Origin of the sequence: Idiomarina abyssalis (assembly GCF_900116625.1) — a bacterium.
GTDB lineage: Bacteria > Pseudomonadota > Gammaproteobacteria > Enterobacterales > Alteromonadaceae > Idiomarina > Idiomarina abyssalis.
Genome location: NZ_FPBE01000001.1, coordinates 286,258 through 399,587 on the forward strand (window position 1 = coordinate 286,258; position 113,330 = coordinate 399,587).

Genomic DNA, 113,330 nt, shown 5'->3' on the forward strand with positions numbered 1-113,330 from the left:
AAGTTCTGCTTTTTAAAGGCGAAACACTAGGGCTGAAAGGCTCGTCCTCAATACACGCTAATACGTTCTTTTCAGCATTATCTCACTATCAACCCGATAGCTTAATTCTCACGCCGGCGTTGCTTAATGCTCTTGTCGAAGGAACTAAACGCGGGGCTATTGATGCGAAACAGTTCAAGTTACTCGCCGTCGGTGGTGCTCGTCTGAGTTCAACCTTGGAACGACAAGCATTGGCGTTGGGGCTGCCTGTTGTTCAGGGGTATGGGTTATCTGAATTCAGTTCGGTGGTTGCGCTGAATGCGCCCGCTGCGGTCGTGCCAGGAACGGTTGGACACCCTCTGAACCATGCCGTTGTCACAATACGCGATGGTGGTGTGGTCGTCAGAGGAAATACCATGCTGGGTTATTGGGACAGCCCTGACAGCTGGTTTCCGAGCGAGATTAACACGGGCGATTTAGGGCAGTTTGATGAAGACGGGCGATTAATCATTTTAGGGCGACGAAAGCACATCATTGTGAATGCCTATGGCCGTAATATTGACCCTGAGTGGTTAGAGGCAGAGCTGTGCAGTCAGCTATCTATTCACCAAGCGGCAGTATTTGGCGATGAAGAAATACCGCTGACAGCGTTGGTGGTGCTAACGAGTCCTTCAACAGCTGAGCAGGTTAGCTCGGTTATTTATCAGGTCAACCAACAGCTCCCGGACTACGCGCGCATCCAACGTTATGTTGTTTTGAAAGAACCTTTCACCGTCAGCAACGGTTTGTTAACCGGCACCGGGCGCTTACGACGTCTCGCTATCAAAGACGCTTATCGGGTTGATATTGACCCTACAACTTATTCATCTGCTAACGAGGTATACGATGATGTTCTTTAATACTTTATGCAAACAAACCCAAAACGAACAACGCTATTTACTGAGCGCGCCTGCCATTCAACAAGCGTTGCAGGGTGAGATAACCATAGAAAGATATCGTGCTTTTTTAACTCAGGCTTACCACCATGTTAAGCACACCACGCCATTATTAATGCGCTGTGGCAGCAAGCTGTCGTTTCGGGATGAGTGGCTGCGTAAAGCAGTCATCGAGTATATCAATGAAGAATACGGCCATGAACGCTGGATACTTAATGATATTAAGGCGGCTGGCGGTGACGTTGAAGTCGCGCAGTCGAGTGAACCACATACGTCAACCCAGGCGATGGTATCACTGGTTTATCAAGCTATCGACAATGAGCACCCTGCGGCATTTTTCGGTATGGCGCATGTGCTGGAAGGCACTAGCGTTAAGCTGGCAACGCAGGCTGCGGGAAAAATAAAAGACGCACTGCAACTACCGGACTCTGCGTTCAGCTACTTACTGTCGCACGGTGACTTAGACCAGGAGCATGTGCAGTTTTTTGAACAGCTGATGAACCAAGTGACCGATGAACAAGCTAAGGAAGTCATTGTGCGTACAGCGAAGCATGTTTATCGGCTTTACGGTGACATGTTTCGTGCTCTTCCTGAACTGGCAGGAGAGCCGCTATGAGTCAGTTTAACTGGCAACAGCAAACTATTGTACTAACCGGTGCGGCGGGTGGGCTTGGTCAATCCCTTGCAGAAGCACTGAGTCAACGAGGGGCCAGGCTTATTATGGTAGGGCGCACCAGTGGCACGCTTGACGCTCTGGCAAAGCGGCTTAATCAGACGCCATTTTTGGCTGATTTAACTCAACAGAGTGAACGTGCGCGGCTGCTTAAATTTATAACAGAGCAGGGCGCAGCGGTAACCGGATTAATTAACAATGCCGCAGTCACTCATGAAGGCCTGTTCGGTAATGCTACTGCCGATGATATTGAGCGTGTCATTACTACGAACTTAATGGTCCCCATTGCATTGACTCATGATTTTCTGCCGGTGTTAAGCGCCAATAAAGGTTGGGTTTTGAATGTCGGCTCGGTATTCGGTGCTATCGGTTTTCCGGGTCAAAGCCTTTATTGTGCCAGCAAATTCGGCTTGCGAGGCTTTAGCGAAGCGTTGAATAGGGAGTTGCTGAACAGCGATATTCATGTGATGTACGCAGCCCCACGTGCCATTAAGACCTCACTGAATAATGGTTTGATTAGCCGGTTAAATACAACACTTAAAACCAAACAGGATGCTCCGCAGCGGGTTGCGCAGCAGCTTGCCACGCAAATAGAGAACCGTTCGTGGTTGCGAACACTCGGATGGCCGGAGCGGCTATTCGTTCGCCTAAACGGGCTGTGGCCTGAACAGGTAGGACGGAGTTTGAGAAAAGCACGAGATACTTTATATCAATTACTTGAGGAATACCGCCATGAAAAGCACTAAATTATACGCATTTGTTTTAATCGGTTTATTGGGGCTGCCAGCGTTATCGGCTGAATTTAATAGCAGCGATAACAGTCAGCAACGCTTGCATGACCTTCAACAGCGCTGGGCAACGGTGAACTACCAATTAGAAAATGACAAACAAAAGCAAGAGTTTGAAGCGCTTGTCGCAGATGCTCAGCAGTGGGTTGAGCAAGAACCTGAGTCCGCCCCCGCACACATATGGTTGGGTATTATTAAAAGCACTTACGCAGGTGCAAAAGGTGGGTTAGGAGCGCTGAGTCTGGCGAAAGAGTCGAAAAAGTCGCTGGAGAAAGCGCTTGAGTTAGATCCGAATGCGCTCGATGGTTCAGCTTATGCCTCTCTGGGTACCTTGTATTACAAAGTCCCGGGTTGGCCGTTCGGATTTGGTGACGATGATAAGGCACAGCAACTGCTTGAAAAAGCCTTAACAATTAACCCCGATGGCATTGACCCTAACTACTTTTACGCGGATTATTGGTTTGAGCAGGGCAATTACGCAAAAGCAGAGCATTACGCTCAAAAAGCATTAAAAGCGGCTCCCAGACCTGAACGACAATTAGCCGATGAAGCGCGTCGTGCAGAGGTGAATCAGTTGTTGGCTAAAATACAGCGCGAACAATAAATAGTAAGGATGTGGGCTACATGGATCTATTGTTGGTCGAAGATGATGCAATGCTCGGGCAAGCCGTTGAACTTGGTTTGTCCGAGCGGCAATTTAATGTGCAATGGGTTCGTACTGGTGCGGCAGCGATTAGTGAGAGTCAGCGAGTTAATTATGATGTCGTTGTCCTTGACCTGGGGCTGCCGGATTTAGATGGTAGTCGCGTATTGTCCTCCTTGCGTAAAAAAGGACAAGTGCTGCCGATATTAGTGCTGACAGCGAGAGACGACAGCTCAGAAACTGTGAAGCTGCTGGATCTTGGTGCTGATGATTACATGATAAAGCCTTTTGATATGAACGAGCTTGCAGCGAGACTGCGCGCTTTAGTAAGGCGTCAACGAGGGTATGCGACACCAGAGTTGAGTTGTGGGCCTATCAGCCTGGATGAGTTAAATTTTCAGGTGCTTGTTAATCAACAGCCAGTGAATTTGTCGAAACGTGAGTTTGAGTTATTGCGTGCAATGATGGCTGCGCCGGAACGGGTTCATAGTCGAGATAAGTTAGAGCAAATCGTTTTTCGTAATGAGCAGCAGGTAGAGAGTAATGCGTTGGAAGTGCATGTCCACAACTTGCGCAAAAAGCTTGGCAATAAGGAGTGGATTCAGACCATTCGCGGCGTGGGGTATCGTTTAGCATGTGGCTAAATAGCAGAGTAAAAACGAAACTCAACTCGATACGTCGGCGAATCCTTGTCGCTGTCTCTGCGGTTTATTTGTTAAGCGCGACGGTATCTGCCATATGGATTTACGCAGAAATAAGTCACGAGGTTGATGAGCTATTTGATGCAGAGATGGTTCAGCAGGCAAAAACGCTATTGGCATTATTACCCCGCGATGGAGCTGTCGTATCGCGTGACATAACGATTAGTCGTATAAATGCGCATTCATATGAAGACAAACTCTCCTATCGTATCGAGACGATTGACGGTAAGCGCATAATGCAAACGGAAGGATCTTTGGACCCCTCTGTTATCCCTTTTAAAGAGGGCTTCTCAGTTAAGACGGTAGATAATGAGCTTTGGCATAGCTTCGGTTTGAGTTCGCCGGCTAGAGATTATCGCATTCTTCTCTTGCAGCAAGATGAATTTCGTTCTGAAATACGCGGTGATCTGACGACCGACATGGTTGTGCCCATTTTAACCTTATTGCCATTAATGTTGTGGTTAGGCTGGTGGACCATAAACCAAAACTTTGCCAGCTTCAGAAGGCTGGCAGAAGCACTTAGGCGCAAGCGATCAGACGATTATAGGCCGTTCGTTGAGTCGAATGATACTGAGGAAGTGTCGTTGGTGAAAGGTGCGTTAAATCATTATCTGACGCGTATTGAGCAAACATTTTTGCGCGAAAAGCAGTTTTCTGCGGATGCCGCGCATGAGCTCAGAACGCCACTGGCCAGCCTGAAAGCGCAGTTGCAAAATCAGTGGCAAAAAGCTTCAACTCAGCAGCAAAAAGAAGAGCTGGAATCGCTGTTAGCCAGTACGGATAGATTAGTGAGTCTGGTCGAAAGTCTACTTTTACTCTCCAAGACGGAGTTACCGCCGCAACATTGGAGACAAGTCAACGCTGCCGCTACTCTTCGACAGGTCATTTCGGATTATTACCAGTGGGCTGATTCGCGGCGGTTAGTGATGGATGTGAATCTTCCCGACACCGTCTTATGGCGCTCAGAAGAGCGTTATCTAACGATGTTATTCAGTAACCTTGTTGATAATGCGATTAAATATGCAGCACCTCAATCGTCGATTGACATTCAATGTGATGGTTCTCTCTTTACAATACGCAATCGTATTGAAAAATCTCACCACGTTGACGCTAAACGGCTGACCGAGCGTTTTTATCGTGGTGGTCAGCTGAGGGAAGAAGGCGCTGGGTTAGGTTTGAGTATTGTCAGTAATTTAGCCAAACAGTTAGGGTTAAAGTTGACTCTTGCTCTTGAAGACGATTGGTTTGTTGCAAAAGTTGAGGCTGATCAAGCATTGCTTGAAAAGCCTGTAATCTCCAGAAAGCCTTAATGTTGTCTTAATATTGTCCTGTTACTCTGAAGTTAATGACTAGAAGGAGTAACATTATGGATAGGCATTATTCACCATTATCGCGCATATTGCACTGGCTAGGCGCCATGGCAGTTATTGTCATGCTGACACTCGGGTTTATGATGTTTTTTGCCGACTCCCGGGAGGTAAAACATTTTTCTGAAGCTGCCCACATTGGTGTTGGCTTTTTTGCCTTCTTATTAATAGGCTGGCGCAGTGTATTACGACTGTATCAGGGGTTCCCTGAGCCGGCCCACACTTCCGCAGAAAGGGTTGCCAGATACCTTCATTACGCTCTGCTATTAACAATGCTGGTTTTAATTGTAACGGGACCACTGTATTTATTTACTGAAAATGATCCACTGTCAGTTTTTGGTTGGTTTGCCGTATCATTTGACTTAAGAGTTCTCGAATGGATTCATGAGCCTGCAGAGGAAGTGCACAAGGTGCTGGGTACTTATATACTGCCGTTTCTATTGATATTACATATTGGTGGCGGGGTTCGCCACTTCTATAAACACCGTGCTTAACTCGCGTTACTTTTCACGAGTTAAGCCGTTATCAGTAGTAAGAAGGCTATCACTTTAACGCTGAGATATTTTCAGCCGTTAATTCAATAATGCGTTGTCGTGCTTCTGGAGAGGTCCAGGCGTTATGCGGCGTTACAATGAGGTTCAAGGGCTCATTTAACGCATCTAGCAACGGATGACCGTCTTTTGGCGGCTCTTGCGGAAGAACGTCCGTTGCATAGCCGCCAATTTGGCCTTTCCGTAATGCGTCCAGCACGTCGTGCTCGTTTGCAACGCCACCTCGGGCATTATTAATGACTAAAGTGTGAGGCTGGCAATGCTTGATATTCTGGCGGTTAAGCAAGCCTTTTGTTTCGTCGGTGAGCGGGCAATGAAACGAAATAACGTCGGCTTCAGGCAATAGCTCATCAAAACTTGGGCGCGAGTCGTCTGTTTTACCCGGTCGAGCGGTAAAGGTTACGCGCATACCCAATGCTTCAGCCTGTTTTTTTACCGCTTGCCCAAGTTCACCCGAGCCGACAATAACCAGACGCTTGCCCTCAAGTTGAAACGTTGGCGGATCAAGCAGGGTAAATAAAGGGGACTTTTGCCAGTCGCCAGCGGCCATACGCTTTTGCATAACCGGCATTTTTGTTGCCAACGACAGCATCATCATTAATGTGTGCTGAACCACACTGGGTGTTCCGTAAGCCTCAACATTTTTAACGGGAATACCAAGCTTCTCGGCCGCCTTTAAGTCAACATTATTCATGCCTGTAGCAAGCACACAAACTAGCTTTAACTTTTCTGCCTTCTTTAAAGAAGCTTCGTTCAGCACCACTTTGTTGGTAATAACGATATCGGCATTTTGAATACGTTCATCGACTTGTTCGGGCGAAGTCAGTGAATGGCAAATAAGCTCGTTGACCTGATTTTCAATAGGAGATAAATCAACGCCTTCACCCAAACTGTCGTTATCTAAGATTACCGCTTTCATAATGACTCCTACTGCAAACAATAATTACTGGTTTTAGCGATAGCTTATCATTAACTCCAAGTTTTGCTGGTACTGGTGAGGAAGAAATATTAAGCTTTCTTCCTCAATTCAAACAAACTGATATTGCAAAACGTGCTCTATTATAAAAACAACAAAGCACTTATTTCGCTGCTAAAAAACATTAAAAGGCAAGTGTCATTAAGCCGCTCCCGGCAGGAGCTGGACGCAGTTATTTCTGAGCTCAAATGCTTCTCTGGTAGTTATCAATTTAATACAAAAGCCTATTGGATTATTTTTACCGTCGTATTATTAGCAACGGGGCTACTGAGTTACTGGGACTGGTCCCAGCGGCAGCATTTTCAGCAAAGCACCTGGATTATTATTGCGGCCGGCGGGGCATTAACGTTGCTTTCCGGTATTACCGCTTATTACCCGCACCATATTATGTCGAAAGTGTCTCATGCTTTGTTACAGCGCGATGGCTTGCTCGATAATAATCTGACGCCGGTCACTTTTAATAGGAAAGCGATAGCGCGCCATTTTCAACAACGTTTTAGTGAGTTTCACCGAGGTAATTATAGCCGCGAAATTCACGAGCTGTTTAAAGGCAGTTACCAGGGCGATGAGTACTCGTTTGACTATCACTACTACCATTTTCATTATGTCGATGAGCGTATTGTTACTGAAACCTACACTGACGGTAACGGTCGGGTAAGAACGCGCACCCGTCGTGAATATGATCATTATGATCGCTATGGTTTGATTTTACCTTTTGGCTTACTGCGTAATTTTGCGGTTATTGGCTTTAGCCTTCCGGGAGCAGGTAAAGCAACATACAAGCCTGCATCTAATCGTTTTAATAAAGTATTTAAGGTGGTCGCTGCCAGTGAAATTGAAGCGGCTAAAGCCATGAAGCCAACGGTTGTTGTCGCTTTTGAAGAGCTTAGCAATGTATTATCGAAAGTAAATTTTGAAGTGAATGATGCGGCTGACTTATGTCTTTCATTTGCTGACAAGGATCTTATTGCAACGCCGAATAAGGTTAAAATAAGTGAGTTTGAGGCTTTTATCGAGGCATTAGAAGGCGAGCAGGAGTTTGAAAAATTAAAGGCAGCACTGAGTCATGTTCACTATGTGATGACTAAGCTGGACAGTAACTTTTAGGAGCACGTCAATGACTGGAATATGGGTAGCTATTGGTATTGCGGTAGTTTTGATGATAGTCATTATTGCCATTTACAACGCCATTATTAACCGGGCGAATGCGGTTGAGAGAGCCTGGGCGAACGTTATTACGCAGGAACGCCAGAAAAATAAAATCATTCCTCACTTAGAAGATGTCGTAAAAGACTACAAAGAGTTTGAGCAGGGGACACTGACCAAAGTCACCGAACTTCGTAGCGCGCTGCAAGGTTTAGATAGTGGCAAAGTCGATACAGCGAAGCTTGAACAGGCAGAAGCCAAAACTGGCGAGTTACTAAAAAGCTTAAATGTGACGGTTGAAAATTACCCTGAGTTGAAAGCGTCAGAAACCTACCAGAAACTCATGCGCGAAATTACTGATCAGCAGGAAAATATTGGCGCGGCTATTCGTATTTTTAACCAGAACGTTGAAGACTTTAATAACGGCATTGAAGTTTTTCCGAACTCACTGGTGAATGCCATGCTGAACCGTAAAGAGAAGATAAAAACGTTTTCTGACTCTCAGGCAGAAGAAGGTTTTGAGTATAAACCTAATATCTAAGTGTTATCTGACCGCTTTTGAGAAAGTTCGTAAGTCATAGCAATACGTCCTTGATAGAGCAGTTCAGTTTTATGTCAGCTATTTCGTCAGCTCGAGTCTTACCCAGCGTTAATAAGGCTATAGGCTGGTTATTTTGGTAGGCCTGTCGTGCAAAACGGTAACCTGAAAACACCATAAGTGAGGTTCCGATAGCGAGCAGGCCATTACTGTTCTTTAATACGTTTTGGGCTTCTTCGACGCGTGGTCGGGGAACGTTATCACCAAAATAGACAACATCGGGTTTAAGAATTCCGCCACAGCTCATGCAATTGGCGACGTTAAACTGTTCAAAATCAGCTTCTAAATCTGCATCTCCGTCCGGTGCGGCGGTCGCTTCAAGCGCAGCAAAATCTGGGTTCATTTTCAGGCTGCGTTCGTGCATCTCCAGTCTTGGAGTAACCTGCTGGCAGCTCATACAGACCATGTCGTTGGCGTACCCATGCAAATTAATTACGTTGTTCGCTCCGGCCTTTTGGTGCAGACCATCAACATTTTGCGTAATAATATGGCTAATGAGCTTCTGCTGTTGCAACTGGGTAATAGCGTAATGTGCTGAATTAGGTTGTGCGTGGTATAGAACTGGCCAGCCAAACAAACTGCGCGCCCAGTACCTTTTACGGACGGCTTCGCTGCGCATATAGTCCTGATGCTGAACCGGAGGTGTCCGTTTCCACTCGCCGTCACTATCTCTATAGTCAGGAATGCCAGAGTCGGTACTTATACCGGCACCTGTAATGATCGTGACCGGTGCATTCCGATGCAGAAACTCCATCAGAGCTTCGCGAGCCTGGGTAGGGTCAGTTATTGTCATAGTAATGAATATCTACAGGTTACAACTTTACCCTAAAGTTACCACTGCTGAGTACCAAGGTGAAACGCTTAGTAAAGAATCCGCAAATCTTATAAGCGTCTATACTAAAGCATGCTAGTTTTCAGGCATTAACCACTTAAAGGAGTAATGGTATGAAAAAATTAGTTTTGGCTATGACAATGTCATCGTTAGCGCTTGTGGGCTGTGAAAATATGAGTAACACCCAAAAAGGTGCTTCGATAGGTGCTGTGACGGGTGCCTTGCTTGGTAAAGGAACGGGTGATCACGATAAAAGCCGCTATGTCTGGGGGGCTGCTGTTGGCGCACTGGCAGGCGGAGCTATTGGTTCATATATGGATAAGCAGGAAGAGGAGTTCAGGGAAGAGCTGGCCGACAGTGGCGTGAAGGTAATACGCGACGGCGACAACCTTCGTTTGCAACTGCCAAGCAATATTACGTTTGCCACAGGCAGTGCGAACATCTCTCAAAGCTTTAATCCGGTACTGGACGATGTTGCCCGGGTTCTGCAAAAGTATGAGAAAACCACCATGCTGATTGAAGGCCATACCGACAGCACAGGATCCGCAGAATATAACCAGCAATTGTCGTTAAACCGTGCTAAAGCTGTACGCAATCACTTAGTTGGAAGTGGCGTGGACTCGCGCCGTGTGACAACAGAAGGTTACGGCGAGAGTATGCCAGTTGCGGACAACGATACAGAGAGTGGTCGTCAATTAAACCGTCGTGTTGAATTACGCATTGTCCCCAATACCAAATAGGTCTGCGCGTTAAGAGTTAACGCTGAAACTCCAGAAGTTGATTGTTTGCCGGCATAGTATGGTTTTTTTTCAAATGAAACCCATGCTGGCTGGCAAGTTTTGCAATCCATTGTTTATCACGTATTCCCATTTGGCTGTCACGAGTACGCAAAGACTGATCAAACGCACGGTTGCTGTCACTGGTGAAATGCCCGTTGTCATTAAACGGTCCGTAAATACATAAAAGCTTTACTGATTTAAGTTTGTCCCCTAAGTGATTAAACAGCGCTTCGACACCCTCTTTGGGCATAATGTGACAAGTATTTGCGGTAAATAAGGCATCGAACTGTCCATCAGGTGCAGACTGAAACACATCGAACTCAACCGGCAAAGGCTGACCTGATACCCCTTCTTTTTCAATTCTGGCTTTTCCCCCCGGTAAATACTCCGGTTGGTCACTTGCCTGCCATTCTAAATGAGAGAGTTTTTTGGCGAAGTAGACGGCATGTTGCCCTGTACCGCTGCCAACTTCTAAAACTTGTGACGCATTAGCAAAAGCGGCTTCCAGAACCCCAAGTATTGGGTCTTTATTGTTTTCACAGGCTTGTGAGAAAGGGAGTTCCATAAAATATCACCGAGTTGTCTTCTTAGTGTCGAATAATTTAAGAGAGAATTAATAGGGTTTTACATCCAGGACTTTCTCAAGGCTTCTACCTGATACAGACAGGTGTCTATGTATTTCTCTCCAGTTGCCCTTTTAATGAATGGCAGTGTCTGACCTCCGCAAGCCAGTACCAGCCTGACGGAACACAATTGAAAGCGCCTCATAAACCAGCTTTGATGCAATTGAGTTTGTTGCACTTTATGAATTGGGAAGCATCGGTAATTGACGCCAATGAGTCCTTTCCTTATGTAGATAAACTGCTCGTCCATTGCGTAACCCCATCTTTTCCAACTGAGTATGACGAGGCCGGTGGTTAAGATAAAAAGTCCGCCTGTGGCGACTGAAAGCTCTGCCTGATCAAAGTAAATGAAAGCGATAGCAAGAGGTATTAGTAACCAGAAGGCAATAAGCGTGTTTCTGATGGCCAGACGTTTGCTAACCGGATGGTAGTTGATGGCGCTTAGTTTATTTTCGGGCCAGGCATCGCTTGCTAAATCGTCAGCTTCGCTCAGGGTGACAGAAGGCACCATGATTTTCCCACCGGATGTTCCTGCGGATTGACGATCAAGGCTCGCACCTAGCTGTTCAAACTTTAAGTTAATTCTTTGGAGTATGCGGTCAAGCCAATTCTGTTGGTAAACAATCATCTGGAGACGGGATAACTTCATGACAACTTCATGGCGAGTAAAAAAGCCGTTACGACGAATGTAGCGATCATTGCTCCGGGTTAACTTAAAGTCATAGAAAGTAATGACTGAACCTAAGATGGAAATTAACGCCATAAAAGCAATCACTACAAAAGCGATTGATAGAAAGAACAGCACGTATTGCCAAAAAGCATACTGGGAGGAAGCCATTAAAGCATCAACATCGACCCCGAGGTTTTCTATACCCGCAATAAACTTCTCTGAGAGGGAATTAAAGAAAGGTGCTAAAGCACCTAACACAATCCAAATTCGGTTGCTGGCAAGCCCGTGGATAACTAAGTCCTGAACTGAGCGAGAGTTTAAAAGTTGCTCTTGTTCTGTCTCAGTGCTTTCAGTTTCTGCACTAGAGGCCTGCTCCGTTTTGTGGGAGAGGACTTCCTGCTTAAGAGACTCCGCAACACCTTTCGATAATGCAATGATCTTTGCTTCGAGCTTACTTGAGCCTGCCGTATCCAACAGCATACATACGTGGTTACTAGGCCGGTAAAAAATAGGCTGTTCGAAGCGAACATTTTGGATACGTTCAAAAGGTAGGTCGATATGGTTCTTTTGAAAGACGCCAGAATGAATTTGTACGCGTCCGTCAGTTAATCGGTATTGATAGAAATAGAACTTTAGCAGGGCACTTATTGCAACAAACAGCAGTAATGCCGCCAGACCAGAAATAATCGCTAAACCATTCTCAGAAAATTGATTATAGCCAACAAGAATAGCCGGTAATAAGTAAATAAGGTTGTTGCCAACGTCTTTTACGAACTGCACTGCAAAGTAAATAATCGCGACTGGCGATAGTTTTAGCCATTGACCTTGATAATTAGTCATTTTCAGCAATATCACTATGAGTTAATACGTAGGATCTGAGTTCTCGCGCTTTTTCGTCCGGTAAACCGGGTATTGCAAAGGTATGCATGGTACCGCCGGCGCTAAAAATCTCCAGAGTGGATAAACCAAAGTGCCGGTCAATAGGCCCATGCTTTAACTCTACATGTTGTATACGCAAAACGGGTTGACTGACAACAGACTTAAAAATGACTCCGCTACGGTAACTGAAGTCATGCTCACGTAGAGCATAGCCTTTGTTTTTATCAGCAATAATGCCGTAGGCGGAAGTCAATAAACCAAAAATGCCAGCGGCTAGCTGAAGCTGTGGTAAGTAAAGTTCAAGGGTCTTTGGGAGAACAAACCAAGGTTGCCAGTAAAGGCTCAAGAGAGCGCTAACCACAATTAACCAAAAGGTTAAGCGGCACATTAAATTGACTTTCATGTACATTGGGCTTAGCGGAGTAAACGCCTGCGAGCTGACCGTTGGAAGGTTGTCAGGTAATATTGGTTGATTGCTAAAAGTATCGTCTAGCATGATATCGCTTTTGTGATTGTTATTATGTTTTAAAATTAACAGTATTTTTCGACACGTTCTAGTTTCAAGGCAATAAAAAAGCGGCTTAAAAAAGCCGCTTTTATTCAGGGAGTTTTAAAATAAACGATAATTACTGTTCTTCGCGAACCTGAATATCGTTCTCGATGTCTTTGACACCTTTTACGGTAGCAGCCAGATTTTCTGCTGTATCAATATCAGCTTCATCGTCAACAAAGCCTGATAACTGAACAATACCGTTATTTGTTTCAACATTGATGTCCATACTGCTTAGGTTGTCATCTTCAAAGATAACTGCTTTAACCTTAGTAGTGATAACAGCGTCATCAACATATTCGCCAGCGTCTTTCGCTTTTTGCTCAGTGTAGCTTTTTGCTTCTTTAGCTTTTTCTTCCGTTTCCTGCATTGCGCTTTCAGCTTTAGATTCAGCTTTTTCAGTTTCTGCTTCACTACAGCCAGAAAGCGTTAGCATTGAAAGTGCGATTAAACTTGCTGGTAGTGCCGTCTTGAAGTTTTTCATAGATAACCTCCTGTTATTGAAAATCGTTACCACAAACACTATAGCTACATATTTACGACTTTACGGTCATCTTTACAGATGTTTTGCAAAACTGGCTGCAGTCTGTACACCCGTGATAATTCTTAATATTTTTAACGCTGCTCCCGACTTTGACTTGCCCTGTTTTTTTGGTTCCATTTTTTGCGGTCTGTCTGATAGTTCCCCTATAAAGAAACCTGTACCAACGGCAAAGCAAAGAGCCGTAGGGGAGGATAATTTGTCACAGGTTGTAGAAACTACCTGACAGGAGCGAACCTTCAACGCCAGCTTGCGATTTTTAAGGTTTTGTTCCAATTGCGCAATTTGATCATCAAGGCTTGAAGTCATAAAGCCTCCATTAAAGATTGCTGCTTGTTTTAGAAAAAAGCAGATTGCGGCTGTTCTGCTTTATACGTCTTATAAGATAAAGCGCAATGGCTAAATGACACGCAGCAACAATAATAAGTGCTGTAGTCAGGGACAAAATGCCGTTACTTACAACCGCAGCTACGGAAGCGGCCACTAGCGCGCCCCAAGCTGACAAAACTAAGCAGCTGGCAATAACGGCAAACGCGACCATGCGAACGAAGCTTTCTCCAGCCCGGCGGGCTTCCATACCTGCAAGCTGGAGCTGTGCTCTAACAACGCCGCGTACTTCACTTTGCAGTGCGCGAACTTGCTGAAGCAACCCTTCGGCTTCGCTCGCTTCCGTTTGATTACGAGCGGTCACTAAATAGCCTACTTAATAGGTAGCCACTTGCTGCCGCAATTCCCAAAGACTTAATGGGGTTTTCTTTAACGTAGTCCGTTGCGGTTGCTAACCACTTTTCTTGAGTCACCTTAAGATCATGACCTTTTTCACCAATGCTATCTGAAGCGTGCTTTGCAGCATCGGCAACTTTATCGATGGTGTCGTGAGCTTTATTTGCTGATTTATTTACTGCTTCTTCGGTTCTAGCTTGATTGTTACTCATAATACCCTCGTGTTTTGTGAAAGCCTATTACTAAGCAAAGACGCTAATAGAAATATAAGCAAATTTATTTACATGGCTTTACAGAGCGAAAAAGCTCTTAGTTCTTTATATTTAGCGAAGGTAAATAAAACCCTATAAAAAGCAGTGTTATTATTATTTTTGATTGAGATCAACATCGTTATTCCCGAGTTTGAATAAACTGAAATTAAGAATTCAAACAAAGGAAATAACCATGAATTTATGGCAAGAGTTTTTCAATGATCCGGTAATATTTTTTTCTTTTAGCGGCTTGGCTATTGTTATTGGGATGTGTGCTTTCTATGCTGTTTTCTTCTATATAAAGATGATTAAGTCAGAGAAAAAGCGTAAACAATAAGCTTAAAGGAGATATATGAAATATATTTTTCAAGTTCGTATTAAGGAAGGTCATACGGCAGAAGAATATGCAGACGCCTGGGTTCGGGCTAGTGAAATTATTCAACAGGCTCCGGGCGCCCGAGGCACAGAGTTACATCGCAAAATTGGTGATGATAAGACCCTAATTGCAATAGCATCGTGGGACAGTAAAGAGCAGCGAGACGCTATGGAAGGTCAGCATAACCAAAAGGTTGCAGAAATTATTCGTAGCGCCGCGCCGTTTTGTGAAATAACGCCATTAGGCGAGTTTGAAGATCCTGAATGGGTTGTGATGCCAGCTAAAAATTAGATTTGCGTTAACCAACCATGTTTGTCTTCAGCTTTACCCCATTGAATGTCGTTCAGCGCTTTGCGCAGCTTCAGTGTCGTCTTTCCTGGGCTTGCATCGCCGACCGGAATTTCTTTTCCTTTATGAATTAAAGTTCCAACAGGCGCCAGTACCGCTGCTGTTCCGGATAGAGCAGCTTCGCTTTCCGGTTTGGCCGCACGTTCAAGTAATTCATCGACGCTCAACTCGCGCTCCGAAACCGTCATGCCCATATCGCGGGCAATAGTCAGAATGGAGTCTCGGGTGACACCGTGTAAGAAACTGCTGTCCAGTGCCTTGGTGATAATTTCGTTGCCGTCAATTAATAAGAAATTAGCTGCTCCGGTTTCCTGTACGTCGCCATTGGGGCAAAACAGAACCTGATCGGCGTTTACAGAAGCACGTGCTTGCAAAATTGGCTGCAATGCACTGGCGTAGTTACCGCCACTTTTCACCATTCCCATATGGGCAGCGCAACGCGAACCATCTTCTTCAAGCAGTAAACGCAGGGTTTGGTCGCCGCTGGCAAAATAGTCACCAACAGGTGAAAGGAGCACATAGAGCATGGATGAGCTGGTCGGGGAGGCCGCTTTACCAATGGCTGCTTCGGTGCCTATATGAGTAGGGCGTATATACATTGAGCCAGGCGGTTTGGGCACGTCGTTGTGAAAATGTTTAACCACATCGGTAATCATTTTCTGCAGGAAGCTTGCATCAAAAGCCGGTAAGGAAAGCAACTGGCTGCTTTGTTGCATACGCTCTATGTTGCGATCCATTCTAAAGAGGTTTATTGAACCATTTTCATGGCGAAACGCTTTTAACCCCTCAAAACAGGTGCTCGCATAGTGCAGAACATGAGCACCGGGGTGTAATTGTATGCTGTCAGAGGAGACTAGCTCAGGCGAACTCCAGTTTGAGTTTTCGAAAGTTGCCAAAGTCATTTGCGGCATAAATACAGTGCCAAAAGCTGCCATAAAGTTATCCTGCTTGGGTAAATAGTTGCGCCGTAATATACCATAATTTTTAACATTTGGATGACTCTGCCGGTTTGCTTCTTGTTAGGCATGCTCGTACATTGAAGTATCTATACGTAGAAACAGGTGAGCAATTAATGAATAAAACACTAAAAATAACTTTAGCTAGTGGGTTATTGGCCACAGCGGTGACACAGGCAGAGGAAACAGACACGACATTAAGTGCCTATGCTGCCGGGTATACCGCAGGCTTTACTTGCAGTGCGATCTTTAATGGCGATAAGTCTATGGAGCAAATTCGAGAGCATGAGTTAAGTGGCATTTATTCGTTAATTGCTGATCGCGTGGCACAAATGGAGCCCAGAGTTGATAAACAAAACCACTGGGTACGAGTGCCGTATGATAACGGTAACCGCGAGCGGATATCTGTCTGGCGACCGAAGCTCGGTTGTGTCGATTTGCCGGTTGGCGCAAGTGTTGATGACGTAAAATTTGTTGCTGATCCTTTCAGTGGTCATAAGAAGGCCGGAAAAGACAACGGCCAGCCCTGGAAGCAAAAGGCTGAGGTTAATTCAGTCAGTAGTAATGCTCAATTAGAGTCAGTTCTGCAACAGGCATTTACCAAAAAGTACGGCTCTGGGGCTCGCACTTCTGCTGTTTTAATTGCGACGCCTGATGAAATTATTGCAGAACGTTATATCGAGGGTTTTACACCTGAAACCGCGCAGCGCACCTGGTCAGTTGCAAAAAGTATTGGTGCCAGTGTTATCGGAGCGGCAGTTCAGCAAGACAAGATAAAGCCAGATGAAGCTGCCGGTATTTCAAATTGGTCGCACCCGCTTGATCCCCGCCGGCATATTACACTGGAAAACTTATTGCATATGGCGTCCGGTCTGGACAGCAATAAAGCGGGCAACCGCACCGACCGCGTTTATATGGGGGGAGGGTTAGTCAGTGATACTGCCACTGAAACGGCACTTGAAGTGGCTCCGGGCAGTCGCTGGAAGTACGCGAATAATGACACTATGTTGGCTTTAAGAGCCCTGCATGAGCGCTTTGACAGCACAGAAGAGTATCTGAAGTTTCCGTATAAGGCACTGCTGGAAAAAGTAGGAATGAATCATACCTTTGCCGAAACCGACTGGCGTGGCGATTTTATTTTATCGTCGCAGGTGTGGACCACGTCTCGTGATTTAGCTCGTCTGGGTGTTTTGCATTTGCAACAGGGTCAATGGCAGGGCGAGCAAATTTTACCCGAAGGCTGGCTTGAATATATCAGTATGCCGGCACCGGCTCAGCCGCCGGAGAACTCTCCTGGATACGGAGCGCAATGGTGGCTTTATAACGAACGTTTCCCTGAATTACCCGATGACACTATTGCGGCGCGAGGAAACCGGGGGCAATTTTTGGTGGTTATTCCGTCAGAGAATTTAGTGGTTGTTCGTCGTGGTTATGATATTGCCGGAGAGCCAGGGTTTAACGAGCATGACTTTGTACGAGATGTACTGAAAGCACTATAAAAACTCCTTCGGGGGAAGCTGAATAATGATAGACTGCTTCCCCCAGCCTGACGGACAGAGAGCTTACTTATGAGCGAAGAACAGCAAGTCATTCAAAGCGAACACACACAAAATTACAGCGTTGACGGTAAAACCGTAGAAATTGATATTTACCGCACTGAAGACAGTGGCTGGATTTTGGAGATTGTCGATGAGAATAACAACTCGACGCTTTGGGAAGATGAATTTGAAAAGGATAATGATGCCTTGGTAGAAGCGTTGGACGCTCTAAAAGAGGAAGGTATTGATAACTTCATAGAACCCGCAAAGTAAAATGATCAGAGTTTCACAGCGCATTGAATTTGCAGAGCACGAAATAGAGTGGCAGTTCATCCGCTCTAGCGGTGCGGGAGGCCAGAACGTCAATAAAGTCGCTACTGCGGCTCAACTCATTTTTGATATTCAGGCCTCTTCGTTACCGGACTTCTACAAGCAGCGCTTGCTAAAAAAGTCAGACCATCGCATTACCCAAAGTGGCAAGGTCATAATTAAGTGTCAGGAGACACGGAGCCAGGCGCGTAACCGAGAGCTGGCGCTGGAGCAGTTGATTGAATTAATTCGCAGCGTTGCACAGGTTCAAAAGAAGCGTATTCCCACAAAGCCCAGTCGCTCTGCCAAAGAAAGGCGGCTGACGAGTAAAAAGCAGCAAGGTTATAAAAAAGCGCTTCGGAAAAAAGAATTTTAATTTCCAAACTTTTGCAACGAACCTGAGCAATTTATTCGGGCACACTCAAGTATGAGCTGCTTGAGTTCGCATTGACTGCAGTAATCGCAGCAGCGGATGTCGCTGGCGACTAATTTTTTTTCCAGTAATAATTTCTTAAGTTGTTCTTTACTCACTGAAACTTGTAAGCGATTAGGTTTGTTCCTGTGCATAACCGTGCTCCTCAAGTTGCTGTAAACAGTGCCCAAGACAACGAGAATGCTGACAGCCAGTAATAAGCAATTGATGACAGTAGTGGCAAAGGTCAGCTAATGATTTTGAGTTGGTGTTATTTAACCATTGGGTGAGTTGTTTGGTACTGTCCTGTTGAAATTCGTATGCTGGCATTTGCTGATGACGCCGAATATAAGTCGCTATTAATAAAATGGAGCTTGTTGTGTAGCTTTGAACTGCGTTAGCGGCAAGTACTGGCTCGTTAAATACCTGTTTTGCTGACTCGCGTGCCCGTTTAAGGTAAGCAGCCGCAGACTCATAGTCTTTGCTGTTGAGGAGTGAACTTGCAGTCTTTAACTGTTCCTGACTATTAAAATAGTCTTTATAGGTGTTTGTCATTTTGCATCCTTTGCTCGGCTTTAGTTAAATAAGCTAACGCAAATGATAATAGTTCGCAATAAGTTATTTGTAAACGATCGTAATTAAAAAATAATGCGTATAAGTAACTTACAAAACAATAAACCTGGAGCTTCAATGAAAACTTACAAGCAGCAAGATCTTGCAAACATGGACGATACAGAGAGAGCGCGTTTTGTTAATTGTTTGTCCGGGTTTAAAAGTGCGAATGTGGTAGGCACCCGTGACAGGCATCAACAGAATAACTTAGCAATGATAAGCTCCGTGGTGCACTTAGGAAGTAATCCTCCGTTGCTTGGCTTTGTTATGCGCCCTAAATCGGCCACCCGCCACACCTGGGAAAATATTGAAGAGAGTGGTGTTTACACCATTAATCAGGTGAGTGAAGAGTTTTTCCAGAAAGCTCACCAGACATCAGCACGGTACGACCGGGAAGTTTCAGAGTTTGAAGCCTGTGGTCTTACACCAGAATTTGAAGACGGTTTTCATGCCCCACATGTTGCTGAAAGTGCCTTGCGAATTGGCATGCAACTGGTGGAGGTTATCCCTATACAGCATAACGACACGGCATTAATCGTAGGTGAAATTCGGTGGGTCGAAGTTAAGGAAAAGGCGGTGAAAAGTGACGGTTATATTGATATTGAATCTTTAGGGACCATGGCCATTTCGGGTCTGGATGGTTATCACAGTACTCAACGGGCGGCGCGTTTATCTTATGCCAAGCCCGATAAGAAACTAGAAGAACTGGATGTCGAGGGGCGCTCTAAAGACTCATAATATCAGGTACTTTACGGCTGTGCTTCTTGGTTATCCAAAACAGCAGTAAACCGACAATAGACAGTGCACAGCCGACCCAGCCTGTGCCTTGCCAACTGAGAGGGGAAATAATGGCCAGCCCGCCCAGCCAGGCCCCTAAGGCATTTGCGGCGTTGAAAGCTGAATGGTTCAATGACGCCGCCAGAGTCTGTGCTTCACCTGCAACGTCCATCAAACGTACCTGAAGTGCCGGAACCAGAGCCGCTGCGCTACCCAGTAATAACACCATTGGCATGACGGTCCAGAGGCTTTGCAATGTTAACGGGAAAATCGCCAGTACAATTGCTGACCACAACAAAGAGCCACCAATAGTCAGTTTCAAATTGCGGTCGGCCGCCCAGCCTCCGACTAAGCTACCTGCCAAAGAGCCTATTCCGTATATTAATAAAGCAACAGGGATCCAGTGCGGAGCAAGACCCGTGGCGTTTATTAGGGTTGGTGCTATATAACTTAATACCGCAAACATACCGCCGAAACCTATGGCGCCTATGGCTAGCGTAAGCCAGACTTGAAGGTTCTGCAGAGCCTTCATTTCTCCCCTTGCCGAGGTTCTTTTCTCATTAGGGTGTGTTGGCACGACAAATAAAATCATGACCAGAGCTAGAAGTCCTAAAGCGCCGACTGTATGGTAAACCGTGCGCCAGTCGATAAGTTGCCCAAGCCAGGTTGCTAAGGGGTTACCGACTAAAATTGCTACAGTCAGCCCCATCATTACCATGGTGACAGCCATACCTCGTTGATTTTTACGAACCATGTCGGCGGCGACAAGACATGCAATACCAAAATAGGCACCATGAGGTAAACCGGTTAGGAACCGCAAAACCTGAAGCAGGGGATAGCTTTCTGCTGATGCACTGGCAAAGTTACCGAGTGCGAAAGCAAGCAACAATACCAGTAACATGGGCTTGCGCGGAAAACGCGCGAATAAAATCGTAATGAGCGGTGCGCCGATAACCACTCCCAGCGCATAAAGACTGATCAAATGGCCGGTTTGTCTGGTGTCAGTGTTGAAGTCAGCAGCAACGTCAGGTAGCAATCCCATAATGACGAACTCACCAATGCCAATAGCAAAACTGCCAACTGCCATGGCAAAAATGGCCAGTTGAACCTGTGCTTTAGAGAACTGAGTCATGAATCAGGTTTGCTTCCTGTATTAGTTGAGTCGGTTAGGATTGCGCAGTTTATCGAATGCAGCAGCTATTGCAATCTCTATGACTTTACTGTACAAATAAACAGTATATTTACACATCAGCAAAGGACCATACCATGGCTGTAGTAACCCAGTATGTAGTTATTCGCGACGGAGCCGAGAAAATGACATTCACTTCAAAAGCTGAAGCCGATGCGCACGATAAAATTTTGGACATGGCTGAGGCCCTGAACCCTCTCATTAAAGACAGCGAGCTCTTCACCGATGAACAGCAGCTCGAAGATATGGCGCTGTTTTTGGCGAAAGAACGAGAGAATGTTCTCATAGCGTTAGGTGCCAAAAAACCAAAGAAACCAAAAACCGAGAAAGTATCTGCGGAAAAAGTTGAGTCATCTAAATCAAACGATAAAGCGTCGTCGAAAGCGGCTTAGTGGGCACGATACGAGTTAAATATTTTGATACTATAGTGACCTGGTTTTAATGAATAGGATCGAACTATGACGCAAGAAACGATTTACCATATTGGAACACCGGGTACCCCTTGGGGCGTTGAAGAAAAAGCGCAATGGCTAGCTGAGCAAAACAAAAAGCGTTCGTACTTTGATGATGTTGTCAGCAAAATAGAGACTTTTAAAGCGAACTTCGACGTAGAGCAATATGGTGAACTTGCGTACGAAAGCGATACTTATCCTTTGTTTGTGGTCAGAACTAAAAACTGGGATGCGGGCAAACCAACGGTTTTAGTTACTGGCGGTGTGCATGGTTATGAAACCAGTGGTGTTCACGGAGCACTGCGGTTTATAGAGACTAAAGCCAATGAGTATCAAACAGACTTTAATGTGGTGGTTGCACCCTGTCTGAGCCCATGGGGCTATGAAACCATTAACCGTTGGAATCCTGCGGCTATTGATCCTAACCGCTCGTTTGTAGCCGATTCGCCTGCCGGTGAATGTGCAAACATTATGAATTACATTGCAGGCTTAGGTGTGGATATTCTGGCCCACATTGATTTGCACGAAACAACCGATACCGATAACAGCGAGTTTCGTCCCGCAAAGGCGGCAATGGACGGAAAGGTGAACACCAACTGGAATATTCCTGACGGCTTCTATTTAGTTGGAAACTCTGAAAAGCCTTACCCTGATTTTCAAAAGGCGGTACTGGATTCGGTAGAAAAAGTTACGCACATTGCCGATGCTGACGAAGAGAATAAGCTAATAGGTGAAGATATTGCCCAGCGTGGTCTTATTTTATTGCCAACAGCAAAAATGGGCTTATGTATTAGCTTTAGTAAGGCTGAGTATGCTACTACAACAGAGGTTTATCCGGACAGCCCGAAAGCAACCCCGGAGCAATGTATAGAAGCTCAGGTTGCTGCGGTCACCGGAGGCCTGGACTTTTTAAAGTAAAGCCCAACCCCCGTTACTTGGTCGGTAAACCTGGTTAGTAAATTAACGTCGTGTGTCTGGCCGCTTTTGGCGAGGTGCACGGCGTGAGTTTTGAGGCCTTCCGGTTCGTGGCTTTTGAATGGGTTCCGGCTTTATATTCGGGTCTGGCTCAAAGCCTGGAATCAGTTCTTTTGGTATTTCATTTTTAGTCAGCTTTTCTATGTCACGTAGCAATTTATGCTCGTCCACACAGACCAGTGACGCTGCTTCACCTTCACTTCCGGCTCGGCCTGTACGGCCAATACGGTGTACGTAATCTTCAGCTACCTGAGGTAGTTCAAAGTTAATCACGTGCGGCAGTTCGTCAATATCAATACCACGTGCAGCAATATCGGTTGCAACTAATACTCGTAATTTTCCGGCTTTAAATTGCGCTAAGGCTTTGGTTCTTGCGCCCTGGCTTTTATTTCCGTGAATAGCCATTGCAGGCAGACCATCATCCGTTAACTGTGTTGCCAGTCGGTTAGCCCCGTGCTTAGTTCGTGTAAACACAAGAACCTGTCGCCAGTTACGACTTCCTATCAGGTAACTGATGAGCTCTCTTTTACGCTTCTTATCAACAGGGTAAACGCGCTGCTGAATGGTATCTGCTGCCGCATTTTGCCTGGCAACTTCAACTAACTTTGGCTGTTGCATAAACTGTTGAGCCAGAGCTTTTATCTCACTTGAAAAGGTTGCAGAAAACAACAGCGTCTGACGTTTTTCCGGAATGAGTTTCATGACTTTTTTAATGTCATGAATAAAGCCCATGTCCAGCATCCGGTCAGCTTCATCCAGAATCAATACATCAATTTTACTTAAATCTACCGTTCCCTGACGACTGTGATCCAACAAACGACCTGGCGTGGCGACAAGAATGTCGACACCGCGTCGCAATGCGTTAATTTGTGGGTTAATACCTACACCACCAAAAATCACTAAAGACTTAAGACCGGTATATTTAGCGTAGGTGTTGAGGTTGTCTTCAACCTGTGCCGCCAACTCTCTGGTTGGTGTCAAAATTAACGCCTTAATAACAGGCTTACCGTCGGTTTTCGTTTGTGACAACTTGTGCAACAAAGGAAGTGTAAAACCTGCTGTTTTGCCGGTACCTGTTTGCGCAGCTGCTAACAAGTCGTGGCCGGCCATGACTGTCGGAATGGCTTGCTGTTGAATTGGAGTGGGGGTGGTATAACCGCATTCAGTAACGGCACGTAGTATATTGTCGCTCAATCCCAATGACTGGAATGAGGTTTGGCTTTGTTCTGTGGACATGAAGCTCCGCGAGTTATAATAGTCGACACCACACTTATGTGGCTTTTTGGCATTGTATCACAGACGACAGTAAACCTTTATTTAGAAACAGGCGTATTAAGGTAACTTTTTCTTGCTTTGATGAAAAAGTGAGCGCATTATTCGCGCCGCTTTACCCTGAGTTTAGGGTGTTTAGAGGAATTTTTATGTTGTACCGCCCCTGGGTCGACTCCGCTAACCGAGTTTTCACTGGTGTTCTACTTGTTCAGTTACTGATCACCTTTGTTATTGCTTTTCTTACTGGCGACTGGTTTGTTCCTGTCGTCCTGTCATTGCTTATTGTTTCTTTACCTTTGCTTCTTATTAGAGCCTCAGGCCAAAGTAAACTGACAAGGCATGTTATAGCCGCCGCGATTCAATTAATTACGGCGGTTCATATCGATCAGACCATGGGTCTGGTTGAAATGCACTTTGAAATTTTTGTGGTAATGGCATTTCTTATTTATTACCGGGACTGGATGATTGTGGTGACCAGTGTCGGGGTGGTTGCCGTACATCACATTTTATTTTTTGTGCTGCAGTCCAACGGTGCCGACGTTTATATCTTTGCTGAGGGTTACGTGACCTTAGGTATTCTCGCTATTCATGCAGGCTTTGCTGTAGCTGAGGGGGCTGTACTTTGTGTTATAGCCAAACAAAGCGATACCGAAGCGGTTAGTGCACAGACATTACGTAACAGCATTGCCGATATCGTTAAGCAGTCGGATAAATTAAATCTGATGGTCGATGTCAGCGGTACAACAGATGAAGTTACTGCCTTTAAAAACTTACTGACTCAATTCCGTAAGAATATTCAAAGTACCCGTGGTTTATCAAAGCGAATTCAGGATGTGTCGGGTGCGTTGTCTAAGGAGAGCGAAGAGCTTATCAAGAGTCGGCAGAACAGCTCGCAAGAGGTTGACAGTATAGCCAGCGCAATTGAGGAAATGGCCGTTACGATTAGCAGTATTTCAGAGCAAGCTAATTTAGCCAAAATGTCGGCGGAAGAGTCAATTGACCGCTCGGAGAATGCGGCAAATGTCGCTGAAACGGCAGCTGGTTCCATAAGCTCCTTAAAAGCCAATGTTCTTGCCACCAACGACAAGTTGAAAAGCCTGGACAGGCAGTGCCATCAAATATCCGATGTTATCGGAGCCATTAACGATATTACCAAGCAAACCAACTTACTGGCTCTGAATGCGGCTATTGAGGCCGCCCGAGCGGGTGAAGAAGGTCGCGGTTTTGCCGTGGTAGCTGACGAAGTGAGATCATTAGCCACTACTACAGGAAAAAATGCTGAACAAATTAGCCAAATTAGTCAGAATATACTCACTGAAGTAGCTGAAGCGGTGAGCTCAATGGATGCTTGTGTTCAGCAAATTGATGAAGCGGTAACCTATTCAGAGGAGTCAGGCTCTTCAATGAAAACCGTTGCTCAACGTATTAACGATGTGGCTCAAAAGGTGATTTCAGTCGCCGCTGCTACCGAAGAGCAGAGAAACGCTAGTGAAGATATCTCTCGTTCAGCGCAGACAATGAGAGAGTTGTCTGAAGCAGAAACACAATTGTTGGTGAACGGGCAGGAAAACGCCACATCACTAAAAACAGTTTCGACCCAACTGGACTCAGAAGTGGGGCGCTTTATTGTTGACTAAACTATCAGGAAAAGCCCGAACTCGTTGGCTAATTGTGACCATTTTTGCCTGGTTTGCATTAGTTCTCTGGGGCTTGAGTTACTTACTGGAGCAACGTTTGGTCTGGTTTGATGAAAAGAGTCAATTACTTGAGCTGGGCAATAATGGCGAATTAGCCCAACCTTTGGTTACTGAACTGGTAAAAAAAGGATTTTCAGTAAGCGGAAGCGTTTTCCATATTAGCTCAGAAAGTTGTAACTGTAATTGGCGCAGTGCCGGACATACCAGTAGCGTAAAGCGGCAAGTAACGGAGTCAGGTGGCAGAAACTACAACATTGATATAGATCAATTCAGTGAACTAAAAAGGTTCGTTCCTGCAACACCAGCCATTATTATGTTTAATGAGTCATCAGAATTAATTTACCTTGGGCCTTACGCCGATGGTGCATTTTGTACAGCTGAAAGTAGTTTTGTGGAAGCATTAATTCCTTTAGTTTCAATGGAAGAGAAGGCTCCCGAATGGATTAATACCGTTGCAAAAGGATGCTATTGCAGCGTTTAAATATGGTCAAAGAGCGGAGCCAGTAATGGAAGTAAGACAAACCTTTATAGAGTTTCTGGAAGTGATTCCGGACGGGGCTATTGTTATTAATCGAAAGGGCTTAATTATTGCTGTTAATCAGGCCGCAGCGTCCATGTTCCGTTATTCCTCGTCTTCTATGCTGGAGCTGCACCTTAACCAGTTACTTCCCGAAGAGGTTCGTGAAAGGCATGATCAGCATTTAGCGACCTTTTTCAAACACCCGGGGCGGCGCTCTATGGGAAACGGGTTAATCTTTTCAGCCATTCGCAGAGACGGTTCAACTTTTCATGTTGATATCATGCTTAATCAGCTTGAATTGGAAGGTGAGCTGTATGGTATTGCCATAGTACGCGACTACACTTTGCAAAAGAAAGCTGAAGATAAAATTCGTCTGGAACTGGAATTTGAAAAGCGTCAGGCGCTGACTGACCACTTAACCGGCATTATGAATCGAAGAGCTTTTACCGCACAATTACAGGATGAAATTGAGCAACTGACAGAACATGGAACGCCCTTCGCGGTTAGCTTTATCGATTTGGATGACTTTAAAGACGTTAACGATGAGCATGGGCATCATTTTGGTGATGAGGTTCTGCAGAAAATTGCACAGCTGCTCCGCCTGCACAGTCGCCATACCGACTATGTTGCCCGCATTGGCGGTGATGAGTTTGCGACCATACACCCAATGATTTCTGCTAATGATGCACAGCAGATGATGCAGCGAATGCGCAGTGAATTAGTTAGTGGTATTGACCATGCTGAACTTCCGGTAACTTTGTCGATTGGCTTGTGCCAGTGTGATAAACCTTCAGAGCATTACACCATAGAAGATATTATGGCGAGGGCCGACAAGGCTATGTACCAGGCAAAGAAAGAGGGTAAAAATGCGGTCGTGCTTACCAATTAACTGTAATAAAACGTAATTAAGTTTGATTGTTACTCAAGGTCTACTCTAAAGTGGTTTCAGGACTTTTAAGGAGAGGCCATGGGAATCTTCATATCCTATCTACGAATGGTTTTACTGATTATCGGTGTATTGGCGGGAATACAGTTGCCCGGCTTTGTCGATCAGTATGGAAAAAGCCTACAGGCACATTTAATTGAGTCTGAACGCAGCCTTAATGAATTTCGCGACGAGGCTGAAAAGTTTTTTGACGGTAGCATTGAAGAACTTATTGCCCATTATCAAGCCAGCGACGACAGAGTTTTTCAGGAAGGTGGCCAGAGTATCAACGCAATTTTTCAACGTTATCAACAGTTGAATAAAGCCCATCAGGAGTTTAATCAGAATGCATGGCGAGCCTACCAACAGGCGTTTTTCACGCCTGTGGAAGATATTCAGCAAGAGGTTAGAAACGACTTTTCTTACACCGTAAGACTGAACCCCGGCGCTATTTTGTTTGGCCTGGTTTCGGGGTTAATACTGGCGGTATTTGGTGAACTTATTGTTCGACTGCTGGCGAGGCCTTTTCGACAATCGCAGCGCAGTTAAGCCCGCTGGGTAGTGTGCCGTAATTAAACCCGCCATTAAAATCAAGCCGACCCGCGCAAAAGGCGTCCGCCATTTCCGGGGTTGCATGTTGAACCAGTAACGCCGCCTGGAGGCCAACGGCCATAGAATCAGCAATGGTGCGAGCGCTATATTGTAGGGTTTTGCTGTTACTAAACTCCTCTTTTAGCTTGATCATAAACTGGTCTAGTCGTTTGTCAGCGCCTTTTGCACGTTGCAGTTCTGCGAAATAAGCATCGAGAACTTCAGGCTGTTTCTCTATGGCTCTTAGAATATCAAGACACTGAACATTACCACTGCCTTCCCAAATAGCGTTGACGGGTGACTCCCGGAAAAGTCTTGGCATAATGTGGTTTTCCATAACGCCACTTCCACCAATGACCTCCATCGCTTCATAGGCATGATTAGGCGTTCGCTTACAAATCCAGTACTTGCCAACAGGCGTAGCAATGCGCGACAACAGTTTTTCATGTTCGTTGTCCTGGTTATCCATTGCCCGAGCCACTCGCATCATGTAAGTCATGGCTGCTTCGCTTTCAAGTGCCAGGTCAGCTAATAAGTTCTGCATCAGTGGCTGCTCGCTAAGCCTGGCACCAAAAGCTTCTCTGTTACTTGCGTGATGAATCGCCTGAGCCGTTGCCTGACGCATACCCGACGATGAGCCAATCATGCAGTCATAACGTGTGGTTGCGACCATCTCGATGATGGTGCGGACGCCTCGGCCTTCCTCGCCGACCATCCAGCCCAAGGCACCGCGAAGCTCAGTTTCACTTGAAGCGTTCGCTGCATTGCCCATTTTCTGTTTTAACTGTTGAAGTTGGATAGGGTTTTTGGAACCGTCAGGGCGCCATCTCGGAACCAAAAAGCAGGACAGGCCACTACGGGTTTGTGCCAGCACTAAAAAGGCATCACACATGGGAGCGGAGACAAACCACTTATGACCAACCAGTTCGTATACCTGGCCGGAGCCTTCTGTTGTCAACGGATAAGCTCGCGTGGTGTTACGCCGTACGTCTGACCCTCCTTGTTTTTCGGTCATTGCCATACCAATAGTCACGGCATTTTTTTCTGTGTGAGGAATGTTTCTCGGGTCGTATTGACGGGCGGTAATTTTTGGGGCCCACTCTTCGAATAAGCCAGGCTGATGCCTCAGTGCCGGAATTGCGGCAAAGGTCATGGTAATAGGACAACCGTGTGAAGCTTCTACCTGCGTGTGAAGGTAATATTTAGCCGCGCGAGCGACATGGGCTCCTGGTTTAGGGTCACTCCATGGGCTGGCATGAAGCCCGTGCTCAATTGCTGTTGTCATTAATTGATGATAACTGGGGTGGAAGTCTACCTGATCAATACGGTGTCCGTAGCGGTCATGAGTACGTAATTCGGGTTGGTACTTGTTAGCCTGGAAACCAAGTTCAATGCTTTCCTTTTTACCTGCCAGCTCGCCAAAAGCAATAAGGTCGGAGTAAGCCCAACTGGCACCTTCGCGCTCTACAGCTTGCTGCAGAGCTTTATCGGCCAGATAAAGGTTATAGTTTTCTAACGGTTTAGGCTGGTTTTCAACTTCATGGGTGCTAGCCATAAATTGTTCGGCTTGTGGGTAGTGCTCTGTCATTTCTTACTCCTTGTTACTTCTGAGTGAAGCAAGATAAATTTTATTCGTCAATAGACTAATGGTTGCCTTTTGAGCGTTTTTTGATAACAGTAAGGTCAACAATTAACAACAAATGCAGTAATTGCCTTGTTTCAAACTATTATTAGAAGTCTGATACTCGTCGTTGTCTGGATACTCCTTTGGCGTATTGCGGCAGTGATGGAGTATGGACCACATGCGAGTATCTGGTTCCCCCCTGCGGGACTGACGTTTGCCGCATTCCTGGTTATGAGCTGGCGGGCCTTTCCGGCCATTCTTATTGCCGGAGTTGTCACTACCTTCTGGGTTTCGGAGTTATACGGAAGCGGTACTCCGGCTAAAGAGTTGCTAACTACGGGCGTTCTTTTTGGTTTTGCTCACACCTTACCTTATTTCTTAGGCGCCTGGTTATTGCGTTCAAAGCTTACCCGACTGGGCAGTTATGGGCTTGCCAGCACCATAATGACGTTTCTTGGTGTTGCTGCGCTTTCATCATTTTGCGCCGCCTGGTTGGGCACCGAAGTCATGATCTCAGGCAAGCTGCTGGAAGCCGACGCTATTTGGTATACCTGGCTGCCCTGGTGGATAGGAGATATGAGCGGGGTTATCGTTCTTTCACCGATTTTTATTGCTCTGATGAGTTGGCGTTATCCGCAACTGGAACATTGGCTTGGAGGGCTTAGCTTTACGGTAAAAACTGGTAATCAGAGCTCTTTTCTTTGGAAACTGCTGCTTATTCTGGCTTTGCTGAGTTTAAGCCTCATATTGACGGCAACCGCAAACAAAGATGAAGCGGCTTTCTCAATATTCTTCCTTATTCTCCCTTTACTGTGGGTTTCGTATACCGAGTCGCCTTTAAATACGGCCATATCATTAGCATTATTCAGCACTATTACGGCATTTTCTGTCGGCATCTTAGGGTTGATGGACTACGCTATTGTGTATCAGTTTGCCGTTACAATAATTGCGGCAAGCGCCTGGTTTGGATTAACGGTCCCGACACTCATGGCGCATAATGAGTTACTGACCCGGCAGGTTTCTGAGGACGGGTTAACGAAAACAGCTTCGCGTGAACATTTTATGCAGAGTGCTGATGCTTTAATGAATCTGGGTAAGCGTCAAAATAAACCACTTTCGTTGATCATGTTCGATGTGGATGAATTCAAAAAGATTAATGATAGTTATGGGCATGTGGCCGGTGATCGTGCTCTTGTGCAGGTGACAAATATCGTTACTTCGGTCCTGAGAAGCAGTGACTTGCTCGGACGTTTTGGTGGTGACGAGTTTATGATTTTACTGCCGGAAAGTTCACTGCAATTTGCTGAAGAAACAGCGGAAAGGCTGCGAATGGAAATAAACAGGGCGAGATTAGAGGGTACTAATCATGCCTTTTCTTGTAGCTTTGGAGTGGCTGAAGTCGTGCCGGATGAGCATATTATGGCCACTATCGACCGCGCCGATAAAGCATTGTTAGCAGCTAAGAAGCGTGGGAAAAACTGTATAGCCAGGGAGAACTGATGCGTATTGTATTTTTAGGTGGAGCGGAAACCGTCACCGGGTCAAAATATTTGGTGGAAACAGATTCCACCCGAATTCTTATCGACTGTGGGCTTTTTCAGGGCTACAAATGGCTACGTAGACGTAACTGGCAGCCCCTGCCTATGGGGATAAACCAAGTGGATGGTGTGGTTCTAACGCACGCACATCTTGACCACTCTGGCTTTGTTCCTGTGCTGTATAAAGCGGGTTTTAGGGGCCCGGTCTTTGCCCATCATGCAACATCGGGACTCTGCGATATTCTACTCGCCGACAGCGGACGCATTCAGGAAGAAGATGCGAAGTATCTGGGAAAACACAAGTTAAGCCGACACGAAAAGCCCGAACCCTTATACGATGAAGCTACAGCAAAGTCAGCTATGAAGCTATTTCAGGGCGTTGAGTTTCATCAGCAGTTTGAAATAGGGGATATTAAGGTCACTTTGCAGCCGGCGGGTCATATTCTGGGCGCTTCAAGCGTTATTATAGAAGCAGAAGGCAAAAAAGTTGGGTTTTCAGGAGATGTCGGGCGGCCACAAGATATCATGATGTACCCGCCGGAACCTTTACCTGATTTAGATCTGCTATTGCTTGAGTCCACCTACGGCGATCGGCTGCACAAGGAAACTGAAGATGCAGAAGAGCAACTCGCTGCCGTGGTAAAAGAAACGTCTGAGGCTGGTGGTGTTTTACTAATTCCAAGCTTTTCCGTCGGCAGGGCGCAATTGTTGCAGTACTTATTAGTCAAGCTTATGGAAGAAGGCCGAATACCCAGACAACCCATCTATTTAGACTCTCCTATGGCAATTAATGTGTCAGGTCTTTATCAACGCTATCATCAGCTGCATCGTCTGTCTGACTCTGATTGTGCCAGAACCTTTGGTACCGTTGAATATACGCGCTCAGTTGATGAGTCTAAGGCTATTGCCTCTCAGTCCGGACCGCATATTATTATTGCCGGAAGTGGTATGGCGACAGGTGGGCGTATTCTTCATCACTTTAAGCGCTGGCTAGGCGATCATCGCGCAACGGTTCTGTTTAGTGGCCACCAGGCGGGAGGAACGCGTGGGGCTAAAATGCTGCAGGGGGTTGAATCGATAAAGCTGCATGGCCAGTGGCTACCGGTCAAAGCCCGAATACGTTCGTTAGAAGGGTTGTCTGGACATGCCGATTACCAAGAGATTTTGGATTGGCTAGCGCAGTCTGAATTAAAGCCCAATACGCCGATTCAATTAGTGCATGGTGAACTCGATGCTCTTGAGGCTTTTCGTGACTGCTTAATGCAACGCACATCTTATGATGTTGAAGTGGCTGATTATCAGGGGGTATATCACCTTTAGCCGGTTCTGTTAAAATAGCTGTAACGGAAAAATTGTTTTTATAAGGAAATCCAATGGTGTTTTTTCGAGCGGCTTTATTAGGTAGTGCATTTTTATTCTTTAGTGCGTTGAGTCAGGCGCAGGACAGTGGTTATTACGGAGCTGCATCTTTAGCTCAACTGAATGTTGATACGGAACTGGAAGGTACTCCTTCATTTACTCCGCATGTGGTCAACCTGATGTTGGGCTACCGCTATAGCAATAGCCTTTCTGCCGAAGCTCGTTATGGCTTTGGAGTACACAGCAGTAGTGATAGGGGCGTCAAGTTTGAGACCGATTATATAACCAGTCTATTAGCGAAGCCGCGCTTGTATTTGTCGCCAGAAGTTGCGTTATACGTGACCGGTGGCTTTTCCCGTGGGAAGTTTATGGTAGCTGGTGACGATACAACGTTAAACAGCGTGAGCTACGGGGGCGGAATTCAATATGACCGGAACCCGAGAACCACTTATTTTCTCGACTGGATAAAGCTGATTGATAAAGACGAATACGAGATTAATACTTTAAATATTGGTGTGACTTATCGTTTTTGAAGTGGACGTGAAAAAAAGGGGCTGTGTTAGCCCCCTTTTTTTGTTAGAAGTGCCATTTAACCAAAAGGTTAGGGTTTTTCTCTGTCACTCCGTCAATATAGAACTTATTACGCCAGTAAACATACTCAATACCCACGTAAAGAGGTGCCGATAACTCAAAGTAAGGAGCAATGTTCCACTTTAGTTGAGAGGTGAAGTTAAGGTTCGCCGGGCCAACGTTGCTGATACCTGAAGCGTAATCAATGAAACCGTCAAACATCCACTGTGTTTCACCAATAGAGAAAGGTAAGCCCCAGCTGGCAGTCAACTGATAGTTATTTGGCAAGCCATCGTTATTTCTTTTATAAGCATCAAGCTCAAAGAACTGGAAACCGGGAACATCAAATGCGGCACCAATACCGTATAAGTAATTGGTAAAACCGTCACCGACCTCAGCCGTTGTGGTGAAGCTAATGTTTTTTACCGGGTTATCGTCAAACTCAAGCAGGTAGAATTCAGGTGAAAGCTCGATATAGGTTTCGGTATCGCCGTTATCCGATTCCAGTCTGTCAGCAAAACTGAATATTTTGCCCCAACTATATCCGCCAACGTACTCCAGGGTGAGTACGTGACGATTGGGATCGCCGACTTCGTAATCGCTTCCGTTGAGATAGGTAAGGCTGGTGTCAGACCAATAACGTTCGGCGTTAACAGCAAAAGGAAATGAGCTGCACAATAGAAGTACTAATATCAGTTTTTTCATCGGGTATAACCTAAAAAGCAGTTAGCTGAGTTAAATTTGAGCGGATTATACGGGACTGGGTGAGTAAGGTTAAGTAAATATCTTGGGTTACGGACTGTTATTATCTCGGTAAATTCGGTACATTACAAAAAGCTAACATTTCTTTTGCGACTTAGGCCGAGCAAGCATGCATGCGTGATCAATTTTTGTTAAAGCAGTACATTAATACGCTTGAATCTGCAGCTTTGTGCGCGCGACTGTCGCCAAACGGCAACATTCGCTGGATGAGCTCTTCTCTCCATAAATTATTAGACATTCATTATCTGAAGCAAACCACGGCTTTTTCGGCCTTCCTGCATCAAGACAACCGTAACGATATAATGGATGCGATAAAACAAGCGACAGACAGTGGTGAGGCCTGGAATGGTTCACTTTGCCTGAATAGTAACAGTCGCAGCAATTGGTGTCGGTGTATGGCTATCCCTCTGTACGGAACCGATGGTCACTTAACCGAACTGGTTTTACTGTTTCAGGATATTTCGCGTGAAATGTACCTTGATGAGCTATTGCATGAAGCCCGGTTTGATCAGGTTACCGGGCTTGCGACACGAGTTGATTTATTGAATGACCTTAAACGTGTTGGCACACAATGTCTTGCCGTTATGGATATTCGTAAGTTTAGAAGCTATGCCGACTATTACGGTTTAGAGTTTGGTGACGAATTACTGCGCCAGTTTAGCCACTGGGCATCTGAGACTTTAAAAAGTAAACACGTAAAAATTTATCGACTGTATAGCGACAAGTTTGCGCTTATCCCGGATTTTAGAATGATCCCTAATTTGTTCGAGGATCACCTGCTCAGTTTCTATCAGTCATTGCTATCAAAGAAGTTCGTGATTGGCAGTAGCGACATTGCGTTGGATGTTGCTATTGGCATGGGTGTGGGGCGTGGTAAGCAATTGCAATTGGCAGAAAGTGCGTTATCAAAAGCAAAGGTTATTTACTCGGGTTACAAAATTGAAGTGGTCTATGAAAAAGAGTTTATGAACGAGAATAAAGTGAACTGGATACCGAAGATTCAGTCCGCTTTGACGGATCATCGCTTTGTGAACTATTACCAACCCATTAAAAGTACAAAAGAAGGGCAACCGAGTTATTACGAGGCGCTGGTGCGGTTACGAGACAATAACCACGATTTAGCACCCGGATTGTTTCTCGATAAAGCAAAAGCAACACGTTACTACTGTGAAATTACGCGCTCTGTCATTGAGCAGGCGGTCCTTACCTCAGAACAATACCAGGTTGCCATTTCCGTAAACTTATCGATAGAAGACATTCTGAATGAAGAAACCGTAAGCTTCATCCATTATGTGCTTGCTGAGCATAAGAAAGCTCAGCTTATTTTCGAAATTACGGAAACTGAATCAACTGAGGATTTTACGAAAATCCAGTCCTTTGCGAAAGATGTTCGACGATTAGGCGGCCAAATTGCAATTGATGACTTTGGCGTTGGTTACTCTAATTTTTCACGTCTGATACGCCTGCGTCCGGACTATTTGAAAATTGACGGCAGTATTGTTCAGAATGTATTACATGACCCGACAAGTGCCAGTATTCTCAATGGCCTAATTAGTATTTGTAAAGAGTTACGTATTCCTATTGTGGCGGAGTTTGTCGAGAACGAAGACGTGAATACCTACCTCTGCGACCAACAGATTGAATATCTGCAGGGATACTACATTGGCAAGCCATCCCCGGAAGTGAACCGCGTATTAAATTAAGCCTTTTTGATTTTTAAAACACATAAGGTCAGGAAAAGTCACTGCTATGAATGATTTCATTGAAACTTATGATAATGCTCTTTCGAGCGAGTTGTGCCAGCAACTCATCGATGTTTTTGAACAGTCCCCTCACACCTTTGATGGCCGAACGGGTGGTGGGGTGGATACCACGAAGAAGGTCAGTACCGATTTATCGCTCAATGCCCACCCGGAGTACCAGGAATTATTGCTGAAAATTCAGCAGACAACAGCACGTCACGCGCTGGAGTACTTTAAGAAGTATCGATTTGCTTTAATTGGGCCTGTGGCACTGACACTGCAACACCCGAAAACAAAACAACCTGTTGCTTTAACTGATGATAACTTTGATGAAGTTGCGAAAGGTAACGAAATGGCAATTATGCAAAAGCTGTTTCGGGTTGGCGCAATACAAATGCAGCGTTATAGAAAAGGCAAAGGCAATTACAATTACTGGCATTGTGAAGCTTATCCGCAAAAAGGATCTACGGAACCATTGCACAGAGCTTTATTGTTTATGTATTACCTGAATGACGTGGAAGATGGCGGAGAAACGGACTTTTATTATCAGGAACGTTCGTTACACCCTAAAGCGGGTCAAATGGTGATAGCACCTGCGTATTTTACTCATACTCACAGAGGAAGAACGCCGGTTTCTAACGATAAATATATTCTTACCAGTTGGATCCTGCACAGTCGTGCAGAGCAATTATTTGGCGCATAAAAAATCCCCCAGCCGGGAAGGCTGGGGGCGAACATCATTATTTAATGTCTTCTTCACTTAGGATAGTCACTTCCCCAAGGTTAAGTTCACGAATCTTATCTTCAATTTCAGCTAAGTCGCCAACAATAACCCAGGTCATAGCGTCAGGTTTTAGAACCTTATCGGCATTTTCATGAATATCGTTAAGGGTAATAGCGTTGATGCGCTGTCCATAAGCTTCCAGGTATTCAACGTCTTTGCCTTTATTGAAAGTACTGACCAAACCGCTAAGCAGGCTGCCCTTCGTTTCGTACGCGCCAGGTAGTTTAGCTGTTTTATTAGCTTTCACCTTGGCAAGTTCGTCTTCTGTAGCAGGCTTATCGCCTTCGTATTGAGTAAACTCTTTTACGATTTCCTCAACAGATTCTTTGGTCTTGTCCGTTTGTACTGGTGCCAAAGCCACTAATAGGCCCGGACCTTCGTTGTCCAGCCAAATTGAGCGAGCACCGTAAGACCAGCCTTTATCTTCACGTAAATTCATGTTCAGACGGCTGGTAAAACTACCACCAAGGATGGTGTTCATAACATCGATAGTGTCAGCGTTATCAACCTGACCAGAAGGTGCCAGCTGTCCGGCTATAATTAAAGACTGTGGGTTTCCTGGCTTGTCGATAAGGAAAACACGGCTGGTTTCAGAGGCCATTGAAGCATCAAGCGACTTTTCAGGCTTGTCAGAAGCCGGAGCCTGCCAACTGGAGAACTGCTCTTCTAATAGTGACTGCGCTTGCTCAACGGTTGTATCACCAACGATAACCAACTTTGCGTTGTCGGGACGTAACCAGGCTTGCGCATGCTCGACCAAGTCTTTACGAGTTAAAGACTTGATAGACTCAACCGTACCTGAACCCGTTAACGGCTGACTATAAGCGTGACCTTCACCGAACATCAAGCCCGGAAGAACACGTAGAGCCTGAGTTTGAGGGCGTGCTTCTTCCTTGCGAATGCCTTCTATCCAGTTTGAACGTTTGCGTTCAATTTCTTCTTCAGAGAAGGCCGGATTTTGTAGAACGTCATTCATTAACGCCAGGCTTTCAGCGAAGTTAACGCTGAGTGTGTCCATGCTAATACGTGAGCTATCGAGACTGGCCGAGGCATTTAAGTTGGTTCCTAAAGACTCTAAGCGCTTATTTAATTCTAGTGCACTCAGGTTTTCAGTACCTTCTTTTAGCATCGACATGGTGTAACTTGCTGTACCGAGTTTACCGCCAACATCTGAGGCATAACCACTGTCAAAAACCAGACTCATTTCAATAGTTGGTGTATCGCTGCGCTGTGCCAGATAAACTTCTAAACCATTGGACAAAGTAAATTGCTCAACTTCTGGCAGCTCTAATTGTGGTAAGTCGCCGACATTGGGTAGTTGTGAACGGTCTGCATTGGTCTCTTGCGCAGTGTAGTTAGGTTGTGGAACGACATTAAGAACGAAGTCACCATGACTTAACCACTGTTCTGCAGCGTTTTGCAGGTCGTTGGTTGAAGCTTGTTTAGTCCACTCCATTTCTTTTTCGTAAAAGCCCGGATCATTATGATAGACCGCGCCAGAGGCGAGTATGTCGGACTTGCCACCGAAGCCACCGACTTTTTCAGCGCGACGAACAAAATCTGCCGTAGTGCTGAACTTAGTGCGTTGTAATTCTGCTGCTGTCGGGCCTTCTTGTATCAGGCGCTCAAGTTCTTCATCGATAATTTTTTCAATTTGTTCAAGTTCAACACCAGGCTTGGCGTCGGCCGTGATCATAAATTGACCGGCCAGTTTGCGACCGTACTGGAAGGCTCCTACAGAACTGGCAATTTGCTCGTTGTAAACTAAACGTTCATACAGTCGTGAGTTTTTACCGTTAGCTAAAATATCGGCCAGAAGGTTAAGGTACTCAGAGTCAGCGGTTCCCATTTGTGCGGTATTCCACACTTTATAAACTCGAGGAGCCGGAACGCGATCCTCCATGGTTGCACGTTTTTGTTCGTCGCGCTTAGCAACCCAGGCTTCATGCTTCTTCAATGGCTTGCCAGGTCCGATATCGGCAAAGTATTTAGTGACTTTCTCCTTTGCGGTTTCCACATCAATATCGCCTGCCAATACCAATACTGCATTAGCTGCGCCGTAGTAATCTTCAAACCACTGGTGTACGTCGTCCAGAGAAGCTGCGTTTAAGTCTTCCATTGAGCCAATAACAGACCATGAGTATGGGTGACCTTCTGGGAAGGTTTGCTCGGCGATATAGCTCCAGGCTTTACCATAGGGCTGAGCTTCACCTTGACGTTTTTCGTTTTGTACAACGCCACGCTGCTCATCGAGTTTCTCTTGAGTTACTGCTCCCAACAGGTGACCCATACGGTCAGATTCCATCCAAAGTGCCATATCAAGTGCTGGCGTAGGGACATTCTCAAAGTAGTTAGTACGGTCATTGTTAGTGGTGCCGTTCATTTCGGTAGCACCTGCGCGCTCAAAAGGACCGAAGTATTCGTCATCGTAGTTTTCGGTACCATTGAACATCAAGTGCTCAAATAAGTGAGCGAAACCGGTTTGTCCGGCTTTTTCATCTTTAGAGCCAACGGCGTACCAAACGTTTACCGCAACAATAGGGGCTTTGCGATCTTCGTGAACAACGACGGTTAAGCCGTTATCTAAAGTAAATGTCTCGTAGTTGACCTTTACTTCGGGAAACTGTGATTGGCTAACAGCCTGTTGGTTATTAGCTGATTGGGTTGACTGGCAGCCTCCGAGAAGGGCTGTGGCTACCGCAACAGCGGTAATTGTTTTCATCATTTTCATTGTAGTTCCTGAATTATTTTTTATTAAGCGCCATTACTATACGAGAGTCATCACTAATATGCCTGCTTATGTTCAGGCTAAATTGTAACGAAATTAAACATATGGAAACTTGTGCTCAGATATTGTGAGAATAAAGGTAGCAGTCAAGTCTTTTAATTACGCAGACAATCAAGGATAATTGCGCGCGGTTTGCAGCAAATAGAAACGGAAGCTTGTGAGTAAAATAACAGTGATAGCTATAGCTGGCGCTTCAGCGTCAGGAAAGAGCCTGTTTGCCTCAACGGTGTATCAGGAGTTGGTGGCTGAGTTAGGAACTGACGGTATTGCTATTCTGGCCGAAGATGCTTACTACCGTGACCAGAGTCATATGACCATGGAACAGCGTGTTTTAACCAACTATGACCAGCCTGCCGCTTTCGAACACGATTTGCTGATGCAACATTTGCGGCAGTTAAAAGCCGGCGAAGCCGTTGAGATGCCGCAGTACAGCCACACTACTCATACCCGGTTGGAAGAATCAATACGAGTTGCGCCCGCAAAAGTTGTGATGGTTGAGGGTATTTTGCTATTAACTGATGAGAAGTTACGCGAGCAGTTTGATATTTCGGTATTTATGGATACGCCGTTGGATATTTGTTTGCTGCGTCGTATCAAGCGCGATATTGAAGAACGTGGGCGCACTTTACAGTCGGTTACCGAGCAATACGAGCAGTATGTTCGTCCCGCATTCTTTGACTTTATATTCCCGTCTAAGCAGTTTGCTGATCTCGTTGTCACTCGCGGTGGTCAAAACGAAATCGCCATTGATATTATAAAAACAAAAATACGTCAGTTGCTGGCGGAATAAAATTGGTTCTTTTATGAATAGTATTCTCGGCGTTGCCGTCATATTTATCGTTGCATACTTGGTTTCAACGAACCGTAAAGCTATCCGCTGGCGTACCGTTTTAGGTGCTTTTGGCATTCAGGTTCTGTTGGCCGGCTTTGTTCTCTACGTACCTATTGGACGGGAACTTTTGTTCAGTTTCGCGCAAGGTGTTTCTGCCGTTATTGGTTATACCAAAGCGGGTATCGATTTCTTGTTTGGTAATCTTGCGTCCGAAGAGTTTGGTTTCGTATTCGCTATTCAAGTTCTTTCAGTCATTGTTTTCTTCTCGTCTCTCATTTCTGTTCTGTATTACCTGGGCATTATGAAGTGGGTAATTCGTATTTTAGGTGGTGGCTTGCAAAAGTTGCTTGGTACCAGTCGGCCTGAATCGATGTCAGCTGCCGCTAATATTTTTGTCGGGCAAACCGAAGCGCCTATGATGGTAAGGCCATTTATAGGCACTATGACGCGCTCAGAGCTATTCGCGGTCATGGTTGGTGGTATGGCGTCGGTGTCTGGTTCGGTTTTAGCCGGTTATGCCGGTGTTGGCGTTGAGTTGAAGTACCTGATTGCAGCAAGTTTTATGGCAGCTCCGGGCGGTTTCCTCATGGCAAAAATGATGATCCCCGAGTGTGAAAAACCACGTAACGACCTGGAAGAAGTGGAAGTAGAAGATAATTCAGCGAACGTTATTGATGCCGCAGCGCAGGGCGCGTCCAGCGGCCTGCAACTGGCTATGAACGTGGGTGCTATGTTGCTGGCCTTTGTTGCACTTATTGCATTGGTTAACGGTATCTTTGGCTGGGTTGGCGGTTGGTTTGGTTATTCTGAACTGACCTTACAGCAAATTTTCGGGTATGTATTTCAGCCGGTTGCCTATGTACTAGGCGTAAGTTGGGACGAAGCGAACCTGGCGGGAAGTTTTATTGGCCAGAAGCTGGTGATAAACGAGTTTGTTGCCTATCTGGACTTCGTTAATTATAAGGACCAGTTGAGTCAGAACTCTCAGGTGATTATTACCTTTGTCCTGTGTGGTTTTGCGAATTTCTCATCCATTGCCATTTTACTGGGTGGGTTAGGTGGTATGGCGCCCAGCCGACGCCATGATATTGCTCGCTTAGGCATGCGTGCCTTATTGGCAGCGACTTTGGCAAACATGATGAGTGCCGCCATCGCCGGTTTCTTTGTTTCGTTGACCTAAACCCAAGGCGGGGCCGTATTTAACCGCGGTCCCGCATGACTCCTTCCTGAATCGTCGACGCAACTAACACACCATCTCGCGTGAAAATTTGCCCACGAACTAAACCGCGTTGACCGCTGGCTGAAGGGCTGTCTATTGCGTAGAGCAGCCAGTCATCCATGCGGAAATCGCGGTGAAACCACATGGCATGATCAACCGTAGCAACCTGCATGTTGGGTTGAGCAAAGCTGACGCCATGAGGCTGCAAGGCTGTCGGCAAGAAGTTAAAGTCTGACGCATAAGCCAATAAGTATTTATGAACGCGTTGATCATCCGGCATATTGCCGTTTGCTCTGAACCAGACGTAGCGGCGCGGCTCATCTTTTTCCGGCTTAAACGGGTTGTATGGAGTCACAAACCGCATTTCTATGGGTTTGTCGCAAATGAACTTTTTGCGAAGTGGCGCCGGTATCAGTTCTTCATGCTCACGATAAATATCTAAATCTGAAACTAAACCTTCAGGGCCGGGCACTTCAGGCATAGTGTCCTGATGCTCATAGCCATTTTCCTGCTGCTGGAAAGATGCAGTCATGTAAAAAATTGGCTTACCGTACTGTATGGCTTTGACTCTGCGGGCTGAAAAGCTTTTACCGTCGCGGATGGTTTCTACGTCGTAGACAATCGGTTTTTTCGCATCACCCGGACGTAAAAAATAGCTGTGAAAGGAATGGCAGACGCGCTCTTGCGGTAATGTTTCTTTAGCCGCCGACAAAGCTTGTCCAATAACCTGTCCACCAAAGACAGCGCCAAAGCCTAAATCCTGACTCTGTCCACGATAAAGACCATCCTCAATGCCTTCGAGGGTCAGTAAGTTGAGTAAATCGTCGAGTACCTGACTCATCCATTATGTCCTTATTGATTTCGGTAAGACTGACGTTCTGTTGATCTTAAACGCTTTTTACAGACTATGTAATATAAACACAATTTATAATAAAAATAGTTGCTTAACTGAGTACTTAACCATCAGTTAATTGGCACAAATCTTTGATTTATGTTTTCATCAAAGCACAATTTCAATGGCTGAAACGGTTCAGTTTGTCTATATTTAAAAGACCGTTGAGCTAAAAACTACGCTTTTGGAAGCGAATGGGAGAGTATCTATGTCAGGCAAAGACAGTCTGAAAACCTTAAGTTCGTTAGACGTTAAAGGAAAAACCTTTCATTACTATAGCCTGCCTAAAGCAGAGGAAGCCTTAGGAGACATTTCAAAGCTTCCGGCTTCAATGAAAGTGTTGCTTGAAAACCTATTACGAAATGAAGATGGCGAAACCGTCACAAAAGACGATTTACAAGCCATGGTTGACTGGTCGAAAAAGAAAAAAATCGACCGTGAAATTCAATACCGCCCGGCGCGGGTTTTAATGCAGGATTTTACCGGTGTTCCGGGCATTGTCGATTTAGCGGCAATGCGCGACGCCGTAGCCAAAGCAGGGCATGACCCTGAAGTCATCAACCCGTTGTCACCGGTCGATTTGGTGATTGACCACTCGGTCATGGTCGACAAATACGCGACGGAACAAGCCTTTAAAGAAAACGTCCGCTTTGAAATGGAACGTAACAAAGAACGTTACGAGTTCCTGAAGTGGGGGCAGGGTGCCTTTGAAAACTTTCGTGTTGTACCACCGGGGACAGGCATCTGTCACCAGGTAAACCTTGAGTATTTAGGTAAGAGTGTCTGGACGAAAGAAGAAGACGGTAAAACTTTCGCCTACCCCGATACCTTGGTTGGTACCGACTCACACACCACCATGATTAACGGTATTGGCGTTTTAGGCTGGGGTGTTGGCGGTATCGAAGCCGAAGCTGCTATGTTGGGTCAGCCGGTTTCTATGTTGATACCAGAAGTTGTTGGCTTCCGTATGACGGGCGCGCTGAAAGAAGGTGTTACCGCGACGGATTTAGTCTTAACAGTAACTCAAATGCTGCGTGAAAAAGGCGTAGTAGGTAAGTTTGTTGAGTTTTATGGTCCTGGTCTGGACAACTTGCCGTTAGCTGATCGCGCAACCATTTCAAATATGTCGCCGGAATATGGTGCAACCTGTGGTTTCTTCCCGGTCGATGATGAAACCCTGCGCTATTTCCGTCTGTCAGGTCGTGACGAAGAAACTATTGAGCTGGTCGAGAAATACTCTAAAGCTCAGGGTTTGTGGCGTGACAATGATAACGAACCTGAGTACACCGATACGCTGGAATTAGACTTAAGCACCGTAACGGCTTCTCTGGCCGGCCCGAAACGCCCGCAGGATCGGGTGAATATGGAGCAGCTTGGCAGTAATTTCGACCTGATACTGGAAACTAACGGTAAGTCGGGCGAGAAAGACAAAGAAGTAAAAGTTAAAGGTAAGGATTATTCCTTATCGCACGGTGATGTTGTCATCGCTGCTATAACCTCTTGTACCAATACGTCAAACCCAAGCGTCATGATGGCAGCAGGCTTACTAGCTAAGAAAGCAGTGGAAAAAGGGTTGGTTCGTAAGCCATGGGTGAAATCGTCATTGGCTCCGGGTTCTAAAGTCGTTACTGATTATTTCGCAAAAGCGGGTTTAGACGAGTACCTTGATAAGCTTGGTTTTAACCTGGTGGGTTACGGTTGTACCACTTGTATTGGTAACTCGGGCCCGCTGGACGATGAAATAACGGAAGCCATTAACGAAGGCGACTTGACTGTGTCTTCGGTATTGTCAGGGAACCGTAACTTTGAGGGCCGTGTTCACCCTGAAGTTAAAGCGAACTGGCTGGCTTCACCACCGCTAGTGGTTGCCTATGCTTTGTCGGGTACAACGCGCACTGACTTGAGTAAAGATCCTCTGGGGAAAGACTCAGATGGTAATGACGTATTCTTAAAAGACATCTGGCCTAGTAGCGCAGAAATTGCTGAAGCTGTGAAAATGGTGGATAACGCGATGTTTGGTAAAGAATATGGTGAGGTCTTTGAAGGTGACGAAGAGTGGCAGTCAATTAGTGTTGCAGAAGGCAATACCTATAACTGGCAGGACGATTCTACCTACGTCAAGAATCCGCCGTTCTTTGAAGGTATTGATAAGCCACTGCAAGCACCGAGCGACATTAAAGACGCTAATGTTCTGGCCGTGTTCGCTGATTCAATTACTACGGACCATATTTCACCGGCAGGCTCTATCAAACCGGACTCACCGGCAGGTAAGTATCTGCAGGAAAATGGTGTAGAAATTAAAGACTTTAACTCCTATGGTTCGCGTCGTGGTAACCATGAAGTGATGATGCGCGGCACGTTTGCCAATATTCGCATTAAAAACCAAATGCTGGATGATGTCGAAGGTGGTTACACCAAGTACATTCCTACTGGCGAGCAAATGGCCATTTACGATGCCGCCATGAAGTATATGGAAAACGACACGCCGCTGGTTGTATTAGCTGGTAAAGAGTACGGTACAGGCTCAAGCCGCGACTGGGCAGCGAAAGGTACAACGCTGTTAGGGGTTAAAGCGGTACTGGCTGAAAGCTACGAGCGTATCCACCGCTCTAACCTGGTAGGTATGGGGGTTCTGCCCCTGCAATTTGCTGAAGGCGAAGGTGTTAAAGAGCATAAGCTGACCGGCGAAGAGCAGATATCAATTTTAGGCCTTGATGATAACCTCAAGCCTGGACAAATGCTGAAAGTTGTTGCTAAACGCAAAGACGGAAGCGAAGTCGAGTTTGAGGTTAAGTGCCGTATCGATACAGGTAATGAAATGAGCTACTACAAAAGTGGTGGTATCTTACATTACGTATTGCGCGGAATGCTTAAATAAGCGTCGCTATACTGAACTGAAACCCGGCCGTTGTGCCGGGTTTTTTTATATCATTAAGCCACGACCGCCGTCGACTTTAATGGACTCGCCGGTAATAAATGGGTTGTCGCGTAAAAAGCGAACGGTTTCTATCATGGGTTCTAAACCACCTTCAACTCGTAACGGTGTTTCATCCAAAACTTGCATACGATGCTCTTTATCATGTTCCGGTAAAAAGAGAATGGGCCCCGGCTGAATTGCGTTGACTCTTACCGATGGGGCTAAGGTTTTAGCAAATGACTGAGTCATATTGGCCAGTCCGGCTTTAGCTGCGCAATAAGCAATGTAATCGGTGGAGGGGCGATCAGCGTATATGTCCGTTATATTGATGATGAGTCCGTTTTCCGACTGACTCAGCTGCTGCTGAAGGCCGCTAATAAGCATGTAAGGGGCTATCCCGTGTACCTGAAACACGGCAGTAAGCGCTTTATTGTCGTTATCAACGGTTTCATTATCGAAGAAACAGGATGCATTATTGACCAAAAGCTCAATCGAATCAGTGGCGTTACTGATTGTTTTTATCATGCCCTGAATACTTTCTATATCGGTAAAGTCTGCCTGCACCGCTGTGGCACCGAGCGACTCTAACTCGCTTATACCGTCGCGTGAACTGTTGTAGTGAGCAAACAGTTGATAGCCTTCAGCCAGCAGCGCCTTTGATAGCTCAAAACCAAAGCGGCGGCCTGCACCTGTAACGAGTGCTGTCTTTTTCATGAGGCAATTCCTAAATCCGTTAGTAACGAGGTTAAGTAATCAGGTACTTTGGGGTTATCACTTACCTTTCCCAGAATATCGATATCAATTGTGCGGTCTTTAAAGCTTCTTTGTGGATCAGAACGGTCACGTCCCAACGCCTCTTCAATGCGATTAAACTCTTGTTTAAGTTGCTCCGCGCTCATCGATGTTTGAATAATGAATAGGGCATTCAAAAAATCTCTTTTGGTATTCATATTCACCGGACGCGTAGGAATATTTCGTGAAAAGCTTATATTGCCGGATAAAGCTTCAAGAGCAGCTCTGGCTTTAGGGAAGTGACTCTGTGGTTCTATATTGGAACCTAAACTGCATAAATATTTTTGCATTGACTCATTGACCGCTAAACGTAAATAAGATGTTGAGATAACTACGGCTTTAAACATCAAATAGATGACTGCTTCAAACAGTTGAAATTGCGAAGTTCTGCTGATAGCCTGAAATTTCAACTGATATTGGTGAGCAGAAGTCTTAATGACGATACAGAAAAACTGCTTTAACTATCGCTATATATTGTTGGTTTTATGTTTTTTAAGCGTATTGCCAACCACCACGCTTGCAAGCCCCCTGAAGCTAAGCGGGCCTGACTCTGTCGTTAAAGAAGGCTATTTTACCGTTTCTGTTAGTACGACTGCTGCAGCCGAGCTTAACAGAGTTACCATTGAAGTTGCCAGTGATTCAGAGTTCTCGGAAAATACTAAACAATTTCCTGCTTTAGGCGACTTTAAAGACATTTCATTAACCGGCTTTAGCAATGGCTCCTACTACTTGCGGGCAAGAGCAGAAGACGCTAAAAACCAAACTTATCTCAGTAACACCATTGAAATTACAGTAAAGCATTACCCACTTTGGCAGGCTTTAACGCTATTCTTTATTGGTCTCGTTATTTTTATCACTTTGGTGGCAACGCTGTTGTTGTTGCATCGCCAATGGATACATTCTAAACACCATAAGCATCATGACTGAGTTCGCATTAGAGACGAGTACGGGTATTACAATTATCATCCTGTTCGGGGTGTTTTGGGTTGCCTTTGGTTATTGGCTAGGACGCAAAAACCGTAGCCATGAAGACTTTGCTTTAGCGGGGCGTAATGTTGGCTTCGCATTTGCGGCGGCAACCGCTATGGCCACATGGGTCACCAGCAACACCACGCTGGTAGCGCCACAATTGACCTATCAATTTGGGATTTGGGGAATGATAGGTTATTCCTTTGCAGCCCTGGGACTTATTCTCTTCGCTCCAATGGCCAAGCGAATTAAAGAGTTGCTGCCTAATGGCTACACCTCCGGCGACTTTGTACGCCTGCGCTATGGCAACCTGGCCTGGCTTGTTTTTATTATTATTTCGGTGGTGTATGCGTTCGGTTGGTTAATCAGTCTGGGCATGGCAGGTGGCATTTTACTGGAATCGCTGAGCGGTCTTGATTACCACATTGGCATGACAACTATACTGACCATTTGTGTCGGTTATACTTTATTTGGCGGTATGCGGGCTGTAATAGCTACAGACTTTATCCAGGCCTTGATTATTATTGTTGGCGTCAGTTTTATCGCTTATTGGCTGATTGATAACGTCGGGCTGTCTAGCATCCACAGCAATTTAACGGCTGAACACCCACAGTTGCTGGACCTGCTATTTCCTGCAGCCGTCATGTTTCTGTTCAATAATATTTTCTTTGGGCTTGGTGAAATTTTTCACTCCAATGTCTGGTGGTCGCGTGCGCTTTCTTTCAAAAAGAACGTTGCCTACAAAGCCTACTTAACAGGGGGGCTACTGTGGTTGCCCATTCCTATTGTAACGGGCTTTATTGCTCTTGCGGCTCCTCAGCTTGGAATATTTCCGCCAAGCCCGGATATGATAGGACCGACCGTTGCAGCAGCCGTACTCGGAAAAGCCGGGGCTATTGTTGTCTTTATCATCATTTTTTCCGCACTGGCGTCCAGTCTCGACTCCTTACTTGCAGCGACATCAGACCTGGTGACACAAGATATTTTCCATAAGCGGCTTAAGCCAAAGGCAAGTGACAAAACCTTAATGCGCTTTAACCGCAGCTGCATCCTGGGCTTGGGCATTCTGACCTGGTTGCTGTGTTTGCCACGTATTGCTACGTTAGGTGCTTTACTTAATTTCGCCGGTGCTTTTGTCGCCAGTACTATCTGGCCAATACTGCTTGGGCTTTATCAACGCAGATTAACAGGCGGTTATGCAGCAGCGGCTATGGCATTTGGTACTCTATTTGGCATGCTGGGCTATTTCGCTATCGGATTTTACGTAGCGGCACTAACGTCTTGCGCGGTATCCGGGCTGATCTGTTTAGTCGGTATTATCCGTAGCGATAAAAAGTTTGACTGGAACCAGTTAGATGAGGGGGAACAAGTTCATGCTGATTAGTGAAGTCGCTTTTGAATGGATGATTTCTCTGGCACTGGTTATGACCTGTGCGGCTCCGGTGTTGTTACTGGGTCTTTTTATTAAAGATTTTATTTCTAAAACCATATGGTAATTGTATGACTATAAAGGATGTCTCCTTTGAAAGAGACCGCCCCGATGTGTGTGGCGATGCTCACCCAAAGGCGTTATTGAAAGCAATTCAGGAAGATGGTGATTACCTGCTGAAACTATCAAATCAGCATGTGGTATCTGCTGACCAGTTTTCGCAGCTGGGTATGTTGCAGTTGTTTCGACTTGCCGCTAAATACGAGGCTAACCCGCGTCGATTCAGTACATCACTGCAGGGAAAGATTTTAATTAGTGCCTTTTATGAACCCAGCACCCGCACACGGTTATCCTTTGAAAGTGCCTGGCATCGATTGGGCGGCGACATTATGTCCATTACTGATCGTTCCACGACAGGTATCGCTAAAGGTGAGTGCTTGTCTGATGTTGCTGAAATGTTCAACAACTACGGTGACTGTGTTGTCTTGCGTGACAACAACGAAACCTCATTAGAAGAGATGATCGACTCGCTGCGCATCCCCATTATTAACGCGGGCAATGGCTCAGACGAGCATCCGACTCAAGCATTAGCCGATATGTACGCACTGTTTAAGTGGCGTCCCGACCTGGTGACTGATGAAGCCGATAAAGCTCCGATAAAAATTGGCATTATTGGGGTGCCGGATAAAATGCGAACGGTGCGCAGCTTCATAAAATGTTTGGTTAAGTTTCCTAAGGCTATTGATGAAATTGTCATTATTCATGATGAAGAGTCTTCTACCCAATTGTTTGGAGAAGAGCAAAAAGAGCAGATTGAGCAGGCCGGAATTAGAATTCGTACCACTCGGGATTTAGAGCAGGTATTACCAGAACTCGATGTGGTTTATATCAACGCCATTTCGTGGGAAGGTGATACCTTTAGTACTTACGGTAGTGAGTTTCACTTAACGACGCAGTCACCGCTAAAAGACAGCGCCATTATTTTACACCCATTAGCACGCGGTCAGGAATTATCGACCGATCTCGACTCCACCCCCCATAACTGGTATTTCAGCCAGGCCCGGGGAGCGGTGTTTTTACGTATGGCGCTTTTGACCTGTATGGTGCAGCGAGCTGAGCGCGTCATTGATGTCGTCTGATACGAGGAAAAGCAAAGAATGTGCGGAATTGCTGGCGTTTTTCATCATCAAACGGAAAGAGCGATTGAACCCCAAACCCTGGTGAATATGGCGGCGATAATGCATCATCGCGGTCCTGATGGGTTTGGTTACGAAGTACAACAAGATTATGGCGTGGGATTCAGTCACGCCCGCTTATCTATTATTGACCTGGACGAAAAAAGAGGTCGTCAGCCGTTTTTGTCAGCCGACAAACGACTGATGCTGACTCACAACGGTGAGTTTTACGATTTTAAACGCATTCGTGCGGACTTAACCGCTCGTGGCGCACGCTTTAACAGTAAAAGTGACTCTGAGATTGTCCTGCATTTGTTTGAGCGTTACGGCCTGGAGGACACGCTAAAGGAGCTTCGGGGAGAGTTCGCTTTTGGTTTGTTTGATGCCGAAGACGAAAGCCTCTATTTAGTACGTGATCGTTTTGGAATTAAGCCGCTGTACTGGACAGAAACAGAACATGGGGTTGTGTTTGGATCTGAGCTGAAAGTGTTATTTTCTCACCCGGATGTTAAGCGGGAGTTTTCGGCCGAGGGTTTATACCACCAGTTAATTCAGGTCATGGTTCCGGGCTCTACGGCTTTTGAAGGTATTAATCAGGTTCAGCCCGGTTATGTGGTTAAGCTACAACGAAAAAACGGCAAGGTCGTTGCGACCGAGCATAAGTACTGGGATGTCGACTTTCCGCCTGAAGAAAGCTATCCGGGCGCCGATGTCGATGAAGAATCTTATATAGAAGGTGTTCGTGCTAAATTACTGGAAGCTGTTCAGCATCGTATGACAGCTGACGTACCTGTCGGGTGCTATCTGTCCGGAGGTATTGATTCATGCGCAATTCTTGGTCTGGCATCGGCATCAACTCAAACTTCAGTAAAAGCTTTTACCATTGGGTTTGACTCTGATGACTATGATGAAACACCAATAGCACAAGAAATGGCGGAGGCGACACAGGCCGACCACCATATTATGCGGCTGAAAGCCGATGACCTGTATGACCATTTCGTGAAAACGCTATGGCACACCGAACGCACCATTTACAACACCCTGGGTGTTGCTAAGTACCTTATGAGTAAAGAGGTGCATGAGTCCGGTTATAAGGTGGTGATGACAGGCGAAGGGTCGGATGAACTCTTTGCCGGTTACCCGGCGTTCCGTAAAGATATGTTTTTGCATGGCTTAGATCACTTGCCAGAAGTTGAGCGGGTTGAATGGCAGGAGCTGCTGGAAAAAAATAATAAGCTCTTTAAAGGCGCTATGTTGGCCCGCGAAGAGTTTGTCAGCGACGCTTTTAACCAGAAAATGGGCTTTACTCCGAGCTGTGTACAGCCGTGGCTGTCTTGTTCTTCGGTAGCCTTGCCGCTCATGTCAGAGAGTAAACGCCAACAAGTTGAGGGCTATGATCCCAGCACGGCGATTGCTGATACGTTGGACAAGAACATGCTCGATGGCCGTCACCCGCTCGACAGAGCCCAGTATGTATGGATAAAAACCATGCTGGAAGGGCAAATACTGACCTGGGGTGGTGACCGCGTTGACATGGCTAACTCAATGGAGGCGCGCCCCGCATTTTTGGATCACCATTTAGCGGAATACGCATTCACGGTTCCACCGCATTTACGTATTAAAGGCAATAAAGAAAAGTATGTGTTGCGCGAGGCGATGAAAGGCTTGCTTCCGGAAACGCTATATAAGCGAGAGAAGTTTGCTTTTATGGCACCTCCTGCGCATACGGATCCGGAAAAGTGGAAAGCGGTAGAAAAGCTGGCTGAGCAATTTCTGAGTGAAGATGCGGTTAAGTCAGCTGGTTTGCTCGATTACAGCGAAGTGGTTAAGACCTTTGAACGACATCAGGATGAAAACGTTCCGAATGAAGAGCGTGTACAGCTTGATGCGGTCATAAATCATATGTTGGGTGTTCAGGTACTGCACCACCACTTTGTGGCCACTGACGTACCTAAACAAGCAGAACAGCGAGCCAGAGAACTCGGCTGGACTGCCTAATTTTCAGCTTTTAATCTCCGGTGACTGCAGGAATGTAGTCACCGTAACCTTCTTCTTCCATATCTTCTAAAGGAATAAAGCGCAGTGCCGCTGAATTCATACAGTATCTCAGTCCAGTTGGCTGAGGGCCATCAGTAAATACATGACCAATGTGAGAGTCTGCCTTACGACTGCGAATTTCAGTACGCGTGTAAAACCAACTATTATCTTCTTTTTCAACAACGGCGTTCGGTGTTATTGGTTTTGTGAAACTTGGCCAGCCAGTACCGGATTCATATTTATCCGCTGAAGAGAAAAGCGGTTCACCACTGACAACATCAACATAAATGCCTTGTCGCTCATTATCCCAATAAGGGTTATCAAAAGCCGGTTCGGTGGCGTCCTCTTGCGTAACCGCGTATTGAATGTCCGTTAAACGCTCTTTTAACTCCTTGTCACTGGGTTTAGTGTAACTTTGCTCGGTGTTTTCACGCTCGCCGGCTGGGTTGTCGTTGGTGAATTGTTGGTAGTCAACGTCAGAGGTGTCTCCCCAGTGTTTTTCTACAAAGTCGTAGCGTCCCGAGTTATAGGTGTAAATACGATAACGAACAGGGTTCTTGTCGTAGTAATTTTGGTGATACTCTTCTGCCGGATAAAAACTTTTCAGTGGTGTTATTTCTATAACGACCGGCTCAGAAAAAGGACCGTTTTCATCGAGCCACTCACGAGACTGCATGGCGATGCGTTTTTGCTCGTCATTATGATAGAAGATAGCGGGGCGGTATTGCTTACCACGATCAACGAACTGTCCCTGGTTATCCGTAGGGTCACTTATGCGCCAGAGTTTCTGCAGTAAAGCAGCGTAACTGATAATATCCGGGTTATAGTAGATTTGTGCTGCTTCGGTGTGACCTGTTTGCCCTCCGGCAACTTGCTCATAAGTTGGGTTAGCTTCATCACCGCCACTGTATCCGGATACAACTTCACGAACACCGGGCATTTTTTCGAAAGCCTCTTCGACACACCAAAAACAGCCACCGGCAAAAGTCGCGATTTTTTCATTTTTTTGCTTTGTTGGCTCATTATTCTGTGCCATGCTGAAACAAGATAGTAACAAACCGGTAATAACAATTATTAGTCGAAATGACATTGTATTCTCCAACTTCAGACGGTATGTAGTTATAGACTATTCAACATGAAAAAGATTACTTGGTTCGTTTTTATTTTTAGCCTTAGCTGTCAATCTGTCGTTGCTGTTCAGCAGTCAGATGAAGAAGATGAGAGCATGTGGCTGGATCAATTTCGCAGCGGCCTGGGCTCATCTGTCGACGCTACAGCACGCTGGTTTGACGGATTATTTGGTGATGAAAGTATAGGTCGGTACGAACGTTCGTACGGGCGACTTTCGGTGGCACCTCAGTGGGACCAGTATGACGGCTTTGAAGTGAAGTCACGTTTTAGAGCGCGTGTGGCATTGCCTAAGCTAAAGGAAAACTTTTCGGCCTTTATTGGACGAGTGGACGAGAACGAATTTCTGGATGATGATTCCGCAGGCAGGCCCTCTGTTATTCGCTCACCGCAGTCTGATGAGGAGTGGCTGGTGGGTCTGGGCTTTGACCCTGAAATTAACGAGGCTCATAGGATGTCATACAGCATTGGTATTCGCGGGGGATTACGCTTTGATACCTACGCCCGGGCGCGTTATATGACGGGTTTTGTTTTTTCTGATAACCAACAGGTTCGTGCTCAGTCTTCCGCCTTCTGGAGGGATAGCGACGGTTTCGGCGTTGCACAACGGGTCGATTACGAAGCCACGTTAACCGATACCTGGCTTGTTCGCTGGGCCTCGATAGGAACCTTTGCCGAAGAAACTCATGGACTGCGCTGGAGCAGCACGGCACGTCTGTACCACCTTTATGGTGAGGATAAAGCCTGGGCAACTGAAACCTGGATAGAGGGCAATACGGATCATGCTGTGCCTATTCAGGATTATGGCGTACGTTTTCTAAATCGCCAGCGCTACTTGCGTGAATGGTTTTTTGCCGAAGCCTGGGTTGGCTACCACTGGCCTCGCAGCGAAGTTACAGAGCAACGTAGTGGCCAGTGGTTAGTCGGTATTGAGTTTGAAGTTCATTTTGGAACCGATAACGCTTACATGCCCGATCCGGAAAAGCGTAAATCAAGCACCAGCGGATCATGGTCTGAAGAACGGAAGGGGCCGTCAGAAAAGTACGTCTCATCACGATAGTCGTAAACCCATGGCTCATCTGCGTTAAAGGGTAAGTGGTAAACTCCCTTAACCTTACTTTCCAGCGAATTGGCTACAAAGATATGATCCAGAGAACCCGCCTGACTGTCATATACATAAGAATAGTCCGTAGCATTCGAAGGGTTATAGAAGTTATTTTCACTAAAATAGCGAATAGGGTCTTCATGGTAATAAGCGTTGAAGTCGCCTAATAACACCGGGTTTGCTAATGACTCTTCAGAAATCCATGCCAGCAGCTGCTGGGATGATTTAAGACGTAACTCATTCCAACAGGCCTGGCCATCGTTCTTATTGCTATTAGGACTGTCAGAGTCTTCCGGACAGCTGCCTTTTGACTTAAAGTGATTAACGACGACGCTGAATTCGCTATCTGTGTTTCTATCAATAAAACGCTGTGCTAGTGGTGGTCTGCTGCCCCATGAAAATGGGCCCTGGCGAGTGAAGAGTGCGTGTGAACTCGGCTTAACCCGTTTGGGTTGATAAATAATACCAACGGTAATTTGATCCGTACCAATTTTTTCAGCCCGGGGTTCAGCAACTTCGTACTCTTTGCCGGAAGCTTTTTCCAGTGCTTCGACCAGCTGGAATATAGCACTACGCTCACCAAAGCCATCGTTCTCGAGTTCCATCAAACCGACAATGTCAGCATCAAGAGCGGTTAATGCGGCAACAATTTTTTGCAACTGACGTTTCATTTGCTCCGTATTGTCTGCACCTCTTGGTGTGGGGAAGCCCTGGCCTGAACCATTTCCGTTAAAGAAGTTGAGAACGTTAAAGCTTGCAATTCGCACAGAATCATTGGCTTTTTCAGGTAACTGAGGCTGTTTGGATGAACTCTCTAACGTTAAATCTTCAGTTGGCTGAACTCTATACGCATTATTGAATTGACTGATAATACCGCTAAAGTTGGCTATAGTGGCTCCTGAACGTAAGCTGTTTTGTTTGCCGTGCCAAAGGTTTGAAAAAGGTAAAGGGCTGGGTTCAACGACATTGCTGTTATCGTCCACCTGAAGTCGATTCAATTGGTTTTCTTCAGCTTGACGTTTAGCGTCCTGGCCCGGCATAACGATTTGTGTTGGTGTCCATAAACGACCAGAAGACACGTCAAAATAGCCATGGCGTGGATAGTTATAATGCCCTGATATTGTTAACTCATTAGCTGAGGAGGCAGATAGCTTTATCGGCATACCTTCTAAAGCTTCTAACTCAGCTAGCGATTGAACCGGCAGTTTTAAGTCGGTTATGTCCGGGAGCGACTCGGCGTCACCACAAGTTGTTATGCTCGATATGTCAACCAAAGACGTTAACTGCGAGCGCTCGGTGACCTTACCGGTTAGCTGCACTTGCTCACCGATATCGACACTGGAATGATGCTTTTCTGTAACGGCAAATAAGCCTTCTGAGGTAGCAGGGTTATCATCCATATCTTCAGCAAAGCTGTGTATGAAAAAGCCGCTAAGCTCTTCATCAGTTTGCCAACTAGCCGTTACAATGCCGCGCACGGTGACTTGTTGGTCAATTAGACTGGACTGTTCGTTTTCCCCTTGAATTTGGGCTATAGGGGTAACTTCATTTTCATTGTCACAAATATCAGCAACCGCTGCGCCCGAGAAAAAGAGAACCGGTAGCAGAGTAAATAGTTGTTTATTCATTTTAATTATCCAGTTTGTGATAGCTTCCAACTTCGAGCACGGGCGCTGCGTCCAGACGTTCTGCGTCCATCATATTGGCAATTCTTTGCATCGATGAAAGCAATAGCGATTGCTCCCACTCGTCCAATGCCTGAAATTTCTCAATAAAATCTTCCTGAAGGGGCTGAGGTGCTTTCTCCAGTAGATTTAAGCCCTGTTCAGTAAGGTACAGAGAAACCCGGCGTTTATCCTGTTCACTTCGGTGTCTGTGGATGAGATTACGGTGTTCCAGACGTTCGATAACATTCGAAACAGTAGCAGGACTTAAATTGATATTCTGCGCAACTTTACTGGCCGTAATGCCATTTGCGGCATTAATTTCACGCAAAATGAGCAGCTGAGGTCCTGTTAATCCGGAATATTTGTTGAGTTGTTTAGAATATAAGTCGATTGCACGAATGACTTTCCTAAGTGCCAGCAGTAACTCTTCATACTTTTCCATAGTTTCCCCGAAACCAACTAGTACCGTGGAGCTGACAGGTCAGTACGGCGAATTTGAACCACAACACCCAGCTTAGGGTGATCAAAGTAATGTGTTTCGTGACTGATAACCCGTCTTAACTGTGAGAAATAGAAACTACGCAGATACGGTGTTTGTTCGTTTGCGTTGTTTAAGGCCAGCGATGCCTGCGTTTCGATGTCGTTGGCGAGTTGTTTTATTTTGTCTTTTTCACGCAGATTAAATTCGCCATCAATATGCAGGTAATTACCAACCAGGAAAATATCGATGAGTCCATCGAACTCCCAAGCCAGGCTGGGGTGGCCTGCTGCTATTAAAGGAGGACGTACCGGTGTTCTTTCGTTTAACGGATTAAAAGGTTCTGAGCCTTGCTCTATAGCTGACAAAAGGTACTCAATATTATCCATCCGCTGTTTCTGGCTGGCGTTTGATAATGGCGTAGTAAGTTCTTCTTGCTCTCTTGGAAAGCCATTGTAGAAAAACGTTTCGCTGTAGTTTTTGCCGCCATAGAGTCGAAACTTACGACTTTCGCCGCGTTTAAAAACGGGTTGGCGCCAGGCCAGGTGAAGTAACGGTTTACCTTGACCTTTGCGCTCCAACTCTTCACTAACAGGCGTTAGCTCTAAAACGTCTTTTGGCATTAAAAAAGGTTGTGAAGCTGTCTGAATGTCACCACCAGGGCCGTCAATTACAACCTCTGTTTTGTTAAGCTCTGACAACGAATGCGCGGGGGCGAAAGGGTTTCCGGCAATCGGTATCCACTGGTCTTCGTTTTCATATTGGCAGGCAATATCAATTTGCCACTGATTATCTGAGAGTGGGTCGCAAACCGGCAAAGCGCTGCGAAGGCGGCGGTTCTGTAGGCTATGGTAACTGGTCAGCAAATCCCGGCTTTGATTAACGGCTATTGGTTGTATTGCCAAAGGAAAAGTCTCACCGGACTGGTCGGTGATGGTCTGTTTAAAGACCAGAACTTCAACTTCAAACCAGCGCCAGTAGTCTTTATCAGACTGAGCTACCGCATCAACAGACACTAATGTCATTAGTGCTGTTGTTAAACCCAGTACCGATTTTAATCCACGATGCACCAGCGCCATTTATTCACTCCTGTGTTACGCCGCCTGAGATTGTTCTGCAAATTCTTCTAACAGAGACTCTACCAGTTTTAACCGACTTTGAGTATCTTCCAGTGACTGACTTAAACGTAAACGGTTCGGGCCATCCAGTTTGTAGTAATTGGGCGCTTTTTGAATCAACCCTATAATAATTTCCGGGTTAATTTTTGTATCGTCGGCAAACTCAATAATGCCGCCCTGATTACCAATATCAATTTTACGGATACCCAAATGCTCGGCATTATTACGCAGCTGTGTTTGGCGCATCAAGTTCTTGGCTGCGTCCGGAAGTAGCCCAAAACGGTCAATTAATTCCACCTGCAAATCATCCAGTTCTTTACTGGTTTCACAGTTGGCTATTCGTTTGTACAAGCTTAAACGGTTATTAACATCTGGTATGTAAGCTTCAGGTAAAAGCGCGGGAAGTTTTAAGTCAATCTCAGCACGTTCATGCAGCAGTTGCGCAAGAGCGGGTTCTTTACCTTCTTTTAAGGCTTTAACCGCTTGCTCCAGCATGTCCATGTATAGAGTAAAACCAATGCTTTCAATTTGACCGCTTTGATCGTCTCCAAGTAGCTCACCGGCACCACGAATTTCTAAGTCGTGAGTTGCGAGCATAAAGCCAGCGCCCAGATCTTCAAGCTGAGAAATGGCTTCGAGGCGCTTGTGTGCGTCTTTGGTCATGCGTTTGGGGTGTGGCGTCAATAAGTACGCATAAGCCTGATGATGGGAGCGTCCAACGCGGCCCCGCAGTTGGTGCATCTGTGCCAGACCCAGGTGATCAGCCCTGTCCATAATAATGGTGTTGGCGCTGGGTATATCGATACCGGTTTCAATAATGGTGGTACAAACCAGCACATTAAAGCGCTGATGATAGAAGTCCGACATGATGCGTTCCAGGTCACGCTCACGCATTTGTCCGTGAGCAACCACAACACGCGCTTCCGGTACCAGGGTTTCAATATCGGCCGCGGTTTTTTCAATAGTGTCGACATTATTGTGTAAGAAATAAACCTGACCACCGCGCAGAATCTCACGTAATATGGCTTCCCGAACCGTTGGCTCGTCGTATTCGCGGACAAAGGTTTTTACTGCCAGTCGCTTCGCTGGTGGCGTGGCTATAATTGACAGGTCACGAATGTTGTTCATAGCCATATTCAGGGTACGTGGAATAGGCGTAGCTGTTAGCGTCAGAATATCTACGTCAGCGCGCAGGCGTTTAATCGTGTCTTTTTGTCTTACACCAAAGCGGTGTTCTTCATCGACAATGAGCAGACCTAAGTCATGACACTTAACATTGTCTTGCAGTAACTTGTGCGTACCAATAACAATATCGACTTTGCCGTTAGATAAATCTTCGAGAATGCCTTTTGACTGTTTCGCGGTTTTAAAGCGTGAGAGCACTTCAACCCGAATGGCCTGATCAGCAAAACGGTCGCTAAAGTTCTCATAATGTTGCTGGGCCAGCAGGGTGGTTGGAACCAGCACCATCACTTGCTTACCTTCATTAACGGCAATAAAGGCCGCGCGCATGGCCACTTCGGTTTTACCAAAGCCCACGTCGCCGCAAACCAGCCTGTCCATTGCCCGTGGCTGTTGCATATCCTGTTTCACAGCATCAATTGCGGCCTGCTGGTCAATGGTTTCTTCAAACGGAAAGCCGGCGGCAAAACGTTGGTAGTCTTCTTCGTTAATATTAAATGCATAGCCGGGCTTAGCTTCACGACGGGCGTAAATATCGAGCAGTTCAGCAGCAACGTCTCGCACTTTTTCTGCAGCACGTTTTTTGGCTTTTTCCCAACTGTCATTACCCAGTTTGTTTAAAGGAGCATGGCTTTCTTCACCGCCACTGTATCGGCTTAAAACGTTCAGGCTTGCTACCGGAACATAAAGTTTTGCGCCACCAGCGTACTCAATGGTGACAAACTCCGTGGTGACATTACCGGCATCGAGAGTCGTCAACCCCTGATAGCGGCCAACACCGTGGTCCAGGTGAACAACCGGCTGACCGGCCTGCAGTTCCGCTAAGTTGCGAATGAGTGTATCGGCGCTGACAGTGGCTTTTTGCTGGCGTCGGCGGCTTTGTACCACGCGGTTACCAAACAGTTCGGTTTCGGTGATAAACCAGAGTTTGGCATCGGGTAAATAGAACGAATTAATAATGGGGCTGATAATCAAACCGACTTGTTTGGTCGGACATTCTTCCAGGCCTGAGCAAAGCGTAACGGGAAAACCGAGCTTGCTGACAATTTCACGCAGCGCTTCACGACGGCCTGCGCTCTCAGCGGAAAGCAGAACCTTGTCGTTATTTGCTAACGCCTGTTCTAATTTGGTTTTTAGTTTGGCAAAAGGCTGTTTTTGCTGGTGATCCGCAGCTATTTCTGTAACGGCTTCTGTCAGAAACGGTGTCGGCCCGGGTTGTGCCATTTCTGCCGGTACGTTGGCTCGCACACGACGGTATTGTTTGAATCCAGCGTGAATATTATCGACCGGAAGAAACAGTTCATTAGGGTGTAACAATGGCCGTAAGGGATCGAACTGGCGTTGATCGTAGCGATGATTGATATCCTGCCAGAGGCGCTCCAGGCTCGCCTGAATATTGCCGAAGGTAACCAGTACGGTGTCGTCCGGAAGATAATCAAATAAGCTTGCTGTTTCTTCAAAAAATAGCGGAAGATAGTATTCAATCCCGCCGGGTAACTGACCCTTACTGACTTGCTGATAGACCGATTCGCGTTCAGTACTTGCTTCAAAGTGTTCGCGGTAGTTTGCGCGGAAGCGTTCAATTGCCGTTTTGGTTAACGGGAACTCGTGCGCGGGCAGTAAATTAATGCCCTCTATAGGGTCTTTCGATAGCTGAGTTTCCGGGTCAAAAGGTCTGATACTATCAACTTCGTCATCGAAAAAGTCGAGCCGGTATGGGGTCTGGCTGCCCATAGGGTAAAGATCTAAGATCGACCCACGGGCGCTGAATTCACCATGTTCCATAACCTGGTTTACGTGGCGGTAACCTGCATTTTCCAATTGCTGTCGCAGCTTCAAGCTGTCGAGTTGCTGGCCTTTCTCAATTTGTAGTGCTTGCCCCTGAACAAAAGACGTTGGCGCAATGCGGTGGAGCAAGGTATTTATACTGACAATCAGTGCGCCACGCTTGGCTTCAGGAAGGCGTGCTAACACACGCAAACGATCAGATATAATGTCCTGGTGCGGAGAAAAACTGTCGTAAGGCAGCGTTTCCCAGTCAGGAAAAAGCGTTATGTCGTCATGATATTCGGTGTGTTCACCGGCAAAATATTTAACTTCCTGTTCTAATCGATAAGCCTGGTTAGCATCTGCAGTAACAATTAGCACCCGCCCCGGAGTCGCATCAATTAGCTTAGCGATGGCCAGTGCAGGGGCACTGCCGTGCAGTTCCTGCCAGGTGAGATCTTTATTTGCTGCCGGTGGGAAAGGGGGTCTTAATACAGATGCCTTAGTCATGACTACTCAACTGGTTTGGAAAAACGTCGGTATTATACCGAAATCAATCATGATTTGGATGACAAGGAGTCGCTTTCTTTTTGTTCCCTGCGCTGTTTTGAACGTTCTTTAAGCTGGCGACTTTGGGCATGAAGGCTGGCACGAATCAAGAGTTCCTGATCTTCCTCGCGAATTTGAGCAAAGCTAAGAGTGCAAAGGTAAGTATCACCATTTTCTTCAGGCTCTGACTTTTCAGCTTTCAGGTAGCAGTAAATTGCCAAAGCTTCTTCTTTAAAAAATAACTTGGCCTGGAACGTCTGGTCTTCTGTTAATGGCGAGTCATTGACAATACGAATGCCGCCGCCGCCATATTCAACCCCCTTAAACCGGTACTCGGGGTCATCCTCATTGCGGAGCATATAACCAAGCAATATGTTCATACGTTTGTGCTGTTGCTCCAGAAAAGCCACCAGCGCGCTGCCTGACGACTGTTCAACTTTAATGCTTTGCAGTTGTTGCTGATCACTTTCAGCCATACTGGACGCAATAGTAAACAGCTCCGGGATCTCGGCAATAAACGCGTCTTCGTCCGGTATGTTGTCGGCCGAGTCCAGCGCAATTAAATTGACCGGGAAGTGATCTCTTACTGTGAAGAAATCTCCTATTGGCGATGTCATTGATGTCTGCGATTGCGTCATTGTTTCGGCTTTTAGTTGTCAGGCTCAATACAACTCATTATCCTTGCTCGTTATGAATTAGCAACCATCAAATAATTGAGGGTATATGTTTCAGCCGGTTGTGCTGTTTATTGGCCTGCGTTACAGCCGGGCAAGGCAGGGCTCTGCCTTTACGGCATTTATTAACCGCTTTGCTTTTGCAGGTATTGCGCTGGGCGTAATGGCTTTGGTGGTTGTTATGTCGGTTATGAATGGCTTTGAAGGGCAATTGAAAAACCGCATTTTAGGTGCTGTGCCCCAGGTCACTGTAACGGATCCGGACAGTAGCACGCGGCTAAGCAACTGGCAGGAGGTTCAACAACAGCTGCCTGAACTGGCGACAATAAAGGGTTCTGTCCCCTTTGTACAAACGCAGGGCATACTGCAAATATCAGATAAAATGTCCGTTGCCAACATACAGGGCGTCTACCCGGACAAGGGCGCATTGCCGCCTTCACTTACCGACAAGATGGTTGCCGGCAACTGGGAAAGTCTGGAACCAGGAAGCTACCACTTGGTTATTGGTCAGCGGCTGGCACAAAAACAAGGCATCGCCCCGGGTGATACTGTCAGAGTTATTGCCGCGCAGGGTGGCGTTTACACACCCTTTGGACTGGTACCTTCGCAACGTCGGTTTGTCGTCAGTGGCTTATTCGCTATGGGCTCAGAAGTTGATGAGTCGGTTGTGTTCGCTCATGGTGACGACCTGGCGCGATTAATCCGTCTTCCCGAAGGTAAAGTGACCGGCTTGCAGCTGTTTCTAAATGATGCCTTTGATGCTCCCCAAGTTGCTCAAACCCTGCGCAACCAAACCGATTTAAGCGTTGATGACTGGCGCCAAAGCTATGGGCAGCTGTTTGAGGCTGTTGGCATGGAAAAACGCATGATGTGGCTAATGCTGGCCTTGATCATTGCCGTGGCTGCATTTAACACACTGTCTGCCCTGGTTATGGTCATAAATGATAAGCGTCATGACATTGCCATACTGCAAACGCTTGGTTTATCTAACGGCCGTATTCGCACCGTGTTCTTACTTCAGGGGCTTTATAACGGCGTTCTTGGGTCTTTGTTAGGTATTATTTTAGGACTTCTTTTGAGTTGGTATTTAAATGACATCCTGGATTTATTCGGGGCTCAAATAGTTTCAGGCACTGAGGAAGGTTTACCTATTATCATTAATCTTTTCCAGGTTATTGCTACGGCTGTTGCTGCAATTCTGTTAACTCTGGTCGCAACATTATACCCGGCTTCACAGGCAGCTCATGTTCAACCATCGGAGGCATTACGCTATGACTGACGCGCTGTTGCGTTGCTCAAAACTGAGTAAATCGTATCAGGACGGTAATAATGAAGTGACCGTTTTAAAAGATATAGACTTTAATCTTCAGGCTGGCGAGATGGTGGCTGTAGTCGGAACTTCCGGCTCGGGGAAAAGTACTTTGCTGCACTTGCTGGGTGGTTTGGATAAAGCTTCCGGTGGACAATTATTTTATAAAACTGATGAAATGACGCACTGGAAAGCCGACAAACTGGCGCAGTGGCGTAATCAGAACCTTGGGTTTGTGTATCAATTCCACCATTTGCTGCCCGAGTTTTCGGCACTGGAAAATGTCGCAATGCCGCAAATGATAGCGGGTAAAAGTCCGGCCGAAGCAAAGCGGCAGGCAAAGCAATTACTGGCAAGGGTAGGTTTAGAGCATAGATTATCTCATCGGCCTGCGCAGTTGTCGGGGGGAGAACGTCAGCGGGTCGCTATTGCCCGGGCTTTTGTGAATAAACCGCAAATTGTGCTTGCTGACGAGCCTACCGGTAATCTCGATGGCGAGGCCGCAGAGAGTATTTATCAATTAATGCTGGAGTTGAATAAAGAAACCAACACGGCTTTTATTGTGGTAACCCATGATTTGCATCTGGCAGAGCAACTGCAGCGTGTCGAAGTCTTGAAGAACGGTGTTTTGCATAAGGAAGAAGACTAATGCGGCTTGCCTGGTTAATTGCCCGTCGCTTTCGTCAGGGAACAGCGAAGCAAGGCTTCTTGTCGTTTATATCGGCATCATCAACTATTGGTATTGCCCTTGGGTGTGCAGTATTAATTGCAGCACTGTCAATGATGAATGGCTTCAACCAGGTGTTACAGAATAAGCTCTTAGCGGTTGTACCTCAGATTGAATACAGTGCCGTTGAAGGGGCTTTGGATGACTGGGAGCTCGTGGCAGAAATTGCTGAGCGGAACCCTCAGGTTGTTGCTACCGCACCGGGTGTCAATGCCACGGTAATGGTACAAACCCAGTCGACATTTCATGGCATTCAGGTTCGGGGCGTTTCGGCAGAGCATGAACAAAAAGTTTCTTCTTTATCGGACTACGTCAGTAAGGAAGACTGGCAGCGCTGGCAGCAAAAGGGCGGCTTGCTATTAGGTGCGGGGTTAGCGGAAAAACTGGATCTAGAAGTAGGCGACTCGGTTTCGTTGTTAACCCCCGAAAAATCAGAACGAGGTTTTCGCTCTCCCGAGCGTGTCAGGCTGCAAGTGACGGGGCTTTTTCAGTTTGGTGGGCAAATTGATTACCACAACGCTTACGTTTCACTCGATACAGCGATAAATGAGCTGGATTTTGCCCGCGATGTCAGTTCTGTCCGATTGCGGGTAAAAGATGTGTTTTCTGCGCCGGCTGTGGCCAGACAAGTGGGTAATGAACTGCCTGAACTGGTGTACCTTGACGACTGGACGCGAAGTCACGGGCACTTGTATCGCGATATTGAACTTGTGCGCTGGGTGGTTTATCTGGTTCTTATTCTGGTTATGGCGGTTGCCTGTTTTAACATTGTATCGACGTTAATTATGACGGTCGCCAAAAAACGTAGCCAAATCGCAATGCTGAAAACCTTGGGTATGAAAGATAAAACCTTATTGCAGTCTTTTGTTCTGCAGGGGGTTATGAACGGGTTGTATGGCGTTGTTATCGGATGTTTTTGCGGAATACTGCTGGCCCAATTTTTACCCAATATTATGCTGGCGCTGGAAACCTGGTTTAATTTTGATGTGCTTTCCAGTGATATCTACTTTGTCGGTGAAGTGCCTTCTGAATGGATTTGGTCGGATGTTTTTCTGGTGGCGGGGGTAGCACTGCTAATGAGCTTGCTTGCGACTCTTTATCCGGCCTGGAGAGCAGTGAAAGTTGAACCGGCTAAAGCTTTACACCAAAGCATTTAATTTTAAGGATTACGGCGGCGCCAGGCTTTGACCACAGACTGGCGCCACAACAGACGAATACCAATGTAACCAATAAAGCTGGATAACGTTCCTAAAACCAAACAGCCAAGCAAGAAAGCCGGACCTATGGTTGAAATACTGTGCATTAACCACTCCCAACTGGCTTCAAAAGCAAAGGGCTGTGGTGGTTCTGCTAACAAAGCATTTCCTACCAGGTAGCAAAGGTAAAACATGGGGGGCATGGTAATAGGGTTGGAGACCCATACCAGACCAACTGAGAGTGGCAGATTTACGCGAAAGGGAATTGCTGATGCTGCCGCTAATAACATTTGAAAAGGAACAGGTATAAAAGCGCAGAACAAGCCTACCGCAAAGGCTCCTGACGCCGAGCGTCTGTTCAGGTGCCACAAGTTTGCGTCATGCAAAAGGCTGCCAAATAAGCGGATCGCTTTTGACTCTCGCACTTTTTGGTGATCAGGCATTAAGCGTTTAATGAAGCGTCTGGCCATAATGTGACGTTTATTACCTATCCTGTTACTGCCCCAAGGAAGGAGCAACGATGGATCGCTGGTTACTCGTGTTTTCAGGCGGAATTTTGTTCGCCTTCACTCACTCTGACATTAAATTCTGGCTGATTGTTTCAACTATCGCATTACTACTTTTGGCGATAGCTTACACCCGCATGGGGGCCTGCCCGAAAAAAGCAAAACGGCGATCGATCGCACGACTACTGATGGCGTTATTTTGCGGTATTTTATGGGCTAATGCCAACCTTTATTGGCAAAATATACGGGCAATACCGGCGTCTTTCCTCAATTCCGACGTTAAGCTCAGTATCATGGTGGATGAAATATCCCGGAGTTACCCTTACCACGTGCGGATAACGGGCAGGGTTAAAACGCTGTCAGACAACGCGTTGCCTATTTGGAAGCAACCCAGAGTCCGGTTGAACTGGTACCGGGCGAATCTTAAACAAGCCCCTAGAGCAGGAGAAACCTGGCAACTGGTGGCGCGCTTAAAGGAAGCGACGGACTATCGTAACCACGGGAGCTTTCGGTATCGACAATATTTGCTGCGCAATAACATACACGCAATAGGAAGTATTAAAGAGGGCTTTAAGCTTGATTCTGCTATCAGTCTTCGGCAAAAAGTCTTTGATTGGATACAACAGAGTGATCTGAACGAACCCGGCATACTGGCTGCCTTAACTATTGGTGAACGCAGCTTATTGAGCCGACAAACCCGGGAAAGTTGGCAAAAAACCGGTTTGGCTCACAGCCTGGCTATATCGGGTTTACATTTGGGGATGGTTGCCGCTTCCGCTGTATTCTTTTTTCGCCTCTGCTTTCGCTGTCTCCCTGTTGGTCTGAAAACCCGAGAGCTCATTAACAGCCGTTTCTGGTCGCTAGTTTTAGCGGCTTTTGCTGTAACAGGTTATGCCGTCCTGGCCGGTTTTCCCGTGTCGACAGTAAGGGCGCTGGCCATGTTTTTGGTCGTTCTTTTGCACCTGACGCTAAGTCTGAAATTAAGACCTCTAAGTTTACTGTTACGAGTTACTGTTGCGGTACTTGTGGTTGATGTTTTTGCTTTGCAGGATCCGGGCTTTTGGCTTTCGATTACAGCGGTTGCGGCATTGTTCCTGGCAAGCTGGCGCTGGCAAAAAGCCCGCGGAAAACTCTCTGCTATTAAAAGCCTTTGGTCCCTTCAGTGGTTGTTACTGGTGGTTATGGCACCTTTGTCGTTTTTGCTATTTGGCGGGTTTTCGCTGCTGGCACCGTTAGTTAACTTGCTGGTATTACCGGTTATAAGCTTTTGGTTGTTGCCATTGGCGTTAGCCGGAACGGTTGCCGTACTTTTGGATTTAAGTTTCGCTTCAACACTTTGGCAATTGGCAGAGCTTCCGATTGTACATTTGAATCCGTTTATCGGTTTTTTAGCGAAGCAGCCAGTAACCTGGTTGCAATTAGATGCCTGGCCTGTAAGCCGTGAGGCAAGGTTCGGTGGTTTGTTTGCGTTAATCCTCGTGCTGCTGGTGCCGCTTAAAAACACCTGGCAACGCACAGTACTGCTTTTATGTTTGCCTCTTTCTGTTTTGGTGCTGCTAAATCAAAGAGACGGGAAATTGCGCCTTCACGTTCTGGATGTGGGGCAAAGCCAGGCTATAGTGCTGGAGCGAAATGGCAGAGCCATGCTGGTCGATACAGGTATTGAATTTAATTCCGGTTTTAGTGTGGCCGAGTCGGTGATTGAACCGTTTTTGAATTACCATGGACTTGTTCCGGAGCTTGCGTTCATTAGCCATGGAGACAGTGACCACAATGGCGGGCGTGATTTCTTATCAAGACGCTACCCCAATTTGCAGTGGCAGGGGGAAGGCAGCAATAAACCGTGTTTAGCGGGGGATACGGGGCACTGGAATAACTTACAATGGAGAGTCTTATGGCCTTCGAGGGAATATCAAGGTTCAACCGCATTAAGTAAAAATAATCGTTCTTGTGTCTTATGGGTTCAATTCCGGGGTTTTACCCTGCTTTTGCCCGGGGACATTGAAATGCCTGCCGAGAAAATGCTGTTAGAGCGGTTGCAAAGCCCTGCTGAAATAGAGTCCGATGTCATGCTGGTTCCGCACCACGGCAGTAAAACGTCCACCAGTTGGCCATTACTGCAGGCCGTAGATGCGGATATCTACTTGATAAGCTATGGTCGGCATCGTGGATACCGTTTTCCCCACCGATATACTCTGGAAAGACTTGCGCGAAAGAATCGCCCCTGGCTTGGGACGATGAAGAGTGGACAATTAACCATTGTGAGTGACGGCAGTACATGGAGTTTGGAGTTACCCTTTGAAAACAGGTAGAATACCAAAAGTGTTAATGACTTAATTGAGACTACATGGATTCTCAGATTAAAAAAAAGACGACCTTCAAGCGCTTGTTAGGTTACATCAAACCTTATAAAGCGGCTTTTATTCTTGCTGTTGTCTGTATGATTGGTTATGCAGGCATCGATACATTATTTATATCCCAAATCCAAACCTTAATCGATGATGGCTTAACAGAGCAGAACTCCAATGTTTTGATCTATGGCGCTATTTTTGTTCCCTTTATTTTTATTCTACGTGGCATACTTAACGTTGGGTCCAGTTACTTTTTAAATTGGGTTGGTTTTAAAGTAGTTACCAAAATGCGTCAGCAGTTATTCGACCATATGATGAAGCTGCCTGTCAGCTTTCACGACCAGCACTCAACCGGTGACTTAATCTCGAAAATAACTTATGACACTCAGCAGGTATCGGAAGCCAGCAGTAAAGCTGTCTTAGTCTTGGTCAAAGAAGGGGCGTTCGTTGCCGGGCTATTAGGTTTGATGTTTTATCATAGCTGGCAATTATCGTTAGTATTTTTAGTGATAGGTCCCTTAATTGCCAAGGTCGTGAGTATTGTTTCCAGACGCTTCCGTAAAGTGAGTAGCCGTATTCAAACGGCTATGGGGAATGTCACAACAACCGCTGAACAGATGATTAATGGGCATAAAGTTGTGCTCATGCATCAGGGGCAAAGAGATGAGGCAGCGCGCTTTGCTGAAATAAATAATACTACCCGTAACCAGAATATGAAGCAGGTAAATACCCGGGCCATTAGTACTTCGGTTATTCAGTTTATTGCTTCTTTAAGTCTTTCCATGGTTTTGGTCATTGCCAGCTTTCCGGAAATGCTGGGAGAGCTCTCAGCCGGTGCGTTTACCACCTTGCTCGGGGCTATGCTTATGTTGCTGCGCCCATTAAAGCAGTTAACGAACGTAAACAGTGACTTTCAGCGCGGTATTGCTGCGGCCACCAGTGTGTTTGATATTCTTGATGAACCAATAGAGGTCGATAAAGGCTCGAGAATTATTGACCGTGCAGAAGGAAACATAGTTTTTGAAGATGTGTCCTTTTCTTACCAGAAAGGTGATGACCTGGCTTTGGAACACATTAGCTTTAGCGTAAAACAAGGCAAAACCCTTGCATTGGTGGGTCGCTCGGGCAGTGGTAAATCGACGATTTCAAACCTGCTGACCCGGTTCTATGATGTAGAGCAGGGTCGCATTTTGCTCGACGGCTACAACATTAACGACTATAAACTGAAATGTCTGCGTCGCCAGTTTGCTCTGGTTTCACAAAACGTGACCCTGTTTAATGACACTATCGCTAATAATATTGCTTATGGTGCAGCGAAAGAGTTGTCACGGGAGCAAATCACTAAAGCAGCAGAGCAGGCTTACGTTACCGAGTTTACTGATAACATGCCGAAAGGGCTGGACACCATGGTCGGCGAAAACGGAGTGATGTTATCCGGAGGGCAGCGGCAACGTATTGCTATTGCTCGTGCATTATTGCAGGACGCTCCTATTCTGATTCTGGACGAAGCTACATCTGCGCTAGATACGGAGTCTGAACGTCATATTCAGGATGCTTTAGGCACCTTGCGCCAAAACCGGACCGCCATTGTCATTGCACACCGCTTGTCGACCATTGAAAATGCGGACGAAATTATCGTAATGGATAACGGCGAGATTGTTGAGCGAGGTACCCATCAGCAGTTACTGGATCATGAAGGCGCGTATTATCAATTGCATAACTTGCAGTTTAGCGGAGGCGCCTAGTGTGGCTACAAAAGCAGTGGTATAAAGCCAACCTGCATCCTCTTTTAATTTTGCTGGCACCGCTGTCATTGCTGTTTTGGCTACTGACCAACCTGCGCCGCAGTTTTTACCATTTAGGCCTGATAAAACGCTATAAAGCAGAAGTGCCTGTTATCGTTGTCGGTAATATCAGCGTTGGCGGTACAGGGAAAACGCCAATGGTGGTTGCTCTATGCCAATGGCTGAAAGATGAGGGCTGGAAGCCGGGTATTATAAGCCGTGGTTATGGTGCAAAAGGTCCATTTCCTCATTCCATTGCAGAAAATGATAATGCCGCAGATGTTGGCGATGAACCTTTGCTTATGCGCCGGAGAACCGATTGTCCGGTAGTCATCGCACCTAAACGAGCCGAGGCCGCTCAACTCCTGTCCGAACAACATCCCGAAGTCGATGTCATTATTAGTGATGATGGTTTACAGCACTATGCATTAAAACGTGACATTGAGCTGATTATGATTGACGGTGAAAGAGGCACAGGAAATGGCTGGTTGCTGCCGGCAGGTCCTTTACGTGAAGGACCATGGCGTTTAAAAGGTGCGGACTGGGTTATTTCTAATTACGGGCGTCATGCTTTTGCGCGTCATGTAGTAGATGTTAAACCGGGTCACTGGTATCGGGTTGATAACGATGAAAAAGTTGAGCTAGAAACGGATAGTAGTTTTAATGCAGTTGCCGGTATTGGTTACCCCCAGCGATTTTTTAACTCTTTGTCAGAGCAAGGGGTGCAAGTTGAGAAAAGCCAGGCATTTGCTGATCATCATGTTTTTAGCGAAGAAGACTTTTCTCAATTAAATGGTAAGCCTATATTGATGACAGAGAAAGATGCCGGAAAGTGTCAGTCATTCGCGCAACCGGACTGGTATTATCAAACAATAGAAGCACAACTGCCCGAGATAATGAAAACTAACTTACTGGCAGAGCTGGAAAGGAAGAAAAATGCCCATTGATAAAAATACATTAGCGATTTTAGCTTGCCCTAAGTGCAAAGGTAAGCTGACTTACTACGCCGAAAAAAATGAACTGGTCTGTCGGGGCGAGCGACTGGCTTATCCTATCGATGAAAACATTCCGGTTTTATTAGCCGATAAAGCCCGTGAATTATCTGCAGAAGAGTTAGAGAAGGTTCCTTCATGAGTTTTACCGTTGTTATTCCCGCACGTTATGGCTCCAGCCGACTGCCTGGTAAACCTCTGGCTGACATTGGTGGTAAACCAATGATTCAGCATGTGGTTGAAAGGGCTGAAGCCAGTGGCGCTGCGGAGGTGATTGTCGCAACTGATGACCTGAGGGTAAAAGAGGGCGTTGAGAAATTCGGCGGCCGAGTCATGATGACTTCAACGGAACATTCATCGGGTACTGAGCGACTGGCTGAGGTTATTGAACAGTTGGCGCTTGCGGAAAATGAAGTGGTGGTTAATGTGCAGGGCGACGAGCCTTTCATTCCACCTGAAATTATTCGTCAGGTTGCGGATAACTTAGCCAACCAACGGCAGGCGCCTATGGCGACTTTAGCCGTTCCTATTACCGACGCTGAAGATATTTTTAACCCGAATACAGTAAAAGTGGTTACCGATGCGGCCGGATACGCTCTGTACTTTAGCCGTGCAGCTATTCCATGGGACAGAGAGCACTTTTCTGCAGAGCGGGATACCAATGTCATTGCCGATCATTACCACCGACACATTGGTATTTATGCCTATCGGGCAGGTTTTGTCAGACGTTATATAGAGTGGCAGGCTAGCCCTATAGAACAGCTCGAGTCCTTAGAGCAATTGCGAGTCCTTTGGCATGGAGAACGTATTCACGTGGCAGAAGCTATTCTCGCACCGGCTGCTGGTATTGATACAGAAGAAGACCTGCAGCGGGCACGAGAACGGGCAGTCGATGGTTAATCCATCGCTGCCATTTTTGAGTATTCGTCTTCGAAAAAGAACTTTTCTTCTCCAAAAGCCGGCTTTAATTGATGTAACCAGGTTGCATCCGGGTCGTACTTAGCAAAGAAGGGGCGTTGAACCCAGTCCGGGTTGCGTCCCTGAATAAAGCGTAAAGCAAAAACTTTTTCGCCTGCAATTTCGGTCACACCCTGAACTTCCACTTTACCCGGGCCTGCACTCATTGAAGGGCCGCGAACCGTGCGGGCAATGCCGGATACCTGTTGGTAAGCTTTTTGGAAAATCTCCCAGGTGCGTTCCAGTGGCACTTCAAAGTAACGTTTGGCACCAGTATCCCGCTCAACAAACATATAGTAAGGGATCATACCTAACTGTACTTGTTTCTCCCACATAGAAGCCCAGACATCGGGGTCATCGTTAATGTGTTTAAGCAGTGGAGCCTGGCAGCGTATTTGTGCACCAGTAGCGCGCAGGCGACGAATCGCTTCCTGACAGACTTCCGTGCGCAGTTCATTCGGGTGGTTTAAATGCGCCATAATGGATACGTGTTTGCCGCCGGCAACTAAACGCTCTAATAGACGCAGCATGTCGTCTGCATCCGGGTCAGTAATGAAGCGGTAAGGCCAGAAGGTCAGCGACTTAGTGCCAATACGTATGGTCTTAATGTGCTCAAACTCTGGTTTAAGTAAGTCTTCCAGGTAGTGAGCCAGCTTACGTGTGCGCATAACCATAGGGTCGCCACCGGTGACCAGTAGGTCGGTCACTTCTTTGTGCTGAGCTAAGTAGCGATGTAATTGATCGGCGTCATTAGAGTTAAAGCGTGTTGCTTTACCCACGAATTGTGCCCAGCGGAAGCAAAAGGTGCAGTAAGAATGGCAATACTGCCCCTGAGCCGGGAAAAATAAAACCGTTTCACGGTATTTATGCTGCATGCCAGGCAAAGGTTCACCGTCAACATGAGGGACGTTCATTTGCATTTGGCCAGCAGGGTGAGGGTTCATTTCATCACGTAGCTGAGTTGCTAAGTCAAACACTTCGTTAGTCGTGTGTTTACCTGACATCAAATCCGCCATGCGCTGATAGGCAGACGGCTCCAGCATATCCTTTTGTGGAAATGTTAGTTGAAACAGCGGGTCATTGGGTACATTTTCCCAGTCAATGAGTTCATTAAACACATACTCGTTAACTCTGAACGGCAGGACATTAGCAACGACTTTCATTTCAAAGCGCATGTCAGCAGGAACTTTTTTAAGCGCCTCAATTTTATCTAACTGGCGATGCTGATATACCTTGAACTTACGTGGCGTAATGATGGGTTGTTGTACATTGACTACTTGCTGCATAAGCCTCTCTGTAATTATCTGCAACCTGCTAAAAGCACGTTGAAAATGAATTTGTCTGTCAGCTCTTGGGCGACCAACGAAATGCGACGTAGTATAAAGAAATTGGGGGTAAGTTGCACGTCCTGTAAGGGATAAAAAGCGATGTACACGAACTAATTAGCGATAGACATAAAAAAAGCGCTCATGAGAGCGCTTTTTTAAAACATGACGATTTTACTTTTTGATTGGTGTAAATTCGCGTTTTGTATAACCGGTATACAATTGACGTGGACGACCAATTTTTTGGTTCGCTTCGCCCATCATTTCGTGCCAGTGAGAAACCCAGCCAACAGTACGCGACAGCGCAAAGATAACAGTGAACATGTTGGTCGGAATACCAATAGCTTTCAGCACGATACCTGAGTAGAAATCAACGTTAGGGAACAACTTCTTCTCAATGAAGTAATCGTCTTCCAGAGCGATACGCTCCAGTTCCATTGCAACGTCCAATAATGGATCGTCACGGTTAAGTTCTTTCAATACTTCGTGGCATGACTCACGCATAACGGTAGCGCGAGGGTCAGTGTTTTTGTAGACACGGTGACCAAAGCCCATCAGACGGAACGGATCGTTCTTGTCTTTTGCTTTCTCGATGTATTTTGGAATGTTCTCTACTGAGCCAATTTCAGCCAGCATGCGCAGACACGCTTCGTTTGCACCACCGTGTGCAGGTCCCCATAAAGAAGCAACACCAGCCGCAATACAGGCGTAAGGATTTGCACCCGAAGAACCGGCAAGACGAACGGTTGAAGTTGATGCGTTTTGCTCATGGTCGGCATGCAAAGTAAAGATGCGATCCATTGCACGGGCAACTGCAGGGCTAATTTTGTAATCTTCAGCTGGTACAGAGAACATCATGTTTAAGAAGTTTTCTGCGTAGCCTAAGTCGTTACGAGGGTATACGAAAGGTTGGCCAATGCTGAATTTGTAGGCCATTGCCGCAATGGTTGGAATCTTAGCAATTAGGCGATAAGCGCTACGTAAACGCTGGTTTTCATCGTGAATGTCTAAATCATCATGATAGAAAGATGATAAAGCACCTGTTACTGCGCATAGCATCGCCATTGGGTGTGCGTCACGACGGAAACCATTAAAGAAGTTGTGGATTCCCTGGTGCACCATAGTGTGTTTAGTAATGGTGTCTTTAAATTCGGTGTACTGTTTTTCGTCCGGCGCTTCGCCGTGTAACAGCATATAGCAAACTTCTAAATAGTCTGCTTTTGTTGCGAGCTCACCAATTGGGTAGCCGCGGTGCAGTAAAACTCCGTTCTCACCATCGATGTAGGTGATAGCCGACTCGCAAGAGCCTGTAGCCAGGAACCCAGGGTCAAAGGTGAAGTAACCATGTTTGCCCAAAGTTCGGACGTCAACTACATCCTTGCCTGCCGCTGGTGAAAGTACCGGCAACTCAATGGATTGGCCGTCAATCTGTAAAGTGGCTTTACGATCAGCCATAAGGAATTCTCCTCACTGTCTACTTTGAAAAAGTGCGCTAATTTAACTCGATCATGCCCTTAAATGTCAATTTTAATCGGGGAACATGAACCAATTATAGTCAAACATACGTAATAAACATGACGAAAAGATTACTCAGATTGAACAATTATTGAGTTACGTTAGACTTTAGTAGTAAGCCGTAATAACTAAGCGCCCAAATCTGAGTTTCTCGTTGTAATTAATGGTTTGGCTCGATATACTTTGCGCCGTATTGGTGGCATGTATCTGTGTCGCGCAAACGAAAATTGCATTTCTTTTGTGCTTTATTAAAAGGCAATCTATCGTGAAAAAAGAAAGACCTGTTAATTTAGACTTATCAACTATCAAGTTTCCTGCCGCTGCCAAAGCATCCATACTGCACCGTATTTCGGGTGTTGTTATGCTGTTCTCTCTGGCATTTTTAATTTGGGCTTTTGCCGTGTCACTTAGTGGCCCAGAAGGCTTTGCTCAAATCGAGAGTATCATGACCAGCTTTATTGCGAAGTTTATTGGCTGGGGTATTTTGACAGCGCTAGGATTTCACTTAATCATCGGTCTGCGTCACTTAGTGATGGATATGGGCTACTGGGAAGAACTCGATTCGGGAAGAATCAGTGCAAATATTTCAATTGCTCTTTCTGTCATTCTTTCCGTATTAGTAGGAGTTTGGCTATGGTAACAGCAGCAGCAACGTTTGGTCGTAGCGGTTCTCATGACTTTATCTTGTTGAGAGCCAGCGCGATCGTTATGGTTCTTTACACACTGTTCATGGCTGGCTTTTTCCTTTCTACACCAGACGTGACGTATGAAGTCTGGAGTGGCTTGTTTGCCAGTATCTGGATGAAGGTTTTTACCATGCTAGCACTGTCCGCTGTGTTGATTCACGGTTGGATTGGCATTTGGCAGGTATCAACAGACTACGTAAAAGCGGCTGGTCTCAGAGCTTTTATCCAATTAGTTTTCAGCGTTGGTCTTATCGCTGTTTGGCTCACTGGCTTATTCGTACTGTGGGGTGTTTAAGTGAACGTTAAAACTTTAGAATATGATGCAGTGGTGATCGGTGCTGGCGGTGCTGGTATGCGAGCAGCATTGCAAATTTCCCAAGAGGGGATGAGCTGTGCGTTGATGTCCAAAGTGTTTCCAACGCGCTCTCACACAGTTTCTGCACAAGGTGGTATTACTGTCGCTTTAGGTAATGCGCACGAAGATGACTGGCAATGGCACATGTTCGATACCGTAAAAGGTTCGGACTACATTGGTGACCAGGACGCTATTGAATACATGTGTAAAGCAGGTCCGGAAGCAATTCTTGAACTGGAAAATATGGGCTTGCCATTTTCACGTTTTGAAAACGGAAAAGTTTATCAACGTCCGTTCGGTGGCCAGTCAAAAGAATTTGGTGGCGAGCAGGCAGCTCGTACAGCCGCAGCCGCTGACCGTACTGGTCACGCACTTCTGCACTTGCTTTACCAGCAAAACGTTAAGAACAAAACGACCGTTTTCTCTGAGTGGTACGCACTAGACTTAGTGAAAAACCAGGACGGCGCAGTAACGGGTGTTACTACGCTGAATATTGAAACTGGTGAAGTCTATTATGTGAAAGCTAAATCTGTTGTTCTTGCGACCGGCGGTGCTGGTCGAATTTATGCCTCAACAACAAATGCGCACATTAACACCGGTGATGGTGTTGGTATGGCGCTACGTGCCGGCGTTCCAGTGCAGGATATGGAAATGTGGCAGTTCCACCCAACTGGTATTGCTGGTTCAGGCTGTCTGGTAACTGAAGGTTGCCGTGGCGAGGGTGGTTACCTGTTAAATAAAGACGGCGAACGCTTCATGGAGCGTTACGCTCCAAACGCGAAAGACCTTGCCTCACGTGACGTTGTTGCTCGTTCAATGATGACAGAAATTCGTGAAGGCCGTGGTTGCGAAGGCCCTTGGGGACCTCACCTGAAACTGAAATTGGATCACTTGGGTAAAGAGACTCTGGAGAGTCGTCTTCCGGGCGTTTGTGACTTGTCACGTACCTTCGCTCACGTTGACCCGGTAAAAGAACCAATTCCTGTTATACCAACTTGTCACTACATGATGGGCGGTATCCCGACAGACGTTAACGGTCAGGCTCTGACAGTTGACGAAAAGGGCGAAACCAAGCCTGTACCTGGTTTATTTGCTTGTGGTGAAATCGCTTGTGTATCTGTTCACGGTGCTAACCGCTTAGGTGGTAACTCATTGCTTGACCTTGTTGTTTTCGGTCGTGCGACTGGCATGCACTTAGGTGAAACATTAGCGGCGAATAGCGAAGCACGTGAATCGTCAGCGTCTGACGTTGATGAGGCAATGGCTCGTTTCAACCGTTGGGAAAATACGCAGAAAGGCGAAGACCCAGTACAAATTAAGAAAGACCTACAGAACTGTATGCAGATGAACTTCTCGGTATTCCGTGAAGGTGAAGCAATGGCTGATGGTCTTAAAGAGTTGAAAGAAATTCGTGAGCGCCTTAAGCACGCACGCTTAGACGACACGTCTAAAGAGTTTAATACTCAGCGTGTTGAATGTATGGAACTTGATAACTTAATGGAAACTGCTTTCTCTACTGCAGTTGCTGCAAACTTCCGTACAGAAAGCCGTGGAGCTCACAGTCGCGCAGACTATCCAGATCGTGATGACGAGAAATGGTTGGTTCACACTGTGTTCCGTCCAGAAACCGAAGACATGGTGACTCGTCAGGTTAATATGGCACCGAAACTGCGCGAAGCTTTCCCTCCGAAAGCTCGTACGTACTAATAGAGGGGTTCAACGATGAAAACATTGAATATTTCGATTTATCGTTACAACCCGGATGTTGATGACGCGCCGTACATGAAAGATTACACCCTAGAGGTGGAAGAAAATCAGGACATGATGGTGCTGGACTTGCTGATCAAACTGAAAGAGCAAGATCCATCGTTGGCGTTCCGGCGGTCATGCCGTGAAGGCGTTTGTGGTTCAGATGGTCTGAATATGAACGGCAAAAACGGCTTGGCTTGTATTACTCCAACTTCTGCATTGAAAGGCAGCAAGATTGTGATTCGTCCGTTGCCTGGGCTACCGGTTATTCGTGACTTAATTGTTGATATGAGCCAGTTCTATCAACAGTACGAGAAGATTAAACCGTACCTGATCAACGATGATAAAACGCCGCCGGCGCGTGAGCGTCTGCAGTCACCAGAAGAGCGTGCTAAACTTGACGGACTGTACGAGTGCATCTTATGTGCATGTTGTTCGTCATCATGCCCGTCGTTCTGGTGGAACCCTGACAAGTTCATCGGTCCTGCCGGCCTGTTGCACGCGTATCGTTTCTTAATCGATAGCCGTGACACAGCAACCGACGAGCGCTTGGATGATTTAGACGACGCATTCAGTGTGTTCCGTTGCCACGGCATTATGAACTGCGTCAATGTTTGTCCAAAAGGGTTAAACCCAACTAAGGCTATTGGCCACATTAAATCGATGCTGTTGAATCGCGCGGTTTAAAAACCAACGGCGCGTCAATTTGAACGGTTTATGTTGTGGATAGCCATCCCACAAAGGATGGCTATTTTTTTATAAAATCGGTTTACATATTTAGGTGAAGGAAACGCAATGCAAGACGGTGTAATGCGTGAATGGCTAGAAACTTCGCATCTAGCCGGTGGGAACGTTGCCTACATTGAGCAAATGTTTGAGGCGTATCTGGATGATCCGACGGCAGTCAGTGATGAATGGCGTCAAATGTTCGATGCGTTGCCGAAAGAGAATCACATTGTTGATACCAAACTCAGCGAAGTGAGAGAGCAGTTCCGAGAAGCAGCAAAGAATAAGCTCAAGCAGTCTCAAACCGGCAGCACGACCGCCGCCGATCAGAAGCAAGTGAAGGTTTTACAACTTATCAATGCTTACCGATTCCGCGGTCATCAGCATGCCAATCTTGATCCTCTTGGTTTATGGAAACAGGAAACCGTTCCAGACCTTTCATTAAACTTCCACGATTTAAGCAAAGACGATTTAGAGCGCGAGTTTAATGTAGGCTCTTTAGCCGTTGGCAAAGACACAATGAAGCTGAGTGACATTCACGAAGCTTTAGAAAATATTTATTGTGGCTCTATTGGTGCCGAGTACATGCACATTGTTTCAACCGAAGAAAAACGCTGGATTCAGCAACGGTTGGAAGGTGTTCTTGGTCAGCCTAAATTTAAAAAAGAGCAACAAACCAAAATCTTAAAAGAGCTTATAGCAGCAGACGGGCTGGAAAAGTACCTGGGGTCTAAATTCCCTGGCGCTAAACGCTTCTCGTTAGAGGGCGGAGACAGTCTGGTTCCGTTGTTAAAAGAACTTATTTCACGCTCGGGTGAGCAAGGCGCCAAAGAAGTGGTCATTGGCATGGCTCACCGCGGTCGTCTGAACGTATTAGTGAACGTTCTGGGTAAGAAACCTCAGGACTTATTCGACGAGTTTGCCGGTAAGCACGACAGTACTAAAGGCTCAGGTGATGTTAAATATCACATGGGTTTTTCATCTGACTATGCAACACCGGGCGGCGATGTTCACTTAGCATTAGCTTTTAACCCATCGCATCTGGAAATTGTTAATCCGGTTGTTATGGGCTCGGTTCGCGCACGTATGGACCGCCTGCAAGATCCAGAAGGCAAAAAAGTACTGCCAATTACCATCCACGGTGATGCCGCCGTTGCAGGCCAGGGCGTGGTACAAGAAACCTTTAATATGTCGCAAACACGGGCTTATCGTGTTGGCGGATCAATCCGCATTGTTGTGAATAACCAGGTTGGTTTCACGACCGCAAAACAGGAAGATGCGCGTTCTACTCAATACTGTACTGACATTGCAAAAATGGTACAGGCGCCAATTTTCCACGTTAATGCCGATGACCCTGAAGCTGTCGTTTTTGTGACTCAACTGGCGCTGGATTATCGAAACGCCTTCCAGAGAGATGTCGTTATCGACTTGGTTTGTTATCGACGTCACGGGCACAATGAAGCTGACGAGCCGAGTGCAACGCAGCCTTTAATGTACGCTAAGGTGAAAAAGCAACCGGTTGCTCGTGAGATTTATGGCAAACAACTAATTAAAAACTCGATAGTTGATGAAGACACTGCCAAACAGTGGATGTCTGACTATCGTGACGCATTAGATAAAGGCGAAGTTGTCGTTGATGAACATCGGCCTATGCGTCAACACTCAGTTGACTGGTCACCGTATATTGGAAATGACTGGGATGTTGAGTATGACTACAAAGTCTCGATTAAAAAGCTGAAAGATCTGGGTCAGAAAATTACGACATACCCGGAAGAACATAAGCTGAACTCCCGAGTTGCAAAGGTTTATCAGGAACGTCTGAAAATGGCGAAAGGCGAAAAGTCTATGGACTGGGGTTTTGCAGAAACCTTAGCCTATGCCACTCTGGTAAACGACGGTACTCATATTCGTCTGACCGGCCAGGACAGTGGGCGTGGTACTTTCTTCCACCGTCATGCCGTGTTGCATAATCAGGAAGACGCATCGACTTATATGCCTCTGAATAATCTGGGATCAGAGCAGGGCCAGATTGAAATTTATGATTCAGTGCTGTCAGAAGCCGCCGTTGTTGCCTTTGAATATGGTTATGCCACAGCGGAACCAAAAGCATTGGTCATGTGGGAAGCTCAGTTCGGAGACTTCGTAAACGGTGCTCAGGTTGTTATTGATCAGTTCCTAAGCTCTGGCGAACAGAAGTGGGGCCGTTTGTGTGGCCTGACATTATTGCTACCGCACGGTTACGAAGGTCAGGGGCCAGAACACAGTTCGGCGCGCCTTGAGCGTTTCTTGCAGCTTTCAGCTGATCACAACTGGTCAGTGTGTGTGCCAACGACGCCAGCACAGGTTTTCCATATGATTCGTCGTCAGCACTTACGTCCTGTTCGCAGACCGTTAGTTGTGATGACACCGAAATCATTATTACGTCATCCGTTAGCCGTTTCAGAAATGGACGATTTGGCGGATGTCGGGTTCCAGAACGCGATTGCGGAAATTGACGACCTGAATCCGAAAAAGGTAAAACGCGTGGTATTTTGCTCCGGTAAAGTCTACTACGATTTACTGAAAGAACGTCGCGAACGCGAACAAGAAGATGTTGCCCTTATTCGTATTGAACAGCTTTACCCGTTCCCTGCGGAAGAAGTGGCAGAAATTATGAAAGATTATCAGCACGTTAAAGATTTTGTCTGGTGTCAGGAAGAGCCTCAGAACCAAGGCGCATGGTATAGCAGCCAGCACCACTTCTGGGCCGCAATTCCGAAAGGAGCTCAGTTGTCTTATCGTGGTCGTAGTGCGTCAGCCGCACCAGCGGTCGGATACATATCAGAGCACAACAAGCAGCAGCAAAAACTTGTTGACGAAGCGCTAACCATTAAATAGGTGAAGATGAACCATGGCGATTGATATAAAAGTTCCTCAATTACCCGAGTCTGTTGCAGATGCAACCATTGCAACATGGCACGTAAAACCTGGCGATAAAGTGTCTCGCGACCAGAATCTGGTTGACATCGAAACCGACAAGGTAGTGCTTGAAGTTGTTGCGGAAGCGGACGGTGTGCTCGGCGAAATTACGGCTGAAGAAGGCACAACCGTAACTGCTGAAGAAGTTATCGGTAAAATTGAAGAAGGTGACGGTGGGTCAGCTTCTGAAGATAAATCAGAAGATAAAGATTCAGGCGACAAGAAAGAAAAGTCAGAAAAGAAAGAATCTGATTCTTCAGACGACAAAGGCTCAGACAAGAAAGGCTCTGGCGAGAAGATGGAAGTTAAAGTTCCTCAATTACCAGAGTCTGTCTCTGATGCGACAATTTCTACCTGGCACGTTAAAGCTGGTGATGCGGTAAAACGTGACCAGAACCTGGTTGATATTGAAACCGATAAAGTGGTTCTGGAAGTTGTAGCTCCGGCGGACGGCGTTTTGGCTGAAATTAAGCACGACGAAGGCGACACTGTTGGCGCTGACGATGTCATCGGCATTGTTGAAGCAGGCGGTTCTGCCGGTGGCAGTTCAAGTAAGTCTGACGATAGTAAATCTGAGTCTTCTTCAGAAAGTAAAGACGAGAGCAAAGACGACGGTGGTGACAATGAAGTAGCTGGTCCTGCGGTTCGTCGTTTGTTAGGTGAGCACGGTCTTAAGCCAAGTGATGTTAAAGGCACAGGCAAAGGCGGTCGCGTCACTAAAGAAGACGTTGAAAAACACGTGAAAGGTCAGTCTTCGTCTAAATCATCTGACAGTGGCAGCAAGCAACAGTCTTCACAGCCTGCAGTTTCAGGTGACCGAGACCAGAAGCGCGTACCAATGACACGTCTGCGTAAACGTATCGCAGAACGTCTGTTGCAAGCGAAGAACGACACGGCCATGTTGACCACGTTTAACGAAATCAACATGAAGCCTATTATGGACTTGCGTAAGAAATACAAAGACGTGTTTGAAGAAACGCACGGCACGCGTCTTGGCTTTATGGGCTTTTATGTCAAAGCTGTAACAGAAGCATTGAAACGCTTCCCAGACGTGAACGCATCCATTGATGGCGACGATATTGTTTACCACAACTTCTTCGACATCAGTATTGCTGTATCGACACCTCGTGGTCTGGTAACGCCAGTTCTGCGTGATACTGACCGCCTAAGCATTGCGGACATGGAAAACGGTATTCGTGACCTGGCCATTAAAGGTCGTGACGGTAAGTTGACTATGGACGAAATGCAGGGTGGCAACTTCACCATCACTAATGGTGGCGTATTTGGTTCGCTGTTATCGACACCAATCTTGAACCCACCACAAAGCGCTATTCTGGGTATGCACAAAATCCAGGAGCGTGCCATGGTGGTGGACGGTAAGATTGAAATCTTACCGATGATGTACTTAGCTCTCTCTTATGACCATCGAATTATTGATGGTAAACAATCGGTAGGTTTCCTGGTTACCGTGAAAGAGTTATTGGAAGATCCTCAACGTCTTATCCTGGATATCTAAAGACGCTGAGAACCAGCCGCAACGCTAATTGAGCTTGCGGCTGTTAATTATGCGCCGATCACGTTAAAATTCGGCGCGGTATTCGGGTAGGCAGCACTTCGCTGCTTAAGTTGTTTCAACGAATCGGAAGAGCATCATGAATTTGCATGAGTATCAGGGTAAGCAACTCTTTAAAGAGTTTGGTTTACCAGTATCTGAAGGTTTTGCTTGCGACACTGCTGATGAAGCGGTAGAAGCGGCAAAACGTATTGGTGGCGACATTTGGGTCGTCAAATGTCAGGTTCACGCTGGTGGCCGCGGTAAAGCGGGCGGCGTGAAATTAGTGAAAAGTTTAGACGATGTTCGCGCATTTGCTGAGCAGTGGTTAGGTAAAAACTTAGTAACTTTCCAAACCGACGAAAAAGGTCAGCCGGTTGCTAAGATTTTAGTTGAAAGCTGCACTGATATCGCAGACGAGCTTTACTTAGGTGCAGTTGTTGACCGTGCTTCACGCAAAATCGTGTTCATGGCATCGACCGAAGGCGGCGTAGAAATCGAAACCGTTGCTGAAGAAACACCGGAAAAAATCCTGAAAGCTGAAATTGACCCAACGGTCGGCGCGCAGCCATACCAGGGTCGTGAATTAGGCTTTAAACTGGGTCTGACTCCAGACCAGGTTAAGCAATTTACTAAGGTTTTCTTAGGCTTGGCTAAAATGTTCGAACAGTACGACTTAGCCCTGTTAGAAATTAACCCATTGGTTATCACTGACGAAGGCAACGTTCACTGTCTTGATGCGAAAGTCGGCATCGACAGCAACGCATTGTACCGTCAGCCTAAAATCCGTGAAATGCACGATCCGTCACAAGACGATGCGCGTGAAGCGGAAGCAGCTAAATGGGAACTGAACTACGTAGCGTTAGACGGCAACATCGGTTGTATGGTTAACGGCGCAGGCTTGGCGATGGGTACAATGGACATCGTTAAACTGAGCGGCGGCGAGCCAGCTAACTTCCTTGACGTTGGCGGCGGCGCGACAAAAGAGCGTGTTTCTGAAGCGTTCAAAATTATCCTGTCTGACAGCTCAGTTAAAGCCGTATTTGTTAATATCTTCGGCGGTATCGTACGTTGCGATATGATTGCTGAAGGTATCATCGGTGCTGTTGAAGAAGTGGGCGTTAAAGTACCAGTGGTTGTTCGTCTTGAAGGTAACAACGCTGAACTGGGTACCCAGAAATTGAACGAAAGTGGCCTGAATATTATCGCTGCAGAGAGCTTATCTGATGCTGCCGATAAAGTGGTTGCTGCGGCAGGAGGTCAATAATGAGCATTTTGATCGATAAAAACACCAAAGTAATCTGTCAGGGTTTCACTGGCGGTCAGGGTACTTTCCACTCTGAGCAAGCAATTGCTTACGGTACGCAAATGGTTGGCGGTGTAACACCTGGTAAAGGTGGTCAAGAGCACTTAGGCCTGCCTGTATTCAACACAGTAAAAGAAGCAGTAGAAGCAACTGGCGCAACCGCATCAGTTATCTACGTACCAGCACCTTTCTGTAAAGACTCAATCATCGAAGCAGCAGACGCTGGTATCGAACTGATTGTTTGTATTACTGAAGGTATTCCTACACTGGATATGCTTTACGTAAAAGAATACCTGACGCACAAAGGCGTGCGCATGATCGGTCCAAACTGCCCGGGTGTTATCACTCCGGACGAGTGCAAAATCGGTATCATGCCTGGCCACATCCACAAGAAAGGTAAAGTGGGTATCGTTTCACGTTCAGGTACATTGACGTACGAAGCGGTTAAGCAGACTACTGACGCAGGCTTTGGTCAGTCTAGCTGTGTTGGTATCGGTGGCGACCCTATCCCGGGTTCTAACTTCATTGATATTCTGGAACTGTTCGAAAAAGATCCAGAAACCGAAGCTATCGTAATGATTGGTGAAATCGGTGGTACAGCAGAAGAAGAAGCGGCAGAGTACATTAAAAACAATGTATCTAAGCCGGTTGTTTCTTACATTGCTGGTGTTACTGCTCCTCCGGGCAAACGTATGGGCCACGCTGGTGCCATCATTGCCGGCGGTAAAGGTACTGCTGACGAGAAATTCGCTGCACTTGAAGCAGCAGGCGTTAAAACTGTACGCAGCCTGGCCGAAATTGGCAAAGCTGTTGCGGAGAAAACTGGCTGGTAATATCCTGCCAACGCTAAAACAAAACCCGGCCTTCGCGCCGGGTTTTTTGTGTCTGCTTTATAAGGAAGAAAGGCGGAATAAGACAAGAACCGGTTGGTTGTTGTAGTTTTGCTATGTCAGGGACGCTACGAGCACTTCCGTGTGGGCTTGACGAAGGCCATCCATGGCCTTCGACACCCTGACATAGCAAAACTACAACACCAGGCACCAGCCCTTGTCTTACTCCGCCTTTACTGCGCTCAGCCACAAAGCGATCTTCCTGGATATTTTATGCGTAAGCTTAGTTGATACGTTAATAAATCAGGAGGCAATATGAGTAGCAATAATGCAAGCCAAGTTGCAGACTTTACAGCACCGGGAATGAACAGTGAGTCCGCGGATAAGGTCATAGCAATTCTTGACGATCGCTTAGTCGCATTGCTTGACCTGCAATTGACACTAAAACATGTGCACTGGAATGTTGTAGGACCAAATTTTATTGGTGTGCATGAAATGTTAGACCCTCAGGTCGACGCCGTACGTGAAATGACCGATACCATAGCAGAGCGAATTGCGACGTTAGGTGGAGTACCTGTTGGTACGCCAAAAGCTATTGCAGAGCGTCGCAGATGGGAAGACTACTCTTTAGGTAAAGGGTTAGTGGCAGAGCATTTAGTTGCTCTGGATAAGGTTTATAATGGCGTTAACGGTGACCACCGCGAAGCGATGGAAACATTAGCTGAGCTCGACCCGGTATCAGAAGACATGTTAACCGGGCAATTAGCAGAGCTTGAGCAGTTTCAGTGGTTCGTTCGGGCGCATATTGAATCGTCCTCTGGCGAATTGAAAAGCTAGTCGTCTTCAAAGGCTTCAACCAGCGAACGAAACTCACGTAAGCGGGTTTTAATCGCTTTAACTTCACCTTCTGTATCACGGGTGAGTTTGTTTGCGCTACGCACGTTGTCGTTGATGGATATCATGCTGTCTTTTACTTCTGAAACAGCACTTGTATGTTCTTCTGCGGCAACGGCTATTTGCGTCATACGATCATTAATTCCCGTTACGGCTTCAGTGACTTCGTAAACCTGTTGCTCTGATTTCCGGCCCAACTCTCCACATTCCTCTGCCAAGTCGCGTTGCTCAAACATTTTATTACGCCATGTACTCATTGACTGGGTCATGCGGTTTACGGTCTCTTCTATTTGATCAACGGCCTGTTGTGTTTTTTGGGAAAGGGCACGAACTTCATCGGCAACTACGGAGAAGCCGCGACCATGTTCGCCGGCTCTGGCACTTTCAATAGCGGCATTCAAAGCCAATAGATTCGTTTGTTCAGCTATTGCGTCAATTTTTTCGCTGACTTCTTTCACTGAGTCAGCATTACGAGACAGCTCTTCTGTTTGTCTGGCGCTTTCGCTAACAACACTTACCAGCTTAGTAATTTTCTTGCTGCTATCGGCAATAAAATCAGCTGCGTTCTGAGTTTGCTTGCTAACGTCACTGCAGGCACTGGAGGAATCATTTGCGTTGCGCGCAATTTCATCAACGGTTTGCCCCATCTGCTCCATAGAAGTAGCAATTTGCTCAATGTCTTGCACCGTTTGTTCAGTAGCATCCGCTGTCTTTGATGCATTTTCGGCGGTTGAATTGACCGATTCCGCCAACACGTCATTACCTTCACTTAGACGAGCGGTAAGAGCAAGGAGTGAAGAGTCGCGCAAGGCAAGCTCATACATCGCTCTGCCCATTGGAGAGGAGCTGCCGAATATCTCGTGTTGAGTTTTGGCAGTAGAACCATCCGCATCGGCTAAGGCTTTTGCCCACCTACGTGTGTTCTTCCAGTTACGAAATGGACGAGTTAGCCATTGAAACCAATGAGTTCGCCTTCTATAAACATTTTTAGCTGCTGAAGCGTGTTCACTGTCTGCCTGGTGCATTAACCATTGACTACCTGTGACTTTGCCACGGCGGAATATTCCTCGAACAATAACATCAAACCAAACAGTACCTCGCTCGGGAACATTAAAAGGGACAATGCCTCGCCAGGGGACTTCGCGTTTTAATGAGGTATTGACCTCTTTAATCACTTTATCGGGTAGAGCGTTACTGTCGATAAGTTCAGTTAAAGGTTTTTTCAGTAACTCGTCTTTGTTTTTTTTCATCAGACCCTGAATATTTTCTGGGCAGTGCGATACTTGCTGATATTCATTAAGGCTAAAAACGAATAATGTATCGGTGTTCCAAGTGAAGCTTCTACTCATAATTACGATCCCAATTTTTTTGGATAAATTTGAGAATGCACTAATAACCGTAGAAGTTGTGTTGTGTTTTTCAAATAACTGTTTTTTTTATGGTAAATATTTAGTGCGATAGGTTGGCTGTATCGTGCTGAAAGGAAGTACCCGACGCTTATTGCGTCAGGTACTTAATATTAGGCCTATAGTCGACGCGACCTAGTTGTTTCTATTTTCCAGTGCCTGAATTTTATTCCAAAGCTCGTCTGCTTGCTGGCTGATATGCGAGCTATCGCGAATGTTTCCGTTGCGCTGCATCTCCATCGCTTTTTCTTGCAACTGCTTTAGGTCTTTGCGCATTTTCTTCGTTGGGTTTGACTTAAAAAGTCCAAACATTAATGATTGCCTCAAATTACTAAGTGTATTTAGCAATACGGCAAATCAGGGTTAAAAGTTCTGGCTTTAGAAATTAAAGCCGTAGCTTTTACTGCAAAGGCAATGAAAGTACTTGAATATCATCTAAGAATGGAGCAGAACTACCAGTATTACCGCCAATCACAAATATTTCATCACCAAATACGACAGCAGCATTATGTCGACTGGCGCGGTAGGGCGCATCAACATACGACCAGATGTTGTCTGAGAAGTCGTACATTAAAACCTGATCAAGGTTCTCGTAATCGCCGAAAACGTATAGTTTGTCATTGTGGACTGCGACTGAGTGCGCACTGATGGAGTCGGGAGCATCTGGCATTAATTGCCATCTTCTGGCGTTTGAATCGTAGCAATCGAAAACGGGCCAACTATTAAAGCCATCGTAACCACCTACAGCGCAAACTTGATCATTAAAGGTGAATGCTCTTGTGTCTCTCGCGACAGGTAAGTTGGCTACTCGCGACCATTTTTTAGTGTTTATATCAAAGGCGGTTACCAGTGATATAGCGCGTAAATTATGTCCTTTTTCAACTGCTTTAGGATAATAGACAGAGCCGCCTATTACGTAAATTTTATTGTTTAACAGCGCCGCGCTGTTGAAGTGACGGGGCACTCGCATGGGAGTGGTTGTTGTTACCTCCTGTGTACGAGTATTAAAAACCTCCACCGTTTTTTCGTGCCCAAATCCGCCATTTTGCCGACTTATACCACCAAATATATAAACAGATTCTTTCCCATCCCACACCGCGGTTAAATAGCGGCGAGGTATTATTTTGTCTCGCAGAACCGTAGTTTTTTTAGTTTTAGGATCAATAATTTCTATATTGGAAAGAAACCCTGTTTTATTTGAGCCACCAATGACATAAATATTTTCATCATCCGCTACGGCGGCGTGGCCGTATCTTGGTTCATTTAAAGTGGGGGCTGATGAATTGGTAGATGTTTCGCTTTTTGTACTGTCCGGAGCTGATGCACACCCAGCCAATAACGTGGTGTAAGATAGAACGAGTAATAATCTAAGCGTAAGGTAAGAGGAAGGCATTCTAAACATCCTTTGTCAGAAACTGAAAAAAGCATTGTAATGAATGTACTTATTAAGACAAATTTAAATCTAGAATACTAACTGAGTGTATCTGCATATTGATCAAAGCGAATGACAGGAACATGACATGGCAATGTCGTAACAATGTCCGGTGCTTTTAGATAATGTTTTATCCGAACTATCGGGCAACAGAGCTGAATACAACAATGAAAAACACCAAATTCGCAGAGCGGTTAACTTACCAGCGCAAGTTAAAAGGACTCTCGCAGGAACAGCTTGCTGAGAGCACCAGAGTAACCGTACGTACCATTCAACGCTTGGAAAAAGGTGAGGTCACACCCCACTTAAGAACAGTAAAGCTACTAGCGGCGGCACTCGAGTTAGATGTTGACGATTTGCTTGAACTGGATGACCCTCGCAACGAGAATATTCAAACAAAGTGGCTGCTATTAATGCACTCATCGCCATTTATTGGTTTTGTGGTGCCATTTCTCAATATCTTGTGCCCGCTGTTTATTTGGATCCATAAGCGTGAAGATAACCCCCTGTATGACGCTCATGGCCGTGCGGTTATTAACTTTCAAATAACCATGATGCTCATTTACGCACTTGCTTTTGTTGCACTACTTAGCGTCGAAGGGTTTGGCTTTTTATTCTTTATTGCCGTGATCCCTTATACCGCCTTAGTTATGTTGGCTAACGTTATCGCTGTGATAAAAGCACGAAGGTATTTTTACCCCAGTATTCCTTTCCTTGGCAAAAAATAGCTGGTAGCAAAGCTCTCCATTTAAAACGATTTAATAAAGGAACGATCATGAAAGCAATAATTTATTATTTGCTGCTGGCTACGCTTGTCTGTTTTTCAGCAAGTGAAGCGGTAGCACAGTCCAAAGTTACTGATGAAAAAATCCAGGAATTTCAGTCTTATCTCAGAGATTTTCGTAAGGAGAACAAAATTCCAAGTTTGTCCGTTGCTGTGGTAAAAGACGGTGAAATTATTCTGCTTGAGAGCATTGGCTTTCAAGATCACGACGCTGAAGAGCCTACGACGGAAGACACATCGTACCTTGTTGCTTCTATCACAAAAACGTTCACGGGTGCGACGTTACTGGCCATGGAGGCTGACGGGCACATTGATCTCGATGCGGACTTTACGACTTTAAGTGACTGGGGCAGACGCTGCCACTGGCTGACAACAAGTGGCACTATCTTTGGTGGAGGCACTCTGGATAACGGCTATCAAGTACCCACGGTAAAATGCGACCAAGTGATAACTCTGCGTCATGTCCTTCAACATCAGGTACAGGGTGAGCCAGGCACGAGCTTTTTCTACAACCCCATTGTTTTTGGTCGCTTGTCTAACTGGGTAGAGGAAAACACGAATAAAAGTTGGCGTTATTGGGTGAAAAAATACGTTATTGAAGCCGGAGATTTAGAGGGTATAGCCGCTGGTTGGCGAGACCCGGCTGCCAATGAGGTACTGACTCATATTGCACCGCCTTTTCGCCATGCGCCTGAACAGTCCGATGGGCTTGCAAATTCAGTACTACCAAACACTGAACTTAACGCCAGCTCAGGGGTTATAGCCAGCGCAAAAGCACTTGCTCATTATTCTATAGCCCTGGATGAAGAAAAAATTCTCCCTGCATCTTTGAGACAGAAAATGTGGACGCCGGCAAAGAATGAAGAGGGTAACTCAATGCCTTATGCCTATGGCTGGTTTGTCCAGAATTGGCAAGGACATAAGCTGGTTTGGCATGGTGGCTGGTGGCCGGATGCGTATGCCGGACTCTTATTAAAGGCACCTGATGATGGACTAACCTTAGTGGCGCTCGGAAACACCGACGGACTGCGACACGAGATTAATAGTCTGACGAGCGCACAAATAGAAAGGAATCCACTGGCGTTAAAGTTTTTAGAGCTATTTGTTGAACAGCCGCAGTAATTAGTGCGTGTTACTCTATATTAAAAACTTAGCAGGAGCTTGGACTCGATGTCACTGTTGCCGCAGTTATAGCCGGCATAATGGCAGCTATCATAACCGCGGCCTCTATAGCCTGGACGGCTTCTTTGGCAGCTTTGGATACCAGTTCACCTTTCTCTAATTGCTTAATACGCTGTTTGCGATCTTTCAGCTCTTGTTTGGTAAATACCTGAGGTAAGAGCGCAGCGCTATTGGCTAAAGCGACAACAATAGCGATCCGAGGTTCTATTTCGTCGCCGTCACTGAGTACTACATTGCGCATTTCCTGGCGTAATTGCTCTTCAGGTTCAGGATTCACCTCTGGGTATACACGGCGCTCGAACAGCCACAAGACTTTCTCTTTTTCTGACGCCACAATACCGTCAGTTGCGAGTGCCTGCGCTACTTTGTGTTTAAGGTCTTTAATACCTGCGAGTTTTTCTACCCAGTATTCTAATTCATATTGCCGCTTGGCATCCAAGATCATCGTTAAAGCTTCATCTAATAACGAGTCACCTGTTGGACTGTCGTTAACCACTGCGATTTTTTCGTTGTTGCCGTCATCAACCTTTATACGTCCAAGCATCAATAACTCGGCAGCTAGCGCAGCAGCGGTCGCATACTCTACATACGCACCGTTCATGGTGCCTTTTTCCTCGCATAACGCGAGCAGCACGATGGCTTCGTAAAGCTTTAAGTTGTCCGGCATTGCGGTACCTGTTTTATAAATTCCCGAGCTTAATACGTTTAATAATAATCATTTTCGGGTAAGCTAAGCAAGTTGGTAGGAGTTCGAACGTTGATCGTCTACTTACTTTAATCGAAAATCCGACATTGATAGCCAGTCGTAGTAAAGTTAGAGCAATACAAAATCAAATCGTAAAGGACTATAATTTGAAATTCCTCATGTTACTCACCAGCTTATTGTTCAGCTCATTGGGCTTTGCCGAAAACACGGTTTACGATGAATCCAGAGACAGACATATTCCGATAGAGATCTCACATCCCACTTCTAAAGAGCAGTGCGGTAAAGAACGAAAGTGTCGGGTAGCCTTTCTTAGTGCGGGTTATGGCGTATCGCATACCAAGTACACTTTTTTGTCGAAGCAGCTAAACCAGTTGGGTTATATGGTTGTGGCTATTGGGCATGAATTAGAGAGCGATCCTCCGCTGTCTGTATCGGGTGATCTTTATGAAACCAGAAGCGAAAACTGGAGCAGGGGAGCTAGTACGCTGGATTTCGTTAAGCACAACCTCGAGCCAACTTACCCAAACTACAATTTTAATGACTTGCTGCTGATTGGCCATTCAAACGGCGGCGATATCTCGTCCTGGCTTGCGAATGAAGGCAAGGACTACATAGAAATTGTCATTACGATTGACCACCGCCGCGTTCCGCTTCCCCGCAATAAGGATATTGGTGTGCTCTCAATTCGCGGCAGCGATTACCCTGCAGACGACGGGGTGTTGCCTTCACAGCAAGAGAACGAGAAATACGGTATATGCGTTAAAAAAATACCAAAGTCCCGGCATAACGATATGACGGACTACGGGCCTGCGTGGCTTAAAGATGAAATTAACAGCGCTGTGGATAGCTATGTAAAAGGACTGGGGTGTGAGAAGCTTTAATGGTTGATGAAGCCAAGAAACACGCTTTTCAGGCTTTAAAAATCACAACTACGGCAGTAATGCTGTGTGTGTTCTGCTGGCTGTTCTTCAGTAACCCTGACTCGACAACAAATACTCAGTTCGTTGTAGCCGATACATTCGTTACGTCTGAGGTAAGTGACGATGCGGTTGTCTCAATTTCGCCACACTCAAGCGCTAGTCAATTTGAACACCATAAACAATCGGCAAATTGGCAGTTTGAGCGTGTTGATGAAACTAAGTTCAGCGTGCTCGTTGCTAATATTTATTTGCTCACTGAACCCATTCTTACTGACTGGTTTTTAATAAAGCCATCAAGTCGTTTTCACCTATCCGGGTGGAAAGACGTTGGCATACAATTCAAAATCAAGAACGCCTTTATCTGAATCCATTAGTTCCTAAACGAATAACGAATGTCGGACTGGTTAAAGCCAGTCCTTACTAATGGATTTTTAAAGGTAAACGCATGAAAATTATTTTACTTAAACCGTGCAGACTCATTGCTCTGCTACTTTTGCTTATTTCTCTCCTGTCGAATTCGGAAATTTCTCAGGCAGATGAGAACAACCTGCCGCCAGAACAGGTTCGCCAGCTGATGACTAAAACGTTCGATGTTATGCAGGACAACTACATAGAACCGGACGTAGTTCCCGAGTTAAGGGCGTTATTTCTAAACAAGCTGGAGTTGGGACAGTACGATTCGCTGACCTCTCTTGATGACTTCGCGCACGTACTGGGACAAGATTTACGAGCGGTTACAGGCGATAACCACCTTAGTTTGTATACCGTTAACCCAGACGAAGAAATCACTCATATATTGACCCATAAAGAAGGGAAGTTAACCAATAACTATGGGTTTGAGGAAGTGCGTTACCTAAGCGGTAACGTTGGCTATTTGAAGTTTAATAAGTTTTCGCCGGACAGGCAGGCCAGAGACTCTGTTGACGCAGCTTTTAACTTTCTGGAGCACAGCGACGGCATCATCATTGATTTACGAGATACCGTTGGCGGTTCGCCCGATTTAGTTCAGTACATGTTGAGCTATTTTTTGCCCGACGAAACGCCTCTTTGGTATGTGCTGGATTCTGCAAACGAGAAGACTGCAGAGATTTCAGCATCTGATACGGCAGCTCACCAAGGCTTTCGCGGTGATTTTCCGGTTTGGGTATTAACCAGTCGCAATACAGCTAGTGCTTCTGAAATTTTCGCCGGTGCTTTACAGGCAAATTCAAAGGCCGTACTGGTTGGTGACACCACCGCCAGTGCCGGTTTTTATGTAGGAGTACGCCGAATTACTGACACGCTTGCGTTTCGTATTTCACTATTTAAACCGATAATAACGACAACCGGGAAAAACTGGGAGCGCACCGGAATTATTCCGGATATTGAAGTACCGGCTATGGATGCTTTAGATCATGCTCATGAGTTAAGTAGCAAAACTACCCGCTCTGATCTTTAATCGATGCCGGCGTCGTTCCAGTAAGTTCGACGTCGGCAATGCCTTACAGCTCGCACTGCTCAATCGGCTGGCCAATAAGTTCCTCAATGGATTTCAGCGCCGCAATGTCCTCGTCCGTTACCAATGATATAGCATGACCTGCCTGGCCAGCTCTACCGGTTCGGCCAATTCGGTGGACGTAGTCTTCCGCAACATGAGGGAGGTCGTAATTGATCACGTACGGCAGCTTTTCAATATCAATGCCACGCGCGACAATATCGGTTGCGATAAGCACTTGTACCTTGCCACTTTTAAAGTCAGCCAACGCTTTAGTACGGGCGCCCTGACTTTTGGCGCTGTGAATAGCCGCTGCCGAGAAGCCGGCTTTATCCAGTTGTTTAACTAATCGGTTAGCCCCTTGCTTGGTGCGTGAAAACACAAGGACTTGGGGTAAGTCGAGGCTTTTCAGCAGCTTTAATAACAGCCCCAGTTTTTGGCTTTTTTGTACTTCATACAACGTTTGCTCAATAGGCTCGGCAGTGGCGTTAGTTGGTGCTACCGAAATTTCGACCGGGCTTTTAAGCAAGCCTTTAGCCAACGCACGAATGTCATTGGAAAACGTCGCTGAGAACAGAAGCGTTTGGCGCTTAGGTGCCAGTAACTTAATAATGTTCTTAATGTCGTGAATAAAACCCATGTCGAGCATGCGGTCGGCTTCATCCAGCACCAGCACTTCAAACTTGGGGAAACGAATCGCGTTTTGTTTGTATAAGTCCAATAAGCGTCCTGGTGTTGCCACCAGAATATCCACGCCTTTGCGAAGCTTCATCATTTGCGGATTAATTTTCACACCACCGAACGCCACCGCGTAATTTAACGGCAGACCCGCGCTTAAGTTCGCAACGTTTTCACCCACCTGAGCTGCTAATTCGCGAGTTGGCGTTAAAATAAGCACACGCGCTGTGTTTGCCTTGGCACGCTCCTTACCTTTCAGAAGTTCTAAAATAGGCACCGTAAAGCCTGCTGTTTTGCCTGTACCCGTTTGCGCCGCCGCCATGACATCTTTCCCTGCAAGCACCAAAGGAATAGCCTGCGCCTGAATGGGCGTAGGTTCGCTATAACCCTGACGTGAAAGGGCGGTAAGCATTTCCGTGGAAAGTCCGAGATCAGAAAAAGTCATGTAATTGTGTGCAGTTTTGTGGTGTTTAGGGTGGTTATTCTAGCCGAAAGGCGCGCTTGCCGCATTTCATTTAAAGCTATAACCATTAATACTTAATGCTCTCGAGCTTTTTCCTTAAGGGCTTGAAGTTCTCCCCAGGACATTACATAACCAGAGTCGACTTTCCCCATTTCGCGCTTTTCTTTTGCTTGCATCAACCGTGCGTCGAAGTGCGTAGATTTTGAACCTGAGAGGTTTAGTTTACTTTTAAGAATTGCCACCATTGGTATCAGGCTACACTCAGATACAACGGGTAAATTATCTATCTTGAATGCGCTGAGTGTATGCTTTAAAGATAGTTCTTGCCATTGACTTGCTGATACTTTTATTAGGTTTATAGTCAAAGGAAAGGATTCTTCTTGGTCACCAAAGGGGATGACGTTTTCGTTAATAGTAATGATGCTCTGTGCTTTCGTATTAGGCAGCCGCGTCTCCAATAGGTGCCAATGTGGCTCTGCAATAAAAATATCCAAATCTGTGGTCATTTGCCGAACGCAATAGAGTGAAAATGGCAAATCACCCACAAAGCAGTAGTCAACCTGACTTAATTCTAGCTCTCGTATGAGACTTTTTACCGACGACAATAAATGCGTGTTTTCACCGTAAAAAGGCTCTATAAAGTCAGTGTATAAATCAAAGCCCATTATTAATGATCTCTCTGCTGCCCGTCAGATCGTCTGTCTGAGCAATTAATAGGGAGTAAGACTCGCTAGCGGATTGAGAAGATTCAAAACCTAAATCGTAAGCTCTTCTTTGCATTGGCTTTAACCACGATAAGTCATAAGCGCTCTTATGCCCTCTAGGTTTGTAAAAAGCATCTTCCCATAGCTTGAAGTTGGTCGGACGCCAAGTGTCAGCAAGTAATACCGCCTTGACCTGTTTTATATTTCCAAATGGCTTGTCATATACATCCGGTCGGTTAAGCATTGAGTGAAAACTAAGAGCAAGCTCTTTTGAGTGAAGGCGATCATAATCGGCTTTAATCTGTTTTAAAAACTCTGTTGCGGGATAGTCACGCTTAGCTTCAATTAAATAGAGGGTTTCATTAGCGTAGATGAAGCCGTCTAGATGGTTTCTCCATTTTCTAGAACGAATTGATTTGCTGTTGAGAATAAAAAAATCATTACCTGGAGTTTTATCAGATGAATGCACTTTCGCCTTTGAGTCACCCATAAATGGAACTTCTAACCCCCAGTGAGCTTCTGTCGGCTTTTTTAAACATCCCATTAAAAACGCGGTGACTAAATTCTGTTCGAGTACTTCTCCACCGGGTCTACAGGGACGAAATACATTCATTGATTTTTTATAGTGCTCAACTAAGTTGGTAAATCCGTTCGCGATAAACTCATCCATTATTGGTTTTCTCTTAAGCGTTACCGATTAATTTAGACATCATATTATAAATTTAGCGACTTAGCTCTTAGAGGTAGCCTATGTAGTTCAACTAATAGCAGTTTCGTAACCCTGGGTTGCAATGTTGTTATAAAGGAGTAACTTAACTGGTGAATAATTAACCTAGCCAAGGAACGGTGCGTCATGAAACTTTCCAATGTTCTATCTACCGTTAACCAGTTTGAGAAGTCTAAATTCATTAATTTTCTTGATCGCATATGCACAGAAGCGAGCTCACACAATAAGCAAGTGGCAAAGCAGTTCAAGAATATTGATGGTCAAATTAAAAACGCTTCCAGTGGTGAAGTTACTCAACTATTCAAACTTGCCCAGCCGTTATTCCAAAAAGAAGTTAAGTCTCAGCTAGCACTCAGCGGCGCACAAGCGGCTCTCTTGGTCAATATTCTGAGTCGTGACGGCAATTGTGTGGCGCGTGTTTCCTGGATAGAGCAGCTGTACGAAAAGGAGTGGAAACAAATTGACGCTCAGGCTAAAAGCTTGAAAGCGCTTTTCGATGAAGCTGAACAAACAGAGGTTTATGACGAACCGAAGCGCCTGGGCATTTACTACGCCTGTCTGCACGAAGCGCTGCATAATGACGAGCGATCGAACCGCGAAGGTAAAATTACCGATGAAGAACGCGGAATACTGAATGTTCTTGCGCATAAACTGGATGTAACGGCCGACAACCGTGTTGCCATTGAGCATTTAATCGATCCCATTCCCAAAACAGGCGTTTCTGACTGTCTGAATCAGCTACGTGAAATAGGCATTGTTTTCGTATCTAAGAAGCATCAGACCGTTTATGTGCCCGATGAAATAGTTGCGCTGTTGCACCGAATTCAATCTAAAGAGCTTGCAGACAAGCATCTTCTAAGAATTTTGCGGACATTCTCTGACGCCGAGCTCTCCAATATCCTGAAAAGCCACGACAAACGTATTCGTGGTGTCAGTCGTGACGAAAAAATTGATACCGTTTTCAAAATGGGCTTATCAGTCAGCCAAATTCTGAGTGACGACATGCACGGTGAACAGTCGGGCGTGACTGAGAAAAAAGAGCGTTTGAAAACACTTATTGATGACTTGCAGCTTGCGCTCGATAAGCTTGGCACAACGCTGGAAGAGCGGTGCAAGCTAATTATTGGCGCGTTGAACTCCTCGACAGAGCATGAATTTAATATTTTATCGGCAACAGGGTATAAGTCGCTGTTTTCAACGCTCAGTCAGCATCTTCCGCAATTGCCGAAAATGTTAAAGGACGAGTTCGAACTTGAGCCTAATCACGACATAGACGTTGAGAAGCTTCGTGCTCTTGCGATAACGCCGTACGACATCCTGTTTATGCTGTCGAACGAGCAGGTAAAGAGCCTGAAGTCTGACATGGGCATAACGCGCAGAGGCGACCCGCGGCAGGTTATTCTTGAAAGCTTTGCCGATGCTACAGATAAGCTGGTAGAGAATTACGAAGCCCTGGCAAAACGTGACTTAGCAGCACTGAAGCAGAAGAATATTGAGATAGCCGAGGCTGACATAGGTATTAAGTTTGAAGAAGTCACCAAAGCCATATTCGAAGAGCTTGGCTTAACGGTTGACGAAGATTTACGACGCGACATCAATACCGCCAAAGACAAAGCTGACATCCTGCTGTCGTTGAGTGAGGACGATATTATTATTGGTGAAGCAAAAACCTCTAAGAAGGGGGACTTTGCAAAGTACTCCACGACCTCGCGACAAGTGAAAGCCTATGTCACCCGCTGCGAAGGTGCTGGTAAGCGAGTCGCACAAGTACTCATTGTCGCGCCAAGTTTTTCTAATGACTTTGTTGAGTCTGCTGAAATGGATACCGAAGTGAACATTTCACTGTTGGAAGCCGCTGGCCTGAAGAAAATACTGGAGGCGTATAAGTCGCGCAGGAACCCCAAATTTTCAGCCAAATTGTTTACCAAAGGCGGGCTTTTGAAAGCGGATTTGATTGCTAAGAATATATAAGAGAACTTTAAAAATAGAAATATAAAAAGATGCAAGGGAGATACAAAAAGAATGGATAAAGTTGTTTATATTTTAGGGGCTGGGTTTTCAGCGCCTTTAGGTATACCTGTAATGCGTGATTTTTTGTTTAAATCTAAAGATCTTTATTTTTCGGATAAAGACAAATACTCTCACTTTAGTCAGGTATTTGAAACTATAAATAAAATATCAGTTACAAAGAACTACTACAGTAGTGATCTTTTTAATATTGAAGAGATATTATCTATCATAGAAATGAATGTTTTTTTAGATGGTAATAAGTTAAATGCTGACTTTATAGATTACATTAAAGACGTTATCGAGTATTACACACCTGCAATCGGTGATATAGAAGAGTTTCCTGGTAATTGGTATGATTTTATATTCGGAAGAAATCAAGCTGTTGCTCTATATGGTTACTTCGTCGCTAACTTAATGAATTTGAATTTTGAAAAATCTGAGAATGATAATAGTAATTCGGATAAAAAATATAAGTATTGTGCGGTAAAAGATCCTAACTCTAGTACAAAATACTCTGTACTAAGCCTCAATTACGATATGGTACTAGAGAGCATTGCAGATGCTATAGATAGTAGGTTTACATCGGAAAATAAAATTGCGTTTGAGAAAAAATCTTATGATCCTGACTGGAACTTAGCTCACTTAGCTAAACTTCACGGTTGCGTCAGTGAAAATGAGATTGTTCCGCCAACATGGGCTAAAGGCACTCATCCAAGCATCGTTCCTACCTGGAGAAATGCTTTCAAGGTATTAAGGGAAGCAAACCATATTCGTTTTATCGGTTACTCTTTGCCTGAGGCTGATTCGTATATTAAATACTTGTTAAAAGCAGCTGTGGTTGATGCTCCTCACCTAAAATCTATAGACGTAATTTGTTTAGACGGAGATGGCTCTACCAAAGAAAGGTACGATCAGTTTTTTGAGTTTAGCAACTATAAATTCAAAAGTGGATCAGTGACTGAATATTTTAAAACCATTAAAGACTTAGTGAAGTCTAGAAGGTTGAGCCATAAAGATCATCTTAGGGTCTCTTTCCTAGAGGAGGCCCACTTTAATTTTATGAATTAACTTTTGTCGACTTATTTTGATTATAAAGTTTTACCATATTCTTTTTTTTCGCTCGCAACCTTCAGTTGTACCACCAACACTTTCAAGTCTACAATGCTGTTAACTATTCGTTCGGAGCGGGCATTATGGACTTTTCCTACAGTGCGAAAACAAAGGACTACTTAGCGCGGCTAGATGCGTTTATGCGCGAGCATATTGAGCCGTATGAAAACCAGTATCAAAAAGAAAATTATCGGCTGAACAGCACGCCGAATTGGCGCGAGTGGCAGGTGCCGCCGCGAGTGGCTGAGCTTAAGCAGTTAGCGAAAGAGCAGGGGCTTTGGAACTTGTTTTTGCCCGACGACGAACTGGGTGCTGGCTTAACGACGCTGGAATACGCACCGTTAGCCGAGCGCATGGGGCGAAGCCTGTTAGCGCCGGAAGTCTTCAACTGCAATGCTCCCGACACGGGCAATATGGAAGTGCTGTATCATTTTGGTGATGACCCACAGCAAGAGCAGTGGTTAACACCGCTTCTAAATGGCGAAATTCGCTCGGTGTTTTGTATGACAGAGCCCGATGTCGCGTCCTCCGACGCCACCAATATGCAAACCACCATTGTTGCCGACGGTTCAGACTGGGTGATTAACGGCCGTAAGTGGTGGAGTACCGGTTTAGGCCACCCGGACGCTGAAATTGCCATTGTTATGGGGCTGACCGACGAAGACGCTGAAAAGCACCATCGTCACTCTATGGTGCTGGTACCGTTAAACACTCCGGGCGTTAACATAGAGCGTATGCTGCCGGCGTTAGGCGAGTACGACGCGCCTTATGGTCATGGCGAGGTGGTGTTCGACAACGTGCGCGTTCCGAAAGAGAACATTATTGTCGGCCCCGGAGCTGGCTTTAAAATTGCCCAGGGGCGTTTAGGGCCGGGGCGTATTCACCATTGTATGCGGGCTATTGGCGCGGCAGAGCGGGCGCTGGAGCTTTTCATTGAGCGTGGCGTATCGCGCATTGCCTTTGGTGAACCCTTAATGAAACTTGGCGGTAACACCGAGCGTTTAGCTGATTTACGTGTGGCGATTGATCAAGCGCGCTTGCTGACTCTGCACGCGGCCTGGCAAATTGACAACGTTGGTGCCATGAAGGCCATTAAAGAAATCTCGGCTATTAAGTTGGTGGCACCGAATGTGCTGCAAAAAGTGGTGGATGAAACCATGCAGCTGTTTGGTGGCGCTTCTATGTGTCACGACACACCGTTACCGGGGCTACTGACGGTAGCCCGTTCATTACGTATTGCCGATGGACCCGATGCGGTTCACCGTGCGACTATTGCAAAAAACGAATTAAAACAATGGAAAGGGCGCACCAATGACTGATCCTTCATCCGCCGTAGTTGACCAGGCGAGTGACGTACGCGAAGAAGAAACCTTACCAATTGAGGCATTAGATAACTGGTTGGCAGAGCATATTGGTGATGAGCTGCCTGAAGACCGGGGTACGCTACGCATTACTCAGTATACCGGTGGTGTGTCTAACTGGACTTACCGATTAGATTACAACGGTCTGGCTTTGGTTTTGCGCCGCCCGCCAGATGGCACAAAGGCCAAGTCAGCCCACGACATGGGTCGTGAGTTCCGCCTGCAAAAACGACTGAGACCAGAGTTTCCACACGTACCCAGAATGTTGGCGTATTGCCGTGACGAGTCGGTTATTGGTGCTGAGTTTTATGTTATGGAGCACATTACCGGTATTATCCCGCGTCGGAAGTTTCCAAAAGGGCTGGACTTAAGTTCTGAACAGGCTCGGCAGCTATGTACGAATGCACTGGATAAACTGATAAAGCTGCACCAGGTAGATTTAGACAGCACTGGCCTACGCAAAATTGCAAAAGGTAAAGGCTATACTGACAGGCAGGTGAATGGTTGGTGTGGCCGTTACGAAAAAGCAAAAACCTGGAATGTGTTCGGTGCGGGTTCGGTCATGCGCTGGTTGCAGGAAAATAAGCCTGAAAATGAAACCATTTGTCTTGTTCATAATGACTTTAGGCTGGACAACCTGATACTCAACCCGGAAGACCCAACTGACATTATCGGTATTCTGGACTGGGAGCTGGCGACCTTAGGTAACCCGTTAATGGACTTAGGTAACTCGCTGGCGTACTGGATAGAAGCGGGCGATGATAAAGTGGCGCGCGCAACTAAACGCCAACCGAGTGATTATCCGGGCATGCTAACGCGCAAAGAAATTATCGATTACTATTGCGAACGAACGGGCACCAAGGTTGAAGACTTTGCGTTTTATGAGGTGTTTGGTCTGTTCCGTTTGGCGGTTATTGCGCAGCAAATTTACTATCGGTACCACCATAAGCAAACCAATAACAAAGCCTTTAAGAACTTTTGGTTCCTGGTGAATTATTTGCTGTGGCGCTGCCGTCGCCGTATCGCTAAAGCTTAACTAATTATAATAAAAAAGAGAGCTCAACAATGCCGCAAGAACGGAAGACCATTTTAATTACGGGTGCCAGCTCCGGCTTAGGGCAGGGCATGGCGCGCGAATTTGCTGCAGAAGGCAAAAACTTATGTCTGTGCGCCCGCCGTTTAGATCGCTTAGAAGCGCTAAAAACCGAGCTGGAAGACAAGCACTCAGGCATAACTGTCAGCATTAAAACGCTGGACGTAAATGCTCACGAAGACGTATTCCGTGTGTTTCAGGAATTTAAACAAGAGCAGGGGCACATTGACCGCTTTATTATTAATGCGGGCATGGGCAAAGGCGCGGCGTTAGGTACGGGTTACTTTGAGGCTAACAAAGCCACGGCAGAAACCAACTTTGTAGCGGCGCTGGCGCAATGTGAAGCGGCTATGGAAATTCTGCGCGAGCAAAAGGGTGGGCATTTAGTGACTATTTCGTCCATGAGTGCTTTCCGTGGTATGCCACGGGCCATGACGGTGTATGCGGCAACCAAGGCTGGTTTGGCGTCGTTAACCGAGGGTATTCGTGCGGACTTAATGAAAACCTACGGCAGCAACAGCCCAATTAAAGTGTCGACCATTTATCCGGGCTACATTCGCTCTGAAATTAATGAAAAAGTGAAAAATACGCCTTTTATGGTGGATACCGAGACAGGTTGCCGACTGCTGGCGCAGGCCATTAATAAAGAGCCAGTAAAAGCCTATGTCCCTTACTGGCCCTGGGCATTAATGGCGTTCTTAATGAAACGTCTGCCGCTTAAATGGGTGTTAAAGCTGGCTTAATCCGAGCCAGCGTTTTACTCAGAGCCAGGGCACACGGCGTCGCCACGGGTAGAAACCTGAACCGACAGAGATTGGCTGACGCCTTGTGCATCGTTAAACAGAAATACCGGTTCGACTAAAAACATGTCACCGCGTTTCCCGTCGTGGTTTATCTCAAGTTTCTGATCAGCCAATTCCAGTTTAATGCAGCCTTCGTGTTCGGTGGTCATAATGCGTTGCCATTTATCCGGCTGCGGCTCATGTAACCAAATTTCATAGCCTTTCCATTGCGTATTTTTACCACGCTCACACCAGTAGCTATGAGCTTCTAAAGAACCGTCGTCGGTTGTTACTATTTGCTGTATTTCACAGTCTTCCTCGTGGGGGAGGTCAGGTTGCATGGTGGTCTTCTGATAAATAACAGCGCTACCAAGAATGACGATAACAGTAATAATAATAGCGCTCACGCCGAGCAGAATTTGCTTTAACATATGGCTCCAGAACCTGATACAGTATAAGTTCTTAGTATAAAGACAATAAATATAAGAACAATGACTTGGGGGAAGTATGTGGCAACGTGTTTTGGCATTACTGATTCTTATTGCAGGCCTGCTAATGGCTGTTTTGGGTGTGGTGAGTGACAACGATACTAATGTCAGGCTGTCGGGTGCGGTCCTGATGCTGATAGGTATTATCTGGCTTTATAAGCAGCCGACTTTAAAATCGCTGAACCGCACCGATAAGCCAACGTTAAAATGGTATCAGTCTCCAATTCTTTGGGTTCCGGTTATCGCAATTATCCTTTTTATTATCAGTCTGTTTATGTAGGAATCTAAGTAATGAACATAGCAAAACGAATTGTTATTTTAGCAGGCGCAGTCGGCTTATTTTTCTATACTGCAGAGCAGGAAGAACTGATTACATTGATTGCGAACTTTGATCTGAGTTGGTACAAGTTAGGAGTTCCTATTGCCTGGGGGCTTGTCCTTGGTGGGCTGGGAGCCTTACTTCGATTGCGCTCGCTTATCTCATGGATGGGGCCGGTAACCTTGGTTGCCAGTGCCATAACGACTATGGGACTCATTGGTGCAATTGCGGTATTTGCTAAACACCAGTTGATAGTACTAAGTTTACCGCCATTACAGCTAGCTTCTGTTGGTATTGGTTTGTACTTGTTTGGTGTGGGGTTAACTAAGCTAATGGGTGATATTGAAGCCAGAAAGTCTGAAAAAGGTAAGGAATGAGCCGTCAAATTACACTAAACAGTGATATTGGAGAAAGTTTTGGTGCCTGGACAATGGGGGCAGATGATTTGATCATGCCCCACATTGACTGCGCCAATGTTGCTTGTGGTTTTCATGCGTCAGACCCCCTGACCATGCTAAAAACGGTTAAGCTGGCAAAACAGCATAATGTGACCATAGGAGCGCACCCGGCGTATCCTGATCTTGTTGGTTTCGGGCGACGCCACATGAAGTTAAAACCCGACGAAGTGACGGCATTAATTCAATACCAGGTCGGCGCTCTGCAGGGCATTTGCGCCGGACAGAAAACTGAAGTGAGTTACGTGAAGCCGCACGGAGCACTTTATAATGACATGCTGAGCGACGGGCAGCAGTTTGATGCGGTCTGCGAAGCTATCGCTGCATTGCAGGACGACCGCCATGAACCTTTGCCGTTAATGGTTATGGCAACCCCTGAAAATGATGCCTGGCGCCACCGTGCACAAAAATTTAATGTCGAATTATGGTTTGAAGGCTTTGCTGACCGGGCTTATGACGACAACGGGCAACTGCGCTCACGAAGCAATTCTGATGCCGTGCATGGTGATACGGAAACCATGTATGCTCAAGCTGAAGCTTTTGCTAACGGTCGTGCTATTGAGAGTGTATCTGGTAAGTCGTTGCAAATTGAAATCGATTCTCTTTGTGTTCACGGGGATAATCCAAAGGCGATAGAAACAGTGGAGAAACTGCGGGATATCGTCCGAAAAGCTTATGACTAACTCTGCGAGTAAAGCGTCTAACTTTCCAAAACTGGTTTCTGCCGGTGCCGATGCCGTTATCGTGTATTTGGGTGAGGGCATCAGCGTTTCGGTTAACCAACAGGTTCTTGCAGCGGTTAAAGCGGTAGAAGAACAACTGTCGGACGTGGTGCTGGACTTAGTGCCGTCCTATAACTCTTTAATGGTGTATTACGATGTTCTGCGCACCGATGAGCCGGAAATACGCGAACGCCTGCGTAAAACCCTAAGCGATTTAACCAGCGATGACCAAGAACTGATCGGCAAGCATCATCGTATTCCGGTTTATTATGACGAAAGTGTCGGGCCGGATTTAGCCCGTATTGCAGAGACAAACAATTGTTCAGTGGATGATGTGATCAAAGCCCATACTGAGCAAACCTATCGTGTGTACGCTATGGGCTTTGCGCCGGGGTTTGCTTACCTGGGTGAGGTTAACGAGAAGATCAGAACGCCCCGTTTAGATAACCCCAGAAAGCGAATTACCGCAGGCAGTGTTGCTATTGCCGAAAGCCAGACCGCAGTTTATCCGTCATCGTCTCCCGGCGGTTGGAACATTATTGGCCGCACTTCAACGCAATTGTACGACCCGTCCTCCGGGACCATCAGCCCGCTGAATGTGGGTGATGAAGTGGAGTTTTACTCAGTCAGCAAAGAGCAGTTTGTTGATGACGGCGGCGACACGGAGACTTTGTCATGATGCGTATTATAGAGCCGGGCATGCGCGCAGCCATTCAGGATTTTGGACGCTTTGGCTATTTGTCGAAAGGCCTGACCCGGGGCGGACCGATGGATGAGCATGCGTTTTTATGGGCAAACCGGCTACTGAATAATGATTTTAATGCCGCACAAATAGAAGTTACTTTGGGTGGCTTTGAAGCAGAGTTTGACTGTGACTGTCAGTGTGCGGTAACCGGTGCTGGTGTTGAATTGACACTGGACGGCGAAACGCTAAACAACTGGCAGAACTTTAAGGTACGTGCTGGTCAGCGGCTAAAAATGGGGTACGCTACTGCCGGTGTTCGCGCGTATTTAGCGGTGCAGGGCGGGTTTCAGGTTGAACCTAAGTGGGGCAGCTGTGCAACCGTTACCCGTGATGCAGTGGGTGGCCTGCATGGAGACGGCTCTCCTTTAAAAGCGGGCGATGAGATTAGTTTTAATCAGCAAGAATTGCAGATGTCTCGCCGTGTTGGCTGGGCTTACCGGCCGAATTATGAAAAGACACCGGTTATTGGCTTAATACCGGGCTTTCAGTACGACGCTTTTCCCATGTCTGCAAGAGAAACTTTCTGCTACGAAGATTATGAAGTCACTAAAGACAGCGACCGTATGGGCATTCGCTTGTCTGGAAAAGCGTTGGAATATGACGGTGAGGGGCTGGTATCTGAAGGTGTGAATGTGGGGTCTGTACAGGTGCCAGCGAATGGCCAGCCCATTATTATGATGCACGACAGGCAGACCTTAGGGGGCTACCCCAAACTGGGCACCATTAACCCGTTCGATTTAGGTCGGCTGGCGCAATGCCAACCGGGTCAGACCGTTCGTTTTACTCGCATTGAGGGTAAAGTTGCACAGCAGCAACTGCGCCGTTTTTATCAGTTTTTTAATGTTCGCTTAACTTGTCAGGCAGGCGATAACCTGCGATCATAACCGCTTCATTTTATCCGGTGTTGATTTTGTAGCGGAGACAAAAGGTTCATGGCTGATACTGATTCACGTCCCAGTAATTTTATTCGTCAAATCATTGATAAAGATTTGGCCAGTGGTAAGCACTCTACCGTACATACCCGTTTTCCTCCGGAACCTAATGGTTACCTTCATATTGGCCATGCCAAGTCGATAGTGCTGAATTTCGGTATTGCCGAAGACTATAACGGCACCTGTAACCTGCGTTTTGATGACACCAACCCACTGAAAGAAAAAGTGGACTATGTGAACTCCATTAAAAAAGACGTGGAGTGGCTGGGTTACGACTGGGAAGGCGAGCCGCGTTATTCCTCTAACTACTTTGATCAGCTGCACGCGTTTGCGGTTGAACTGATTGAAAAAGGCCTGGCCTACGTTGATTTCAGTTCGCAGGATAAAATGCGCGAAATGCGCGGTACCCTGAAAGAGCCAGGCGTAAACAGCCCATACCGTGATACTTCTGTGGAAGAGAATTTAAAGCACTTTGCTGACATGACAGCAGGTAAGCACGAAGAAGGCACTGCGGCATTACGGGCAAAAATTGATATGAGCTCGCCGTTTATGTGTATGCGCGATCCGGTTATTTATCGTGTGCGTTTTGTGCATCATCACCAAACTGGTGATAAATGGTGTGTTTACCCAATGTATGACTTCACTCACTGTATTTCAGATGCACTGGAGGGCATTACACACTCGCTGTGTACGCTTGAGTTCCAGGATAACCGTCGCTTGTACGACTGGGTACTGGATAGCATCAGCATAGACTGTCACCCACAGCAAATTGAATTCTCGCGTCTTAACCTGCAATACACGGTGATGAGTAAGCGCATTATCAATACGCTGGTAGAAGAAAATAAAGTGACCGGGTGGGACGATCCGCGTGTTGCCAGTATTGCTGGCTTGCGCCGCAGAGGTTACACGCCGGACTCAATCCGTGAATTCTGTCGTCGCATTGGTGTGACCAAAATGGATAATCAGGTAGAGATGAGCATGCTGGAAGCCTGCATTCGTGACGACCTGAACGCCAATGCACCACGCGCTATGGCAGTTATGGATCCGGTGAAGATTGTTATTGAAAACTACCCTGAGGGTGAGCAAGAGTTGCTGGATGCGCCAAACCATCCGAATGACCCTGAAATGGGCTCGCGTCAGGTAACCTTTAGCCGCGAGATTTGGATTGAACGAGAAGACTTTCGTGAATCGGCGAATAAAAAGTTCAAGCGTCTGGTGCTGGATAAAGAAGTTCGTTTACGTAATGCCTATGTTATTCGCGCGGACCGCGTTGAAACAGACGATAACGGCGAGATTCAGACTATTTACTGCCACTACGACGCTGAGACCTTAGGCAAGGACCCTGCGGACGGCCGTAAGGTAAAAGGGGTTATTCATTGGGTTTCGGCAGAAACAGCGAAAGAAGCAGAGTTCCGCGTGTATGACCGTTTATTCCAGGTACCTAACCCGGCTGCAGAGGAAGACTTATTCTCAACCCTGAACCCGGAGTCTCTGGTTATTAAGAAAGGATTTGTGGAAGCTAACTTAGCGAATGCGAAATTGGGCGAGAACTTCCAGTTTGAACGCTTAGGTTACTACTGCCTGGATCAGGATGCTGATACAGAAGCTCGTTTGATATTCAACCAGACGGTTGGACTACGTGACAGCTGGGCTAAAATAGAACAGCAGCAAGCTACTGAATCGTAAACTGGTCCAGTAGCTTAGCGCCGTATAAACGCGAGGGGGTGTAAAAGCCCCCTGACTGTTTTTGGCTTAAGGTATGAACTGCTAATTCAACAGCCCCTTCGGCAGTTAGCGAATAGCCATTTTTCACTTTTACCCGCATACTTTTCTTATTACCTTTGCCATCGGTAATTTCACCCCAAACGTAAGTCGGGTTGTTCTTCCGTTCTTTTTCTTCAGGGCCTGCAGGCTGAGATTCCAGCTTTTTCTTCAGCTTAGCCTGAACCCATTTCCAGTTAAATACCCAACGGAACCAGTTCATCCGGCGCATTTTCTTCACTAAGCGTGGGCTGGCCGGTATGTACACTTCAATATTGGGAATTTCTGTTGTGTAGTAGGCGGTAGAGACATCGCCCCAGGGAATGGTCATGGCACACTTCTCACCATTACCAAAATCTATCCAGCGAGAATGCCAGGCGTGCGGAACATCGGTAATTTGTCCGTTAATGCGGGCTGCGCCTCCACGGCCTAAACGCTCGATACTGGTTTTGGCTGTGCCCCGGCTCATACGTGAACCGGAGTCAAAGCCTAAAGCCAGATGCTCGGCTTCCGGCATTTGGGCATTTAGCCTTGCGGCAATGCAGTCTGTTGGAATAACGTCAAACCCAACACCGGGGCAAATAACAATACCGGCTTCGCGCGCAGCTTTATCCATGGAGTGAGCGTATTCAAATACGTCTATCTCGCCGGTAATGTCTAAATAGTGGGTTTTGGTATCAATACAGGCTTGAATAAGTGGGGCTGCCGTTTGGCTAAACGGGCCTGCGCAATTAATGACAAGATCAACATCTTCTAATTGCTTTTTTACTTCATCGATACTGTCGAGCGAAAAGGCTTTGTATTGAAAGGCCAGGTGACGAGCAACTGGCTCAAGGGCGTCTTCGTTACGGCCGGCTAAAATGGGTTGATAACCGCGCTTTTTTGCCTGATGAGCAATGAGTTTGCCCGAGTAACCGTATGCCCCGTAAATGAGCCAGCGCAGAGCCATTAGTCTGCCTCAGCAGCAGCTTTGTATTCGCAGCTTTCGCCACGCTGACATTCGCCGTATAAATAAAGGCTGTGGTTTGTTAGCTTAATTTTATTAGCTGCAGCAACTTTGTCCTGACGTTCTTCAATAACGTCGTCTTCAAACTCAAAGACGTGCCCGCAGGTTAAACACACCAAATGATCATGATGATGTTTTGCGCTTAATTCAAATACCGAACGACCACCTTCAAAGTGGTGGCGAGTAATAATACCAGCGTCATCAAACTGGTTTAGTACCCTATATACGGTAGCCAGGCCAATTTCATCTTTTTGTTCCAGCAGAATTTTATAGACGTCTTCAGCACTGATGTGTTGGTTTTCTGGTTGTTTTAAAATCTCCAGAATTTTCATCCGTGGGGAAGTGACTTTGAGTCCTGCTTTTTTTAGCTGTTCGTCGTTACTCGCCATAATGATTCGTATCTCAGTTAAACATGTACAACAGCATACCCTGTATTAGCTGTCACTTGCCAGTTCTGCCAAACACATTTCTTCATAAACCTGCTGGCACCATTTACTAACACGCTCTTTAGTGAGTTCTGGTTGACGGTCTTCGTCAATACCCAGGCCGACAAAATGGTCGTCATCTACCATGCCTTTAGAGGCTTCGAAGTTATAACCTTCTGTCGGCCAGTGCCCGACAATGATGCCGCCACGTGCTTCAACAATATCGCGTACCATGCCCATAGCGTCCAGAAAGTATTCGGCGTAGTCTTCCTGATCACCACAGCCAAAAATAGCAATGAGCTTGTCGGTGAAGTCTATTTCTTCAAGTTCGGGGAAAAAATCGTCCCAATCGCACTGAGCTTCGCCGTAGTACCACGTCGGAATACCGAACAGTAGTAGGTCATAACTGGCAATATCTTCTTTACTGGATTTAGCAACGTCTTTAACGTCGACAAGTTTTTTACCCAGCTCTTTCTGAATCATCTGAGCGACGGCTTCGGTGTTACCGGTGTCGCTTCCAAAGAAAATTCCAACAGTTGCCATAAATCAATTTTCACCTGGTTATACGAACAAACAATACTGAATGGATTGCCATTCAGCGGCGTAAATTATCAATTGGGTTAAACTCCGGACTCCCAGAGCACCTGAATAATACCTTTAGCAATAAAACCAAAACAGCCAAGAAACAGTACTGCCCACACAATTATTTGGCCGAATTTGGGTACCGCTGAGCGTTTTAACACATCACGAATGGCTAAGCCTATGAGTAAGAATAGTATGGCCAGTGTGAAATTGGTGGCCAGAACTTCAATTTGTTCGTAATACTCAGCCAACATACTGCTTAACCTCGCTGATGTGTAACGCCTGAACTGTTTTTTAACGGCGCCTAGATTACCATAAAGCGCCGCCGCTGGCGAGATTACTGAGCCAGAAACTCAAGCACGAGCCGGTTGAATATTCGGGGCTTCTCGGCGTGCAGCCAGTGACCTGCGTCTTCTATTATTTTTACTGAAGCATTGCTAAAGCGCGAGTTAACCTCTTGTTGGTGCTTTTCTGTCAGGTAGTTTGAGTTACCGCCTTTGATAAAAAGTACAGGGCCTTCGTATTGACCTTTACTGACAGCCGCTGAAATTTGCTCGTAATTTTGTTTTAACCCTTCGAGATTAAGGCGCCATTGATAGCCGTCATCGGTCTTTTTAAGGTTTTTTAGTAAAAACTGACGCACGCCTTTTTCTGAAATTTTATCGGCTAACTGCTTGTCCGCGTCGCTGCGACTTTTTACCTGACTTAAATCCAGCCCTGACAGTGCATCCATGATGCTGTCGTGAGTTCCGTCATAAGCGGCGGGGGATATGTCTGCGAATATGGCCGCTTTGACCCTTTCCGGCGCCTCCATGCAGACTTCCATAGCGATTTTGCCACCCATGGAGTGCCCCAGTACAGCAAACTGCTCAATATCTAAGGCATCGGCCAGTTTAATAATGTCATCTGCCAGGGCCGGGTAAGTCATGGTGTCACTGTGAAACGAGTCACCGTGGTTACGAGCATCCGGTAATATACAAAAGTAATCTTCGGACAGTTCGCGGGCGATACTTTTTAAATTGTCTTTGTCGCCAAACAGTCCATGAATAATGATGACAGCCGGATTGCTTTCGGTGCCAAGTGTTTCGTGATTCAACAATGAAGAGTCTGCCATCGAACGGCCTTTAGTGATAAACTTTGATGCATATTTTCAAGGCTTTGTCGGGGCGTTGCAAGTGACAAAGCACAACCTTTCAAATTTTAGAGGTAGAAAGTCAACAATGAAGCGGATTGACATTGACGACGACTTATACGCGTATATTGCAAGCCACACCAGACAAATAGGCGAGAGTGCTTCAGATATTCTGCGCCGATTACTTGATGTGAGTAGTACAGAATTTGCTGTGGATGCTAAAGGCGAACAAACCGAATCGGTTTTTAATCGTTTAAATGAGCAGGATGTTCGTATTCAGAAAAGCGTGGTCGCGCGTTTTTTGTATATTTTGAGCATGCTTTACCGTTGTCATTCCAGTGAGTTCTCGCAGGTGCTGGATATTCGCGGACGTGACCGTCAGTATTTTGCCCGCTCAGAAGAAGCTTTGCTGACCTCGGGTAACAGCACCAATCCGAAGCAAATACCGGACTCTCCGTTTTGGGTTATTACCAACACCAATACCACAAAGAAAAAATCGATGCTGACTCAGGTTGCAGAAAAGCTGGGTTATGATTCAGCAGATGCAGAAAAAATTAGGGACTTTTTATAATGGCGAATCACGAGCGAGCAGGTCAGTTGGCACAAGCTGGCGATTTGACGAATATTGCGCAATTGATCAGTGCTTATTACGTTTACGAGCCGGATCCACGTAAAGCGGCAGAAAAAGTCAGCTTTGGTACATCGGGTCATCGTGGCAGTTCATTGAAGCGCTCGTTTAATGAAGCCCATATTCTGGCTATTGCTCAGGCCATTTGCGCTTATCGCGAAGAGCAGGGAATTACCGGGCCGATTATGGTGGCCAAAGATACTCACGCCTTGTCAGAGTCTGCCTACATTAGTGCTTTGGATGTATTCATTGGTAATGGCATTGAGGTTCAGGTTCAGACGGAGCACGATTACACACCAACGCCGGTATTAAGCCGTGCTGTTATTGAGTGGAACAGCAAGAATAAAGCGAAAGCAGACGGTGTCGTGATCACACCATCGCACAACCCACCGGAAGATGGTGGGCTTAAATATAACCCGCCGCACGGCGGACCAGCAGATTCTGATGTCACACGAATTATTGAAAAATACGCTAATGCGTTGTTGTCATCAGGTTTGGTCGGGGTGAATACCTGCGAGAGTGAAGACGTATTACAGCATCCGAAACTGACTTTTGTTGACTGGCGCACTCAGTACATTAGCCAGCTTGAAGACTGCATTGATATGTCAGCTATTCAGGATGCAAAACTGACGCTGGCGGTCGATGCCATGGGTGGATCAGGCGCTAAATACTGGCAGCAAATTGCTGAGCATTACAACTTATCGATTGAGGTTCGTAATGCCGTTGTTGACCCAACATTCGCATTTATGCCCCTGGACAAAGACGGCAAAATTCGCATGGATTGCTCCTCGCCGTTTGCCATGGCCAGTTTACTGGGGCTGAAAGAAAAATACGACTTAGCTTTTGGTAATGACCCGGACTACGACCGTCACGGTATAGTAACTCCTACACACGGCTTGCTGAACCCGAACCATTACCTGTCGGTTGCGATAGATTATTTGTGCAAAAACCGTGGTTGGGACAAAGGGCTTGCCATCGGCAAAACACTCGTATCCAGCGCTATGATTGACCGTGTGGTGAGCGCAAACGAACGTCCATTGATGGAAGTGCCGGTGGGTTTTAAATGGTTTGCGCAAGGGTTAGCTGAGCAAAGTATTGCGTTTGCCGGAGAAGAGAGTGCCGGTGCAACCTTGCTTGACCGTAAAGGCAATACCTGGACCACCGATAAAGACGGCATTGTCATGGCCTTATTAGCGGCTGAGATATTGGCAAAAACCGGTAAAAATCCGGGGCAGTACTACGATGAATTATGTCAGCAGCATGGTACGTCTTACTATCGTCGTGTTGATACCGTTTCCAGTGCCGACAAAAACGCTCGCTTTAAAGGCATTCGCGCATACAAAATGAAACTGCCAGAATTGGCTGGTGACAGTGTGTCTGATATTTCTACGAAAGCGTCGGGTAACGGGGCACAGTTTGGTGGTATTAAAGTAACCACTGACAATGGTTGGTTTGCGGCAAGGCCTTCAGGTACTGAACCGGTTTATAAAATTTATGCTGAAAGTTTTGTCAGCGAACAACACTTAGATGACATTCTGACGCAGGCCACCACCTGGGTGAATGACCTGCTGACAGATTAGTCTCTTAACGAAGGACGGCGTTAGATTCCATTTCTTCGTCGTCCTCTTCTTCTGTTTCCGGCGCTTCTTCAGCCATTGACGTTAATAGTTCATCAGAGGTTTGTGACGGAGCCAGTATGGCAAAGTTACTGTGTTGCTGGTCTTCAGCTTTAGCGCGTCGCGTAATGCGGTACAGCGAATAAAAACCAACACAGGCGGTTAACGCAGCCAGAAGCAGGAAGAAGTAATTAATAGCACCAAACTGCATTAATGCGGCTACAGCAGGTGCCCCGATAATAGAGCCAGCCCCGCCAATTTTTATGATAGCTCCCGTTGCTCCGACCATTTGATCGCGTTCGAGAAAGTCGTTGGTGTGCGCCATGCCCAGTGAGTATAACGGTAAAATGAAGGCACCTAATAAACCAACATTCAGGTAAATAAGAAGTGCGTTTGATGCGGCCAGCTGCGAGAGAGCGATGGCGGTCAGGGTGCCGCCAGTTGCACAAATAGCAATAACAAAACGGCGATCAATTCGATCGGATAATAAACCGAAAGGTGCTTGTGAGATCAGGCCGCCGAGAATAAAGGCTGACATGAAGAAGGTAATTTGCACAACGCTCAGGCCAATATAAGACGCATACATAGGCCCGATACCATAAAACATGGCGTAGCAGGCTTGCATAATGAACGCGTTTACCACACCCAGCGGCACCGTTTTAAGCAGCAAGGAGACAGGAACCTTGCGGTTTTCATGGGTTGTCGGTTCCACTGTCACACTGACCAAAATAGGAATTAAAGCAAGGTTAATCAGAAGTGCGACAATAGCAAAAGCGACAAAGCCGGCAGGGTCTGCCACGCCTAGAATAAGTTGCCCCGCAATGAGGCCAGTGTAAATAATGACTAAATAGATAGACAGTAAAGTACCGCGGCTGCGGTTATCTGCCATGGTATTAAGCCAACTTTCGACAATGACAAAAATACCGGAAATGGCAAAACCGGTAATAAAACGCATAACAAACCAGACTACGGGGTCGACCCAAATGGCCTGCATTAGAATACTGAAGGCGGCTAATGCGGCAAGCCCCCCGAATGAGCGAATATAGCCTACCCGACGAATGTCTTTAGGTGCGCGGGTAGAGCCAAACAGGTAACCGATAAAGTAGGCTGACATAATAAAACCGGTAACCAGGGTACCGAAGTCTTCAATGGTGGCACGCAAACTGAGTAGGGTACTGGTCATGCCAACACAGACCCCAATTAAACTGATGCTGCCAAGCAGTGAACTGATACCGCGAAGTTGTTGTTTTAGCATGCCTTTGTCACCCTTCGTCCGTTTGTGGCAATACTACCTTTAGTCGCTTTATTTTCCTAGCGAAGATTCCCACAAGCTTATCCACAAGTTGTTACTTGCTGTTCGCTATCTGGCTGTTTAATATGCTCTCAAAGTCTTATTTGGATAATGACATGTCAAAGTCGAAGATTCATTACGTGGCAGTCGCTTTTTTTATGCTGTTAGCCACTTTTACGGCAACAGATGCTGAAGCGCGGTTAATTGAAAATTTGTATTCGGCAGAAGTTGAAGTCGCGTCACAAAGTTCATCGCACCGAAAGCAGGCAATTGGTGAGGCTTTTGATCGAGTCATTATTAAGCTCACCGGGAAATCGGATGCGACAGAGCACGAAGCGATAAAACGAGCCAAGCGAGATGTCAATAATTACCTGGTGCAATATGGTTACAGCGATAACCAAGGGCAACGAACGTTAACAGCCACGTT

At 46.2% G+C, this 113,330-nt stretch carries 115 protein-coding genes (2 of these 115 only partly in view); 72 read left to right on the forward strand and 43 right to left on the reverse strand.

The features are described 5' to 3' along the window. The 7 genes in view from BM359_RS01390 to BM359_RS01420 are tightly spaced (at most 56 nt apart) and all read left to right on the forward strand, a layout consistent with a single transcriptional unit that may run on beyond the window. A protein-coding gene (locus BM359_RS01390; RefSeq protein ID WP_074930739.1) for an AMP-binding protein crosses the window boundary here: on the forward strand, positions 1 to 878 show its 3' portion. 514 nt of this gene lie to the left of the window's left edge; the window shows 878 of its 1,392 coding nt (coding positions 515-1,392); its start codon lies off the left edge, out of view; it ends in the stop codon at positions 876 to 878. Beyond that, complete coding sequence (locus BM359_RS01395; RefSeq protein ID WP_054487236.1) at positions 865 to 1,530, forward strand: iron-containing redox enzyme family protein; 666 nt, start codon at positions 865 to 867, stop codon at positions 1,528 to 1,530. Before BM359_RS01390 ends, BM359_RS01395 begins: the two co-directional genes overlap by 14 nt. Next, positions 1,527 to 2,333, forward strand: coding sequence for an SDR family oxidoreductase (locus BM359_RS01400; RefSeq protein ID WP_054487239.1), 807 nt, complete (start codon positions 1,527 to 1,529; stop codon positions 2,331 to 2,333). The genes BM359_RS01395 and BM359_RS01400 overlap by 4 nt, the downstream gene beginning before the upstream one ends. Further along, entirely contained in the window at positions 2,320 to 2,979 is a 660-nt protein-coding gene (locus tag BM359_RS01405) for a tetratricopeptide repeat protein (RefSeq protein WP_054487241.1), read from the forward strand. Before BM359_RS01400 ends, BM359_RS01405 begins: the two co-directional genes overlap by 14 nt. Before the next feature lie 20 nt (positions 2,980 to 2,999). Next, a complete protein-coding gene (locus BM359_RS01410) occupies positions 3,000 to 3,662 on the forward strand; it encodes a response regulator (protein WP_054487244.1) in 663 nt (220 codons plus the stop codon). Beyond that, positions 3,653 to 5,029: a histidine kinase dimerization/phospho-acceptor domain-containing protein gene (locus BM359_RS01415; protein ID WP_233399482.1), complete on the forward strand. Its 1,377-nt coding sequence runs from the start codon at positions 3,653 to 3,655 to the stop codon at positions 5,027 to 5,029. Before BM359_RS01410 ends, BM359_RS01415 begins: the two co-directional genes overlap by 10 nt. 56 nt (positions 5,030 to 5,085) lie before the next feature. Further along, entirely contained in the window at positions 5,086 to 5,580 is a 495-nt protein-coding gene (locus BM359_RS01420) for a cytochrome b/b6 domain-containing protein (RefSeq protein ID WP_054487246.1), read from the forward strand. Between the two features lie 49 nt (positions 5,581 to 5,629). Here BM359_RS01420 and BM359_RS01425 read toward each other — a convergent pair whose 3' ends face one another. Then, positions 5,630 to 6,556, reverse strand: a complete 927-nt coding sequence (locus tag BM359_RS01425) for a D-2-hydroxyacid dehydrogenase (protein WP_054487248.1) — start codon at positions 6,554 to 6,556, stop codon at positions 5,630 to 5,632. Positions 6,557 to 6,748: 192 nt separating this feature from the next. Here BM359_RS01425 and BM359_RS01430 point away from each other — a divergent pair, with 192 nt between their 5' ends. Together BM359_RS01430 and BM359_RS01435 are read left to right on the forward strand one after the other, a co-directional pair. Further along, positions 6,749 to 7,720 (forward strand): hypothetical protein, encoded by a 972-nt coding sequence (locus BM359_RS01430; protein WP_234972450.1) that lies wholly within the window; start codon positions 6,749 to 6,751, stop codon positions 7,718 to 7,720. 10 nt (positions 7,721 to 7,730) lie between these two features. Next, positions 7,731 to 8,300, forward strand: a complete 570-nt coding sequence (locus BM359_RS01435; RefSeq protein WP_054487252.1) for a LemA family protein — start codon at positions 7,731 to 7,733, stop codon at positions 8,298 to 8,300. A gap of 34 nt (positions 8,301 to 8,334) precedes the next feature. Here BM359_RS01435 and BM359_RS01440 read toward each other — a convergent pair whose 3' ends face one another. Next, positions 8,335 to 9,150, reverse strand: a complete 816-nt coding sequence (locus tag BM359_RS01440) for an NAD-dependent protein deacetylase (protein ID WP_074930743.1) — start codon at positions 9,148 to 9,150, stop codon at positions 8,335 to 8,337. A gap of 152 nt (positions 9,151 to 9,302) precedes the next feature. On the opposite strand from BM359_RS01440, the gene BM359_RS01445 reads away from it, so the two are divergent. Further along, positions 9,303 to 9,929, forward strand: coding sequence for a YiaD family glycine zipper/OmpA-like lipoprotein (locus BM359_RS01445; protein ID WP_054487254.1), 627 nt, complete (start codon positions 9,303 to 9,305; stop codon positions 9,927 to 9,929). 16 nt (positions 9,930 to 9,945) lie between these two features. Here BM359_RS01445 and BM359_RS01450 read toward each other — a convergent pair whose 3' ends face one another. The 7 genes from BM359_RS01450 to BM359_RS01480 all read right to left on the reverse strand — a co-directional run bounded on the left by BM359_RS01450 (position 9,946) and on the right by BM359_RS01480 (position 14,166). Beyond that, positions 9,946 to 10,533, reverse strand: coding sequence for a DUF938 domain-containing protein (locus tag BM359_RS01450; RefSeq protein ID WP_054487256.1), 588 nt, complete (start codon positions 10,531 to 10,533; stop codon positions 9,946 to 9,948). Positions 10,534 to 10,592: 59 nt separating this feature from the next. Then, entirely contained in the window at positions 10,593 to 12,101 is a 1,509-nt protein-coding gene (locus BM359_RS01455) for a PH domain-containing protein (RefSeq protein ID WP_054487257.1), read from the reverse strand. Then, a complete protein-coding gene (locus BM359_RS01460) occupies positions 12,094 to 12,636 on the reverse strand; it encodes a PH domain-containing protein (protein WP_074930745.1) in 543 nt (180 codons plus the stop codon). Before BM359_RS01460 ends, BM359_RS01455 begins: the two co-directional genes overlap by 8 nt. 130 nt (positions 12,637 to 12,766) lie before the next feature. Continuing rightward, positions 12,767 to 13,174, reverse strand: coding sequence for a BON domain-containing protein (locus BM359_RS01465; protein ID WP_054487259.1), 408 nt, complete (start codon positions 13,172 to 13,174; stop codon positions 12,767 to 12,769). 72 nt (positions 13,175 to 13,246) lie between these two features. Continuing rightward, positions 13,247 to 13,540: a hypothetical protein gene (locus BM359_RS01470; RefSeq protein ID WP_054487261.1), complete on the reverse strand. Its 294-nt coding sequence runs from the start codon at positions 13,538 to 13,540 to the stop codon at positions 13,247 to 13,249. A 10-nt stretch (positions 13,541 to 13,550) separates the two neighbouring features. Then, entirely contained in the window at positions 13,551 to 13,922 is a 372-nt protein-coding gene (locus tag BM359_RS01475) for a phage holin family protein (protein WP_054487263.1), read from the reverse strand. Beyond that, the gene (locus tag BM359_RS01480) at positions 13,909 to 14,166 is read right to left on the reverse strand and encodes an ElaB/YgaM/YqjD family protein (protein WP_054487265.1); all 258 of its coding nucleotides are present in this window, start codon (positions 14,164 to 14,166) and stop codon (positions 13,909 to 13,911) included. The genes BM359_RS01475 and BM359_RS01480 overlap by 14 nt, the downstream gene beginning before the upstream one ends. 232 nt (positions 14,167 to 14,398) lie before the next feature. Between BM359_RS01480 and BM359_RS13000 the strand changes: the two genes are divergently transcribed. Together BM359_RS13000 and BM359_RS01485 are read left to right on the forward strand one after the other, a co-directional pair. Then, positions 14,399 to 14,542 carry a DUF3149 domain-containing protein gene (locus BM359_RS13000; RefSeq protein WP_082332135.1) on the forward strand — a complete coding sequence of 48 codons (144 nt, stop codon included), beginning with the start codon at positions 14,399 to 14,401 and terminating at the stop codon, positions 14,540 to 14,542. A 15-nt stretch (positions 14,543 to 14,557) separates the two neighbouring features. After that, positions 14,558 to 14,872, forward strand: coding sequence for an antibiotic biosynthesis monooxygenase family protein (locus tag BM359_RS01485; RefSeq protein WP_054487267.1), 315 nt, complete (start codon positions 14,558 to 14,560; stop codon positions 14,870 to 14,872). Here the strand turns inward: BM359_RS01485 and BM359_RS01490 are convergent. Then, complete coding sequence (locus BM359_RS01490; RefSeq protein WP_054487269.1) at positions 14,869 to 15,864, reverse strand: branched-chain amino acid aminotransferase; 996 nt, start codon at positions 15,862 to 15,864, stop codon at positions 14,869 to 14,871. The genes BM359_RS01485 and BM359_RS01490 overlap by 4 nt on opposite strands. A gap of 137 nt (positions 15,865 to 16,001) precedes the next feature. Between BM359_RS01490 and BM359_RS01495 the strand changes: the two genes are divergently transcribed. From BM359_RS01495 to arfB, 3 genes are all read left to right on the forward strand, one after another. After that, entirely contained in the window at positions 16,002 to 17,384 is a 1,383-nt protein-coding gene (locus BM359_RS01495) for a serine hydrolase domain-containing protein (RefSeq protein WP_054487271.1), read from the forward strand. Positions 17,385 to 17,453: 69 nt separating this feature from the next. Beyond that, positions 17,454 to 17,696 carry a hypothetical protein gene (locus BM359_RS01500; protein WP_054487273.1) on the forward strand — a complete coding sequence of 81 codons (243 nt, stop codon included), beginning with the start codon at positions 17,454 to 17,456 and terminating at the stop codon, positions 17,694 to 17,696. A 1-nt stretch (position 17,697) separates the two neighbouring features. Further along, entirely contained in the window at positions 17,698 to 18,108 is a 411-nt protein-coding gene (gene arfB / locus BM359_RS01505; protein ID WP_054487275.1) for an alternative ribosome rescue aminoacyl-tRNA hydrolase ArfB, read from the forward strand. A gap of 171 nt (positions 18,109 to 18,279) precedes the next feature. On the opposite strand, the gene BM359_RS01515 is transcribed toward arfB, so the two are convergent. After that, positions 18,280 to 18,699: a hypothetical protein gene (locus BM359_RS01515; protein ID WP_054487277.1), complete on the reverse strand. Its 420-nt coding sequence runs from the start codon at positions 18,697 to 18,699 to the stop codon at positions 18,280 to 18,282. A gap of 135 nt (positions 18,700 to 18,834) precedes the next feature. Between BM359_RS01515 and BM359_RS01520 the strand changes: the two genes are divergently transcribed. After that, a complete protein-coding gene (locus BM359_RS01520) occupies positions 18,835 to 19,494 on the forward strand; it encodes a flavin reductase family protein (RefSeq protein ID WP_054487279.1) in 660 nt (219 codons plus the stop codon). Here BM359_RS01520 and BM359_RS01525 read toward each other — a convergent pair. Continuing rightward, the gene (locus tag BM359_RS01525) at positions 19,481 to 20,665 is read right to left on the reverse strand and encodes an MFS transporter (protein WP_054487281.1); all 1,185 of its coding nucleotides are present in this window, start codon (positions 20,663 to 20,665) and stop codon (positions 19,481 to 19,483) included. The two genes, BM359_RS01520 and BM359_RS01525, sit on opposite strands and share 14 nt — an antisense overlap. Before the next feature lie 134 nt (positions 20,666 to 20,799). Between BM359_RS01525 and BM359_RS01530 the strand changes: the two genes are divergently transcribed. Both BM359_RS01530 and BM359_RS01535 read left to right on the forward strand, forming a co-directional pair. Further along, a complete protein-coding gene (locus BM359_RS01530) occupies positions 20,800 to 21,114 on the forward strand; it encodes a YebG family protein (RefSeq protein ID WP_054487283.1) in 315 nt (104 codons plus the stop codon). A 66-nt stretch (positions 21,115 to 21,180) separates the two neighbouring features. Beyond that, the gene (locus BM359_RS01535) at positions 21,181 to 22,092 is read left to right on the forward strand and encodes a M14 family metallopeptidase (protein ID WP_054487285.1); all 912 of its coding nucleotides are present in this window, start codon (positions 21,181 to 21,183) and stop codon (positions 22,090 to 22,092) included. A gap of 42 nt (positions 22,093 to 22,134) precedes the next feature. On the opposite strand, the gene BM359_RS01540 is transcribed toward BM359_RS01535, so the two are convergent. Beyond that, a complete protein-coding gene (locus tag BM359_RS01540; RefSeq protein WP_054487287.1) occupies positions 22,135 to 23,385 on the reverse strand; it encodes a DEAD/DEAH box helicase in 1,251 nt (416 codons plus the stop codon). A gap of 185 nt (positions 23,386 to 23,570) precedes the next feature. Between BM359_RS01540 and BM359_RS01545 the strand changes: the two genes are divergently transcribed. The 4 genes from BM359_RS01545 (at position 23,571) to BM359_RS01560 (ending at position 27,112) form a co-directional block, all read left to right on the forward strand. Then, positions 23,571 to 25,058 carry a methyl-accepting chemotaxis protein gene (locus tag BM359_RS01545; protein ID WP_054487288.1) on the forward strand — a complete coding sequence of 496 codons (1,488 nt, stop codon included), beginning with the start codon at positions 23,571 to 23,573 and terminating at the stop codon, positions 25,056 to 25,058. After that, on the forward strand, positions 25,051 to 25,599 hold the full coding sequence (locus BM359_RS01550) for a DUF6436 domain-containing protein (protein WP_054488494.1): 549 nt from the start codon (positions 25,051 to 25,053) through the stop codon (positions 25,597 to 25,599). The genes BM359_RS01545 and BM359_RS01550 overlap by 8 nt, the downstream gene beginning before the upstream one ends. A 25-nt stretch (positions 25,600 to 25,624) precedes the next feature. After that, positions 25,625 to 26,527, forward strand: coding sequence for a GGDEF domain-containing protein (locus BM359_RS01555; protein WP_054487291.1), 903 nt, complete (start codon positions 25,625 to 25,627; stop codon positions 26,525 to 26,527). Between the two features lie 78 nt (positions 26,528 to 26,605). Next, complete coding sequence (locus tag BM359_RS01560; RefSeq protein ID WP_054487293.1) at positions 26,606 to 27,112, forward strand: DUF2937 family protein; 507 nt, start codon at positions 26,606 to 26,608, stop codon at positions 27,110 to 27,112. On the opposite strand, the gene BM359_RS01565 is transcribed toward BM359_RS01560, so the two are convergent. Then, positions 27,063 to 28,742: an isovaleryl-CoA dehydrogenase gene (locus tag BM359_RS01565; RefSeq protein WP_054487295.1), complete on the reverse strand. Its 1,680-nt coding sequence runs from the start codon at positions 28,740 to 28,742 to the stop codon at positions 27,063 to 27,065. The two genes, BM359_RS01560 and BM359_RS01565, sit on opposite strands and share 50 nt — an antisense overlap. 126 nt (positions 28,743 to 28,868) lie before the next feature. On the opposite strand from BM359_RS01565, the gene BM359_RS01570 reads away from it, so the two are divergent. From BM359_RS01570 to BM359_RS01580, 3 genes are read left to right on the forward strand one after another with little or no spacing between them, the layout of a single operon-like run. Further along, positions 28,869 to 30,278, forward strand: coding sequence for a sensor domain-containing diguanylate cyclase (locus BM359_RS01570; protein ID WP_082332136.1), 1,410 nt, complete (start codon positions 28,869 to 28,871; stop codon positions 30,276 to 30,278). Next, positions 30,278 to 31,636, forward strand: a complete 1,359-nt coding sequence (locus BM359_RS01575) for an MBL fold metallo-hydrolase RNA specificity domain-containing protein (RefSeq protein ID WP_054487299.1) — start codon at positions 30,278 to 30,280, stop codon at positions 31,634 to 31,636. Before BM359_RS01570 ends, BM359_RS01575 begins: the two co-directional genes overlap by 1 nt. 53 nt (positions 31,637 to 31,689) lie before the next feature. Continuing rightward, the gene (locus BM359_RS01580; RefSeq protein WP_054487301.1) at positions 31,690 to 32,208 is read left to right on the forward strand and encodes a porin family protein; all 519 of its coding nucleotides are present in this window, start codon (positions 31,690 to 31,692) and stop codon (positions 32,206 to 32,208) included. Positions 32,209 to 32,251: 43 nt separating this feature from the next. On the opposite strand, the gene BM359_RS01585 is transcribed toward BM359_RS01580, so the two are convergent. Next, complete coding sequence (locus BM359_RS01585; protein ID WP_054487303.1) at positions 32,252 to 32,950, reverse strand: nucleoside-binding protein; 699 nt, start codon at positions 32,948 to 32,950, stop codon at positions 32,252 to 32,254. A gap of 170 nt (positions 32,951 to 33,120) precedes the next feature. Here BM359_RS01585 and BM359_RS01590 point away from each other — a divergent pair, with 170 nt between their 5' ends. After that, on the forward strand, positions 33,121 to 34,710 hold the full coding sequence (locus tag BM359_RS01590; RefSeq protein WP_054487305.1) for a GGDEF domain-containing phosphodiesterase: 1,590 nt from the start codon (positions 33,121 to 33,123) through the stop codon (positions 34,708 to 34,710). Positions 34,711 to 34,756: 46 nt separating this feature from the next. Next, a complete protein-coding gene (locus BM359_RS01595) occupies positions 34,757 to 35,452 on the forward strand; it encodes a 2OG-Fe(II) oxygenase (RefSeq protein ID WP_054487306.1) in 696 nt (231 codons plus the stop codon). 37 nt (positions 35,453 to 35,489) lie between these two features. Here BM359_RS01595 and BM359_RS01600 read toward each other — a convergent pair whose 3' ends face one another. Then, positions 35,490 to 38,264, reverse strand: coding sequence for a M16 family metallopeptidase (locus BM359_RS01600; protein ID WP_054487308.1), 2,775 nt, complete (start codon positions 38,262 to 38,264; stop codon positions 35,490 to 35,492). A 214-nt stretch (positions 38,265 to 38,478) separates the two neighbouring features. On the opposite strand from BM359_RS01600, the gene udk reads away from it, so the two are divergent. Together udk and BM359_RS01610 are read left to right on the forward strand one after the other, a co-directional pair. Next, positions 38,479 to 39,111, forward strand: a complete 633-nt coding sequence (udk, locus tag BM359_RS01605) for a uridine kinase (protein WP_054487310.1) — start codon at positions 38,479 to 38,481, stop codon at positions 39,109 to 39,111. Positions 39,112 to 39,124: 13 nt separating this feature from the next. Next, a complete protein-coding gene (locus tag BM359_RS01610; protein WP_054487312.1) occupies positions 39,125 to 40,333 on the forward strand; it encodes a NupC/NupG family nucleoside CNT transporter in 1,209 nt (402 codons plus the stop codon). Between the two features lie 19 nt (positions 40,334 to 40,352). Here BM359_RS01610 and tesB read toward each other — a convergent pair whose 3' ends face one another. Beyond that, on the reverse strand, positions 40,353 to 41,213 hold the full coding sequence (gene tesB / locus BM359_RS01615) for an acyl-CoA thioesterase II (protein ID WP_054487313.1): 861 nt from the start codon (positions 41,211 to 41,213) through the stop codon (positions 40,353 to 40,355). Between the two features lie 259 nt (positions 41,214 to 41,472). On the opposite strand from tesB, the gene acnA reads away from it, so the two are divergent. Continuing rightward, the gene (gene acnA / locus BM359_RS01620; protein ID WP_054487315.1) at positions 41,473 to 44,142 is read left to right on the forward strand and encodes an aconitate hydratase AcnA; all 2,670 of its coding nucleotides are present in this window, start codon (positions 41,473 to 41,475) and stop codon (positions 44,140 to 44,142) included. 45 nt (positions 44,143 to 44,187) lie between these two features. Here the strand turns inward: acnA and BM359_RS01625 are convergent, their stop codons facing one another. Both BM359_RS01625 and folK read right to left on the reverse strand, forming a co-directional pair. After that, positions 44,188 to 44,895 carry an SDR family NAD(P)-dependent oxidoreductase gene (locus tag BM359_RS01625; RefSeq protein ID WP_054487317.1) on the reverse strand — a complete coding sequence of 236 codons (708 nt, stop codon included), beginning with the start codon at positions 44,893 to 44,895 and terminating at the stop codon, positions 44,188 to 44,190. Beyond that, a complete protein-coding gene (folK, locus tag BM359_RS01630) occupies positions 44,892 to 45,320 on the reverse strand; it encodes a 2-amino-4-hydroxy-6-hydroxymethyldihydropteridine diphosphokinase (RefSeq protein WP_224797554.1) in 429 nt (142 codons plus the stop codon). Before folK ends, BM359_RS01625 begins: the two co-directional genes overlap by 4 nt. A gap of 88 nt (positions 45,321 to 45,408) precedes the next feature. Between folK and BM359_RS01635 the strand changes: the two genes are divergently transcribed. The 5 genes from BM359_RS01635 to asnB are packed head-to-tail and all read left to right on the forward strand — an operon-like array spanning position 45,409 to position 50,544. Beyond that, positions 45,409 to 45,900: a hypothetical protein gene (locus BM359_RS01635; protein ID WP_054487319.1), complete on the forward strand. Its 492-nt coding sequence runs from the start codon at positions 45,409 to 45,411 to the stop codon at positions 45,898 to 45,900. Further along, positions 45,893 to 47,326: a sodium:solute symporter family protein gene (locus tag BM359_RS01640; RefSeq protein WP_054487321.1), complete on the forward strand. Its 1,434-nt coding sequence runs from the start codon at positions 45,893 to 45,895 to the stop codon at positions 47,324 to 47,326. The genes BM359_RS01635 and BM359_RS01640 overlap by 8 nt, the downstream gene beginning before the upstream one ends. Next, positions 47,316 to 47,438: a hypothetical protein gene (locus BM359_RS13160; RefSeq protein WP_263621029.1), complete on the forward strand. Its 123-nt coding sequence runs from the start codon at positions 47,316 to 47,318 to the stop codon at positions 47,436 to 47,438. Before BM359_RS01640 ends, BM359_RS13160 begins: the two co-directional genes overlap by 11 nt. Positions 47,439 to 47,442: 4 nt before the next feature. Beyond that, positions 47,443 to 48,510, forward strand: coding sequence for an aspartate/ornithine carbamoyltransferase family protein (locus BM359_RS01645; protein ID WP_054487324.1), 1,068 nt, complete (start codon positions 47,443 to 47,445; stop codon positions 48,508 to 48,510). An 18-nt stretch (positions 48,511 to 48,528) separates the two neighbouring features. Beyond that, positions 48,529 to 50,544, forward strand: coding sequence for an asparagine synthase (glutamine-hydrolyzing) (gene asnB, locus BM359_RS01650; RefSeq protein ID WP_054487326.1), 2,016 nt, complete (start codon positions 48,529 to 48,531; stop codon positions 50,542 to 50,544). Between the two features lie 10 nt (positions 50,545 to 50,554). Here asnB and msrB read toward each other — a convergent pair whose 3' ends face one another. Then, positions 50,555 to 51,673 (reverse strand): peptide-methionine (R)-S-oxide reductase MsrB, encoded by a 1,119-nt coding sequence (gene msrB / locus BM359_RS01655; protein WP_054487328.1) that lies wholly within the window; start codon positions 51,671 to 51,673, stop codon positions 50,555 to 50,557. A 45-nt stretch (positions 51,674 to 51,718) separates the two neighbouring features. Here msrB and BM359_RS01660 point away from each other — a divergent pair, with 45 nt between their 5' ends. Beyond that, positions 51,719 to 52,771: a hypothetical protein gene (locus BM359_RS01660; RefSeq protein WP_054487330.1), complete on the forward strand. Its 1,053-nt coding sequence runs from the start codon at positions 51,719 to 51,721 to the stop codon at positions 52,769 to 52,771. Here the strand turns inward: BM359_RS01660 and BM359_RS01665 are convergent. From BM359_RS01665 to BM359_RS01685, 5 genes are read right to left on the reverse strand one after another with little or no spacing between them, the layout of a single operon-like run. Then, positions 52,675 to 54,444, reverse strand: coding sequence for an ExeM/NucH family extracellular endonuclease (locus BM359_RS01665; RefSeq protein ID WP_054487332.1), 1,770 nt, complete (start codon positions 54,442 to 54,444; stop codon positions 52,675 to 52,677). The two genes, BM359_RS01660 and BM359_RS01665, sit on opposite strands and share 97 nt — an antisense overlap. Position 54,445: 1 nt before the next feature. Further along, positions 54,446 to 54,925: a MarR family winged helix-turn-helix transcriptional regulator gene (locus BM359_RS01670; protein WP_054487334.1), complete on the reverse strand. Its 480-nt coding sequence runs from the start codon at positions 54,923 to 54,925 to the stop codon at positions 54,446 to 54,448. A gap of 17 nt (positions 54,926 to 54,942) precedes the next feature. Beyond that, positions 54,943 to 56,040, reverse strand: coding sequence for a CsiV family protein (locus BM359_RS01675; RefSeq protein ID WP_054487336.1), 1,098 nt, complete (start codon positions 56,038 to 56,040; stop codon positions 54,943 to 54,945). 15 nt (positions 56,041 to 56,055) lie between these two features. After that, positions 56,056 to 59,538, reverse strand: a complete 3,483-nt coding sequence (gene mfd / locus BM359_RS01680; protein ID WP_054487338.1) for a transcription-repair coupling factor — start codon at positions 59,536 to 59,538, stop codon at positions 56,056 to 56,058. A gap of 47 nt (positions 59,539 to 59,585) precedes the next feature. Next, complete coding sequence (locus tag BM359_RS01685; RefSeq protein WP_054487341.1) at positions 59,586 to 60,215, reverse strand: hypothetical protein; 630 nt, start codon at positions 60,213 to 60,215, stop codon at positions 59,586 to 59,588. Positions 60,216 to 60,300: 85 nt separating this feature from the next. Here BM359_RS01685 and BM359_RS01690 point away from each other — a divergent pair, with 85 nt between their 5' ends. From BM359_RS01690 to BM359_RS01700, 3 genes are read left to right on the forward strand one after another with little or no spacing between them, the layout of a single operon-like run. After that, the gene (locus tag BM359_RS01690; protein WP_054487344.1) at positions 60,301 to 61,530 is read left to right on the forward strand and encodes a lipoprotein-releasing ABC transporter permease subunit; all 1,230 of its coding nucleotides are present in this window, start codon (positions 60,301 to 60,303) and stop codon (positions 61,528 to 61,530) included. Next, positions 61,523 to 62,209 carry a lipoprotein-releasing ABC transporter ATP-binding protein LolD gene (lolD, locus tag BM359_RS01695; protein ID WP_054487346.1) on the forward strand — a complete coding sequence of 229 codons (687 nt, stop codon included), beginning with the start codon at positions 61,523 to 61,525 and terminating at the stop codon, positions 62,207 to 62,209. The genes BM359_RS01690 and lolD overlap by 8 nt, the downstream gene beginning before the upstream one ends. Beyond that, positions 62,209 to 63,444 carry a lipoprotein-releasing ABC transporter permease subunit gene (locus BM359_RS01700; protein ID WP_054487348.1) on the forward strand — a complete coding sequence of 412 codons (1,236 nt, stop codon included), beginning with the start codon at positions 62,209 to 62,211 and terminating at the stop codon, positions 63,442 to 63,444. The genes lolD and BM359_RS01700 overlap by 1 nt, the downstream gene beginning before the upstream one ends. Positions 63,445 to 63,446: 2 nt before the next feature. Here the strand turns inward: BM359_RS01700 and BM359_RS01705 are convergent, their stop codons facing one another. Continuing rightward, complete coding sequence (locus BM359_RS01705; protein ID WP_054487350.1) at positions 63,447 to 63,953, reverse strand: DUF2062 domain-containing protein; 507 nt, start codon at positions 63,951 to 63,953, stop codon at positions 63,447 to 63,449. Positions 63,954 to 64,003: 50 nt separating this feature from the next. Between BM359_RS01705 and BM359_RS01710 the strand changes: the two genes are divergently transcribed. From BM359_RS01710 to kdsB, 5 genes are read left to right on the forward strand one after another with little or no spacing between them, the layout of a single operon-like run. Next, a complete protein-coding gene (locus BM359_RS01710; RefSeq protein ID WP_054487352.1) occupies positions 64,004 to 66,301 on the forward strand; it encodes a DNA internalization-related competence protein ComEC/Rec2 in 2,298 nt (765 codons plus the stop codon). 35 nt (positions 66,302 to 66,336) lie between these two features. Next, a complete protein-coding gene (gene msbA, locus BM359_RS01715) occupies positions 66,337 to 68,085 on the forward strand; it encodes a lipid A export permease/ATP-binding protein MsbA (RefSeq protein ID WP_054487354.1) in 1,749 nt (582 codons plus the stop codon). Then, a complete protein-coding gene (lpxK, locus tag BM359_RS01720) occupies positions 68,085 to 69,071 on the forward strand; it encodes a tetraacyldisaccharide 4'-kinase (protein WP_054487356.1) in 987 nt (328 codons plus the stop codon). The genes msbA and lpxK overlap by 1 nt, the downstream gene beginning before the upstream one ends. Further along, on the forward strand, positions 69,061 to 69,258 hold the full coding sequence (locus tag BM359_RS01725; protein WP_054487358.1) for a Trm112 family protein: 198 nt from the start codon (positions 69,061 to 69,063) through the stop codon (positions 69,256 to 69,258). The genes lpxK and BM359_RS01725 overlap by 11 nt, the downstream gene beginning before the upstream one ends. Next, positions 69,255 to 70,016 (forward strand): 3-deoxy-manno-octulosonate cytidylyltransferase, encoded by a 762-nt coding sequence (gene kdsB, locus BM359_RS01730; protein WP_054487360.1) that lies wholly within the window; start codon positions 69,255 to 69,257, stop codon positions 70,014 to 70,016. Before BM359_RS01725 ends, kdsB begins: the two co-directional genes overlap by 4 nt. On the opposite strand, the gene BM359_RS01735 is transcribed toward kdsB, so the two are convergent. Next, the gene (locus BM359_RS01735; RefSeq protein ID WP_054487361.1) at positions 70,013 to 71,359 is read right to left on the reverse strand and encodes a KamA family radical SAM protein; all 1,347 of its coding nucleotides are present in this window, start codon (positions 71,357 to 71,359) and stop codon (positions 70,013 to 70,015) included. The genes kdsB and BM359_RS01735 overlap by 4 nt on opposite strands. Before the next feature lie 213 nt (positions 71,360 to 71,572). Next, positions 71,573 to 72,853 carry a citrate synthase gene (gene gltA / locus BM359_RS01740; protein WP_054487363.1) on the reverse strand — a complete coding sequence of 427 codons (1,281 nt, stop codon included), beginning with the start codon at positions 72,851 to 72,853 and terminating at the stop codon, positions 71,573 to 71,575. Between the two features lie 325 nt (positions 72,854 to 73,178). Between gltA and sdhC the strand changes: the two genes are divergently transcribed. From sdhC to sucD, 8 genes are all read left to right on the forward strand, one after another. Then, positions 73,179 to 73,553, forward strand: coding sequence for a succinate dehydrogenase, cytochrome b556 subunit (gene sdhC, locus BM359_RS01745; protein ID WP_054487366.1), 375 nt, complete (start codon positions 73,179 to 73,181; stop codon positions 73,551 to 73,553). Continuing rightward, a complete protein-coding gene (sdhD, locus tag BM359_RS01750) occupies positions 73,547 to 73,894 on the forward strand; it encodes a succinate dehydrogenase, hydrophobic membrane anchor protein (protein WP_054487368.1) in 348 nt (115 codons plus the stop codon). The genes sdhC and sdhD overlap by 7 nt, the downstream gene beginning before the upstream one ends. Continuing rightward, positions 73,895 to 75,661, forward strand: coding sequence for a succinate dehydrogenase flavoprotein subunit (sdhA, locus tag BM359_RS01755; protein WP_054487370.1), 1,767 nt, complete (start codon positions 73,895 to 73,897; stop codon positions 75,659 to 75,661). 15 nt (positions 75,662 to 75,676) lie between these two features. After that, positions 75,677 to 76,390, forward strand: coding sequence for a succinate dehydrogenase iron-sulfur subunit (locus BM359_RS01760; RefSeq protein ID WP_054487372.1), 714 nt, complete (start codon positions 75,677 to 75,679; stop codon positions 76,388 to 76,390). Between the two features lie 108 nt (positions 76,391 to 76,498). Continuing rightward, positions 76,499 to 79,306 carry a 2-oxoglutarate dehydrogenase E1 component gene (locus tag BM359_RS01765; protein WP_054487374.1) on the forward strand — a complete coding sequence of 936 codons (2,808 nt, stop codon included), beginning with the start codon at positions 76,499 to 76,501 and terminating at the stop codon, positions 79,304 to 79,306. A gap of 13 nt (positions 79,307 to 79,319) precedes the next feature. Then, the gene (gene odhB, locus BM359_RS01770; protein WP_054487376.1) at positions 79,320 to 80,903 is read left to right on the forward strand and encodes a 2-oxoglutarate dehydrogenase complex dihydrolipoyllysine-residue succinyltransferase; all 1,584 of its coding nucleotides are present in this window, start codon (positions 79,320 to 79,322) and stop codon (positions 80,901 to 80,903) included. 136 nt (positions 80,904 to 81,039) lie between these two features. After that, positions 81,040 to 82,206, forward strand: a complete 1,167-nt coding sequence (gene sucC, locus BM359_RS01775) for an ADP-forming succinate--CoA ligase subunit beta (RefSeq protein WP_054487379.1) — start codon at positions 81,040 to 81,042, stop codon at positions 82,204 to 82,206. Continuing rightward, on the forward strand, positions 82,206 to 83,078 hold the full coding sequence (gene sucD / locus BM359_RS01780; protein WP_054487381.1) for a succinate--CoA ligase subunit alpha: 873 nt from the start codon (positions 82,206 to 82,208) through the stop codon (positions 83,076 to 83,078). The genes sucC and sucD overlap by 1 nt, the downstream gene beginning before the upstream one ends. Before the next feature lie 13 nt (positions 83,079 to 83,091). On the opposite strand, the gene BM359_RS13025 is transcribed toward sucD, so the two are convergent. Beyond that, positions 83,092 to 83,325 carry a hypothetical protein gene (locus BM359_RS13025; RefSeq protein WP_143441127.1) on the reverse strand — a complete coding sequence of 78 codons (234 nt, stop codon included), beginning with the start codon at positions 83,323 to 83,325 and terminating at the stop codon, positions 83,092 to 83,094. A 65-nt stretch (positions 83,326 to 83,390) separates the two neighbouring features. Here BM359_RS13025 and dps point away from each other — a divergent pair, with 65 nt between their 5' ends. Then, positions 83,391 to 83,912, forward strand: a complete 522-nt coding sequence (gene dps, locus BM359_RS01785; RefSeq protein ID WP_054487382.1) for a DNA starvation/stationary phase protection protein Dps — start codon at positions 83,391 to 83,393, stop codon at positions 83,910 to 83,912. Here the strand turns inward: dps and BM359_RS01790 are convergent. The 3 genes from BM359_RS01790 to BM359_RS01795 form a co-directional block, all read right to left on the reverse strand. Beyond that, entirely contained in the window at positions 83,909 to 85,318 is a 1,410-nt protein-coding gene (locus tag BM359_RS01790; RefSeq protein WP_054487384.1) for a methyl-accepting chemotaxis protein, read from the reverse strand. The genes dps and BM359_RS01790 overlap by 4 nt on opposite strands. Positions 85,319 to 85,510: 192 nt before the next feature. After that, entirely contained in the window at positions 85,511 to 85,687 is a 177-nt protein-coding gene (locus BM359_RS13030) for a DUF6435 family protein (protein ID WP_143441128.1), read from the reverse strand. 88 nt (positions 85,688 to 85,775) lie between these two features. After that, positions 85,776 to 86,768, reverse strand: coding sequence for a Kelch repeat-containing protein (locus BM359_RS01795; protein WP_054487386.1), 993 nt, complete (start codon positions 86,766 to 86,768; stop codon positions 85,776 to 85,778). 164 nt (positions 86,769 to 86,932) lie between these two features. Here BM359_RS01795 and BM359_RS01800 point away from each other — a divergent pair, with 164 nt between their 5' ends. Together BM359_RS01800 and BM359_RS01805 are read left to right on the forward strand one after the other, a co-directional pair. After that, on the forward strand, positions 86,933 to 87,535 hold the full coding sequence (locus BM359_RS01800; protein WP_200795857.1) for a helix-turn-helix domain-containing protein: 603 nt from the start codon (positions 86,933 to 86,935) through the stop codon (positions 87,533 to 87,535). A gap of 47 nt (positions 87,536 to 87,582) precedes the next feature. Then, the gene (locus tag BM359_RS01805; protein WP_054487388.1) at positions 87,583 to 88,713 is read left to right on the forward strand and encodes a serine hydrolase domain-containing protein; all 1,131 of its coding nucleotides are present in this window, start codon (positions 87,583 to 87,585) and stop codon (positions 88,711 to 88,713) included. Positions 88,714 to 88,741: 28 nt separating this feature from the next. Here the strand turns inward: BM359_RS01805 and BM359_RS01810 are convergent, their stop codons facing one another. Further along, positions 88,742 to 89,440, reverse strand: coding sequence for a GOLPH3/VPS74 family protein (locus BM359_RS01810; RefSeq protein WP_054487390.1), 699 nt, complete (start codon positions 89,438 to 89,440; stop codon positions 88,742 to 88,744). A gap of 185 nt (positions 89,441 to 89,625) precedes the next feature. Between BM359_RS01810 and BM359_RS01815 the strand changes: the two genes are divergently transcribed. The 3 genes from BM359_RS01815 to BM359_RS01825 all read left to right on the forward strand — a co-directional run bounded on the left by BM359_RS01815 (position 89,626) and on the right by BM359_RS01825 (position 91,837). Further along, positions 89,626 to 90,360, forward strand: coding sequence for an alpha/beta hydrolase (locus BM359_RS01815; RefSeq protein ID WP_143441129.1), 735 nt, complete (start codon positions 89,626 to 89,628; stop codon positions 90,358 to 90,360). Next, on the forward strand, positions 90,360 to 90,764 hold the full coding sequence (locus BM359_RS01820) for a hypothetical protein (RefSeq protein WP_054487394.1): 405 nt from the start codon (positions 90,360 to 90,362) through the stop codon (positions 90,762 to 90,764). The genes BM359_RS01815 and BM359_RS01820 overlap by 1 nt, the downstream gene beginning before the upstream one ends. An 80-nt stretch (positions 90,765 to 90,844) precedes the next feature. After that, positions 90,845 to 91,837, forward strand: a complete 993-nt coding sequence (locus BM359_RS01825) for a S41 family peptidase (protein ID WP_054487397.1) — start codon at positions 90,845 to 90,847, stop codon at positions 91,835 to 91,837. A 43-nt stretch (positions 91,838 to 91,880) separates the two neighbouring features. Here the strand turns inward: BM359_RS01825 and BM359_RS01830 are convergent, their stop codons facing one another. The 3 genes from BM359_RS01830 to BM359_RS01840 all read right to left on the reverse strand — a co-directional run bounded on the left by BM359_RS01830 (position 91,881) and on the right by BM359_RS01840 (position 94,388). Beyond that, the gene (locus tag BM359_RS01830) at positions 91,881 to 92,996 is read right to left on the reverse strand and encodes a DEAD/DEAH box helicase (protein ID WP_054487398.1); all 1,116 of its coding nucleotides are present in this window, start codon (positions 92,994 to 92,996) and stop codon (positions 91,881 to 91,883) included. Between the two features lie 92 nt (positions 92,997 to 93,088). Further along, complete coding sequence (locus tag BM359_RS01835; RefSeq protein WP_054487400.1) at positions 93,089 to 93,679, reverse strand: hypothetical protein; 591 nt, start codon at positions 93,677 to 93,679, stop codon at positions 93,089 to 93,091. Then, positions 93,669 to 94,388 carry a hypothetical protein gene (locus BM359_RS01840; RefSeq protein ID WP_054487402.1) on the reverse strand — a complete coding sequence of 240 codons (720 nt, stop codon included), beginning with the start codon at positions 94,386 to 94,388 and terminating at the stop codon, positions 93,669 to 93,671. Before BM359_RS01840 ends, BM359_RS01835 begins: the two co-directional genes overlap by 11 nt. Positions 94,389 to 94,571: 183 nt before the next feature. Here BM359_RS01840 and BM359_RS01845 point away from each other — a divergent pair, with 183 nt between their 5' ends. From BM359_RS01845 to BM359_RS01865, 5 genes are all read left to right on the forward strand, one after another. Next, entirely contained in the window at positions 94,572 to 96,416 is a 1,845-nt protein-coding gene (locus BM359_RS01845) for a hypothetical protein (protein ID WP_054487404.1), read from the forward strand. A gap of 51 nt (positions 96,417 to 96,467) precedes the next feature. Beyond that, a complete protein-coding gene (locus BM359_RS01850) occupies positions 96,468 to 97,523 on the forward strand; it encodes an SIR2 family protein (RefSeq protein ID WP_054487406.1) in 1,056 nt (351 codons plus the stop codon). A 125-nt stretch (positions 97,524 to 97,648) separates the two neighbouring features. After that, positions 97,649 to 98,884, forward strand: a complete 1,236-nt coding sequence (locus BM359_RS01855) for an acyl-CoA dehydrogenase family protein (protein WP_054487408.1) — start codon at positions 97,649 to 97,651, stop codon at positions 98,882 to 98,884. Next, positions 98,877 to 99,962: a phosphotransferase family protein gene (locus tag BM359_RS01860; RefSeq protein ID WP_054487410.1), complete on the forward strand. Its 1,086-nt coding sequence runs from the start codon at positions 98,877 to 98,879 to the stop codon at positions 99,960 to 99,962. The genes BM359_RS01855 and BM359_RS01860 overlap by 8 nt, the downstream gene beginning before the upstream one ends. A 29-nt stretch (positions 99,963 to 99,991) precedes the next feature. Further along, positions 99,992 to 100,762 carry an SDR family oxidoreductase gene (locus BM359_RS01865; RefSeq protein ID WP_054487412.1) on the forward strand — a complete coding sequence of 257 codons (771 nt, stop codon included), beginning with the start codon at positions 99,992 to 99,994 and terminating at the stop codon, positions 100,760 to 100,762. 14 nt (positions 100,763 to 100,776) lie between these two features. Here the strand turns inward: BM359_RS01865 and BM359_RS01870 are convergent, their stop codons facing one another. Next, the gene (locus tag BM359_RS01870; protein WP_054487414.1) at positions 100,777 to 101,232 is read right to left on the reverse strand and encodes a hypothetical protein; all 456 of its coding nucleotides are present in this window, start codon (positions 101,230 to 101,232) and stop codon (positions 100,777 to 100,779) included. 76 nt (positions 101,233 to 101,308) lie between these two features. Here BM359_RS01870 and BM359_RS01875 point away from each other — a divergent pair, with 76 nt between their 5' ends. Genes BM359_RS01875 through glnS form a run of 6 tightly spaced genes read left to right on the forward strand, consistent with a single transcriptional unit; the run spans position 101,309 to position 106,148 of the window. Beyond that, entirely contained in the window at positions 101,309 to 101,569 is a 261-nt protein-coding gene (locus tag BM359_RS01875) for a hypothetical protein (RefSeq protein WP_054487417.1), read from the forward strand. Between the two features lie 11 nt (positions 101,570 to 101,580). Continuing rightward, a complete protein-coding gene (locus tag BM359_RS01880) occupies positions 101,581 to 101,985 on the forward strand; it encodes a hypothetical protein (protein WP_054487419.1) in 405 nt (134 codons plus the stop codon). Continuing rightward, a complete protein-coding gene (locus BM359_RS01885; protein WP_054487420.1) occupies positions 101,982 to 102,746 on the forward strand; it encodes a 5-oxoprolinase subunit PxpA in 765 nt (254 codons plus the stop codon). The genes BM359_RS01880 and BM359_RS01885 overlap by 4 nt, the downstream gene beginning before the upstream one ends. Then, entirely contained in the window at positions 102,739 to 103,464 is a 726-nt protein-coding gene (gene pxpB, locus BM359_RS01890) for a 5-oxoprolinase subunit PxpB (RefSeq protein WP_054487422.1), read from the forward strand. Before BM359_RS01885 ends, pxpB begins: the two co-directional genes overlap by 8 nt. Next, positions 103,461 to 104,414: a 5-oxoprolinase subunit C family protein gene (locus tag BM359_RS01895; protein WP_054487424.1), complete on the forward strand. Its 954-nt coding sequence runs from the start codon at positions 103,461 to 103,463 to the stop codon at positions 104,412 to 104,414. Before pxpB ends, BM359_RS01895 begins: the two co-directional genes overlap by 4 nt. A gap of 48 nt (positions 104,415 to 104,462) precedes the next feature. After that, positions 104,463 to 106,148 carry a glutamine--tRNA ligase gene (gene glnS, locus BM359_RS01900; RefSeq protein WP_054487427.1) on the forward strand — a complete coding sequence of 562 codons (1,686 nt, stop codon included), beginning with the start codon at positions 104,463 to 104,465 and terminating at the stop codon, positions 106,146 to 106,148. On the opposite strand, the gene BM359_RS01905 is transcribed toward glnS, so the two are convergent. From BM359_RS01905 to BM359_RS01925, 5 genes are all read right to left on the reverse strand, one after another. Next, positions 106,135 to 107,172, reverse strand: a complete 1,038-nt coding sequence (locus BM359_RS01905; protein ID WP_054487429.1) for a saccharopine dehydrogenase family protein — start codon at positions 107,170 to 107,172, stop codon at positions 106,135 to 106,137. The two genes, glnS and BM359_RS01905, sit on opposite strands and share 14 nt — an antisense overlap. Then, positions 107,172 to 107,618 carry a ferric iron uptake transcriptional regulator gene (gene fur / locus BM359_RS01910; protein WP_054487431.1) on the reverse strand — a complete coding sequence of 149 codons (447 nt, stop codon included), beginning with the start codon at positions 107,616 to 107,618 and terminating at the stop codon, positions 107,172 to 107,174. The genes BM359_RS01905 and fur overlap by 1 nt, the downstream gene beginning before the upstream one ends. Positions 107,619 to 107,663: 45 nt before the next feature. Continuing rightward, entirely contained in the window at positions 107,664 to 108,197 is a 534-nt protein-coding gene (fldA, locus tag BM359_RS01915) for a flavodoxin FldA (RefSeq protein WP_054487432.1), read from the reverse strand. 77 nt (positions 108,198 to 108,274) lie between these two features. After that, entirely contained in the window at positions 108,275 to 108,490 is a 216-nt protein-coding gene (locus tag BM359_RS01920; RefSeq protein ID WP_054487434.1) for a DUF2788 domain-containing protein, read from the reverse strand. Between the two features lie 83 nt (positions 108,491 to 108,573). Beyond that, positions 108,574 to 109,350 (reverse strand): alpha/beta fold hydrolase, encoded by a 777-nt coding sequence (locus BM359_RS01925; protein ID WP_054487436.1) that lies wholly within the window; start codon positions 109,348 to 109,350, stop codon positions 108,574 to 108,576. Between the two features lie 106 nt (positions 109,351 to 109,456). Between BM359_RS01925 and BM359_RS01930 the strand changes: the two genes are divergently transcribed. Both BM359_RS01930 and pgm read left to right on the forward strand, forming a co-directional pair. After that, positions 109,457 to 109,939 carry an N-carbamoyl-L-amino acid amidohydrolase gene (locus tag BM359_RS01930; protein ID WP_054487438.1) on the forward strand — a complete coding sequence of 161 codons (483 nt, stop codon included), beginning with the start codon at positions 109,457 to 109,459 and terminating at the stop codon, positions 109,937 to 109,939. Further along, on the forward strand, positions 109,939 to 111,576 hold the full coding sequence (gene pgm / locus BM359_RS01935; RefSeq protein ID WP_054487440.1) for a phosphoglucomutase (alpha-D-glucose-1,6-bisphosphate-dependent): 1,638 nt from the start codon (positions 109,939 to 109,941) through the stop codon (positions 111,574 to 111,576). The genes BM359_RS01930 and pgm overlap by 1 nt, the downstream gene beginning before the upstream one ends. Positions 111,577 to 111,580: 4 nt before the next feature. Here the strand turns inward: pgm and BM359_RS01940 are convergent, their stop codons facing one another. Next, a complete protein-coding gene (locus tag BM359_RS01940) occupies positions 111,581 to 112,867 on the reverse strand; it encodes an MFS transporter (protein ID WP_054487441.1) in 1,287 nt (428 codons plus the stop codon). Between the two features lie 152 nt (positions 112,868 to 113,019). Here BM359_RS01940 and BM359_RS01945 point away from each other — a divergent pair, with 152 nt between their 5' ends. Next, on the forward strand, positions 113,020 to 113,330 hold the beginning of the coding sequence (locus BM359_RS01945; RefSeq protein ID WP_224797518.1) for a DUF2066 domain-containing protein. Its footprint extends 775 nt past the window's final position; only the first 311 of its 1,086 coding nucleotides appear in the window; it begins with the start codon at positions 113,020 to 113,022; its stop codon lies beyond the right edge, outside the window.

Excerpts from the sequence above, each read along its gene's own strand:
- tesB (WP_054487313.1), bottom strand. The coding sequence starts at position 41,213 with ATGAGTCAGGTACTCGACGATTTACTCAACTTACTGACCCTCGAAGGC.
- BM359_RS01405 (WP_054487241.1), top strand. The coding sequence starts at position 2,320 with ATGAAAAGCACTAAATTATACGCATTTGTTTTAATCGGTTTATTGGGG.
- BM359_RS13160 (WP_263621029.1), top strand. The coding sequence starts at position 47,316 with ATGCTGATTAGTGAAGTCGCTTTTGAATGGATGATTTCTCTGGCACTG.
- BM359_RS01790 (WP_054487384.1), bottom strand. The coding sequence starts at position 85,318 with ATGAGTAGAAGCTTCACTTGGAACACCGATACATTATTCGTTTTTAGC.
- BM359_RS01465 (WP_054487259.1), bottom strand. The coding sequence starts at position 13,174 with ATGAAAAACTTCAAGACGGCACTACCAGCAAGTTTAATCGCACTTTCA.
- BM359_RS01925 (WP_054487436.1), bottom strand. The coding sequence starts at position 109,350 with ATGGCAGACTCTTCATTGTTGAATCACGAAACACTTGGCACCGAAAGC.
- fldA (WP_054487432.1), bottom strand. The coding sequence starts at position 108,197 with ATGGCAACTGTTGGAATTTTCTTTGGAAGCGACACCGGTAACACCGAA.
- BM359_RS01705 (WP_054487350.1), bottom strand. The coding sequence starts at position 63,953 with ATGGCCAGACGCTTCATTAAACGCTTAATGCCTGATCACCAAAAAGTG.
- BM359_RS01850 (WP_054487406.1), top strand. The coding sequence starts at position 96,468 with ATGGATAAAGTTGTTTATATTTTAGGGGCTGGGTTTTCAGCGCCTTTA.
- sdhD (WP_054487368.1), top strand. The coding sequence starts at position 73,547 with ATGGTAACAGCAGCAGCAACGTTTGGTCGTAGCGGTTCTCATGACTTT.
- BM359_RS01710 (WP_054487352.1), top strand. The coding sequence starts at position 64,004 with ATGGATCGCTGGTTACTCGTGTTTTCAGGCGGAATTTTGTTCGCCTTC.
- BM359_RS01800 (WP_200795857.1), top strand. The coding sequence starts at position 86,933 with ATGTTTTATCCGAACTATCGGGCAACAGAGCTGAATACAACAATGAAA.
- BM359_RS01675 (WP_054487336.1), bottom strand. The coding sequence starts at position 56,040 with ATGGCGCTGGTGCATCGTGGATTAAAATCGGTACTGGGTTTAACAACA.
- acnA (WP_054487315.1), top strand. The coding sequence starts at position 41,473 with ATGTCAGGCAAAGACAGTCTGAAAACCTTAAGTTCGTTAGACGTTAAA.
- BM359_RS01610 (WP_054487312.1), top strand. The coding sequence starts at position 39,125 with ATGAATAGTATTCTCGGCGTTGCCGTCATATTTATCGTTGCATACTTG.
- arfB (WP_054487275.1), top strand. The coding sequence starts at position 17,698 with ATGATCAGAGTTTCACAGCGCATTGAATTTGCAGAGCACGAAATAGAG.
- pxpB (WP_054487422.1), top strand. The coding sequence starts at position 102,739 with ATGACTAACTCTGCGAGTAAAGCGTCTAACTTTCCAAAACTGGTTTCT.
- BM359_RS01905 (WP_054487429.1), bottom strand. The coding sequence starts at position 107,172 with ATGGCTCTGCGCTGGCTCATTTACGGGGCATACGGTTACTCGGGCAAA.
- BM359_RS01535 (WP_054487285.1), top strand. The coding sequence starts at position 21,181 with ATGACGCAAGAAACGATTTACCATATTGGAACACCGGGTACCCCTTGG.
- BM359_RS01845 (WP_054487404.1), top strand. The coding sequence starts at position 94,572 with ATGAAACTTTCCAATGTTCTATCTACCGTTAACCAGTTTGAGAAGTCT.
- BM359_RS01810 (WP_054487390.1), bottom strand. The coding sequence starts at position 89,440 with ATGCCGGACAACTTAAAGCTTTACGAAGCCATCGTGCTGCTCGCGTTA.
- BM359_RS01665 (WP_054487332.1), bottom strand. The coding sequence starts at position 54,444 with ATGAATAAACAACTATTTACTCTGCTACCGGTTCTCTTTTTCTCGGGC.
- BM359_RS01435 (WP_054487252.1), top strand. The coding sequence starts at position 7,731 with ATGACTGGAATATGGGTAGCTATTGGTATTGCGGTAGTTTTGATGATA.
- BM359_RS01685 (WP_054487341.1), bottom strand. The coding sequence starts at position 60,215 with ATGACGCAATCGCAGACATCAATGACATCGCCAATAGGAGATTTCTTC.
- BM359_RS01420 (WP_054487246.1), top strand. The coding sequence starts at position 5,086 with ATGGATAGGCATTATTCACCATTATCGCGCATATTGCACTGGCTAGGC.
- BM359_RS01400 (WP_054487239.1), top strand. The coding sequence starts at position 1,527 with ATGAGTCAGTTTAACTGGCAACAGCAAACTATTGTACTAACCGGTGCG.
- BM359_RS01940 (WP_054487441.1), bottom strand. The coding sequence starts at position 112,867 with ATGCTAAAACAACAACTTCGCGGTATCAGTTCACTGCTTGGCAGCATC.
- BM359_RS01555 (WP_054487291.1), top strand. The coding sequence starts at position 25,625 with ATGGAAGTAAGACAAACCTTTATAGAGTTTCTGGAAGTGATTCCGGAC.
- msrB (WP_054487328.1), bottom strand. The coding sequence starts at position 51,673 with ATGTCATTTCGACTAATAATTGTTATTACCGGTTTGTTACTATCTTGT.
- BM359_RS01590 (WP_054487305.1), top strand. The coding sequence starts at position 33,121 with ATGCGTGATCAATTTTTGTTAAAGCAGTACATTAATACGCTTGAATCT.
- kdsB (WP_054487360.1), top strand. The coding sequence starts at position 69,255 with ATGAGTTTTACCGTTGTTATTCCCGCACGTTATGGCTCCAGCCGACTG.
- BM359_RS01470 (WP_054487261.1), bottom strand. The coding sequence starts at position 13,540 with ATGACTTCAAGCCTTGATGATCAAATTGCGCAATTGGAACAAAACCTT.
- BM359_RS01765 (WP_054487374.1), top strand. The coding sequence starts at position 76,499 with ATGCAAGACGGTGTAATGCGTGAATGGCTAGAAACTTCGCATCTAGCC.
- BM359_RS01660 (WP_054487330.1), top strand. The coding sequence starts at position 51,719 with ATGAAAAAGATTACTTGGTTCGTTTTTATTTTTAGCCTTAGCTGTCAA.
- BM359_RS01525 (WP_054487281.1), bottom strand. The coding sequence starts at position 20,665 with ATGACTCAGTTCTCTAAAGCACAGGTTCAACTGGCCATTTTTGCCATG.
- BM359_RS01870 (WP_054487414.1), bottom strand. The coding sequence starts at position 101,232 with ATGTTAAAGCAAATTCTGCTCGGCGTGAGCGCTATTATTATTACTGTT.
- BM359_RS01805 (WP_054487388.1), top strand. The coding sequence starts at position 87,583 with ATGAAAGCAATAATTTATTATTTGCTGCTGGCTACGCTTGTCTGTTTT.
- lolD (WP_054487346.1), top strand. The coding sequence starts at position 61,523 with ATGACTGACGCGCTGTTGCGTTGCTCAAAACTGAGTAAATCGTATCAG.
- BM359_RS01585 (WP_054487303.1), bottom strand. The coding sequence starts at position 32,950 with ATGAAAAAACTGATATTAGTACTTCTATTGTGCAGCTCATTTCCTTTT.
- msbA (WP_054487354.1), top strand. The coding sequence starts at position 66,337 with ATGGATTCTCAGATTAAAAAAAAGACGACCTTCAAGCGCTTGTTAGGT.
- dps (WP_054487382.1), top strand. The coding sequence starts at position 83,391 with ATGAGTAGCAATAATGCAAGCCAAGTTGCAGACTTTACAGCACCGGGA.
- BM359_RS01760 (WP_054487372.1), top strand. The coding sequence starts at position 75,677 with ATGAAAACATTGAATATTTCGATTTATCGTTACAACCCGGATGTTGAT.
- BM359_RS01690 (WP_054487344.1), top strand. The coding sequence starts at position 60,301 with ATGTTTCAGCCGGTTGTGCTGTTTATTGGCCTGCGTTACAGCCGGGCA.
- BM359_RS01840 (WP_054487402.1), bottom strand. The coding sequence starts at position 94,388 with ATGGATGAGTTTATCGCGAACGGATTTACCAACTTAGTTGAGCACTAT.
- BM359_RS01700 (WP_054487348.1), top strand. The coding sequence starts at position 62,209 with ATGCGGCTTGCCTGGTTAATTGCCCGTCGCTTTCGTCAGGGAACAGCG.
- BM359_RS01930 (WP_054487438.1), top strand. The coding sequence starts at position 109,457 with ATGAAGCGGATTGACATTGACGACGACTTATACGCGTATATTGCAAGC.
- BM359_RS01410 (WP_054487244.1), top strand. The coding sequence starts at position 3,000 with ATGGATCTATTGTTGGTCGAAGATGATGCAATGCTCGGGCAAGCCGTT.
- BM359_RS01595 (WP_054487306.1), top strand. The coding sequence starts at position 34,757 with ATGAATGATTTCATTGAAACTTATGATAATGCTCTTTCGAGCGAGTTG.
- BM359_RS13000 (WP_082332135.1), top strand. The coding sequence starts at position 14,399 with ATGAATTTATGGCAAGAGTTTTTCAATGATCCGGTAATATTTTTTTCT.
- BM359_RS01575 (WP_054487299.1), top strand. The coding sequence starts at position 30,278 with ATGCGTATTGTATTTTTAGGTGGAGCGGAAACCGTCACCGGGTCAAAA.
- BM359_RS01600 (WP_054487308.1), bottom strand. The coding sequence starts at position 38,264 with ATGAAAATGATGAAAACAATTACCGCTGTTGCGGTAGCCACAGCCCTT.
- folK (WP_224797554.1), bottom strand. The coding sequence starts at position 45,320 with ATGTTTAAAGCCGTAGTTATCTCAACATCTTATTTACGTTTAGCGGTC.
- BM359_RS01640 (WP_054487321.1), top strand. The coding sequence starts at position 45,893 with ATGACTGAGTTCGCATTAGAGACGAGTACGGGTATTACAATTATCATC.
- fur (WP_054487431.1), bottom strand. The coding sequence starts at position 107,618 with ATGGCGAGTAACGACGAACAGCTAAAAAAAGCAGGACTCAAAGTCACT.
- BM359_RS01830 (WP_054487398.1), bottom strand. The coding sequence starts at position 92,996 with ATGACTTTTTCTGATCTCGGACTTTCCACGGAAATGCTTACCGCCCTT.
- BM359_RS01855 (WP_054487408.1), top strand. The coding sequence starts at position 97,649 with ATGGACTTTTCCTACAGTGCGAAAACAAAGGACTACTTAGCGCGGCTA.
- BM359_RS01725 (WP_054487358.1), top strand. The coding sequence starts at position 69,061 with ATGCCCATTGATAAAAATACATTAGCGATTTTAGCTTGCCCTAAGTGC.
- BM359_RS01645 (WP_054487324.1), top strand. The coding sequence starts at position 47,443 with ATGACTATAAAGGATGTCTCCTTTGAAAGAGACCGCCCCGATGTGTGT.
- sucD (WP_054487381.1), top strand. The coding sequence starts at position 82,206 with ATGAGCATTTTGATCGATAAAAACACCAAAGTAATCTGTCAGGGTTTC.
- BM359_RS01425 (WP_054487248.1), bottom strand. The coding sequence starts at position 6,556 with ATGAAAGCGGTAATCTTAGATAACGACAGTTTGGGTGAAGGCGTTGAT.
- BM359_RS01545 (WP_054487288.1), top strand. The coding sequence starts at position 23,571 with ATGTTGTACCGCCCCTGGGTCGACTCCGCTAACCGAGTTTTCACTGGT.
- odhB (WP_054487376.1), top strand. The coding sequence starts at position 79,320 with ATGGCGATTGATATAAAAGTTCCTCAATTACCCGAGTCTGTTGCAGAT.
- BM359_RS01565 (WP_054487295.1), bottom strand. The coding sequence starts at position 28,742 with ATGACAGAGCACTACCCACAAGCCGAACAATTTATGGCTAGCACCCAT.
- sucC (WP_054487379.1), top strand. The coding sequence starts at position 81,040 with ATGAATTTGCATGAGTATCAGGGTAAGCAACTCTTTAAAGAGTTTGGT.
- BM359_RS01865 (WP_054487412.1), top strand. The coding sequence starts at position 99,992 with ATGCCGCAAGAACGGAAGACCATTTTAATTACGGGTGCCAGCTCCGGC.
- gltA (WP_054487363.1), bottom strand. The coding sequence starts at position 72,853 with ATGGCTGATCGTAAAGCCACTTTACAGATTGACGGCCAATCCATTGAG.
- BM359_RS01455 (WP_054487257.1), bottom strand. The coding sequence starts at position 12,101 with ATGACTAATTATCAAGGTCAATGGCTAAAACTATCGCCAGTCGCGATT.
- BM359_RS01580 (WP_054487301.1), top strand. The coding sequence starts at position 31,690 with ATGGTGTTTTTTCGAGCGGCTTTATTAGGTAGTGCATTTTTATTCTTT.
- BM359_RS01860 (WP_054487410.1), top strand. The coding sequence starts at position 98,877 with ATGACTGATCCTTCATCCGCCGTAGTTGACCAGGCGAGTGACGTACGC.
- BM359_RS01625 (WP_054487317.1), bottom strand. The coding sequence starts at position 44,895 with ATGAAAAAGACAGCACTCGTTACAGGTGCAGGCCGCCGCTTTGGTTTT.
- BM359_RS01530 (WP_054487283.1), top strand. The coding sequence starts at position 20,800 with ATGGCTGTAGTAACCCAGTATGTAGTTATTCGCGACGGAGCCGAGAAA.
- BM359_RS01415 (WP_233399482.1), top strand. The coding sequence starts at position 3,653 with ATGTGGCTAAATAGCAGAGTAAAAACGAAACTCAACTCGATACGTCGG.
- BM359_RS01515 (WP_054487277.1), bottom strand. The coding sequence starts at position 18,699 with ATGACAAACACCTATAAAGACTATTTTAATAGTCAGGAACAGTTAAAG.
- BM359_RS01885 (WP_054487420.1), top strand. The coding sequence starts at position 101,982 with ATGAGCCGTCAAATTACACTAAACAGTGATATTGGAGAAAGTTTTGGT.
- BM359_RS01480 (WP_054487265.1), bottom strand. The coding sequence starts at position 14,166 with ATGAGTAACAATCAAGCTAGAACCGAAGAAGCAGTAAATAAATCAGCA.
- BM359_RS01920 (WP_054487434.1), bottom strand. The coding sequence starts at position 108,490 with ATGTTGGCTGAGTATTACGAACAAATTGAAGTTCTGGCCACCAATTTC.
- BM359_RS01875 (WP_054487417.1), top strand. The coding sequence starts at position 101,309 with ATGTGGCAACGTGTTTTGGCATTACTGATTCTTATTGCAGGCCTGCTA.
- BM359_RS01450 (WP_054487256.1), bottom strand. The coding sequence starts at position 10,533 with ATGGAACTCCCTTTCTCACAAGCCTGTGAAAACAATAAAGACCCAATA.
- BM359_RS01485 (WP_054487267.1), top strand. The coding sequence starts at position 14,558 with ATGAAATATATTTTTCAAGTTCGTATTAAGGAAGGTCATACGGCAGAA.
- BM359_RS01820 (WP_054487394.1), top strand. The coding sequence starts at position 90,360 with ATGGTTGATGAAGCCAAGAAACACGCTTTTCAGGCTTTAAAAATCACA.
- asnB (WP_054487326.1), top strand. The coding sequence starts at position 48,529 with ATGTGCGGAATTGCTGGCGTTTTTCATCATCAAACGGAAAGAGCGATT.
- BM359_RS01490 (WP_054487269.1), bottom strand. The coding sequence starts at position 15,864 with ATGGCAGCTTTTGGCACTGTATTTATGCCGCAAATGACTTTGGCAACT.
- BM359_RS01835 (WP_054487400.1), bottom strand. The coding sequence starts at position 93,679 with ATGGGCTTTGATTTATACACTGACTTTATAGAGCCTTTTTACGGTGAA.
- BM359_RS01445 (WP_054487254.1), top strand. The coding sequence starts at position 9,303 with ATGAAAAAATTAGTTTTGGCTATGACAATGTCATCGTTAGCGCTTGTG.
- BM359_RS01795 (WP_054487386.1), bottom strand. The coding sequence starts at position 86,768 with ATGCCTTCCTCTTACCTTACGCTTAGATTATTACTCGTTCTATCTTAC.
- BM359_RS01635 (WP_054487319.1), top strand. The coding sequence starts at position 45,409 with ATGACGATACAGAAAAACTGCTTTAACTATCGCTATATATTGTTGGTT.
- BM359_RS01460 (WP_074930745.1), bottom strand. The coding sequence starts at position 12,636 with ATGCTAGACGATACTTTTAGCAATCAACCAATATTACCTGACAACCTT.
- BM359_RS01440 (WP_074930743.1), bottom strand. The coding sequence starts at position 9,150 with ATGACAATAACTGACCCTACCCAGGCTCGCGAAGCTCTGATGGAGTTT.
- glnS (WP_054487427.1), top strand. The coding sequence starts at position 104,463 with ATGGCTGATACTGATTCACGTCCCAGTAATTTTATTCGTCAAATCATT.
- BM359_RS01895 (WP_054487424.1), top strand. The coding sequence starts at position 103,461 with ATGATGCGTATTATAGAGCCGGGCATGCGCGCAGCCATTCAGGATTTT.
- pgm (WP_054487440.1), top strand. The coding sequence starts at position 109,939 with ATGGCGAATCACGAGCGAGCAGGTCAGTTGGCACAAGCTGGCGATTTG.
- mfd (WP_054487338.1), bottom strand. The coding sequence starts at position 59,538 with ATGACTAAGGCATCTGTATTAAGACCCCCTTTCCCACCGGCAGCAAAT.
- BM359_RS01735 (WP_054487361.1), bottom strand. The coding sequence starts at position 71,359 with ATGCAGCAAGTAGTCAATGTACAACAACCCATCATTACGCCACGTAAG.
- BM359_RS01670 (WP_054487334.1), bottom strand. The coding sequence starts at position 54,925 with ATGGAAAAGTATGAAGAGTTACTGCTGGCACTTAGGAAAGTCATTCGT.
- BM359_RS13030 (WP_143441128.1), bottom strand. The coding sequence starts at position 85,687 with ATGTTTGGACTTTTTAAGTCAAACCCAACGAAGAAAATGCGCAAAGAC.
- BM359_RS01495 (WP_054487271.1), top strand. The coding sequence starts at position 16,002 with ATGAATAAAACACTAAAAATAACTTTAGCTAGTGGGTTATTGGCCACA.
- BM359_RS01880 (WP_054487419.1), top strand. The coding sequence starts at position 101,581 with ATGAACATAGCAAAACGAATTGTTATTTTAGCAGGCGCAGTCGGCTTA.
- BM359_RS01825 (WP_054487397.1), top strand. The coding sequence starts at position 90,845 with ATGAAAATTATTTTACTTAAACCGTGCAGACTCATTGCTCTGCTACTT.
- BM359_RS01500 (WP_054487273.1), top strand. The coding sequence starts at position 17,454 with ATGAGCGAAGAACAGCAAGTCATTCAAAGCGAACACACACAAAATTAC.
- BM359_RS01540 (WP_054487287.1), bottom strand. The coding sequence starts at position 23,385 with ATGTCCACAGAACAAAGCCAAACCTCATTCCAGTCATTGGGATTGAGC.
- BM359_RS01520 (WP_054487279.1), top strand. The coding sequence starts at position 18,835 with ATGAAAACTTACAAGCAGCAAGATCTTGCAAACATGGACGATACAGAG.
- BM359_RS01560 (WP_054487293.1), top strand. The coding sequence starts at position 26,606 with ATGGGAATCTTCATATCCTATCTACGAATGGTTTTACTGATTATCGGT.
- BM359_RS01395 (WP_054487236.1), top strand. The coding sequence starts at position 865 with ATGATGTTCTTTAATACTTTATGCAAACAAACCCAAAACGAACAACGC.